General features: G+C 59.3%; 111 protein-coding genes, 3 tRNA genes and 1 other RNA gene (2 of these 115 only partly in view). 74 read left to right on the top strand and 41 right to left on the bottom strand.

Annotation, left to right across the window (positions count from 1 at the left end):
- The 12 genes from KGA96_RS17060 to KGA96_RS17115 form a co-directional block, all read right to left on the bottom strand.
- On the bottom strand, positions 1–1262 hold the 5' portion of the coding sequence (locus KGA96_RS17060) for a reverse transcriptase domain-containing protein (protein WP_223513804.1). It extends 400 nt beyond the left edge of the window; the window shows 1262 of its 1662 coding nt (coding positions 1–1262); the start codon lies at positions 1260–1262; its stop codon lies off the left edge, out of view.
- A 168-nt stretch (positions 1263–1430) separates the two neighbouring features.
- The gene (locus tag KGA96_RS17065) at positions 1431–1706 is read right to left on the bottom strand and encodes a hypothetical protein (RefSeq protein ID WP_223513808.1); all 276 of its coding nucleotides are present in this window, start codon (positions 1704–1706) and stop codon (positions 1431–1433) included.
- Positions 1703–2683: an integrase domain-containing protein gene (locus KGA96_RS17070; protein ID WP_223513811.1), complete on the bottom strand. Its 981-nt coding sequence runs from the start codon at positions 2681–2683 to the stop codon at positions 1703–1705. Before KGA96_RS17070 ends, KGA96_RS17065 begins: the two co-directional genes overlap by 4 nt.
- A 950-nt stretch (positions 2684–3633) precedes the next feature.
- The gene (locus KGA96_RS17075; RefSeq protein ID WP_122209578.1) at positions 3634–4890 is read right to left on the bottom strand and encodes an integrase domain-containing protein; all 1257 of its coding nucleotides are present in this window, start codon (positions 4888–4890) and stop codon (positions 3634–3636) included.
- A gap of 187 nt (positions 4891–5077) precedes the next feature.
- Positions 5078–5474, bottom strand: a transfer-messenger RNA (tmRNA) gene (gene ssrA, locus KGA96_RS17080).
- Positions 5475–5568: 94 nt separating this feature from the next.
- Positions 5569–5847, bottom strand: coding sequence for a hypothetical protein (locus KGA96_RS17085; protein ID WP_223513813.1), 279 nt, complete (start codon positions 5845–5847; stop codon positions 5569–5571).
- Positions 5848–6178: 331 nt separating this feature from the next.
- Positions 6179–6454, bottom strand: a complete 276-nt coding sequence (locus KGA96_RS17090) for a hypothetical protein (protein WP_223513816.1) — start codon at positions 6452–6454, stop codon at positions 6179–6181.
- Between the two features lie 202 nt (positions 6455–6656).
- Complete coding sequence (locus KGA96_RS17095) at positions 6657–9467, bottom strand: FAD-binding and (Fe-S)-binding domain-containing protein (RefSeq protein WP_223513819.1); 2811 nt, start codon at positions 9465–9467, stop codon at positions 6657–6659.
- Positions 9464–10135, bottom strand: a complete 672-nt coding sequence (locus tag KGA96_RS17100; RefSeq protein ID WP_223513821.1) for a lactate utilization protein C — start codon at positions 10133–10135, stop codon at positions 9464–9466. Before KGA96_RS17100 ends, KGA96_RS17095 begins: the two co-directional genes overlap by 4 nt.
- Positions 10135–11589, bottom strand: coding sequence for a LutB/LldF family L-lactate oxidation iron-sulfur protein (locus KGA96_RS17105; RefSeq protein ID WP_223513823.1), 1455 nt, complete (start codon positions 11587–11589; stop codon positions 10135–10137). The genes KGA96_RS17100 and KGA96_RS17105 overlap by 1 nt, the downstream gene beginning before the upstream one ends.
- A complete protein-coding gene (locus KGA96_RS17110; protein ID WP_046038683.1) occupies positions 11586–12410 on the bottom strand; it encodes a (Fe-S)-binding protein in 825 nt (274 codons plus the stop codon). Before KGA96_RS17110 ends, KGA96_RS17105 begins: the two co-directional genes overlap by 4 nt.
- A 150-nt stretch (positions 12411–12560) precedes the next feature.
- Positions 12561–14255 carry a lactate permease LctP family transporter gene (locus KGA96_RS17115; RefSeq protein ID WP_223513826.1) on the bottom strand — a complete coding sequence of 565 codons (1695 nt, stop codon included), beginning with the start codon at positions 14253–14255 and terminating at the stop codon, positions 12561–12563.
- 261 nt (positions 14256–14516) lie between these two features.
- On the opposite strand from KGA96_RS17115, the gene KGA96_RS17120 reads away from it, so the two are divergent.
- Positions 14517–15284 carry a GntR family transcriptional regulator gene (locus tag KGA96_RS17120; protein ID WP_046038685.1) on the top strand — a complete coding sequence of 256 codons (768 nt, stop codon included), beginning with the start codon at positions 14517–14519 and terminating at the stop codon, positions 15282–15284.
- Between the two features lie 172 nt (positions 15285–15456).
- On the opposite strand, the gene smpB is transcribed toward KGA96_RS17120, so the two are convergent.
- On the bottom strand, positions 15457–15939 hold the full coding sequence (smpB, locus tag KGA96_RS17125; RefSeq protein WP_008057382.1) for an SsrA-binding protein SmpB: 483 nt from the start codon (positions 15937–15939) through the stop codon (positions 15457–15459).
- A 118-nt stretch (positions 15940–16057) separates the two neighbouring features.
- On the opposite strand from smpB, the gene KGA96_RS17130 reads away from it, so the two are divergent.
- Genes KGA96_RS17130 through KGA96_RS17140 form a run of 3 tightly spaced genes read left to right on the top strand, consistent with a single transcriptional unit; the run spans position 16058 to position 18210 of the window.
- Positions 16058–17461: a sodium-dependent transporter gene (locus tag KGA96_RS17130; protein ID WP_046038688.1), complete on the top strand. Its 1404-nt coding sequence runs from the start codon at positions 16058–16060 to the stop codon at positions 17459–17461.
- 7 nt (positions 17462–17468) lie between these two features.
- Positions 17469–17903 carry a type II toxin-antitoxin system RatA family toxin gene (locus KGA96_RS17135; RefSeq protein ID WP_046038689.1) on the top strand — a complete coding sequence of 145 codons (435 nt, stop codon included), beginning with the start codon at positions 17469–17471 and terminating at the stop codon, positions 17901–17903.
- Positions 17896–18210 (top strand): RnfH family protein, encoded by a 315-nt coding sequence (locus KGA96_RS17140; protein WP_223513830.1) that lies wholly within the window; start codon positions 17896–17898, stop codon positions 18208–18210. The genes KGA96_RS17135 and KGA96_RS17140 overlap by 8 nt, the downstream gene beginning before the upstream one ends.
- Positions 18211–18271: 61 nt before the next feature.
- On the opposite strand, the gene KGA96_RS17145 is transcribed toward KGA96_RS17140, so the two are convergent.
- Positions 18272–18799, bottom strand: a complete 528-nt coding sequence (locus KGA96_RS17145; protein WP_046038691.1) for an outer membrane protein assembly factor BamE — start codon at positions 18797–18799, stop codon at positions 18272–18274.
- A 97-nt stretch (positions 18800–18896) separates the two neighbouring features.
- Between KGA96_RS17145 and fur the strand changes: the two genes are divergently transcribed.
- Positions 18897–19301: a ferric iron uptake transcriptional regulator gene (gene fur / locus KGA96_RS17150; protein ID WP_003197684.1), complete on the top strand. Its 405-nt coding sequence runs from the start codon at positions 18897–18899 to the stop codon at positions 19299–19301.
- An 84-nt stretch (positions 19302–19385) separates the two neighbouring features.
- On the opposite strand, the gene recN is transcribed toward fur, so the two are convergent.
- Positions 19386–21059: a DNA repair protein RecN gene (gene recN, locus KGA96_RS17155; RefSeq protein WP_223513833.1), complete on the bottom strand. Its 1674-nt coding sequence runs from the start codon at positions 21057–21059 to the stop codon at positions 19386–19388.
- A gap of 240 nt (positions 21060–21299) precedes the next feature.
- Here recN and grpE point away from each other — a divergent pair, with 240 nt between their 5' ends.
- The 8 genes from grpE (at position 21300) to KGA96_RS17195 (ending at position 31766) form a co-directional block, all read left to right on the top strand.
- Positions 21300–21866: a nucleotide exchange factor GrpE gene (grpE, locus tag KGA96_RS17160; RefSeq protein ID WP_223513836.1), complete on the top strand. Its 567-nt coding sequence runs from the start codon at positions 21300–21302 to the stop codon at positions 21864–21866.
- A 102-nt stretch (positions 21867–21968) separates the two neighbouring features.
- Positions 21969–23885, top strand: coding sequence for a molecular chaperone DnaK (gene dnaK, locus KGA96_RS17165; protein WP_046038693.1), 1917 nt, complete (start codon positions 21969–21971; stop codon positions 23883–23885).
- Between the two features lie 295 nt (positions 23886–24180).
- On the top strand, positions 24181–25305 hold the full coding sequence (dnaJ, locus tag KGA96_RS17170; RefSeq protein WP_046038694.1) for a molecular chaperone DnaJ: 1125 nt from the start codon (positions 24181–24183) through the stop codon (positions 25303–25305).
- Positions 25306–25315: 10 nt separating this feature from the next.
- Positions 25316–26119: a 4-hydroxy-tetrahydrodipicolinate reductase gene (gene dapB / locus KGA96_RS17175; RefSeq protein ID WP_057716481.1), complete on the top strand. Its 804-nt coding sequence runs from the start codon at positions 25316–25318 to the stop codon at positions 26117–26119.
- A gap of 259 nt (positions 26120–26378) precedes the next feature.
- The gene (carA, locus tag KGA96_RS17180) at positions 26379–27515 is read left to right on the top strand and encodes a glutamine-hydrolyzing carbamoyl-phosphate synthase small subunit (RefSeq protein ID WP_046038697.1); all 1137 of its coding nucleotides are present in this window, start codon (positions 26379–26381) and stop codon (positions 27513–27515) included.
- A 117-nt stretch (positions 27516–27632) separates the two neighbouring features.
- Positions 27633–30854, top strand: a complete 3222-nt coding sequence (gene carB / locus KGA96_RS17185) for a carbamoyl-phosphate synthase large subunit (RefSeq protein WP_046038699.1) — start codon at positions 27633–27635, stop codon at positions 30852–30854.
- A gap of 2 nt (positions 30855–30856) precedes the next feature.
- Complete coding sequence (greA, locus tag KGA96_RS17190; RefSeq protein WP_046038757.1) at positions 30857–31333, top strand: transcription elongation factor GreA; 477 nt, start codon at positions 30857–30859, stop codon at positions 31331–31333.
- 28 nt (positions 31334–31361) lie between these two features.
- Positions 31362–31766, top strand: a complete 405-nt coding sequence (locus KGA96_RS17195; RefSeq protein ID WP_046038759.1) for a hypothetical protein — start codon at positions 31362–31364, stop codon at positions 31764–31766.
- 9 nt (positions 31767–31775) lie between these two features.
- Here the strand turns inward: KGA96_RS17195 and KGA96_RS17200 are convergent, their stop codons facing one another.
- Positions 31776–32084, bottom strand: a complete 309-nt coding sequence (locus KGA96_RS17200; protein WP_007942889.1) for a YhbY family RNA-binding protein — start codon at positions 32082–32084, stop codon at positions 31776–31778.
- Positions 32085–32189: 105 nt separating this feature from the next.
- Here KGA96_RS17200 and rlmE point away from each other — a divergent pair, with 105 nt between their 5' ends.
- From rlmE to KGA96_RS17285, 17 genes are all read left to right on the top strand, one after another.
- Complete coding sequence (gene rlmE / locus KGA96_RS17205; RefSeq protein ID WP_046038702.1) at positions 32190–32822, top strand: 23S rRNA (uridine(2552)-2'-O)-methyltransferase RlmE; 633 nt, start codon at positions 32190–32192, stop codon at positions 32820–32822.
- Positions 32823–33021: 199 nt separating this feature from the next.
- Positions 33022–34932 (top strand): ATP-dependent zinc metalloprotease FtsH, encoded by a 1911-nt coding sequence (gene ftsH, locus KGA96_RS17210; protein WP_015093436.1) that lies wholly within the window; start codon positions 33022–33024, stop codon positions 34930–34932.
- An 8-nt stretch (positions 34933–34940) separates the two neighbouring features.
- Positions 34941–35792 carry a dihydropteroate synthase gene (folP, locus tag KGA96_RS17215; RefSeq protein ID WP_046038707.1) on the top strand — a complete coding sequence of 284 codons (852 nt, stop codon included), beginning with the start codon at positions 34941–34943 and terminating at the stop codon, positions 35790–35792.
- A 16-nt stretch (positions 35793–35808) separates the two neighbouring features.
- The gene (gene glmM / locus KGA96_RS17220) at positions 35809–37146 is read left to right on the top strand and encodes a phosphoglucosamine mutase (protein WP_046038709.1); all 1338 of its coding nucleotides are present in this window, start codon (positions 35809–35811) and stop codon (positions 37144–37146) included.
- 66 nt (positions 37147–37212) lie between these two features.
- On the top strand, positions 37213–37968 hold the full coding sequence (gene tpiA, locus KGA96_RS17225; RefSeq protein WP_046038710.1) for a triose-phosphate isomerase: 756 nt from the start codon (positions 37213–37215) through the stop codon (positions 37966–37968).
- A gap of 4 nt (positions 37969–37972) precedes the next feature.
- Positions 37973–38356 (top strand): preprotein translocase subunit SecG, encoded by a 384-nt coding sequence (gene secG / locus KGA96_RS17230; RefSeq protein ID WP_017336473.1) that lies wholly within the window; start codon positions 37973–37975, stop codon positions 38354–38356.
- A 22-nt stretch (positions 38357–38378) separates the two neighbouring features.
- A tRNA-Leu gene (locus tag KGA96_RS17235) sits at positions 38379–38464 on the top strand.
- A 97-nt stretch (positions 38465–38561) separates the two neighbouring features.
- Positions 38562–38638 (top strand) — tRNA-Met (locus KGA96_RS17240).
- Between the two features lie 138 nt (positions 38639–38776).
- Entirely contained in the window at positions 38777–39235 is a 459-nt protein-coding gene (gene rimP, locus KGA96_RS17245) for a ribosome maturation factor RimP (protein ID WP_007915250.1), read from the top strand.
- Positions 39236–39294: 59 nt separating this feature from the next.
- Positions 39295–40776 (top strand): transcription termination factor NusA, encoded by a 1482-nt coding sequence (nusA, locus tag KGA96_RS17250; RefSeq protein WP_007900474.1) that lies wholly within the window; start codon positions 39295–39297, stop codon positions 40774–40776.
- Positions 40777–40803: 27 nt separating this feature from the next.
- Complete coding sequence (gene infB / locus KGA96_RS17255) at positions 40804–43329, top strand: translation initiation factor IF-2 (protein ID WP_046038713.1); 2526 nt, start codon at positions 40804–40806, stop codon at positions 43327–43329.
- Positions 43330–43488: 159 nt separating this feature from the next.
- The gene (gene rbfA / locus KGA96_RS17260; RefSeq protein WP_007973108.1) at positions 43489–43890 is read left to right on the top strand and encodes a 30S ribosome-binding factor RbfA; all 402 of its coding nucleotides are present in this window, start codon (positions 43489–43491) and stop codon (positions 43888–43890) included.
- A 3-nt stretch (positions 43891–43893) separates the two neighbouring features.
- Positions 43894–44811, top strand: coding sequence for a tRNA pseudouridine(55) synthase TruB (truB, locus tag KGA96_RS17265; RefSeq protein ID WP_046038714.1), 918 nt, complete (start codon positions 43894–43896; stop codon positions 44809–44811).
- A 117-nt stretch (positions 44812–44928) separates the two neighbouring features.
- Positions 44929–45198, top strand: coding sequence for a 30S ribosomal protein S15 (gene rpsO, locus KGA96_RS17270; protein WP_003177875.1), 270 nt, complete (start codon positions 44929–44931; stop codon positions 45196–45198).
- 206 nt (positions 45199–45404) lie between these two features.
- A complete protein-coding gene (pnp, locus tag KGA96_RS17275) occupies positions 45405–47510 on the top strand; it encodes a polyribonucleotide nucleotidyltransferase (RefSeq protein WP_007915263.1) in 2106 nt (701 codons plus the stop codon).
- A gap of 253 nt (positions 47511–47763) precedes the next feature.
- Positions 47764–47839, top strand: a tRNA-Thr gene (locus KGA96_RS17280).
- Between the two features lie 162 nt (positions 47840–48001).
- Complete coding sequence (locus KGA96_RS17285) at positions 48002–49231, top strand: tyrosine-type recombinase/integrase (protein ID WP_223513839.1); 1230 nt, start codon at positions 48002–48004, stop codon at positions 49229–49231.
- On the opposite strand, the gene KGA96_RS17290 is transcribed toward KGA96_RS17285, so the two are convergent.
- The 19 genes from KGA96_RS17290 to KGA96_RS17375 form a co-directional block, all read right to left on the bottom strand.
- Positions 49201–49446: a helix-turn-helix transcriptional regulator gene (locus KGA96_RS17290; RefSeq protein ID WP_223513842.1), complete on the bottom strand. Its 246-nt coding sequence runs from the start codon at positions 49444–49446 to the stop codon at positions 49201–49203. The two genes, KGA96_RS17285 and KGA96_RS17290, sit on opposite strands and share 31 nt — an antisense overlap.
- Complete coding sequence (locus KGA96_RS17295; protein WP_223513844.1) at positions 49443–50033, bottom strand: hypothetical protein; 591 nt, start codon at positions 50031–50033, stop codon at positions 49443–49445. The genes KGA96_RS17290 and KGA96_RS17295 overlap by 4 nt, the downstream gene beginning before the upstream one ends.
- Complete coding sequence (locus KGA96_RS17300) at positions 50026–50202, bottom strand: hypothetical protein (protein WP_223513847.1); 177 nt, start codon at positions 50200–50202, stop codon at positions 50026–50028. The genes KGA96_RS17295 and KGA96_RS17300 overlap by 8 nt, the downstream gene beginning before the upstream one ends.
- Positions 50199–50393 carry a hypothetical protein gene (locus tag KGA96_RS17305; protein WP_223513863.1) on the bottom strand — a complete coding sequence of 65 codons (195 nt, stop codon included), beginning with the start codon at positions 50391–50393 and terminating at the stop codon, positions 50199–50201. Before KGA96_RS17305 ends, KGA96_RS17300 begins: the two co-directional genes overlap by 4 nt.
- The gene (locus tag KGA96_RS17310; protein WP_223513866.1) at positions 50390–50992 is read right to left on the bottom strand and encodes a hypothetical protein; all 603 of its coding nucleotides are present in this window, start codon (positions 50990–50992) and stop codon (positions 50390–50392) included. Before KGA96_RS17310 ends, KGA96_RS17305 begins: the two co-directional genes overlap by 4 nt.
- Positions 50992–51330 carry a hypothetical protein gene (locus KGA96_RS17315; RefSeq protein ID WP_223513884.1) on the bottom strand — a complete coding sequence of 113 codons (339 nt, stop codon included), beginning with the start codon at positions 51328–51330 and terminating at the stop codon, positions 50992–50994. The genes KGA96_RS17310 and KGA96_RS17315 overlap by 1 nt, the downstream gene beginning before the upstream one ends.
- Positions 51331–51388: 58 nt before the next feature.
- Complete coding sequence (locus KGA96_RS17320) at positions 51389–53302, bottom strand: DNA cytosine methyltransferase (RefSeq protein ID WP_223513886.1); 1914 nt, start codon at positions 53300–53302, stop codon at positions 51389–51391.
- Between the two features lie 392 nt (positions 53303–53694).
- Positions 53695–54306, bottom strand: coding sequence for a 3'-5' exonuclease (locus tag KGA96_RS17325; RefSeq protein WP_223513889.1), 612 nt, complete (start codon positions 54304–54306; stop codon positions 53695–53697).
- 61 nt (positions 54307–54367) lie between these two features.
- Positions 54368–55396 carry a DNA translocase FtsK gene (locus KGA96_RS29920; RefSeq protein ID WP_411741590.1) on the bottom strand — a complete coding sequence of 343 codons (1029 nt, stop codon included), beginning with the start codon at positions 55394–55396 and terminating at the stop codon, positions 54368–54370.
- Between the two features lie 9 nt (positions 55397–55405).
- Positions 55406–55606 carry a hypothetical protein gene (locus tag KGA96_RS17335; protein WP_223513892.1) on the bottom strand — a complete coding sequence of 67 codons (201 nt, stop codon included), beginning with the start codon at positions 55604–55606 and terminating at the stop codon, positions 55406–55408.
- A gap of 15 nt (positions 55607–55621) precedes the next feature.
- Positions 55622–57292 carry a YqaJ viral recombinase family protein gene (locus KGA96_RS17340; protein ID WP_223513895.1) on the bottom strand — a complete coding sequence of 557 codons (1671 nt, stop codon included), beginning with the start codon at positions 57290–57292 and terminating at the stop codon, positions 55622–55624.
- On the bottom strand, positions 57279–58184 hold the full coding sequence (locus KGA96_RS17345; RefSeq protein ID WP_223513898.1) for a RecT family recombinase: 906 nt from the start codon (positions 58182–58184) through the stop codon (positions 57279–57281). The genes KGA96_RS17340 and KGA96_RS17345 overlap by 14 nt, the downstream gene beginning before the upstream one ends.
- On the bottom strand, positions 58181–58390 hold the full coding sequence (locus tag KGA96_RS17350) for a hypothetical protein (RefSeq protein ID WP_223513901.1): 210 nt from the start codon (positions 58388–58390) through the stop codon (positions 58181–58183). Before KGA96_RS17350 ends, KGA96_RS17345 begins: the two co-directional genes overlap by 4 nt.
- A gap of 123 nt (positions 58391–58513) precedes the next feature.
- Positions 58514–58648 carry a hypothetical protein gene (locus KGA96_RS29660; protein WP_263287009.1) on the bottom strand — a complete coding sequence of 45 codons (135 nt, stop codon included), beginning with the start codon at positions 58646–58648 and terminating at the stop codon, positions 58514–58516.
- A complete protein-coding gene (locus KGA96_RS17355; RefSeq protein WP_223513904.1) occupies positions 58645–58875 on the bottom strand; it encodes a hypothetical protein in 231 nt (76 codons plus the stop codon). The genes KGA96_RS29660 and KGA96_RS17355 overlap by 4 nt, the downstream gene beginning before the upstream one ends.
- Positions 58872–59159 (bottom strand): hypothetical protein, encoded by a 288-nt coding sequence (locus KGA96_RS17360; protein WP_223513906.1) that lies wholly within the window; start codon positions 59157–59159, stop codon positions 58872–58874. The genes KGA96_RS17355 and KGA96_RS17360 overlap by 4 nt, the downstream gene beginning before the upstream one ends.
- A 70-nt stretch (positions 59160–59229) precedes the next feature.
- Positions 59230–59415 carry a hypothetical protein gene (locus KGA96_RS17365; RefSeq protein ID WP_223513909.1) on the bottom strand — a complete coding sequence of 62 codons (186 nt, stop codon included), beginning with the start codon at positions 59413–59415 and terminating at the stop codon, positions 59230–59232.
- Positions 59416–59827: 412 nt separating this feature from the next.
- A complete protein-coding gene (locus tag KGA96_RS17370; protein ID WP_223513911.1) occupies positions 59828–60109 on the bottom strand; it encodes a hypothetical protein in 282 nt (93 codons plus the stop codon).
- Entirely contained in the window at positions 60106–60822 is a 717-nt protein-coding gene (locus tag KGA96_RS17375; RefSeq protein WP_223513914.1) for an XRE family transcriptional regulator, read from the bottom strand. The genes KGA96_RS17370 and KGA96_RS17375 overlap by 4 nt, the downstream gene beginning before the upstream one ends.
- A gap of 89 nt (positions 60823–60911) precedes the next feature.
- Here KGA96_RS17375 and KGA96_RS17380 point away from each other — a divergent pair, with 89 nt between their 5' ends.
- The 31 genes from KGA96_RS17380 to KGA96_RS17530 all read left to right on the top strand — a co-directional run bounded on the left by KGA96_RS17380 (position 60912) and on the right by KGA96_RS17530 (position 87163).
- Entirely contained in the window at positions 60912–61100 is a 189-nt protein-coding gene (locus KGA96_RS17380) for a Cro/CI family transcriptional regulator (RefSeq protein ID WP_223513917.1), read from the top strand.
- Positions 61101–61102: 2 nt separating this feature from the next.
- Positions 61103–61414: a transposase family protein gene (locus tag KGA96_RS17385; protein WP_223513920.1), complete on the top strand. Its 312-nt coding sequence runs from the start codon at positions 61103–61105 to the stop codon at positions 61412–61414.
- A 1-nt stretch (position 61415) separates the two neighbouring features.
- Positions 61416–62273 (top strand): DnaT-like ssDNA-binding domain-containing protein, encoded by an 858-nt coding sequence (locus KGA96_RS17390; protein ID WP_223513922.1) that lies wholly within the window; start codon positions 61416–61418, stop codon positions 62271–62273.
- Entirely contained in the window at positions 62266–62841 is a 576-nt protein-coding gene (locus KGA96_RS17395; RefSeq protein ID WP_223513924.1) for a hypothetical protein, read from the top strand. Before KGA96_RS17390 ends, KGA96_RS17395 begins: the two co-directional genes overlap by 8 nt.
- Complete coding sequence (locus tag KGA96_RS17400) at positions 62834–63268, top strand: ead/Ea22-like family protein (protein ID WP_223513927.1); 435 nt, start codon at positions 62834–62836, stop codon at positions 63266–63268. The genes KGA96_RS17395 and KGA96_RS17400 overlap by 8 nt, the downstream gene beginning before the upstream one ends.
- A complete protein-coding gene (locus tag KGA96_RS17405; RefSeq protein WP_223513929.1) occupies positions 63261–63704 on the top strand; it encodes a RusA family crossover junction endodeoxyribonuclease in 444 nt (147 codons plus the stop codon). Before KGA96_RS17400 ends, KGA96_RS17405 begins: the two co-directional genes overlap by 8 nt.
- 135 nt (positions 63705–63839) lie before the next feature.
- The gene (locus tag KGA96_RS17410) at positions 63840–64721 is read left to right on the top strand and encodes a hypothetical protein (protein ID WP_223513931.1); all 882 of its coding nucleotides are present in this window, start codon (positions 63840–63842) and stop codon (positions 64719–64721) included.
- Positions 64722–64830: 109 nt separating this feature from the next.
- Positions 64831–65118, top strand: a complete 288-nt coding sequence (locus KGA96_RS17415; protein ID WP_223513933.1) for a hypothetical protein — start codon at positions 64831–64833, stop codon at positions 65116–65118.
- 60 nt (positions 65119–65178) lie between these two features.
- On the top strand, positions 65179–65565 hold the full coding sequence (locus tag KGA96_RS17420) for a putative holin (RefSeq protein ID WP_223513935.1): 387 nt from the start codon (positions 65179–65181) through the stop codon (positions 65563–65565).
- Positions 65558–65842, top strand: coding sequence for a phage holin family protein (locus tag KGA96_RS17425; protein ID WP_223513937.1), 285 nt, complete (start codon positions 65558–65560; stop codon positions 65840–65842). Before KGA96_RS17420 ends, KGA96_RS17425 begins: the two co-directional genes overlap by 8 nt.
- Positions 65842–66462: a glycoside hydrolase family 19 protein gene (locus KGA96_RS17430; RefSeq protein ID WP_223514031.1), complete on the top strand. Its 621-nt coding sequence runs from the start codon at positions 65842–65844 to the stop codon at positions 66460–66462. The genes KGA96_RS17425 and KGA96_RS17430 overlap by 1 nt, the downstream gene beginning before the upstream one ends.
- Positions 66463–66488: 26 nt before the next feature.
- Positions 66489–66920, top strand: coding sequence for a crAss001_48 related protein (locus tag KGA96_RS17435; RefSeq protein WP_223513938.1), 432 nt, complete (start codon positions 66489–66491; stop codon positions 66918–66920).
- A 32-nt stretch (positions 66921–66952) separates the two neighbouring features.
- Complete coding sequence (locus KGA96_RS17440; protein ID WP_317850348.1) at positions 66953–67351, top strand: Gp49 family protein; 399 nt, start codon at positions 66953–66955, stop codon at positions 67349–67351.
- 12 nt (positions 67352–67363) lie between these two features.
- Positions 67364–67831 (top strand): lysis system i-spanin subunit Rz, encoded by a 468-nt coding sequence (locus KGA96_RS17445; RefSeq protein WP_223513939.1) that lies wholly within the window; start codon positions 67364–67366, stop codon positions 67829–67831.
- A 2-nt stretch (positions 67832–67833) separates the two neighbouring features.
- Entirely contained in the window at positions 67834–68373 is a 540-nt protein-coding gene (locus KGA96_RS17450) for a terminase small subunit (RefSeq protein ID WP_223513941.1), read from the top strand.
- Entirely contained in the window at positions 68351–69862 is a 1512-nt protein-coding gene (locus tag KGA96_RS17455; RefSeq protein ID WP_223513954.1) for a terminase, read from the top strand. The genes KGA96_RS17450 and KGA96_RS17455 overlap by 23 nt, the downstream gene beginning before the upstream one ends.
- 2 nt (positions 69863–69864) lie before the next feature.
- Positions 69865–70212 carry a hypothetical protein gene (locus KGA96_RS17460; RefSeq protein ID WP_223513956.1) on the top strand — a complete coding sequence of 116 codons (348 nt, stop codon included), beginning with the start codon at positions 69865–69867 and terminating at the stop codon, positions 70210–70212.
- Position 70213: 1 nt separating this feature from the next.
- Positions 70214–71908 (top strand): portal protein, encoded by a 1695-nt coding sequence (locus KGA96_RS17465; RefSeq protein ID WP_223513958.1) that lies wholly within the window; start codon positions 70214–70216, stop codon positions 71906–71908.
- Complete coding sequence (locus KGA96_RS17470) at positions 71908–72225, top strand: hypothetical protein (RefSeq protein ID WP_223513960.1); 318 nt, start codon at positions 71908–71910, stop codon at positions 72223–72225. The genes KGA96_RS17465 and KGA96_RS17470 overlap by 1 nt, the downstream gene beginning before the upstream one ends.
- A complete protein-coding gene (locus KGA96_RS17475) occupies positions 72222–72944 on the top strand; it encodes a hypothetical protein (RefSeq protein ID WP_223513963.1) in 723 nt (240 codons plus the stop codon). The genes KGA96_RS17470 and KGA96_RS17475 overlap by 4 nt, the downstream gene beginning before the upstream one ends.
- Before the next feature lie 30 nt (positions 72945–72974).
- The gene (locus tag KGA96_RS17480; RefSeq protein WP_223513967.1) at positions 72975–73970 is read left to right on the top strand and encodes a major capsid protein; all 996 of its coding nucleotides are present in this window, start codon (positions 72975–72977) and stop codon (positions 73968–73970) included.
- Between the two features lie 37 nt (positions 73971–74007).
- Positions 74008–74400 (top strand): Bbp16 family capsid cement protein, encoded by a 393-nt coding sequence (locus KGA96_RS17485; RefSeq protein ID WP_223513970.1) that lies wholly within the window; start codon positions 74008–74010, stop codon positions 74398–74400.
- The gene (locus KGA96_RS17490; RefSeq protein WP_223513973.1) at positions 74393–74755 is read left to right on the top strand and encodes a hypothetical protein; all 363 of its coding nucleotides are present in this window, start codon (positions 74393–74395) and stop codon (positions 74753–74755) included. Before KGA96_RS17485 ends, KGA96_RS17490 begins: the two co-directional genes overlap by 8 nt.
- 59 nt (positions 74756–74814) lie before the next feature.
- Positions 74815–75414 carry a hypothetical protein gene (locus KGA96_RS17495; RefSeq protein WP_223513976.1) on the top strand — a complete coding sequence of 200 codons (600 nt, stop codon included), beginning with the start codon at positions 74815–74817 and terminating at the stop codon, positions 75412–75414.
- Positions 75411–77753, top strand: a complete 2343-nt coding sequence (locus tag KGA96_RS17500; protein ID WP_223513980.1) for a hypothetical protein — start codon at positions 75411–75413, stop codon at positions 77751–77753. Before KGA96_RS17495 ends, KGA96_RS17500 begins: the two co-directional genes overlap by 4 nt.
- Positions 77743–78207, top strand: coding sequence for a hypothetical protein (locus tag KGA96_RS17505; RefSeq protein ID WP_223513983.1), 465 nt, complete (start codon positions 77743–77745; stop codon positions 78205–78207). Before KGA96_RS17500 ends, KGA96_RS17505 begins: the two co-directional genes overlap by 11 nt.
- A 2-nt stretch (positions 78208–78209) precedes the next feature.
- Positions 78210–78680, top strand: coding sequence for a hypothetical protein (locus KGA96_RS17510; RefSeq protein WP_223513985.1), 471 nt, complete (start codon positions 78210–78212; stop codon positions 78678–78680).
- Positions 78681–80774 (top strand): hypothetical protein, encoded by a 2094-nt coding sequence (locus tag KGA96_RS17515; RefSeq protein ID WP_223513987.1) that lies wholly within the window; start codon positions 78681–78683, stop codon positions 80772–80774.
- The gene (locus tag KGA96_RS17520; RefSeq protein WP_223513990.1) at positions 80771–82522 is read left to right on the top strand and encodes a hypothetical protein; all 1752 of its coding nucleotides are present in this window, start codon (positions 80771–80773) and stop codon (positions 82520–82522) included. The genes KGA96_RS17515 and KGA96_RS17520 overlap by 4 nt, the downstream gene beginning before the upstream one ends.
- Positions 82523–82644: 122 nt before the next feature.
- Positions 82645–85068, top strand: a complete 2424-nt coding sequence (locus tag KGA96_RS17525; protein ID WP_223513993.1) for a hypothetical protein — start codon at positions 82645–82647, stop codon at positions 85066–85068.
- Between the two features lie 70 nt (positions 85069–85138).
- Positions 85139–87163, top strand: a complete 2025-nt coding sequence (locus tag KGA96_RS17530) for a hypothetical protein (protein WP_223513996.1) — start codon at positions 85139–85141, stop codon at positions 87161–87163.
- A 46-nt stretch (positions 87164–87209) separates the two neighbouring features.
- Here KGA96_RS17530 and KGA96_RS17535 read toward each other — a convergent pair whose 3' ends face one another.
- On the bottom strand, positions 87210–88364 hold the full coding sequence (locus tag KGA96_RS17535; RefSeq protein ID WP_223513999.1) for an acyltransferase family protein: 1155 nt from the start codon (positions 88362–88364) through the stop codon (positions 87210–87212).
- 748 nt (positions 88365–89112) lie between these two features.
- Between KGA96_RS17535 and KGA96_RS17540 the strand changes: the two genes are divergently transcribed.
- The gene (locus KGA96_RS17540; RefSeq protein WP_046038717.1) at positions 89113–89418 is read left to right on the top strand and encodes a DUF6388 family protein; all 306 of its coding nucleotides are present in this window, start codon (positions 89113–89115) and stop codon (positions 89416–89418) included.
- Positions 89419–89501: 83 nt separating this feature from the next.
- Here KGA96_RS17540 and nadC read toward each other — a convergent pair whose 3' ends face one another.
- Complete coding sequence (nadC, locus tag KGA96_RS17545; RefSeq protein WP_223514001.1) at positions 89502–90350, bottom strand: carboxylating nicotinate-nucleotide diphosphorylase; 849 nt, start codon at positions 90348–90350, stop codon at positions 89502–89504.
- A 263-nt stretch (positions 90351–90613) separates the two neighbouring features.
- On the opposite strand from nadC, the gene KGA96_RS17550 reads away from it, so the two are divergent.
- The 5 genes from KGA96_RS17550 (at position 90614) to KGA96_RS17570 (ending at position 96611) form a co-directional block, all read left to right on the top strand.
- Entirely contained in the window at positions 90614–92368 is a 1755-nt protein-coding gene (locus KGA96_RS17550) for a DUF1631 domain-containing protein (protein ID WP_046038722.1), read from the top strand.
- A gap of 62 nt (positions 92369–92430) precedes the next feature.
- Positions 92431–92991, top strand: a complete 561-nt coding sequence (gene ampD, locus KGA96_RS17555; RefSeq protein WP_223514004.1) for a 1,6-anhydro-N-acetylmuramyl-L-alanine amidase AmpD — start codon at positions 92431–92433, stop codon at positions 92989–92991.
- Positions 92988–93824 (top strand): regulatory signaling modulator protein AmpE, encoded by an 837-nt coding sequence (gene ampE / locus KGA96_RS17560; protein ID WP_046038725.1) that lies wholly within the window; start codon positions 92988–92990, stop codon positions 93822–93824. The genes ampD and ampE overlap by 4 nt, the downstream gene beginning before the upstream one ends.
- A gap of 186 nt (positions 93825–94010) precedes the next feature.
- Positions 94011–96041 carry a methyl-accepting chemotaxis protein gene (locus KGA96_RS17565; RefSeq protein WP_046038727.1) on the top strand — a complete coding sequence of 677 codons (2031 nt, stop codon included), beginning with the start codon at positions 94011–94013 and terminating at the stop codon, positions 96039–96041.
- Between the two features lie 180 nt (positions 96042–96221).
- Positions 96222–96611: a hypothetical protein gene (locus KGA96_RS17570; RefSeq protein WP_046038728.1), complete on the top strand. Its 390-nt coding sequence runs from the start codon at positions 96222–96224 to the stop codon at positions 96609–96611.
- Here the strand turns inward: KGA96_RS17570 and KGA96_RS17575 are convergent, their stop codons facing one another.
- On the bottom strand, positions 96612–97388 hold the full coding sequence (locus KGA96_RS17575; RefSeq protein WP_046038730.1) for a TatD family hydrolase: 777 nt from the start codon (positions 97386–97388) through the stop codon (positions 96612–96614).
- 3 nt (positions 97389–97391) lie between these two features.
- Positions 97392–98387, bottom strand: coding sequence for a catabolite repressor/activator (gene cra / locus KGA96_RS17580; RefSeq protein ID WP_046038732.1), 996 nt, complete (start codon positions 98385–98387; stop codon positions 97392–97394).
- Between the two features lie 290 nt (positions 98388–98677).
- Here cra and ptsP point away from each other — a divergent pair, with 290 nt between their 5' ends.
- From ptsP to KGA96_RS17600, 4 genes are all read left to right on the top strand, one after another.
- Positions 98678–101539 carry a phosphoenolpyruvate--protein phosphotransferase gene (ptsP, locus tag KGA96_RS17585; RefSeq protein WP_223466093.1) on the top strand — a complete coding sequence of 954 codons (2862 nt, stop codon included), beginning with the start codon at positions 98678–98680 and terminating at the stop codon, positions 101537–101539.
- On the top strand, positions 101539–102480 hold the full coding sequence (gene pfkB, locus KGA96_RS17590) for a 1-phosphofructokinase (protein ID WP_046038736.1): 942 nt from the start codon (positions 101539–101541) through the stop codon (positions 102478–102480). The genes ptsP and pfkB overlap by 1 nt, the downstream gene beginning before the upstream one ends.
- A gap of 11 nt (positions 102481–102491) precedes the next feature.
- A complete protein-coding gene (locus KGA96_RS17595; RefSeq protein ID WP_223514007.1) occupies positions 102492–104231 on the top strand; it encodes a PTS fructose-like transporter subunit IIB in 1740 nt (579 codons plus the stop codon).
- Between the two features lie 84 nt (positions 104232–104315).
- A complete protein-coding gene (locus KGA96_RS17600) occupies positions 104316–105857 on the top strand; it encodes an alkaline phosphatase D family protein (RefSeq protein WP_223514010.1) in 1542 nt (513 codons plus the stop codon).
- 59 nt (positions 105858–105916) lie between these two features.
- Here the strand turns inward: KGA96_RS17600 and KGA96_RS17605 are convergent, their stop codons facing one another.
- Both KGA96_RS17605 and KGA96_RS17610 read right to left on the bottom strand, forming a co-directional pair.
- The gene (locus KGA96_RS17605; protein WP_223514013.1) at positions 105917–108445 is read right to left on the bottom strand and encodes a PepSY domain-containing protein; all 2529 of its coding nucleotides are present in this window, start codon (positions 108443–108445) and stop codon (positions 105917–105919) included.
- Between the two features lie 156 nt (positions 108446–108601).
- Positions 108602–110926 (bottom strand): TonB-dependent receptor, encoded by a 2325-nt coding sequence (locus tag KGA96_RS17610; RefSeq protein ID WP_223514016.1) that lies wholly within the window; start codon positions 110924–110926, stop codon positions 108602–108604.
- Positions 110927–111133: 207 nt separating this feature from the next.
- Between KGA96_RS17610 and KGA96_RS17615 the strand changes: the two genes are divergently transcribed.
- From KGA96_RS17615 to ltrA, 3 genes are all read left to right on the top strand, one after another.
- The gene (locus tag KGA96_RS17615; protein WP_223514019.1) at positions 111134–111814 is read left to right on the top strand and encodes a Fe2+-dependent dioxygenase; all 681 of its coding nucleotides are present in this window, start codon (positions 111134–111136) and stop codon (positions 111812–111814) included.
- Positions 111815–112573 carry a tetratricopeptide repeat protein gene (locus KGA96_RS17620; RefSeq protein WP_223514026.1) on the top strand — a complete coding sequence of 253 codons (759 nt, stop codon included), beginning with the start codon at positions 111815–111817 and terminating at the stop codon, positions 112571–112573.
- Between the two features lie 472 nt (positions 112574–113045).
- Positions 113046–114457 carry the 5' portion of a group II intron reverse transcriptase/maturase gene (ltrA, locus tag KGA96_RS17625; RefSeq protein WP_223514029.1) on the top strand. 10 nt of this gene lie beyond the right edge of the window, so 1412 of the gene's 1422 nt are visible here — the first part of the coding sequence; the start codon lies at positions 113046–113048; the stop codon falls past the right edge of the window.

Here is a 114457-nt window from a genome sequence, read left to right on the forward strand (position 1 = left end):
CTTATTTCGGAGATTGCTCGTAACAGATCAGTGTCTTTGTTATTTGCGGGGATGCTCACGGATCTAAGGGTGGAAGGCTTAAGCGGTTGGATTAGGTGCTTGTACAATATATAGCTTATTTCTTTTTTGATATGTGCTACGGATTTGTCTTTTATTGATATTTTCTCTTTGGATAGTTTGTATCCTAAGAAGTCTACAGAATCTTTACATTGTGCAAATTCGCTTTTATGATCTTTAGGGCACAACAAACTTATGCCCTCAGATTTTTCCAAGTTTATCGCGACGCCAGTCTCAGCCGAAAACTTATAAACAATCTCATAGGCTACGTTGATTTTTTGGTAATCATTTGCCCAAATAATCGTGTCGTCTGCATATCGAGCGAATCTTAATCCCGCGAGCTCAAGCTTCTTGTCAAGCTGCCAGCAGACTAGATTCGCTAAGAATAAGGATATTGACGTGCCCTGTGGTATGCCTTTGCCGGATGTCCCTAAAAAAGCCCTTATTACTTTTCGTTCGCTTTCGCTGATTGAAAATCCGTTTTGGTCAAACTGCTGAAATAGATAGTCGTGACGAATGTTATCGAAAAACTTTGAAAAGTCGAACTCTGCAACAAATATCCTAGGAGCTTGACCTAGTTCAAGTGATATGTCTTGAATTGCAAAGTGGGCATTACGGTCATCTCTATAAGCGTAAGCAAACGAGCTTAACCTATGTTTATTCTTCTTCAGTAATTGGTGATAAAATAAAGCTGATACCGCAGCATCTGGAATTTGATAAATTGATACTGTGCGATACCCGCCAGATGGCTTGCGAACGTTCATATGTGTAGGCGGATTTGGGATGTAGGTACCCAAAAGTATTTTTCGCGATATTGAGTGCGCGATTTTCTTGCGATTTTTATTTACGTAAAACGGGTTGAATTTTTTATCCACGCTCCATTGTGGTGGCAAGGTGACAAGTTTTTCTCCTGGGTCCAACAATCTTCTAGATCTACGCTCATATTCTAAGTCAACCGAGTTGTGGTAAGCGTGATGACGATCACTTAGCTTTTCCGCCTCAGCTTGGATAAATTTGAGGAGTTGCTTTTCTAATATCATAGGTCCCTCTAGATCAAAAAAAAGCCCAACACGAATGCTGAGCTTTTTCCCACGGATGCAACCACGCAAAAATAAATCGCTAAATCCAGCAGTTTCGAGGCTTTCTCTACTTCTGCTGCACATCTCTCTGATAGCTAAATCCAGAGCTTTAGGGCACCCGCTCACCCCCAAGAGGCATGCGTCGATTCTGGCATTAGTTTGAGATAAGAGTCAACATGCCATCATGTTGTGGCGGGTAGATCACCTACGTTTTGTAGACTCCTCAACGCACCGGTGCTGACAGAGTTCTTCCGTTGACGGGGGGCCGCTTCTAGCCGTGTTCCGACCCTCGGCTCAGTGGGTGAGCAACCATAATTTTCCCAGTCTAGAAATGAGCAACCGTGCGGTCAGTAAGTAGTAATAGCGTGTCGCGCCACTGCGCTGCTTCAGGTGATGATTGAGAAACCAGGCAAGGTGTTTCCTCTGCCAAGCCCACGGATTGTCGCATTGCCATCGCTCAGCGATTGCGGATTGGATCACCTTCGCCTGACGCAGATGGCGTTGGCGCGTAGCGCATGATCCCGTCAAAACACCCGACAAGAACAGCTCCATATCAAAGGGCCTGGTCATGTTCTTCCCCCGATGTACGCCGCTACCACCTCAACACGGCCATGCCCCAACTCATAGCTAACTTGCTTTCGGGCTTCTTGATCGAGCTGTCGATTTATTCGATAGCACATACCGCCGTTCACCGGCGCGGGATGATGGGTAATTTGTTCGTAGCGTTCGCAGGCATAGGCCGCCCTCAATTCATGGAAGCCTTTGAGGTACTGCGTACGGAGGATGTCTCGTACGGGCCGGACGACTCCCTGCAAGAAGTCGGAGTAACTTTCGCTCGCTGCAAGCAGGTTGCGGCTACCCTTGGGCGAGAACAGCTCGGAAAACTTCAGGGCGTCACGGATACGATCATCTACCGTAATCCAGCGTGGCGCCGACGCACCAGAGCGGCCTCCTTTGGTGCCGTCCTGGATGTTGATCTTCCCGTGTTGCTCGCACTCACGGATAAGCCGCGGCAGGTCGGCCAAGATGGCCTCACGCAAGCGCATGCCGGTGGCTCGCGCCAACAAGACGATCGCTGCGACCCGTCTCTGGTCAAGGCTGCAAAGCGCATCGACGATTTGCTTAACCTGTTCGCGGTCTTGGCCCTGCGGCACCGACTGTCGAACCCCGGTGCGCTGCATAGCCAGCGCCTTGCTCGGGCTTGGCAACTTCACGCACTGATCACCACGAAGCGCCGCCATAGTCCTGTTAACGCTGGATAGTCGGTTTTGTGCGGTGCTGACGGCGAGATCACCGCGGCTAACTACCTCGCGCAGATACACTGCATAGTCGGCCAACACCTTCCGATCGATGTGCCGCGCATCATTGATACCGGGCCCCTCCTCAGAACGACACCACTTCACGAATGCTTGCCACCGATCACAGTGCGCCTTGACCGTGCCGTAGTGGCCACCGCCGAACATGTCTTTCAGAGCCTGCGGCCCTGCGTAGCTCAATTGCCTGCCGTAACCGAAATTGCGGCCATCGCGTTTACCTACCAATGCCATATCTATCACCTCATCGCCTGTTCTCCGACCCTCGCCCCACGTCATCCCGCCAAGAATGCTGAGTGTTATCAGGGATCAAGGCCCCTGCGACCTGTGGGGATGTCCTCTACGCGGGACTGGCGGCTCCTTACGACCGGGAGCAAGGGCATCTCATGATCTGGCCTCCTGAGCACCGTTACCGGTGGGCGGGTGGAGGCAGCACTGGCTGACGAGACCAGCGCCTGAAGATCCTGAGCCGGGTGAACGCAGCATTGCGATGACCGGGGCATGCCTGACTGTCAGTCAGGTGCAGTCCATTCCCTGGTCTGCGGCACCATCATCTGCAGCGCTGTTGCTGGTGACATCGGCGTTTGTCACGCCGATTGTCACGAAGGGAGTTGCCGCAAAGCCAAGTGCGATGAGGGCTGCAGCAGTGTTAGAAGCGCCCGTCTCTTTCCAGTAGAAAGAGACGGGCGCAGGTTGGCGCAAGATTTGGCCAAGCGGATAGGTTGCTGCAGGGCAGCGAAGTAGGAAGTGTCGTCTGGCGCACGAGGGCCATGATCTGAAGTAGGCATCCATCACCGGGGAGGTGACCGGGCGAGCTGCCGGACGCGAATCGCCATTTGGGGGGAGAACCACCGCGAGAACGGCGTGACCTTCAAGGTTCGGGCCACCTGGGTTGCTGTCATCGACAGCGTTTGCACGGCCAGTTTTACGCCTGTGGATAAACCCGGTCAAGGTTTGAAATTCAGCGCCATTTAGGGCTTGAAGAACGGTTATCCACCGGTGGAGTTCCGTGGTAAATCCTGGACAACGTGGTCGCTTTTAGCTCTTCAAAGTAAGGTCCATCCAAACAGGGCGGCTTTGCAGCCCTGTTTGGATGGACCCGCGCTGAGAAGCGGATAAGCGAGGCTGCTTGCCCCGAATCTTGAACGTTCAGTTGTTGCCGCAATTCTTGCGCCTGCACAGCGCTAGCGAATCGGCACCACGTTCTTGTCTCTGACTTGGCCGTACGCTGAAGCGAGCAGGCTGCCGGTGGCGGCTTTCTGGATGTACTCACTCCACCAGGCCATCATCGGCCGCCGTCGCTCGATGTAGTCGGCTCGGTTGTAGGCACTGCGTACCTCATCCTTGTCGACGTGCGCCAGGGCGACCTCAATGAGTTCCGGGTCCCAGCCATGCTCATTCAAGATGGTGCTGGCCATCGAGCGCATGCCGTGGCTGACCAACCGATCCTGGAAGCCCATGCGTTTCAACGCCATGTTGGCGGTTTGGCTATTGGCGTGGGTGCGCGGATTTCTGTCTGCTGGGAAGACGTATTCGCGATGGCCGCTGTGAGTCTTCAGTGACTCCAACAGTGCGACAGCGTGATCGCTCAACGGGATGCTATGCGGGCGGCGCTTCTTCATCCGCTCAGGAGGGATAGTCCATACACGCCTTTCAAAGTCGATGTCTGCCCAGCGAGTGGTCGCCGCCTCTGCGGGGCGAGTCATCGTGTGTAACTGCCATTCGATCAGGCAGCGGGTCGTACGTTTGATACTGGCGTTCGCGATCTCCAGCATGAGCTCGGGAAGTTCTTCGGGTGGAAGCGCGGCCATGTTCTCTTTCTTGGGCTTCTTGAATACTGCCCTGATGCCGGTGAGTGGGTTGGCGAAGACCAGGCCGGAGTTGACGCCGTAGGTCATGATCTCGTTTAACCGCTGGCTGAGACGCTTGACCGTCTCCAGGCTGCCTTTCGCTTCGATTGGGCGAAGCAGTCCGATCACCATCGGCGCGGTGATTTTCGCGAGTGGGGTCGTCTTCAAATCGGGGAGCACGTGCAGCGTGAGCGACCGCCAGATGTCCTCGGCGTAAGCAGGAGTGACCGAGTCTTTCTTGAGCTCGAACCAGGCGGTGGCCACGTTCTCGAAGGTGTGTTCCGTTTCTGCGCGCTTGGCTTCATTCAGCGTATTGCGCCGCACCTTCGGATCGATGCCTTGGGCAAGCAGCTCGCGCGCATCGACTGCCAGCTTACGTGCGTTCGCCAGCGACAGTTCGGGATAGGTCCCGAAGCCGATGTTGATGCGCTTCTTGGTCACCGGGTCGCGGTAGTTGAAATTCCACAGCAACGAGCCGTTGCTGCGTACTCGGAGCTGCAAACCGTCACCGTCAGTGAGGACGTAATCCTTGGACGCGGGTTTGACTCCCTTGAGCTGTCGATCGGAGAGACGGAGGTTTTGAGCAGGCATGAGATTCTCCTCAGGCACTGATTCGGTATTCCAAAGATTAGCATCGGGTGAGCTGGAATACCGTATGGAATACCCAAACGGCTGGAACTCAAAAACTCTCAAAAGACCGTAAAAGCGCTGGAGGCCGCGTATTTACTGGGTCGCAGGCACAAAAAAAGACGCCCTTGGACGTCTTTTTTTGATCATTTGGTGGAGCCGGGGGGATTTGAACCCCCGTCCGCCAGTACTCCGCTGTCGGTACTACATGCGTAGCCGTGTCTATTAAGTTAACCCTCAGCGACCCGACGGGCAGGGTGCTTTGGGCGAGTTGTGTAAGTTTTAGCCGCTTCGTCCACAACGTACTGCACGGCGATTCTGTTCTATATGACAATCACTTTGGGTTTACAGACATCCCCTGGTGATTGCTGGACCCGAAGGTACCAGAAGCTCAGGGCTAAGGCTGCTTACGCAGCGAGAGCGAATTCCTGGCCGTAGTTATCGTCATTGGCAACTATAAGTAGTTGCAACAGTGGATTTACGAGTTCTGTTACCAACTCGGCATGCACCTAAAGTTTCGCAACCGGCGTCGAATCCTAAACGGCCCCGAGCCTGATGCTCTGTGAATCAAGTGAGCAGCAGGCCTATACAGTGTACGTCATCACGCCCAGGAAGGCCAACCCGAAGGTTGACCACCACAGATTATGGGTTTGGTTGGGTGCTCTGTCTGTCAGCGAGTGCCAATGCCTGGGTGGCCTCGGTGACGCATTTTCTGTCGTCTCCGGAGGCTTGTGAGGCTTCGGCGCTGGACATCAGCCTTTTGATCTCCATTGAGGTGTTTGTGGCGTTTGCCGGTAGCGCATTCACTTTGCCTTTGAGCTCTTGTAGCTTGCTCGTACAAAGGTTGTTGTCCGCAGCAAATACAGGAGAGGCCAGCATGGCGGCAGCAATGAACAGGCCAGCGAGTGTGGTGCGTTTCATGGGTATCTCCTTGAGCTGATGGTCTCGGTGATGCCGTATGAGCGGACGGTCATGCCGAGCCCGAAAAATCAGCCACGATCTGATGGGGCCTACCTCAAAGACTACGATTCAACGCAAGAATTCGGTTTTTTCAGAAAATGTGTCGAGCTTTTCCAGAGATGGGGGGGACACATTTCCAGAGACCAGATGCAACAAAACCCGCAACTGGCGGGTTTTGGTTTGCTTCGTAGCGGGCGTAGCCGGGCTTTGAACTCCCGGCCGCCAGTACTCCGTTGTCGATGTACGCCAACGTGGCCCGCAAGGCCAACCCGAAGGTTGGCCTTGAACTGAGTTACTTCCCGCCTTTGTGCGCGTTCGTGACGTCCATAATGGTTTGGTTGGTTTCGGCGATGCAATCATTAATACCTGCCTTGGTGCCTTTTGCCTGGTCGGCTTTGGCTTTCTTGACGGAGGCCTCCACCTGGTCAAGCATTTCCCCGGGAATCTGTGCCTTGCCGTTTTCGATGGTTTGCAGGTTGACCGCGCATTGGTCTTTTTCGGCTGCAAACGAAGTGGAAGCCATCATGGAAGCAGCAACGAACAAACCTAAAAGCACAGAACGATTCATGTGTTTCTCCTTGAACTGAAGGGCCAGACATTGCTGGCCATCAAATCGGTCTACCGAGTTTTTGGAAGGTCCCGCATTAGCGGGACTTCATCAGTGGACTGCGGCGGCACTTCAGGGTTCTTTTTTCTGCTGTAGAGCTGTCGATTCCGACAAGAAGCGTTAACGAAGGGCACCTTTATGCACCTTCCTTTAGATCCTGCTATCAGGGCACCCTAGCCTGGGTAACGCGGTCCACCAGATAGACTAGTCCGTGGTAGTCAATGCCGCCATGTTGCGTCAGACCGATCTCACAGGTGCGGCTGGTGGAGATCCCCTCGCTGCACTGCTGCACCGCGTCCTTGAGCGTGCGCAACGAATGGGCGTTCAGTTCCGGGGTGGTGAAACCCTTGTCACCGGCGAAGCCACAGCAGTGAATACCTTCGGGAATGATCACGTTTTTGCTGCACTTGCGCGCCAGGTCGATCAACGCCTGGCTTTCTCCGAGGTGCTGGGTGCTGCAGGTTACGTGCACGGCGATGGGGGCCTCCTGAGGCGTGAAATCCAGGCGATCCATCAGGTGTGTGCGGATGAAGCGTACCGGGTCATACAAGTCCAGACGGACTTCGCCGAGGTCTTGAACCAGGCGCAAGGTGCAGGGGCTGGTGTCGCAGTAGATCGGGTCGAGCCCGCCACGGCTGGCGTGGAGCAGGGCGCCGATCAGTTCCTGTCGTTTGTGTTCGGCTTGTTCGGCGTAGCCTTTGGAGGCGAATGGCTGACCGCAGCACAGGTTGTCGAGGTTGTCCGGGAAAACCACCTGATAGCCGGCCTTTTCCAGCAGGCCTCGGGTCTTGTCGTGCAGCGACATTTGCTCCGTGTCGCCCGCCGCCGGACCCATGACGCGGGATACACAGGCCGCAAGATAGACCACGCGCGGGCGCGCATCCGTCACTGTCGGACTGAAGCGAATGGCTTTTTCCGGTTGCGGCATCGCGTTGGTCCATTGCGGGACCTGACCCTTGGACAGGCGCGTCAACGACGCCGACAACTTCGCCAATCTCGGCACCCCCAGCAACATCCGCGCACCATTGGCCGCGTGCAGGGTGAAGCGTGCACCTTGCAGTGCCGTGGCGAAATTTCCTTCAAGCCAGTTGGCGGTTTTCGTATGCGTCGCCTTCCGGCTACGCAGCTTTTTCACCAACTCGCCGGTATTGATGCCTACAGGGCAACGCTGTGCGCAGAGGCCGGTCGCGGCGCAGGTATCGATGCCTTGATAGTCGTAGGCGGCTTCGAGTTCGGACGTATCGATGCCCGCGCGTTTCTTCGCCTGAATGTCGCGCCAGATCACGATGCGTTGGCGCGGGCTCAGGGTCAGGCCTTTTGACGGACAGACCGGTTCGCAGAAGCCGCATTCGATGCACTTGTCCACAATCTCGTCAGCGGCGGGCAAAGGCTTGAGGTGCTTGAGGTGGATCTGTGGATCTTCGCTGAGCACGACGTCCGGGTTGAGAATGCCGTTGGGGTCGAGCAGTCGTTTGAGTTGCCACATCAACTGGTAGGCATCGCTGCCCCATTCCAGTTCAACGAACGGTGCCATGTTGCGCCCGGTGCCGTGTTCGGCTTTCAGCGAACCACCAAATTCCACCGCCACCAGTTGCGCCACGTCGTCCATGAACGCCTGATAGCGTGCGACTTCTTCCGGGTTGTTGAAGCCTTGGGTGAAGACGAAATGCAGATTGCCTTCCAGGGCGTGTCCGAAAAGGATCGCTTCGTCGTAGTGATGTTTGTCGAACAGTTCGATCAGGCGGTTGACGCCGATGGCCAGCTGTTCGACCGGGAAGGTGACGTCTTCGATGATCACCGTGGTGCCGGTCTTGCGCACCGCGCCGACGGCCGGGAAGGTGTCTTTGCGGATGGCCCAGAGACGGGCGTTTTCCTGCGGGTCTTCGGTGAAGTCGACCTGCTTTTCCTCCGGGAACGCCTTCAGCGACGCCATGATCTGCGCCAGTTGTTCGTGCAGCAAGGTGGACGACGCGGCGCGGGATTCGATCAGCAAGGCGCAGGCATTGTTCGACAGATGCTGTACGAAAGCGGGCATGCCGGGTTTGTCCTGCACCGAGCGCAGGCTGCGGCGGTCCAGCAGTTCCACGGCCGACACCGGTTGGCTTTTCAACACGGTGACCGCGTTGCAGCAGGTTTCGACATCCGGGAACACAATCAGGGCCGAGGCCTTGTTCGGGTGGTCGATCACCGTGTCGTAGGTTACGGCACTGATGAACCCGAGCGTGCCTTCGGAGCCCACCAGCAAGTGGCTCAAGATATCCACAGGCTCGTCGAAATCCACCAGGGCATTGAGCGACAGGCCGGTGGTATTTTTCAGACGGTATTTATGGCGAATTTTCGCGGCCAGTTCGGCGTTTTCCCGGGTCTCGCGGCCCAGTGTCGCCAGGCGCTCCAGCAGGACGGCGTGGCTTTGGCGAAACGCCGCGACGCTGGCGGCATCTTCAGTATCGAGACGACTGCCGTCGGCCAGCACCAGACGAATGCCGGCCAGGGTGTGATAGGTGTTTTGCGCCGTACCGCAGCACATGCCGCTGGCATTGTTGGCGACGATGCCGCCGATCTTGCAGGCGTTGATCGAGGCCGGGTCCGGACCGATCTTGCGTCCGAACGGTGCCAGCCAGGCATTGGCCTGAGCGCCGATCACCCCCGGTTGCAGGCGGATTTGCGTGCCTTGGCCGCGAATTTCGCGAGCGTTCCAGTTATCCCCCAGCACGATCAGTACCGAGTCGCTGATGGCCTGGCCGGACAGGCTGGTGCCGGCGGCGCGGAAAGTCACCGGCACCTGATCGCGTTGCGCCAGTTGCAGCAGTGCCACCACTTCGTCTTCGGATTCGACGCGGATCACCAGTTGCGGAATCAAGCGATAGAAACTGGCGTCGGTGCCGAAGGCCAGGGTCGACAACGGGTCGTCGAAACGTCGCTCTTGAGGAATCAGTTGCTGTGCATCACGCAGGAAAGCAGCCGGTAGACTCATTGGTCCTCCAGGATCAGTACCACCAGGTCCTTCGGACCGTGGGCGCCGTACGCCAGCACTTGCTCGATGTCGGCGGTCTTCGACGGGCCGGACACTAGCAACGCGTTGGTCGGCATGCCCTGGGCCCATTCGAACTCCTGCTGCACCTGATAGAAGTTGTCGCGGATTTCGCTGGCCTTGAGCAGAGCGAAATGCACCGGTGGCACCAGGCTCATCAGGCGTGGTTCTTCCCGGGTCGGCCAGAGAATCAGGCTACCGGTCGCTGCGATGGCGCCGAGGGTGGTGGTCAGGCTCGCCGGGGTGTCGTTGAACAACTCGGCCTTCCATTCTTCAACCGGACGGTCGTAGGCCTTGAGCATTGGCAGGCCGGGATTATTCGCCCAGTGCTGCGTGATCCGTTGACCGTGGGGCGTTGTCGGTGCGATCAGCAGGCTTGGCAACTGGCGGTCCTGCAGCAACTGCGCGAGTAGCGTCGGCCATTCTTGGCCGGACGTCAGATGAATTTCCGTGTGCACCGCTTCCATCAACTCGCGCAGTTGCTCAATGCGCTGTTCAGGCGGGTAGGTGTAAGGCTGGGTCACCAGATCGACATCGAAGTTGTCAGCCACCGGCGTGGTGCCGGTCAGGCTTTTACGCAGTTTGGCGAGGATATTTTGCTTGGCGCTCATCAGCGGTCTCCCTGTTTGGCCAGATGTTCGCGGGCCATGTCATGCAGCGAGCGGGCAGCGGGTTTCGGTGCGCTGTGGTTTTGCGTCCAAGGGCCGACATTGCTCGGCGTCAGGGCGCGCAAACGGGTGGCGAAGAAACCGAACAGGCGATACAGCGTCGGCGAACTGTTGAGCTTCGCCCAGGCGTTCCAGATGAACCGCTCCTTGCGCGAATACTTGCTGCCCTGGCCACGCATCACTTGATGGGGGCTGTCCGGGGCCTTGACGTTTTCTTCCCGCAGGCGCCGCAACAGAGCAGGGATCGGGATTTTCACCGGGCAGACTTCACTGCAGGCGCCGCACAGCGACGAGGCGCTCGGGTGATCCGGGACTTTCGCCAGGCCGACCATGTGCGGGGTGATGATTTTTCCGATAGGCCCGGGATAAACCTCCCCATAGGCGTGACCACCGATTCGGGTGTAGACCGGGCAATGATTCATACAGGCGCCGCAGCGAATGCAGTTCAGGGTCTGGCGCAATTCGCTGTCGGCAAACGCCTGACTGCGGCCGTTGTCGAGCAGTACGAGGTGCACTTCCTGCGGGCCGTCGAGTTCATGTTCCTTGCGCGGGCCGGAGATCATGTTGACGTAGGTGGTGATTGGAATTCCGAGGGCCGAGCGGGTCAGCAATGACAGCAACGGCACCACGTCGCGCAGGTTCTCGACGACTTTCTCAATGCCGGTGACGGCAATGTGCACCGGCGGCACTGTGGTGGTCATGCGACCGTTGCCTTCGTTTTCCACCAGCAGCAGGGTGCCGGTTTCGGCCACGGCGAAGTTGACACCGGAGACGCCGATGTCCGCTTCGAAGAATTTCTGCCGCAGGACTCTGCGGCCGATCTGAATAAGTTGGTCAACGTCCTTGGTGTATTCCACGCCAAGTTTGTCGTGGAACAAGGACGCGACCTGACCGGCGTTCTTGTGGATCGCCGGCATGATTATGTGTGAAGGCTTCTCGTGGTCGAGCTGGACGATGTACTCGCCCATGTCCGATTCCAGGCATTCAATGCCCTGTTCAGCGAGGAAATGGTTCATCTCCATCTCTTCGCTGACCATCGATTTGCCCTTGATCACTTGCCGCCCCTCGTGAGCGCGGATGATCGAGAGGACGATGCCATTGGCCTCGTCCACCGTTTCCGCCCAGTGCACTGTCACACCGTTGCGGGTCAGGTTCTGTTCCAGTTGCTCGAGCAGGTCGGGCAACTTGGAGAGCGCGCGGGCACGGATTGCATTGCCCAGTGCGCGCAAGTGTTCTCTTTCATGGGCATCGCTGAACGCCGCTGCCCGTTTTGTCATCAGTGAATCCATCGCCTTGCGAAAGTTGCTTCGCAATTGCGCGTCACCCAGCGCGTTGTGGGCGCGGGTGCGGAAATCTTCTTCTACGGCAACCGTAGGAATAATCGCGGAAGTGCTCATCGGGCACCTCCGGTACGCTGCCAGAGGAAGCTAGCCAGATGCTGACCGCGCAACGCTTCCTGCTGTTTTTCCAGCGAGCCGTTGATGTTCATCAAACAACCGCAGTCGGCACTCAACACCTTGTGCGCGCCGGACTCCTTCAGCGCTCGGGTCTTGTCAGCCACCATCGCGCCGGAAATGTCTGGCATACGGACGCTGAATGTCCCACCGAAGCCACAGCATTCACTTTCGTGATCGTGATTGACCCGTTCCACATTGCTCAACTGCGCCAATAATTCGCGGCCGTGCAGGTGGGTGTTCATCTCGCGGCGTGCCGAGCACGAGGTGTGCAGTGCCACTTTGACCGGCTCGCCGCTGTCCTTGAGCTGCACCTTGCAGACAAACAACAGGAACTCGGCCAGTTCGTAGGTTCTGGCCGCCAGGGCCTGAACCTGTTTCAACGTGTCCGGCTCGTCCTTGAACAAGTCGGCGTAATGCTCGCGGAGCATGCCCGCGCAAGAGCCTGACGGCACCACCACCGGATAGTCACCGGCAAACAGCGCCAGTTGCGAGCGCGCCACCGTCCGTGCCTGTTCGGTGTAACCCGAGGTGTAGGCCGGTTGGCCGCAGCAGCTTTGCCCTTGCGGGTATTCGACACGAATGCCTTCGCGTTCCAGCAGGTGGATCGCATCCATCCCGGCTTCCGGGTAGAACAAATCGACCACGCAGGTCCCGAACAGGTAGACCCGTGACGGTTTCTCGCTGGGGTACTGCCGAGGCTCGGGCAGTGGCGGGGCGACACGGGTCGCATTCGGCACGGCGTTGTAAAAAAGCTCGCTCATCAGGCGGTCTCCGGGTGGTCCCGGTTATTCGTCTGTTGAAGCTGCTGAATATAGAGCCGGAAGCTTTCAGCAGCCTTACAGACCGGGGTGTGAATAGCGGACGCCGGGGGCGTGGCCCGGCGTCGGTTTTTATCGTGTTGCTTGTAGTCCTTAGTGCACCAGCATGCCGGTGAACCAGTAGGCCTGGGCCAGGGTGATCAAGCCGACAATCGTTGCAAAGAATAGGCTGTGCTTGAGGGTGAAGCGGAACAGATCCGATTCTTTACCCACCAGGCCGGTCGCGGCACAAGCCACGGCGATCGATTGTGGCGAGATCATCTTGCCGGTCACGCCGCCACTGGTGTTCGCCGCCACCAGCAAGGTGTCGTTGACACCGATCTGGTGCGCAGTGGTCGCTTGCAGCGAACTGAACAGGGCGTTGGACGAGGTATCGGAACCGGTGAGGAACACGCCCAGCCAGCCGAGGAACGGCGAGAAGAACGGGAAAGCTGCACCCGTCGCCGCCAGTACCAGGGCCATGGTCGAGGACATGCCCGAGTAGTTGGTCACGAAGGCAAACGCCAGCACCATGCCGATGGACAGGATTGGCCAACGCAGTTCGTAGAAGGTCTCCTTAAAAGTGGTCAGACCAATTTTGAGATTGACTTTCAAGACCAGCATCGAGATGAGCGCCGAGAAGAAAATCGCTGTGCCAGTGGCGGAAATCGGGTCCAGTTTGAACACTGCCGGAATGGCGGTTGGCGCGGCCACGATCGGTGCAACCTTGACTACCATCTGGTCCAGGTGCGGGATGGCGAAGTTGAACACGAAGCTGTACATCGAACCGCCGGCGGCGAACATCGCCTTGAACGGCTTCAGGGTCCAGATGGTGACCAGTACGGTCAGGATCAGGAACGGCGACCAGGCCTTGAAAATTTCCCCAAGGCTGTAAGGCGAAGCCACGGTGGTGCGCTTCTGGCCGAAACCACCGACGCTGGCGCTCACCACGGAGGCCGAGACAGCGCCGACGATGTGTTGGCCGGCGGCGCGTTTTGGTTGCCAGACTTTCAGGAACAGGGTCAAGGAAATCAGGCTGACCAGGGCCGAGGTGATATCCGGCAGTTCCGGGCCGATGAAGTTCGAGGTGAAGTACTGGGTGACGGCAAAGCTCAAGCCGGCCACCAGGGCTGCCGGCCAGGTTTCCCGCACGCCGCGCAGGCCGTCCATCATGAACACCAGCCAGAACGGCACGAACAGCGACAGCAGTGGCAGTTGGCGGCCGGTCATGGCGCCGATCTTGAACGCGTCGATGCCGGTGACTTGCCCGGCAACGATGATCGGAATGCCCAGGGCGCCGAAGGCCACCGGCGCGGTGTTGGCGATCAGGCACAGGCCGGCGGCGTACAGCGGGTTGAAGCCAAGACCTACCAGCAGCGCGGCGGTAATCGCCACGGGTGCACCAAAACCGGCTGCACCTTCGAGGAAGGCACCGAAGCAGAAACCGATCAGCAGGACCTGCAGGCGCTGGTCATCGGTGATCGACAGAACCGAACTTCGGATGACTTCAAACTGCCCGCTCTTGACCGTCAGTTTGTAGAGGAACACCGCTGCCACGATGATCCAGGCAATCGGCCACAGGCCATAAGCGAAACCATACCCGGCGGCGGCGAACGCCATATCGACCGGCATCTGGAAAGCGAAGATCGCCACCAGGATCGACAAAGCCAGGGTGATGCTGCCGGCCACATGCCCTTTGAGGCGGAACACGGCCAAAGCCAGGAAGAAAAATACGATGGGGATGACGGCGGCGAGTGCGGACAGGCCGAGGCTGCCGAGCGGGGTATAGAGCTGTTGCCAGGTTTGCATATGGGGTGGCCCCTAATTGTTGTTGGTCAGGCACTGATCAGCGTTCTTGGATAATTGGTAAGACCAATTTACAATCGCTGTTGGCTAGGGTAAAAGCCTTGTAGGCGGCGTGTCAATTTGCCGCCCTAAAACTTTTGTCGAATGCAAAGTGCGCAGGTCGTCTGTCTGGTATGACCAAATGCGCTGTGGCAGGTGCTGGCGCGGCGCCGATAGGCCAGAATAGAGCCCCGGCGAGCCGTCGGATCGTGGAGTAATCGAGTTATGGGGTTTGATCAGATTCGTCAGCGCCGTTTGTCTGACGATATTGTCGAGCAGCTTGAGGGCATGATCCTCGAGGGCACGCTGAAAGCGGGTGAGCGCTTGCCGGCCGAGCGCGCGTTGGCCGAACAATTTGGTGTCTCACGCCCTTCGTTGCGCGAAGCCATTCAGAAGCTGACCGCCAAGGGCCTGCTGGTCAGCCGCCAGGGCGGCGGCAACTATGTGGTGGAATCACTGGGTAGCACCTTCAGTGATCCCTTGTTGCATCTGCTGGAAAGCAATCCCGAGGCGCAACGCGATCTGCTGGAGTTTCGCCATACGCTGGAAGCGTCTTGCGCCTACTACGCGGCGTTGCGTGCCACGGAGGTGGATCGCGAGCGGCTGACCGCGGCATTCAACGAATTGCAGGACTGCTATTCGCGTCACGAAGAAGTGAGTCGTGCCGAAGAGGGGGCGGCGGACGCAAGCTTTCACCTGGCGATCGCCGAGGCCAGCCACAATGCCGTGTTGCTGCACACCATTCGCGGGCTGTTCGACCTGCTCAAGCGCAACGTGGTGACCAACATCGGTGGCATGTACAAGCAACGCACTGAAACCCGCGACATGCTGATCACGCAGCACCGGGAGTTGTATCAGGCGATTATCGAAGGGCGGGCGGAGCAGGCGCGAGAAGTTTCCAGTCGACACATTCTGTATGTGCAGGAGGTGCTGGAAGAAGTGCGTCAGGAAGTGCAGCGCATGGCCCGGGCGGAGCGGCGCAAGGGGATGTGAGGCGGTAGCTTGATTGTGGCGAGGGAGCTTGCTGTGGCGAGGGAGCTTGCTCCCGTTCGGCTGCGCAGCAGTCGTTAGCAGTTTTTGTGAGGGGGGCCGTCAAGCGAGGGGCGCTTCGCACCCCAGCGGGAGCAAGCTCCCTCGCCACAAAGTCGCATCAGGGCAGAAAAAATCAGTCTTCCTTGCCCTTGTTGCGCACCGCGCGCTGCAACTCGCGACCGGCGTCGCGTTCGCGCTCAGTGTCGCGCTTGTCGTATTCCTTCTTGCCCTTGCCCAGGGCGATCTCGCACTTGACCATGTGCTTGCTCCAGTACCAGGACAGGCACACGCAGGCGTAACCCTTTTGCTGCACGGCCGCGGCCAGCTTTTCCAGCTCGCGCCGGTTGAGCAGCAATTTACGGGTGCGCACCGGGTCCGCGATGACGTGGGTGCTGGCGGTCGTCAGGGGCGTAATGTGGCTGCCGAGCAGCCAGGCTTCGCCATCCTTGAGCAGTACGTAGCTGTCAACCAGCTGCAGCTTGCTTGCCCGCAGACTTTTTACTTCCCAGCCGGCCAGGACCAGACCAGCCTCGAAACGATGTTCGATGAAGTAATCGTGTCGCGCCTTTTTGTTTTGCGCGATGGTCCCTGTTGGGTGTTTCTTCTGTTTAGCCATAGGGGCGGCATTATAGGGAGTTGCACGCGAGTCGGCTACGGTGTTGCTACGTGCTTGAGCAGGTTGATTGAATCCCGGACAATGCGGCCTCTTTTTTGAACGCTTGGGCGTGATAACGATGTCGACAGACAAGGTTTCTGTCCACGGCAGTTGGGCTAGCCGCTGGGTCTTCATACTCGCCGCGACCGGTTCGGCCGTGGGGCTGGGTAGTATCTGGAAATTCCCGTACATGGTCGGCGTCTATGGCGGCGGCGCCTTCGTGTTGATGTTCCTGGCCTGCATCGCGCTGATCGGGGTGCCGGTCATGCTGGCGGAAACCCTGATCGGCCGGCGTGCCCGGCAGAGCCCGGCCAATGCATTGAAGAACCTGGCGGTGGAGGCGGGGCACTCGGCCAAATGGTCCTGGGGCGCGTTTGCCGGGATGATCACGGCGTTGCTGATCCTGTCTTTCTACAGTGTGGTCGGCGGCTGGTCGCTGGACTACATCATCGACATGGGGCGTGGCGATTTTCAGGGCGCGACGCCTGATCAGGTGGGGGCTTACTTCGGCAATGTGATCGCCGATCCCTGGCGCCTTACACTTTGGCACACGATTTTCATGCTGTTGTCAGCGGTGGTGATCGCCAGGGGCGTGGTTGCCGGGCTTGAGCGCAGTTTGCGCATCATGATGCCGTTGTTGTTCGTGATGATCCTGGTGCTGCTGGGCTACAGCATGACCACCGGGCATTTCATGGACGGCGTGCATTTCATGTTCGACTTCCACCCGGAAAAGGTCCTGGACGGCTTGTTGCCCGCGATGGGGCATGCGTTCTTTTCCCTGAGCGTGGGCGTCGGCTCGATCATGATCTACGGCGCCTACATGCCGAAGAACTCGTCGATCTCAGGGACGGTTGTTGGTGTGGCGCTGCTCGACACCTTCGTTTCCCTGGTGGCCGGCCTGGCATTGTTTCCGATTGTTTTCGCGGCGGGCCTGAATCCGAGCGAAGGGCCGGGGCTGATGTTCGTCAGCCTGCCGTTTGCCTTCGGTAACGTGGCGTTCGGGCAATTGATGGGGGTGGTGTTCTTCGTGCTGGTGGCGGTCGCTGCCTGGAGTTCGGCAATTTCCCTGCTGGAACCGATGGTGGCTTACCTGGTCGAGCGCACTAAAGTGAGTCGTACCTGGGTGACCTTCTGGCTGGCTTTCAGCTGCTGGTTTGTCGGCCTGGGTACGGTGTTCTCCTTCAATATCTGGAAAGAGGCCAAGTTCTTCGTGAACGAAGGCGGGATGTTCCACCTCTACCAATGGGGAGCCGCGGGTGGCCTCGACTTCTTCGGTGTGATCGATTTCTTCACCTCGCGACTCATGCTGCCGCTTGGCGGTTTGTGTTTCGTGGTGTTTGCGGGCTGGATCATGGGGCGTGAAGCGGTGCGCGACGAGCTGTCGATCCGTAACCCTGCGCTGTTTGGCCTGTCCTTGTTCTTGATGCGCTATGTGGCGCCCATCGGCATTCTCGTAGTGTTTGCCGCCCAGCTGTGGAAGTGACGCTGACATGACGACACACATTTCACGTTCGGCCTTGCTGCCGTACCCGGCGCAAGCGCTGTATGACCTGGTCAACGACGTGGCGCGCTATCCGGAATTTCTGCCGTGGTGCTCGTCGGCCGAAGTCCTGGAGAGCTCACCTGAGCATATGCGGGCGAGCGTCGGTGTGGCGAAGGGCGGCCTCAGCCAGCATTTCGTGACGCGCAACACGCTGGTTCCGGGGCAGTCGATCGAAATGAACCTCGAAGAGGGCCCTTTCACCCAATTGCATGGCATCTGGGTATTCAAGGCGCTGACCGACAAAGCCTGCAAGATCAGCCTCGATTTGTCGTTCGATTATGCCGGACCATTGGTTCGTGCCACCCTGGGGCCGCTGTTCAATCAGGCGGCCAACACTTTGGTGGATGCGTTCTGTCAGCGCGCCAAGCAGATACATGGTTGAGGTCATGATTGCAGTCGAGGTGGTCTACGCGGCCGTAGACCGTCAGGTGCTGCTGACAGTGGCCGTGCCTATCGGAACGACCGTGCGGGCGGCCTTACTCAGGTCGGCCGTGGCTGAAGTGTTTCCGGAGCTGGATCTGACCCATTGCCCTGTGGGGATCTTCGGCAAGGTGGTAGCTGACCCGGAGAGTCGGGCAGTCCAGGCCGGGGATCGCATCGAGATTTACCGCCCGTTGCTGGCCGATCCGAAAGAGGTGCGCCGACTGCGCGCGGCGAAAGCTGCCGAGGCCAAAGCGCGGAATCAGTGATTGGCTGGAACGCCAGACAATAAAAAGCCCGGGCATGCCGGGCTTTTTATTGCGTCGCAAATTACTGCGGCGAGGTGTCCAGCGGTTGCGGTGTCGGGACCGGAACGGTTTCTACACCGTCGACGTCCTTCTGGATCTGATCCAGCAACGAACCTGGCTTGACCGGCTTTTCCGGTTTTGGCTTCTCGACGTTCTCTGCCGGGGCAGGCACTGTCGTGCCGCTGTCCTTGCCGAGAATGGCTTCGTCACGGCTCACGCCTGGCATGAAATCACCGGAGAGGCTGACAAGCTGATCATTTGGGTTGAAGATAACGCTGATGCGTTCCTGTTGGCGTTCACCGCCACCCGGTTGCAGGCTGTACAGATAATCCCAGCGATCGGCATGGAACGTGTCGGTCAGCAGAGGGTTGCCCATGATAAACCGTACTTGCTTACGGGTCATTCCCGGGCGTAACTGGTCTATCATGTCCTGCGTGACGACATTGCCCTGCTGGATGTCGATTTTGTAAACCCCGGGGAATGAACAACCGGCGAGTGCGAGCAGTCCCACAAAGGTGAAACTGGTTAGCAAGAGCTTGGTGTTTTGCATCGGTGGGCGACTTCCACTATCTTGGCTGGGACAACGTAAACGCCGATCATACCCGCATTAAGAGAAGCTGCGAAGCAGCATCGCGAGAAAGCTGACCATGGTTGAAAATAGCGAACTACGCAAAGCCGGCCTCAAAGTGACCCTGCCACGGGTCAAAATTCTGCAAATGCTCGACTCCGCCGAGCAGCGCCACATGAGTGCCGAGGATGTCTACAAGGCCCTTATGGAGGCTGGTGAGGACGTCGGTCTGGCCACGGTTTACCGTGTTCTGACCCAGTTCGAGGCAGCTGGCCTTGTGGTGCGGCACAACTTCGACGGAGGCCATGCGGTCTTCGAGCTGGACGACGGAAAGCATCACGACCATATGGTCAACGTCGAAACCAGCGAAGTGATCGAATTCTTCGACGAAGAAATCGAGCGGCTTCAGAAAGCAATCGTCGACAAGTATGGCTTCGAGATGGTTGATCACAATCTGGTGCTGTACGTGCGCAAGAAAAAGTAAGCATGTCGCGCGAACTCAGGTTCGCGAAACGAACGAAGGCGACCCCAGGGTCGCCTTCGTGCTTTCTGCCTTTATTTATTCAATTCAAGCTTTTGCGGCCACCACCATTTTTTTGGCATGCGCCAGGGATTCCTTGGTGAGATCGATGCCGCCCAGCATTCGTGCGACTTCTTCGACGCGGTCGTTTTTGCTCAGTTTGGAAACGGCCGTGCGGGTGGCATCTTCGCCGCGCACTTTATGCACAAATAGATGTTGATGACCTTGCGCCGCCACCTGCGGCAAGTGGGTCACTGTCAGTACCTGTCCGCGCTCGCCGAGCCTGCGCAGCAACTGGCCGACGATTTCCGCGGTCGGGCCGCCAATGCCGACATCGACTTCGTCGAACACCAGGGTCGGGACACGGGAGGTCTGTGCGGTGATCACCTGGATCGCCAGGCTGATCCGTGACAGCTCGCCACCGGATGCGACTTTTGCCAAGGCTTTTAATGGTTGTCCCGGGTTGGCGCTGACCAGCAGTTCAACTTGTTCAAGTCCGTTAGGCAGCAGTTCGTCGCTGCTGTTTGGACGCAGTTCGATGGTGAAGCGCCCGCCAGGCATGCCCAGGCGCTGGATTTCCTGTTCCACTGCGCTGGCCAGGCTGCTCGAGGCTTGATGACGCAGGTCGCTCAGTTCCCGAGCCTTTTCCTGATAATGGCGAGCGTATGAAGACAGCTCATCACTCAGCCGCTCGATGGATTCGTCGTTGGCGTTGAGGGTTTCGATTTCATCCAGCAGTTTCTGCTGCATCTCGGCGACTTCGGTCGGCTGGATGCGGTGTTTGCGCGCCAGGGTGTAGATCGCGTCGAGGCGCTCTTCGAGGTATTGAAGGCGGGACGGATCGGCGTCGAAGTTGTCGAGGAAGCGATTCAGTTCGCCAACAGCCTCTTCAACCTGGATCTGTGCACTGGTCAACAAGCTGCTGGCTTCGCCCAGCGCACCGATCGAGCTGTTCACGCTCGACAGGCGATTGAGGCTGGCGGTGAGGGCGTTCAGTACATTTCCGGAATCACTTTCACTGCATTGCTCGACGACTTGCCGGCAGATGCCGAGCAAGGTCTCGGCGTTGGTCAGGTTCTTGTGTTCCTGCTCAAGCTGCTCCAGTTCGTTGTCGCCAAGGCCAAGGTTTTCCAGCTCCTCAAGTTGATAGCTGAGCAACTGATGGCGGGCGCGTTGCTCATCGCCGGAGTTGGAGAGTCGCTCCAGTTCCTGGCGGGTCTGGCGCCAGCGCTGGGCGGCGAGTTGAACCTGGCGGGCAAGATCGGTTGCGCCGGCATATTCATCGAGCAGGCGACGGTGGGTGTCGGTCTTGAGCAGGGATTGGTGCTCGTGCTGGCTGTGAATGTCGATCAGCAGCTCGCCCAGCGCCTTGAGATCGCCAAGCGGGCAGGGCGTGCCGTTGATGTAGCCGCGAGAACGTCCTTCGGATGTGATGACCCGGCGCAGGATGCACGGGCCGTCGTTTGCGAGGTCGCGCTCGGCCAGCCAGGCGCTGGCTTCCGGAATGTCGACCAGATCGAAGGTGGCCAGGATATCGGCCTTGTCGGCGCCGGGGCGGACCACGCCGCTGTCGGCGCGATCACCCAGGGTCAGGCCCAGCGCGTCGAGCATGATCGACTTGCCCGCGCCGGTTTCCCCGGTGATCACGCTCATCCCGCGATCGAGTTCGAGATCGAGATGTTCAACGATGGCGTAGTTGTGTACGGACAGGTGCACCAGCATATGGGCCGCTCCCAGGTGTTAGGTCTGGTTATTTATACAGTGTTTTGTTTCTGGCTGACAATGCCCCTCGTTAGCTCGATTCACTCGGTCCGACGAAAGCCTTATCGCGACCGGGAATGACAAAGCAGTTGTTTTTTGTAGGGTTAATCGTCGGACCCCCTTGAAGCCGGATTTTGCGGCCCCATATAGCTGGGCAGAAGCGCGAGTTGAGCTCGCGGACGAAATTGAAAGGAGAAATCTATGGCTGACGAACAGACAGTGGATACGCAAAACCCAGACGCCAACCAGGCGCCCGAGGCTTCGGGTGATGACCTGGCGGCTCGTGTACAAGTGCTCGAAGAGCAACTGGCAGGCGCTCAGGATCAGGCTTTGCGTGTAGCCGCCGATCTGCAGAACGTCCGCCGTCGCGCCGAGCAGGATGTGGAGAAGGCTCACAAGTTCGCGCTGGAAAAATTCGCCAGCGACCTGCTGCCGATCGTCGACAGCCTGGAGCGTGGCCTGGAATTGTCCAGCCCGGATGACGAAAGCATCCGTCCGATGCGCGAAGGCATCGAACTGACCCTGAAAATGTTCCAGGACACCCTCAAGCGTTATCAGCTTGAAGCGATCGATCCCCATGGCGAACCGTTCAACGCCGTTCACCATCAGGCAATGGCCATGCAGGAAAGCGCCGATGTCGAGCCGAACAGTGTTCTGAGGGTGTTCCAGAAGGGCTATCAGCTCAATGGTCGCCTGCTGCGCCCGGCGATGGTCGTGGTCAGCAAGGCGCCTGCGCCGGTTTCGCCTTCGATTGATGAGCAGGCTTGAAATCCGCCGCAAGGCCCCCATTTATAAGTCAAGCGTTTAAGTGCTACCGCAGTTAGCCACCACTGCTGCGGCAACCAAATCCAAAGTTTCGGGAGAGTGAACATGGGCAAAATTATCGGTATCGACCTGGGGACTACCAACTCCTGCGTCTCCGTGCTGGAAAACGGCAAGGCAAAAGTTATTGAAAACGCTGAAGGCGCGCGTACCACGCCGTCGATCATCGCTTACGCCAACGATGGCGAAATCCTGGTTGGCCAGTCGGCCAAGCGTCAGGCCGTGACCAATCCGCACAACACCCTGTATGCGGTGAAGCGTCTGATCGGTCGTCGTTTCGACGAAGAAGTCGTGCAGAAAGACATCCAGATGGTCCCTTACAAGATCGTCAAGGCTGACAACAGCGACGCCTGGGTTGAAGTGAACGGCCAGAAAATGGCGCCGCCACAAATCTCGGCTGAAATCCTGAAGAAAATGAAGAAGACCGCCGAAGACTACCTCGGCGAGACCGTGACTGAAGCGGTGATCACCGTTCCGGCCTACTTCAACGACAGTCAGCGTCAGGCGACCAAAGACGCCGGCCGCATCGCTGGCCTGGACGTAAAACGTATCATCAACGAACCAACCGCAGCCGCTCTGGCTTACGGCATGGACAAGGCCAAGGGCGATCACACCGTGATCGTTTACGACCTGGGTGGTGGTACTTTCGACGTTTCCGTGATCGAGATCGCTGAAGTCGATGGCGAGCACCAGTTCGAAGTACTGGCTACCAACGGTGACACGTTCCTGGGCGGTGAAGACTTTGACATTCGTCTGATCGACTACCTCGTCGACGAATTCAAGAAAGAAAGCGGCATGAACCTCAAGGGCGACCCGCTGGCCATGCAGCGCCTGAAAGAAGCCGCTGAAAAAGCCAAGATCGAACTGTCCTCGAGCCAGTCGACCGACGTGAACCTGCCGTACATCACTGCAGACGCCACCGGTCCTAAGCACCTGAACGTGAAGATCTCCCGCGCCAAGCTCGAAGCGCTGGTGGAAGACCTGGTTCAGCGCACCATCGAACCTTGCCGCATCGCAATGAAAGATGCCGGTATCGAAGTTGGCGCGATCAACGACGTGATCCTGGTGGGCGGTCAGACCCGTATGCCACTGGTTCAGAAGCTGGTAACCGAGTTCTTCGGTAAAGAAGCTCGTAAAGACGTCAACCCGGACGAAGCTGTTGCCATGGGTGCTGCCATCCAGGGCGCGGTACTGGCCGGTGACGTGAAAGACGTTCTGCTGCTCGACGTCAGCCCGCTGACCCTGGGTATCGAAACCATGGGTGGCGTGATGACCGCGCTGATCGAGAAAAACACCACGATTCCTACCAAGAAATCGCAAGTGTTCTCGACCGCCGACGACAACCAGGGCGCCGTGACCATTCACGTGCTGCAAGGCGAGCGTAAGCAAGCCGCACAGAACAAGTCCCTGGGCAAGTTCGACCTGGCCGACATTCCACCAGCTCCACGTGGTGTGCCGCAGATTGAAGTGACCTTCGACATCGATGCCAACGGCATCCTGCACGTAGGTGCGAAGGACAAGGCTACCGGCAAGACTCAGTCGATCGTGATCAAGGCCAACTCCGGTCTGTCCGACGAAGAAATCGAGCGCATGGTGCGTGATGCCGAGGCGAATGCCGAGGAAGACCGCAAGTTCGAAGAGCTGGCTGCTGCCCGTAACCAGGGCGATGCACTGGTTCACTCGACGCGCAAAATGGTTACCGATGCCGGCGATAAAGTGACCGCTGAAGAGAAAACTGCAATCGAAGCTGCCGTAGTTGCCCTGGAAGCCGCCGTTAAAGGCGACGACAAGGCTGCTATCGACGCCAAGGTTGAAGAGCTGTCGAAAGTCTCCGCTCCAGTGGCGCAGAAGATGTACGCCGAACAGGCTCAGCCTGCTGAAGGCGCTGCACCGCACGACGACAAGGCGGAAAAGGCTGACGACGTTGTCGACGCCGAGTTCGAAGAAGTCAAAGACCACAAGTAAGTTGTTGGTCGGCCGGTTGACTGCCTTAAGGCGGTGACTGGTAGGATGTCGCCGCGCGGGAGCTTGCTCCCGCGTTGGCGTATCTGGAATACGCGAATTTTTACAGCATGCGACAGCGTTCGCGTGCTGGTGGTATGGCCGGAAATGCTCCTGCTTTTCGCGCCGCAAGTACCGCAAGAATCAAAGACCAGGATCGTTGAATTGACGTGAGTTGGGTCCGGGCCTGTATTGGGGCTCAACGAGTTCGGCAAACTCAGGAGGGTTTTGTCGGACGTCCTCAAGAGTGCAAAGACTTATGGCAAAGCGTGACTATTACGAAGTATTGGGTGTTGAGCGTGGCTCAAGCGAAGCGGACCTGAAAAAGGCCTACCGTCGCCTGGCAATGAAGCATCACCCGGACCGTAATCCCGATGACAAAGCGTCGGAAGACATGTTCAAAGAGGCCAACGAGGCCTACGAAGTGCTGTCCGATTCCGGCAAACGCGCGGCATACGATCAGTACGGTCATGCCGGTGTTGACCCGAGCATGGGTGGCGGCGGTGCCGGTTTCGGTGGTCAGAACTTCTCCGACATCTTTGGCGATGTCTTCAGTGACTTCTTCGGTGGCGGTCGCGGCGGTTCCCGTGGCGGCGCTCAGCGCGGCAGTGACTTGCGTTACACCCTGGAGCTGGACCTCGAAGAGGCGGTGCGCGGTACGACCGTGAACATCCGCGTTCCGACGCTGGTCAACTGCAAGCCGTGTGATGGTTCCGGCGCCAAGAAAGGTTCGTCGCCGGTGACCTGCCCGACTTGCGGCGGTATCGGCCAGGTGCGCATGCAGCAAGGTTTCTTCTCGGTGCAGCAGACCTGCCCGCGCTGCCATGGCCAGGGCAAGATCATTTCCGATCCGTGCGATTCCTGCCACGGCGAAGGTCGTGTCGAAGAGTACAAGACCCTGTCGGTGAAAGTGCCGGCCGGTGTCGATACCGGTGACCGCATTCGTCTGTCCGGCGAGGGCGAGGCGGGCGCTCACGGTGGTCCGACGGGTGACCTGTACGTGGTGATCAATGTGCGCGAGCACTCGATTTTCCAGCGCGATGGCAAGCACCTGTTCTGCGAAGTGCCGATCAGCTTCGTCGATGCGGCGCTGGGTGGCGAGCTGGAGATTCCGACCCTTGATGGCCGGGTCAAGCTGAAGATCCCTGAGGGGACTCAGACCGGCAAGCAGTTCCGTGTTCGCGGCAAGGGCGTTGCGCCTGTGCGCGGCGGCGGAGCTGGTGACCTGATGTGCCGCGTAGCGGTCGAGACTCCGGTCAATCTGAGTCGTCGCCAGCGTGAAATGCTCGAGGAATTCCGTAGTTCGTTGGCGGACGACAACAGCCATTCACCGAAAACCACTGGTTGGTTCGAAGGCGTGAAGCGCTTCTTCGGCGATTTGTAAGGAGACAGGCATGCGACGTATTGCAGTGATGGGCGCCGCCGGGCGCATGGGCAAGACCCTGATTGAAGCGGTGCAGCAAACCCCGGGCGCCGGTCTGACGGCGGCGGTGGATCGTCCCGACAGCACGCTGGTCGGTGCGGATGCCGGCGAGCTGGCTGCGCTGGGTCGAATCGGCGTACCTCTGTCCGGTGATCTGGATCGGGTGGTCGACGAGTTCGACGTGCTGATCGACTTCACGCACCCGACGGTGACCCTGAAGAACCTGGCTTTCTGCCGTAAGCACGGCAAGGCCATGATCATCGGTACCACCGGTTTCAGCGTTGAAGAAAAGCAGTTGCTGGCGGAGGCGGGCAAGGACATTCCGATTGTCTTCGCGGCCAACTTCAGTGTCGGGGTCAACCTGTGCCTGAAGTTGCTCGACACAGCCGCTCGCGTATTGGGTGACGATGTCGATATCGAAATCACCGAAGCTCACCATCGGCATAAAGTCGATGCGCCGTCCGGCACTGCCGTGCGCATGGGTGAGGTGATTGCCGATGCGTTGGGTCGCGATCTGAAAAAGGTGGCGGTGTATGGTCGTGAGGGTCAGACCGGCGCTCGTGATCGCGAGACCATTGGTTTCGCCACTGTGCGTGCAGGCGACATCGTTGGTGATCACACTGTGCTGTTCGCCGCCGACGGCGAGCGTGTCGAGATCACTCACAAGGCGTCCAGTCGCATGACCTTCGCCAAGGGCGCGGTACGTGCTGCTTTGTGGCTGGACGGGCGCGAGCCTGGCCTTTACGACATGCAAGACGTGCTCGATCTGCGTTAAGATGCACCCGAAATCGGGCTCGCGCACAGCGTTTGAGCCCGGTTTTGTTCCGCCAAGCGACGTCCTGTCGCATTCTCCAGCCTTTAAGGCTCATTGGCGGTAGACCAAAAATGCCTTTTTCTGTAAGCTACAGCTTTAGTGTGTCCACTAAAAGCGCGCAGAATAATTCAGTGAAGAAGCGGGGTGACGTGTCCATACGTCACTCCGCTTTTTTACAACCTGCGATCGCCCTTTCAGGCTTTATTTACGGGAGGTCTTCTTGACTAAGCCAGCCATACTCGCCCTTGCTGATGGCAGCATTTTTCGCGGCGAAGCCATTGGAGCCGACGGTCAAACCGTTGGTGAGGTGGTGTTCAACACCGCAATGACCGGCTATCAGGAAATCCTTACCGATCCTTCCTACGCCCAACAGATCGTTACCCTGACTTACCCGCACATCGGCAACACCGGCACCACGCCGGAAGACGCCGAGTCCAACCGCGTCTGGTCTGCCGGCCTGGTCATCCGTGACCTGCCACTGGTGGCGAGCAACTGGCGCAACACGATGTCCCTGTCCGACTACCTGAAGGCCAACAATGTTGTGGCCATCGCCGGTATCGACACCCGCCGCCTGACGCGCATCCTGCGTGAAAAAGGCGCGCAGAACGGCTGCATCATGGCCGGTGACAACATTTCCGAGGCCGCCGCCATCGCCGCCGCCCAGGGTTTCCCTGGTCTCAAGGGCATGGACCTGGCGAAAGTCGTCAGCACCAAGGAAAGCTACGAGTGGCGCTCGACTGTCTGGGATCTGAAAACCGACAGCCATGCAACCATCGAAGCCTCCGAGCTGCCGTACCACGTGGTTGCCTACGACTACGGCGTCAAGGTGAACATCCTGCGCATGCTGGTCGAGCGCGGTTGCCGCGTGACCGTCGTGCCTGCGCAAACCCCTGCTGCCGATGTGCTGGCACTGAAGCCGGACGGCGTGTTCCTGTCCAACGGCCCTGGTGATCCGGAGCCTTGCGACTACGCGATCCAGGCGATCAAGGACGTGCTGGAAACCGAGATCCCGGTCTTCGGTATCTGCCTCGGTCACCAACTGCTGGCCCTGGCCTCCGGCGCCAAGACCCTGAAAATGGGTCACGGCCACCACGGTGCCAACCACCCCGTCCAGGACCTGGACAGCGGCGTGGTGATGATCACCAGCCAGAACCACGGTTTTGCCGTAGACGAAGCGACCCTGCCGGCCAACGTTCGCGCGATCCACAAATCGCTGTTCGATGGCACCCTGCAAGGTATCGAGCGTACCGACAAGAGCGCCTTCAGCTTCCAGGGTCACCCGGAAGCCAGCCCTGGCCCGAACGACGTAGCGCCATTGTTCGATCGCTTCATCACCGAGATGGCCAAGCGACGCTGATCGCTCGCCCTGATGTAGCAAAGCTTAAGGGTGGCCCCACACCGGTGGCCCCCTCAAGGCTTCAGAGATTGAACAAGACGGCTTGCCGACTGACCTGCGGATTTGAGTGACAAACCCATGCCAAAACGTACAGACATTAAAAGCATCCTGATTCTCGGTGCTGGCCCGATCGTGATCGGCCAGGCCTGCGAATTCGACTACTCCGGTGCCCAGGCCTGCAAAGCCCTGCGCGAAGAGGGTTACCGCGTCATCCTGGTGAACTCCAACCCGGCCACCATCATGACCGACCCGGCCATGGCCGACGCCACCTACATCGAGCCGATCAAGTGGCAGACCGTTGCCAAGATCATCGAGAAAGAGCGTCCGGACGCGCTGCTGCCGACCATGGGTGGCCAAACCGCTCTGAACTGCGCCCTGGACCTGGAGCGCGAAGGCGTTCTGGAGAAGTTCGGCGTAGAGATGATCGGTGCCAACGCCGACACCATCGACAAGGCTGAAGACCGTTCGCGTTTCGACAAGGCGATGAAGTCCATCGGCCTGGCGTGCCCGCGCTCCGGTATCGCCCATAGCATGGAAGAGGCCAATGCGGTCCTCGAGAAGCTCGGCTTCCCGTGCATCATCCGCCCGTCCTTCACCATGGGCGGCACCGGTGGCGGTATCGCTTACAACCGTGAAGAGTTCGAAGAAATCTGCGCCCGTGGTCTGGACCTGTCGCCGACCAAAGAGCTGCTGATCGACGAATCGCTGATCGGCTGGAAAGAATACGAAATGGAGGTTGTCCGCGATAAGAAGGACAACTGCATCATCGTCTGCTCCATCGAAAACTTCGACCCGATGGGCGTGCACACCGGTGACTCGATCACCGTGGCTCCTGCACAGACCCTGACCGACAAGGAATACCAGATCCTGCGTAACGCCTCCCTGGCGGTATTGCGTGAGATCGGCGTGGAAACCGGCGGTTCCAACGTTCAGTTCGGTATCTGCCCGAACACCGGCCGCATGGTCGTGATCGAGATGAACCCGCGAGTATCGCGTTCCTCGGCACTGGCTTCGAAAGCCACCGGTTTCCCGATCGCCAAGGTCGCGGCCAAGCTGGCTGTGGGTTACACCCTCGACGAACTGTCGAACGACATCACCGGCGGCAAGACCCCGGCGTCCTTCGAACCGTCCATCGACTACGTCGTCACCAAGCTGCCACGCTTCGCGTTCGAGAAGTTCCCCAAGGCTGACGCACGCCTGACCACTCAGATGAAGTCGGTGGGTGAAGTCATGGCCATCGGCCGTACCTTCCAGGAATCCCTGCAGAAAGCCCTGCGCGGTCTGGAAGTGGGCGTTTGCGGTCTGGACGAGAAGGTTGATCTGGCCAACCCGGAAAGCATGAGCGTTCTCAAGCGCGAGCTGACCGTGCCGGGCGCCGAGCGTATCTGGTACGTGGCGGACGCAATGCGCGCCGGCATGACCGTCGAAGACATCTTCGGCATGACCATGATCGACCCTTGGTTCCTGGTGCAGATGGAAGACCTGATCAAGGAAGAAGAGAAGGTCAAGACCCTGGGTCTGACCAGCATCGACCGCGATCTGATGTTCCGCCTCAAGCGCAAAGGCTTCTCCGATATGCGCCTGGCCAAATTGCTGGGTGTGACCGAGAAGAGCCTGCGTGCTCACCGCCACAAGCTGGAAATTTTCCCGGTCTACAAGCGCGTCGACACCTGCGCCGCCGAGTTCGCCACCGATACTGCCTACCTCTACTCGACGTACGAGGAAGAGTGCGAAGCGGCGCCATCGGGTCGCGACAAGATCATGATCCTGGGTGGCGGTCCTAACCGTATCGGCCAGGGCATCGAGTTCGACTACTGCTGCGTACACGCGGCACTGGCCCTGCGCGATGATGGCTACGAGACCATCATGGTCAACTGCAACCCGGAAACCGTTTCCACGGACTACGACACTTCCGATCGCCTGTACTTCGAACCAGTGACCCTGGAAGACGTGCTGGAAATCGTCCGCGTCGAGAAGCCAAAAGGCGTGATCGTCCAGTACGGCGGCCAGACCCCGCTGAAACTGGCTCGTGCCCTGGAAGCCGCCGGCGTGCCGATCATCGGCACCAGCCCTGACGCCATCGACCGTGCCGAAGACCGTGAGCGCTTCCAGCAGATGGTCCAGCGACTGAACCTGCGTCAGCCGCCAAACGCCACCGTGCGCAGCGAAGACGAAGCGATTCGTGCCGCCAGCAAGATCGGTTACCCGCTGGTGGTCCGTCCGTCCTACGTACTGGGCGGTCGTGCGATGGAAATCGTCTACGAAGAAGAAGAACTCAAGCGCTACCTGCGTGAAGCGGTTCAAGTGTCCAACGACAGCCCGGTGCTGCTGGACCACTTCCTCAACTGCGCCATCGAAATGGACGTGGATGCGGTCTGCGACGGCAAGGACGTGGTAATCGGCGCGATCATGCAGCACATCGAGCAGGCCGGTGTTCACTCCGGTGACTCCGCGTGCTCGCTGCCGCCGTACTCGCTGCCTGCGCACATCCAGGACGAGATGCGTGACCAGGTCAAGAAAATGGCCCTGGAGCTCGGCGTGGTCGGCCTGATGAACGTTCAGTTGGCGCTGCAAGGCGACGACATCTACGTTATCGAAGTCAACCCGCGCGCTTCCCGTACTGTGCCGTTCGTGTCCAAGTGCATCGGTGTTTCCCTGGCAATGATCGCTGCTCGCGTCATGGCCGGTAAGACCTTGAAGGAAATCGGCTTCACCAAGGAAATCATCCCGAACTTCTACAGCGTGAAAGAGGCGGTGTTCCCGTTCGCCAAATTCCCTGGCGTTGACCCGATCCTCGGCCCAGAGATGAAGTCCACCGGTGAAGTGATGGGCGTAGGCGACACCTTCGGTGAAGCGTTCGCCAAGGCCCAGATGGGTGCCAGCGAAGTATTGCCGACCGGTGGTACTGCGTTCATCAGCGTTCGTGACGACGACAAGCCACTGGTTGCGGGCGTGGCCCGTGATCTGATCAATTTGGGCTTCGAAGTGGTTGCCACTGCCGGTACTGCCAAGCTGATCGAGGCTGCAGGCCTGAAAGTGCGCCGTGTGAACAAGGTGACCGAGGGTCGTCCGCACGTGGTCGACATGATCAAGAATGACGAAGTCACGCTGATCATCAACACCACCGAAGGTCGTCAGTCGATCGCTGATTCGTACTCCATTCGTCGTAATGCCCTGCAGCACAAGATTTACTGCACCACCACCATTGCTGCTGGCGAAGCCATCTGTGAAGCGCTGAAGTTCGGTCCCGAGAAGACTGTGCGTCGCTTGCAGGATCTACACGCAGGATTAAAGGCATGAGCATAACGAAGTACCCAATGACCGTTCAGGGCGCTCGCGCCCTGGAAGAAGAGCACACTCACCTGACCAAGGTCGTTCGTCCGAAGCTCAGCCAGGACATCGGTACGGCCCGCGAGTTGGGTGACTTGAAGGAAAACGCCGAATACCACGCTGCCCGTGAGCAGCAGGGTATGGTCGAGGCGCGCATTCGTGACATCGAGGGCCGGATTCAGAATCAGGTCATCATTGATGTCACGACCATTCCTCATACTGGCAAAGTGATTTTCGGCACCACTGTTGAAATCGCCAACGTCGAAACTGACGAGCGCGTCACCTATCACATCGTGGGTGAGGATGAGGCTGACTTCAAACTGGGCAAAATCTCTGTCGGTTCGCCACTGGCCCGCGCCTTGATTGCCAAGGAAGAGGGTGATGTGGTCGCCGTGAAAACGCCTGGCGGCGTTATCGAGTACGAGATTGTCGAAGTTCGCCACGTCTGAAGGCTGGCGCCCGTTTCGTGCGGGCGCCATGCTTTGGCAGCTGACCCAGATGTTATGGGTCGGCGGCTTGTGGCTGTTGCAAATCGGTCTGTTGCCGGTGCTGGGACGAATTGGCCTGGCGCCGCTGCTGATCGATGAAATCGCAGGCATGCTCAATACGCTGGTAGTGGGATTCGCTACGGCGTGTGTGATATTTCAGGCTTTGGTGCTGGTTAAGGCCGATGGCCTTGCCAGTCTATGGCGAGATATTCGCGGGCAGCTGCTATTGATGGCGCTGTGTGCGTGCGCGATGTACTTCGCGGTGCGTTTCGGCTGGCCGAATGCCGATCGTTGGCAGGCGTTCAGCTATCTTGTTCTGGGCTTTTCCGGGCTGGTGCTGGTGTTGCAGCCGGTGCCGGGATGGAGTGGCAGGGTGCGCGAAGCACACCCTTGACCCTTGCCATCACTTGAAGCGATGGACGTTCGACAGCTGCTTGTTGACGCTGAAGTTCTTGCGGTAGATCAGTGCCATCTTGCCGATGACCTGGACCAGATCCGCTTTGCCGACCTTGCAGAGCTCTGCAATGGACGCCAGGCGCGATTCGCGATCGAGGATGTTGAGCTTGATTTTAATCAGCTCGTGATCCGCCAATGCGCGTTCGAGTTCGGCTAACACACCTTCAGTCAAACCGTTGTCAGCCACAATCAAAACTGGTTTCAGATGGTGGCCAATGGATTTGTACTGTTTCTTCTGCTCTTGAGTGAGCGGCATAATCTGACCCCTGCGTCTGATCTTGTAAAAAGCGGCGGCCAGTTTACCCGAGCGAGTCCGGGACCGCCCAGTTAATCACGACCCGTTTTATTTTCGAGGTGGCCCGTGGCCCGTTCCAAGACAAGCCTTAACTGGCTGAAAGAACATTTCAACGACCCATTCGTCAAAATGGCACAAAAAGACGGGTACCGTTCCCGCGCCAGCTACAAGCTGCTGGAGATCCAGGAAAAGGATCGTCTGATTCGTCCGGGCATGAGCGTAATCGACCTTGGTGCGGCCCCCGGTGGGTGGTCCCAGGTGACCAGTCGTCTGATTGGCGGGCAGGGAACACTGATCGCTTCTGACATTCTGGAAATGGACAGCATTCCGGACGTGACCTTCATTCAGGGGGACTTTACCGAGGATGCCGTGCTGGCCCAGATCCTCGAGGCCGTCGGAAAAAAGGAAGTAGACCTTGTGATTTCCGATATGGCCCCCAATATGAGTGGATTACCGGCCGTAGACATGCCGCGAGCGATGTTCCTGTGCGAATTGGCACTGGATCTTTCGACCCGGGTGCTCAAGCCCGGTGGTGATTTTTTGATCAAGATCTTCCAGGGCGAAGGCTTCGATGAGTTCCACAAGAGCGTTCGCCAGCAGTTCGAGAAGGTGCAGATGCGCAAGCCGACCTCGTCGCGCGACCGTTCTCGCGAGCAGTACCTGCTGGGTCGCGGTTTCCGCGGACGCAGTGAAGGTTGAGTGAATTTTCGATCAGGGTGATAGGTTTTTTGTATTACGCCTTGTCAGAATTAGCGAATATTGTGTAGGAAGTGTTTCACAAAGGGTTACAGACGGCGCCTGCCAAGTTGTAGGTAATGTAGTAAGTTAGGCCGGTGAATATCATGCGAAGCGCGCGTCAGTAGCGGAGCTTGCTTCAGAGGGTAGTTAATTGAACGATATGGCAAAGAATCTGATCCTGTGGTTGATCATCGCGGCTGTCCTGGTGACGGTGATGAACAACTTCTCCAGCCCTAACGAGCCGCAGACCCTCAACTATTCCGACTTCATCCAGCAGGTCAAGGATGGCAAGGTCGAGCGCGTGGCGGTTGATGGCTACGTGATTACCGGCAAACGCAACGATGGCGACAGCTTCAAGACCATTCGCCCGGCGATCCAGGACAACGGCCTGATCGGCGACCTGGTGGATAACCACGTCGTGGTCGAAGGCAAGCAGCCTGAACAGCAATCCATCTGGACTCAGCTTCTGGTTGCCAGCTTCCCTATCCTCGTGATCATCGCCGTGTTCATGTTCTTCATGCGGCAGATGCAGGGCGGTGCCGGTGGCAAGGGCGGGCCGATGAGCTTCGGTAAAAGCAAGGCGCGCCTGCTCTCGGAAGATCAGGTGAAAACGACCCTGGCTGACGTTGCCGGTTGCGACGAAGCCAAGGAAGAAGTCGGCGAGCTGGTCGAGTTCCTGCGCGACCCAGGCAAGTTCCAGCGCCTGGGTGGCCGCATTCCTCGCGGTGTGCTGATGGTCGGTCCTCCGGGTACCGGTAAGACCTTGCTGGCCAAGGCCATCGCCGGCGAAGCCAAAGTGCCGTTTTTCACCATTTCCGGTTCCGACTTCGTCGAAATGTTCGTCGGTGTCGGTGCCAGCCGTGTTCGCGATATGTTCGAACAGGCCAAAAAACACGCTCCATGCATCATCTTCATCGACGAAATCGATGCGGTCGGTCGCCATCGTGGCGCCGGCATGGGTGGTGGTCACGACGAGCGCGAGCAGACGCTCAACCAGTTGCTGGTTGAGATGGACGGCTTCGAAATGAATGACGGCATCATCGTGATTGCTGCGACCAACCGTCCTGACGTACTGGACCCTGCGTTGCTGCGTCCGGGCCGTTTCGACCGCCAGGTTGTGGTCGGTCTGCCGGACATCCGTGGTCGCGAACAGATTCTCAAGGTTCACATGCGCAAAGTGCCGATGGGCGACGACGTTGCTCCGGCCGTGATCGCCCGTGGTACTCCAGGCTTCTCCGGTGCTGACCTGGCGAACCTGGTGAACGAGGCGTCCTTGTTCGCCGCCCGTGCCGGCAAGCGCATCGTCGAGATGAAAGAGTTCGAACTGGCGAAAGACAAGATCATGATGGGCGCCGAGCGCAAATCCATGGTCATGTCCGAGAAAGAAAAGCAGAACACGGCTTATCACGAAGCAGGCCACGCCATCGTGGGGCGTGTCGTGCCTGAGCATGATCCGGTGTACAAAGTGTCGATCATCCCGCGCGGCCGTGCGCTGGGTGTGACCATGTTCCTGCCGGAAGAAGATCGTTACAGCCTGTCCAAGCGTGCGTTGATCAGTCAGATCTGTTCGCTGTACGGCGGTCGTATCGCTGAAGAAATGACCTTGGGCTTCGATGGCGTGACCACCGGTGCTTCCAACGACATCATGCGCGCCAGCCAGATTGCGCGGAACATGGTGACCAAGTGGGGGCTCTCGGAGAAACTCGGCCCGTTGATGTATGCCGAAGAAGAGGGCGAAGTGTTCCTTGGTCGCGGCGGTGGCGGTCAGAGTGCAAGTTTCTCTGGCGAAACAGCCAAGTTGATCGACTCCGAAGTGCGCAGCATCATCGATCAGTGCTACGGCACGGCGAAGCAGATTCTCACGGATAACCGTGACAAGCTTGACGCGATGGCCGATGCCTTGATGAAGTACGAAACGATCGATGCCGAGCAGATCGACGACATCATGGCGGGTCGTACGCCTCGCGAGCCACGCGACTGGTCGGGTGGCACGGGTACTTCCGGCACCCCTCCGGTGGTGCAGGATGAGCGTCCGGAAACACCGATCGGTGGTCCTGCTGCTGACGTATAAGGTTTGAAATGACTTCTGTTCAGTCCTCGACCCGGTTGCCTTGCGGCAACCGGGTTCTTGATTTGGCCCAGACGCATGTCATGGGTATTCTCAATGTCACTCCTGATTCTTTCTCCGATGGTGGCCAATACAGCCAGCTCGACGCGGCCATGCGCCACGCCGAAGCTATGGTGGCGGCCGGCGCTACGCTGATCGATGTCGGTGGCGAATCCACTCGTCCTGGTGCCAGGGCGGTGTCGCCACTGGAAGAGCTGGAGCGCGTAGCGCCCATTGTCGAACGCATCAGTCGCGAACTGGACGTCATCATCTCGGTCGACACCTCAACGCCATCCGTCATGCGTGAAACTGCGCGCCTGGGTGCCGGGCTGATCAATGACGTGCGTTCGTTGCGTCGCGATGGAGCCCTGGATGCTGCAGCGGCCACCGGGCTGCCGGTCTGCCTGATGCATATGCTGGGCGAGCCGGGCGATATGCAGGACAATCCGCAGTATCAGGATGTCACCAGGGAGGTCGGTGAGTTTCTCTCCGAGCGCATGCATCAGTGTTCATTGGCGGGAATTGCGGCTGAGCGGATCATTCTTGACCCCGGCTTTGGCTTCGCCAAAACCTTGCAGCACAATCTGAGTTTGTTCAAACATATGGAAGCCCTGCATGCCTTGGGGCGACCCCTGTTGGTCGGGGTTTCGCGAAAGAGCATGATTGGTCAGGCGTTGAATCGTCCGGTGGGAGACCGTCTGTATGGTGGTTTGGCGCTCGCGGCGCTGGCTTCGGCGAAAGGTGCGCGTATATTGCGCGTCCATGATGTAGCCGAAACAGTGGATGTGGTGCGGATGATCGCCGCAGTGGAATCAGCCGAATAAGAATGATGGAGCACTTATGAGCAAAAAATATTTTGGCACCGATGGTATTCGTGGGCGTGTCGGTGAATACCCGATTACTCCTGACTTCATGCTCAAGCTCGGCTGGGCTGCAGGTATGGCATTCCGCAAGATGGGCGCCTGCAAGGTACTGGTAGGTAAGGACACCCGGATCTCCGGCTACATGTTCGAGTCTGCGCTTGAAGCAGGGCTGACGTCGGCAGGTGCCGATGTAATGCTGCTGGGACCGATGCCGACTCCGGCTATCGCCTATTTGACGCGTACTTTTCATGCCGAGGCTGGCATCGTCATCAGTGCGTCGCACAATCCGCATGATGACAATGGCATCAAGTTCTTCTCCGGCAATGGCACCAAGCTGCCGGATGAAGTCGAGCATATGATCGAAGAGTTGCTCGATACGCCAATGACCGTGGTTGAGTCGAGCAAGATCGGCAAGGTGTCGCGAATCAACGACGCCTCCGGCCGTTACATCGAATTCTGCAAGAGCAGCGTACGCACCGGCACCAGTTTCACGGGGCTGAAGATCGTGGTCGACTGTGCTCATGGGGCCACCTACAAAGTGGCGCCGAGCGTGTTCCGCGAGTTGGGTGCCGAGGTCGTGGTTCTCTCCGCGCAGCCCAATGGTCTGAACATCAACGAAAACTGCGGTTCGACCCATATGGGGCAACTGCAGGCTGCCGTCCTGGCTGAAAAGGCGGACCTGGGCATTGCCTTCGATGGCGATGGCGATCGCGTGCAGATGGTCGATCACACGGGGGCGGTAGTTGATGGTGATGAGTTGCTGTTCATCATTGCGCGTGACCTGCATGAGCGTGACAAGTTGCAAGGTGGTGTGGTCGGCACTCTGATGAGTAACCTGGGGCTGGAGCTGGCCCTGGCCGACCTGGGCATTCCATTCGTGCGCGCCAATGTCGGTGATCGCTATGTGATCGCCGAACTGCTTGAGCGCAACTGGATTGTGGGCGGGGAAAATTCGGGGCACGTGGTGTGCTTCAGTCACACCACCACCGGTGACGCAATTATTGCCGCGCTGCAGGTGCTGATCGCGCTGAAGCGCCGGGATGAAAGCCTGGCGCTAACCCGACAGGCGCTGCGCAAGTGCCCTCAGGTACTGATCAATGTGCGATTCGGTGGCGGCGCAAGCCCACTCGATCATCCGTCGGTCAAGGAAGCCAGCGAGCGTGTGACCAAGGCCATGGCGGGTCGGGGGCGTGTGCTTTTGCGCAAGTCCGGAACCGAACCGCTGGTGCGTGTGATGGTCGAAGGCGAAGACGAAACGCAGGTTCGTGGCTATGCCGAAGAGCTGGCAAAACTGGTTACTGAAGTTTCTGCCTGAATTCGGCTTGCCAGCCATGATTGTGTTGGGTAACATCTGCGCCCACTTTGACCGACGAGGTACAGCATGCGTCGCCCTATGGTAGCTGGTAACTGGAAGATGCACGGTACCCGCGCCAGCGTCGCTGAGCTGATCAACGGCCTTCGTGACTTGGCCTTGCCGAGCAGTGTTGATGTCGCGGTATTCCCGCCTTTCCTGCATATCAATCAAGTGATTGATGGCCTGGAAGGGAAGTCGATTTCGGTCGGCGCGCAGAATTCTGCGGTGGAATCCGGGCAAGGTGCGTTGACCGGTGAAGTTGCTCCGAGTCAGTTGGTGGATGCGGGTTGTTCCCTGGTGCTTGTCGGGCACTCCGAGCGCCGCCAGATCATGGGCGAGCAGGATGCAGTGCTGATCCGCAAGTTCGCAGCGGCACAGGCATGTGGCTTGATTCCGGTGTTGTGTATAGGGGAAACCCTGGAGCAGCGTGAAGCCGGAAAGACTCTTGAGGTTGTCTCGCGTCAGCTGGGCAGTATCATTGAGGAGCTGGGTGTCGGTGCCTTTGCCAAGGCAGTGATCGCTTACGAGCCGGTCTGGGCCATTGGCACCGGGCTGACTGCAACGCCACAACAGGCGCAGGATGTGCATGCAGCCATTCGCGCCCAGTTGGCGGCAGAGAATTCTGAAGTCGCGCAAGGTGTGCGGCTTCTATACGGCGGCAGCGTGAAGGCGGCCAATGCGGTCGAACTGTTCGGCATGCCGGATATCGATGGGGGCCTCATTGGTGGGGCTTCCCTGAATGCAGATGAGTTCGGTGCGATCTGTCGCGCCGCGGGAAACTGAAAAAATGCTGGAAACAGTCGTAGTCGTTTTTCATCTGCTGGGTGCATTGGGCGTAGTAGCTCTGGTTTTGCTGCAGCAGGGTAAAGGTGCGGATGCTGGCGCGTCTTTCGGAGCAGGTGCTTCAAATACTGTGTTCGGAAGCCAAGGTTCCTCTACCTTTCTTAGTAAGTTTACTGCTATACTTGCCGCAGGTTTTTTCATAACCAGCTTGGGGTTAGGTTACTTTGCTAAAGAGAAGGCTCACCAGCTGACTCAAGTAGGTCTCCCAAATCCAGCGGTACTGGAAGTTCCAAAGCAACAACCGGCTTCTGATGATGTCCCGGTGCTTCAAGAGCAAAAGTCGGCTACTCCAGCGACTGACGTGCCTCCAGCTCAAGAGCAGAAGTAAGAAGGGTTTCAAACGTAGTATTGCCGAGGTGGTGGAATTGGTAGACACGCAACCTTGAGGTGGTTGTGCCCATAGGGTGTAGGGGTTCGAGTCCCCTTCTCGGTACCAATTAGTCAGGAGAGCCCGCTGTTGCGGGCTTTCTTGCAGGTGGAAGGTTACATTGACCCTGTAGGGGATCGGTCGTATACTTCCGCCCCAGCTTTGTCGCGGGGTGGAGCAGTCTGGTAGCTCGTCGGGCTCATAACCCGAAGGTCGTCGGTTCAAATCCGGCCCCCGCAACCAGTTTAAGGAGCCCCTTTTAAGGGGCTTTTTGTTAGCTGGACACTTTCAACGCCGCTGTTCGACGGCGTTTCAAGGATGGGCGTTTCGCCCATTTTTTTATTTTGCATAGCATGCACATACATGCACTAGGGGGTTCAGGTGTCGAGCAAGCTAGAAGAGTTGCAGGCCTTGCTGGCCCCGGTGGTCGTGGCCCTAGGCTATGAATGCTGGGGTATCGAGTTTTCGGCTCAGGGTCGTCACTCGATGTTGCGCGTTTATATCGATAAAGAAGGCGGCGTGCTGGTGGACGATTGCGCCATCGTCAGCCGTCAGATCAGCGGTGTGCTGGATGTTGAAGATCCAATCTCCGTTGAGTACACCCTTGAAGTTTCCTCGCCTGGCATGGAACGCCCTCTGTTCACTCTTGAGCAGTTTGCAAAATTTGCCGGTGAACAAGTGAAGATCAAGCTGCGCTCGCCTTTTGAAGGACGACGCAACTTTCAGGGCCTTCTGCGCGGCGTAGAAGAGCAGGATGTCGTGGTGCAGGTAGATGACCATGAGTTCCTGTTGCCGATCGATATGATCGACAAGGCCAACATTATTCCCAGTTTTGACTGAGGCGTGCCAGATACTGCGGATCCCGCGGATCCAATGGCTTGCGAAAGGCGAGGCGTACGATGAGCAAAGAAGTACTGCTGGTTGTTGAGTCGGTATCCAATGAAAAGGGCGTACCGGCAAACGTGATTTTTGAAGCGCTGGAGCTGGCCCTGGCCACTGCTACCAAAAAGCGTTTCGAAGACGAAGTTGATCTGCGTGTGGAAATCAACCGCCACACGGGTGCATACGAGACATTCCGTCGCTGGACGGTCGTCGAAGAAGCAGACCTGGACGATCCGGCCATCGAAACCTGGCCGAGCAAGGTTGCCGAAACGCATCCTGGCGCCAAGGTCGGTGACGTCGTAGAAGAGAAGATCGAGTCCATCGAGTTCGGCCGCATCGCTGCACAGACTGCCAAGCAAGTCATTGTGCAGAAAGTTCGCGAAGCCGAGCGCGCTCAGGTTGTTGACGCTTATCGCGAGCGCCTGGGTGAAATCATCTCCGGCACCGTGAAAAAAGTCACCCGCGACAACGTGATCGTTGATCTGGGCAACAACGCTGAAGCGTTGCTGGCCCGTGAAGACATCATTTCTCGCGAAACTTTCCGGGTTGGCGTGCGTCTGCGTGCGCTGCTCAAGGAAATCCGCACCGAGAACCGCGGCCCGCAGTTGATCCTGTCGCGTACCGCGCCGGAAATGCTGATCGAGTTGTTCCGCATCGAAGTGCCGGAAATCGCTGAAGGCCTGATCGAAGTAATGGCAGCATCCCGTGACCCGGGTTCGCGCGCCAAGATCGCGGTCCGCTCCAAGGACAAACGCATCGACCCGCAAGGCGCTTGCATCGGTATGCGCGGTTCGCGCGTCCAGGCAGTGTCGGGTGAGTTGGGCGGTGAGCGTGTGGACATCGTCCTGTGGGACGACAACCCGGCTCAGTTCGTGATCAATGCAATGTCGCCGGCTGAAGTGGCGGCAATTATCGTTGACGAAGATGCCCATGCAATGGACATCGCCGTTGGCGCAGACAATCTGGCTCAGGCCATTGGTCGGGGTGGTCAGAACGTGCGTCTGGCTAGCCAGTTGACTGGCTGGACCCTGAACGTGATGACCGAATCGGACATCCAGGCTAAGCAGCAAGCAGAAACCGGCGACATCCTGCGCAACTTCATCGACGAGCTGGAAGTCGACGAAGACCTGGCGCAGGTGCTGGTAGATGAAGGCTTTACCAGCCTGGAAGAGATTGCCTACGTACCGTTGGAAGAAATGCTCAACATCGACGGCTTTGACGAAGAAACCGTCAACGAGCTTCGCGCTCGCGCCAAGGATCGTTTGTTGACCAAAGCCATCGCTACTGAGGAAAAGCTGGCAGACGCCCATCCGGCCGAAGACCTGCTCTCGCTTGAGGGTATGGACAAGGATTTGGCGATGGAACTGGCGGTGCGCGGCGTAATTACCCGCGAAGACCTGGCCGAGCAGTCTATTGACGACCTGCTCGACATCGACGGCATTGACGATGATCGTGCCGGCAAGTTGATCATGGCCGCCCGAGCCCACTGGTTCGAGTAATTAGGCGCGGCCTGAGGAGAGAAGTGCATGACGCAAGTCACGGTGAAACAACTGGCCGATGAGGTCAAAACACCGGTAGAGCGCCTGTTGCAGCAGATGCGTGAGGCAGGTCTGCCGCACACCGCCGCCGAAGAACATGTGACTGACAGTGAGAAGCAATCGTTGCTGACTCACTTGAAAAGCAGCCACAAGGCGAAAGTGGAAGAACCACGCAAGATTACGCTGCAGCGTAAAACCACCAGCACCCTGCGTGTTGCTGGCAGCAAGAGCATCAGCGTTGAAGTACGCAAGAAGAAAGTCTTCGTACAACGCAGCCCGGAAGAAATCGAAGCCGAGCGCAAGCGTGAACTGGATGAACGTCGCGCAGTAGAAAATGCTGCCCGTCAGAAGGCTGAAGAAGAAGCCAAGCGTCGCGCCGAAGAAGAAGCGCGTCGCCAGCCTGCTGCTGCGCCGAACGCTCAAGCCGAACCTGTTGCAGCGCCTGCTGCGGTGGCCGAGCCAGTTCGCGAAAGCGCACCGGTTGTGGCAGCCGCTCCGGCTCCTGCGGCCGATACCCGCAAGCGTGACGAACAGCGCCGTCCGGACAAGCCACGTGCCGACGATAATAGTCGTCGCGGTAGCAGCGATGGCGAGCGCAAAAACGCTCCGCATCGTGCTTCGGTCAAAGAGAAAGCGCCTGCTCCACGTGTTGCCCCACGTACTACCGACGAAGAAAGCGATGGCTTCCGTCGTGGTGGTCGCGGCAAGGCCAAGCTGAAGAAACGCAACGCCCACGGTTTCCAGAGCCCTACCGGCCCTGTCGTGCGCGAAGTGAAGATCGGCGAGACCATCACTGTTGGCGATCTCGCCCAGCAGATGTCGGTCAAGGCTGCTGAAATCATCAAGTTCATGTTCAAACTGGGTACTCCAGCGACCATCAACCAGGTACTGGATCAGGAAACTGCCCAACTGGTTGCCGAAGAGCTGGGCCACAAAGTGACCCTGGTCAGCGACACTGCCCTGGAAGATTCCCTGGCCGAGTCCCTGAAGTTTGAAGGTGAAGCGTTCTCCCGTGCACCAGTCGTGACCGTAATGGGCCACGTTGACCACGGTAAGACCTCGCTGCTCGACTATATCCGTCGTGCCAAGGTAGCTGCAGGCGAAGCCGGCGGTATCACCCAGCACATCGGTGCGTACCACGTTGAAACTGATCGCGGCATGGTCACTTTCCTCGATACCCCGGGTCACGCTGCGTTTACCGCAATGCGTGCTCGTGGTGCCAAGGCGACTGACATCGTGATCCTGGTCGTTGCAGCGGACGACGGCGTGATGCCGCAGACCATTGAAGCTGTCCAGCACGCAAAGGCTGCCGGTGTTCCGTTGGTTGTTGCAGTGAACAAAATCGACAAGCCGGGCGCTGATCTCGATCGCATCCGTAGCGAACTGTCGGTTCACGGCGTGACTTCGGAAGAGTGGGGCGGCGACACCCCGTTCGTATCGGTTTCGGCGAAAGTCGGTACTGGCGTGGACGAGTTGCTCGAAGCTGTTCTGCTGCAAGCTGAAGTTCTGGAACTGAAAGCGACTCCTTCGGCTCCTGGCCGTGGCGTCGTGGTTGAATCGCGTCTCGACAAAGGTCGTGGCCCGGTTGCTACCGTTCTGGTTCAAGACGGTACCCTGCGCCAAGGCGACATGGTGCTGGTCGGTTCGAACTATGGCCGCGTTCGCGCCATGCTCGACGAGAACGGCAAGCCAATCAAAGAAGCTGGTCCTTCCATCCCTGTCGAGATTCTCGGCCTGGACGGTACCCCGGACGCTGGCGACGAGATGAGCGTAGTTGCTGACGAGAAGAAAGCCCGTGAAGTGGCTCTGTTCCGTCAAGGCAAGTTCCGCGAAGTCAAACTGGCCCGTGCTCACGCTGGCAAGCTTGAAAACATCTTCGAGAACATGGGTCAGGAAGAGAAGAAGACGCTCAACATCGTCCTCAAATCCGACGTCCGTGGTTCGCTGGAAGCGTTGAACGGTGCCTTGAACGGCCTGGGTAACGACGAAGTGCAAGTGCGTGTTGTTGGTGGCGGCGTCGGTGGTATCACCGAGTCCGACGCTAACCTGGCGCTGGCCTCCAATGCTGTACTGTTCGGCTTCAACGTGCGTGCCGATGCTGGCGCTCGCAAGATCGTCGAGCAGGAAGGTCTGGATATGCGTTACTACAACGTGATCTACGACATCATCGAAGACGTCAAGAAAGCCCTCACCGGTATGCTGGGCAGCGATGTTCGCGAGAACATCCTGGGTACCGCTGAAGTGCGTGACGTGTTCCGTTCGCCGAAGTTTGGCGCGATCGCCGGTTGCATGGTTATCGAAGGTGTTGTTCACCGTAACCGTCCAATCCGTGTACTGCGTGAAGACATCGTTATCTTCGAAGGCGAGCTGGAATCCCTGCGCCGCTTCAAGGATGACGCTTCCGAAGTACGTGCCGGCATGGAATGCGGTATCGGCGTCAAGAGCTACAACGACGTCAAAGCTGGCGACAAGATCGAAGTCTACGAGAAGGTCCAGGTTGCTCGCAGCCTCTAACTCGCGCACTTCAAGGGCCACGGCGAGCCGCCGCATGCAAGTGCGCGGCACGGCGTCAGGACTCTAAACGCAACGCCCGGTCTGGCTTTTGTCAGGCCGGGCGTTTGCCGCTTTCAGACCTCACGGGTTTCACCTTGGGGCAGTAACAGGTAACAAGACATGGCAAAAGAATATAGCCGTACCCAACGTATCGGCGATCAGATGCAGCGTGAGCTGGCACAGCTGATCCGTCGTGAAGTCAAAGACCCGCGCGTCGGCCTGGTCACCATTACCGCTGTTGAAGTCAGCCGTGACGTCGGTCACGCCAAGATCTTCATCACCGTGATGGGGCAGGACAGCGCCGAAGAAATCGCACAAAGCATCAAGGTGCTCAACTCCGCCGCCGGTTTCCTGCGCATGCAGCTGGCTCGCGAGATGAAGCTGCGCAGCGTTCCACAGCTGCACTTCCACTACGACGAAAGCGTCGTGCGTGGTGCGCATCTGTCGGCATTGATCGAGCGCGCAGTGGCTGAAGACAATCAGCATCCGGTTGCGGCAGAAGCCGAAGACACCAAGGAGTAATCGGTGGCTCAGGTCAAACGTATCCGTCGTAACGTCAGCGGCATTATCCTTCTCGACAAGCCGCTGGGGTTCACCTCCAACGCGGCCTTGCAGAAGGTTCGCTGGTTGCTGAACGCCGAAAAGGCAGGTCATACCGGCAGTCTCGATCCCTTGGCCACCGGCGTGTTGCCGCTGTGCTTCGGCGAGGCCACCAAGTTCTCGCAATACCTGCTCGATTCCGACAAGGGTTATGAAACCCTGGCGCAACTGGGCAAGACCACCACCACGGCGGATGCCGAAGGTGAAGTTTTGCAGGAGCGCCCGGTGACCGTTGGTCGCCCCGATGTCGAGGCTGTACTGCCGAAATTTCGTGGGCAAATCAGTCAGATACCGCCGATGTACTCGGCACTCAAGCGTGATGGCCAGCCGCTGTACAAGCTGGCTCGTGCAGGCGAAGTAGTGGAGCGCGAACCGCGTTCTGTTACTATTACGCGCTTGGAATTGCTGGCCTTCGAAGGTGATACTGCGCGGCTGGCGGTGGATTGCACTAAAGGCACCTATATCCGCACCCTGGTGGAGGATATCGGTGAGCAACTCGGTTGTGGCGCTTACGTTGCAGAACTGCGACGTACCCAGGCCGGGCCATTCACCCTGGCGCAGACGGTTACCCTCGAAGAGCTGGAAGCGGTACATGCCGAAGGCGGCAACGAAGCGGTCGATCGCTTCCTGATGCCATCGGACAGCGGCCTGCTGGATTGGCCACTGTTGCAGTTCTCGGAAGCGAGTGCGTTCTACTGGCTCAACGGCCAGCCGGTACGTGCCCCGGATGCTCCGAAGTTCGGCATGGTGCGGGTACAGGATCACAATGGTCGCTTCATCGGTATCGGTGAAGTGAGCGAAGACGGGCGCATCGCGCCACGTCGACTGATTCGGTCAGAATGACCGAACGAGGGTGGCTGTCAACAGGCACGGTCACTACTCATTTTTAGATACAGGGATTTGTCCCTGGCCTGTTGAAACTGTTTTTCTGAAACAGTTTCCTGATAAAAGGATTGCCTCATGGCTCTCGACGTTCAAGAAAAAGCTCAAATCGTAGCTGACTACCAGCAAGCTGTTGGTGACACTGGTTCGCCAGAAGTGCAAGTTGCACTGCTGACCCACAACATCAACAAGCTGCAAGGTCACTTCAAGGCCAACGGTAAAGATCACCACTCCCGTCGTGGTCTGATCCGCATGGTAAACCAGCGTCGTAAGCTGCTGGACTACCTGAAAGGCAAGGATCTGGGTCGCTATCAGACTTTGATCGGTCGCCTGGGTCTGCGTCGCTAATAAGCGATTGCGCTAGAGGTTGGTTGTCTGTCGTGCACCAGCGGGTTTCCCGCCGGCGCATGGCAGGCTCCCAGCCTCAAGTTTTATCTGGATACCTGCTTTGCCTGAGTAACACCTGGACAAGCCAGTCGGGCCGATTCCCGACATTGCCCAAGAATTTCGCAAGAAACCAGTTCCCCCAAGAGCCACAAAGAAGGTAGGACACCGTGAACCCGGTAATCAAAAAATTCCAGTTCGGTCAGTCGACCGTTACCCTCGAGACTGGCCGTATCGCCCGTCAGGCCTCCGGCGCAGTATTGGTCACCGTTGACGACGACGTCAGCGTATTGGTGACTGTAGTCGGTGCAAAACAAGCCGATCCAGGCAAGGGCTTCTTCCCTCTGTCTGTTCACTACCAGGAAAAGACTTACGCTGCCGGTAAGATCCCAGGCGGTTTCTTCAAGCGCGAAGGCCGTCCTTCCGAGAAAGAAACCCTGACTTCCCGACTGATCGACCGCCCGATCCGTCCGCTGTTCCCGGAAGGCTTCATGAACGAAGTGCAGGTTGTCTGCACCGTCGTTTCCACCAGCAAGAAGACCGATCCGGACATCGCTGCGATGATCGGTACCTCGGCTGCGCTGGCGATCTCCGGCATTCCTTTTGATGGCCCGATCGGCGCTGCCCGCGTTGCGTTCCACGAAAGCACCGGCTACCTGCTGAACCCGACTTACGAGCAACAGGCTGCTTCGAGCCTGGACATGGTCGTTGCCGGTACTTCGGACGCCGTACTGATGGTTGAATCGGAAGCCAAAGAGCTGACCGAAGACCAGATGCTGGGCGCGGTACTGTTTGCTCACGACGAGTTCCAGGTTGTGATCAACGCCGTTAAAGAACTGGCCGCTGAAGCTGCCAAGCCAACCTGGACCTGGGCTCCTGCGCCAGAAGCCACCGAACTGCTGGGCGCTATCCGTGCCGAGTTCGGCGAAGCGATCTCCCAGGCCTACACCATCACCGTCAAGGCCGACCGTTACGCTCGCCTGGGCGAGTTGAAGGACCAGGTCGTTGCCAAGCTGTCCGGTGAAGAAGGCCAGCCTTCTTCCAGCGAAGTCAAAGCGGCTTTCGGCGAAATCGAATACCGCACCGTTCGCGAAAACATCGTTAACGGCAAGCCACGTATCGACGGTCGCGACACCAAGACTGTCCGTCCGTTGAACATCGAAGTCGGTGTTCTGCCAAAAACCCACGGTTCGGCTCTGTTCACCCGTGGCGAAACCCAGGCTCTGGTCGTTGCAACTCTGGGTACTGCCCGTGATGCACAGCTGCTGGACACCCTGGAAGGCGAGAAAAAAGACCCGTTCATGCTGCACTACAACTTCCCTCCGTTCTCGGTAGGCGAGTGTGGTCGCATGGGTGGCGCTGGTCGCCGCGAAATCGGTCACGGCCGTCTGGCCCGTCGTTCGGTTTCGGCCATGCTGCCTGCCGCTGACGTGTTCCCGTACACCATCCGTGTTGTGTCGGAAATCACCGAATCCAACGGTTCGAGCTCGATGGCTTCCGTTTGCGGCGCTTCCCTGGCCCTGATGGACGCTGGTGTGCCGATGAAGGCGCCGGTTGCCGGTATCGCCATGGGTCTGGTTAAAGAAGGCGAGAAATTCGCCGTCCTGACCGACATCCTGGGTGACGAAGACCACCTGGGCGACATGGACTTCAAAGTAGCCGGTACCGCCAAAGGCGTCACTGCGCTGCAGATGGACATCAAGATCAAGGGCATCACCGAAGAAATCATGGAGATCGCTCTGGGCCAAGCCCTGGAAGCGCGCCTGAACATCCTCGGCCAGATGAACCAGATCATTGGCCAGTCGCGTACCGAACTGTCGGCCAACGCTCCGACCATGATCGCGATGAAAATCGACACCGACAAAATCCGTGATGTCATCGGTAAAGGTGGCGCGACCATTCGTGCGATCTGTGAAGAAACCAAGGCTTCGATCGACATCGAAGACGACGGTTCGATCAAGATCTTCGGCGAGACCAAGGAAGCGGCTGAAGCAGCACGTCAGCGCGTTCTGGGTATCACCGCTGAAGCCGAGATCGGCAAGATCTACGTCGGTAAGGTTGAGCGCATCGTCGACTTCGGCGCATTCGTCAACATCCTGCCGGGCAAGGACGGTCTGGTTCACATCTCCATGCTGAGCGACGCTCGCGTTGAGAAAGTGACCGACATCCTGAAAGAAGGCCAGGAAGTGGAAGTACTGGTACTGGACGTGGACAACCGCGGCCGTATCAAGCTGTCCATCAAAGACGTGGCTGCAGCCAAGGCTTCGGGCGTTTAATTACGCCTCACGCCTGACCGCTTCAACGTTGTAAAAAAATGCCCCGCCGTGAAAACGGTGGGGCATTTTTATGTGCCGCAATTAACTGTGGCGAGGGAGCTTGCTCCCGTCGGGTTGCGCAGCGACCCAATGTTTTGCTGTGGGCCGATGGTTTTACGACTGCTGCGCAGCCGAGCGGGACGGTGCGGCGTTCCGACAAGCTCCCTCGCCACAGGTTGCCGCAACTCATAAGCGATGCTAGGTTTAGCCCACCGCCCGTGTAGCTCAGCCGGTAGAGCAGCGCACTCGTAACGCGAAGGTCGCAGGTTCGATTCCTGTCTCGGGCACCACATTCATTTTCACTCTGTTTCGTAGCGTTTCCCAAGACCGCCAAGAGCCCCAAGCCTTGGCGGTTTTTCTTTTCGCCATCTTTCGCAGTCTTTCGCTGCGTGCCACGCATTTTTAGTACATCATTCAGCACTTCTTAATTCGAGTGACTTGGTGATGTACTAATGCCCCTCACTGATACCGCTGTGCGACAGGCCAAGCCGGCCGAAAAAAGCTTCACCCTCACGGATGCCAGCGGCCTTTCCCTGTTCGTCGCCCCCAACGGCACCAAGTCCTGGCACTTCAGGTTCTCCTGGCACGGCAAGCAGCCGCGCATGTCGCTGGGCACCTATCCCGAAATCACCCTCAAAGACGCCCGCGAAATGCGGGACCAGGTGCGCACGCTCGTAGCCAAGGGCATCGACCCACGGTTGCAGCGTCGCGAAGAGAAGCGCACCGCCGCGTCGGAAGCCGTCAAGACCTTCGAAGTTGTGGCCAACGAGTGGCACGCCTTCAAAACGCCGCGGCTGGTGGTGGCCAAAAAAGGCGCCGCGTATCAGTCGAGGTTCTACCTGGACAAGGATCTGATCCCGGTGCTGGGCAAGATCCCGGTGGCCGAGGTGAAGCGGTCCGATGTACTGGAAGCTGTGCGCCGGGTGGAAAAGCGCGCGGCGCTGAATTCAGCCCGCAAGTGCCGGGCCTGGCTCAACGAGATATTCCGCTTCGGCATCGCCTCCGGTTACCTGGACATGAACCCAGCTGCTGACCTGGACATCGTCGCGGCCAAAGAGCCGCCGGTGAAACACAACCCGATGCTCAGGCAACGCGACATCAAAGCATTCCTGCACACCCTGAAGGCATTCGACTGTGCCGGGTACACGAAAAGCGCCATTCGAATCTTGCTGCTGACGGGCGTGCGCACTGGGGAGCTTCGCAACGCAACGGCAGTCCAGTTTGACCTGGACGCCGCGCTGTGGTCGATTCCGCCTGAAGGCGTGAAGCAGTTGAGGAAGAAGATTCGAACGAAGGACGGGGGAGAGGTGCCGCCGTATCTGGTGCCGCTGTCGCGGCAGGCGGTCGAAGAGGTGCGCAAGGTGCATCAGTTGACCGGCGGTTACAAATTGCTGATCGCGGGCCGCAACGACCCGAGCAAGCCAATCAGTGACGGCACGGTCAACGCTGCATTAAAGCGCATGGGGTATGAAGGCAGACTGACCGGGCACGGGATCCGCGCCACGATTTCAACGGCCTTGAACGAGATGGGTTACAACGAGGACTGGATCGAGGCGCAGCTTTCGCATGCGAGCTCAAGCAAGGTCAGGAAGACCTACAACCACGCGGAGTACGTGGAACAGAGGCGGGTGATGGTGCAGGAATGGGCGGATTACTTGGACAAGCTCGAGTCGGAAGCCTGACCACGGGCGGCGGCGAGCTGGTCGTTGTTCCATTGCAGAACCTCGGCCTTGACCCAGGCCACGGCCCGGCCACCTAGCGGCACTTGTTTCGGGAACAGGCCTTCGCTCGCCATGGTGTAAATCTTGGTGGTGCCCAGGCCTACCAGCTTCTTGACCTCTGGTAGGCGGATGAATTCGACCGGCTCTTCGTGCAGGTCATTGCGTGCGGTATTCATGGGTTCTCTCTCCCGGTGCCGTTGCACCCATTGCAGATTGTCGATGATGCTTCAGCGATGCCGGTACAGATGGTGCCAGCGCCGAAGCAACCCAGGCAGATGCTGAACGGTTCGTCATGGCTTGCTGCCTCGGGTTTGGCGTAGGTGTTTAACTGTCTGGCCTCCTCGATAGTCGGATGCACTTTTTCCGCTACATCGTTAAGCACCTTCCAGTACGATTGCGGCCTTTCTGAAATCTCACCGCGAGCCCAGCAAATCAATGCGACCGCTTCTAGAAGGCGAGAGTAGTGCTGACCGCACAGCTCGGCGATCCGCCGTTCTGCCGCCTGCCCATTGTCGAACTCAGCTCGGCGGGACTGCTCAAGGGTATGCAACTGCTCGTCGCGTTCGTTCAGCAGCAGTTGCAGGGCGTCACGCTCGGCGACAACACGCTCAAGTGAATTCCCGAATGCAGTGCCGACGGACACCGCCACGTCGTAATCCGAGGCATAGACATAGGTGCCGTCCTCGTCCTCGTCCATTTGATAGCAGCCCTGGCAAAAGCTCACGCCGCCATTCGTGCAGTTGAATCGCTTCACGTTATCCATTGTTGCTCTCCCGTGCGCGCCGCTCTGCCGCTTCGGCCTGGCGCTTCTTGCTGCATTTGTCGTGGTTGCCATGGGCGCGGGATGAACCGCACTGATCGCACATGACGTTGAGGTCGAGCGGCTTCATCGGCCGCCCGCGAATGGTTGTCTTGCGGCGTAGGGCGGTCACGGAAGCGTGTCCAGATGACGGCGCATGTTCTTCAGCCTGGCGTTGATGGCTCGGACGCCGTTCCGAAAGTCGGCCAGCATCCGTTTCTTCTCCAGTTCGATGAATCGGATTTCAGCCTCGATCATCAGGGCGTTGAGCGTCTGCCGATCTTCGAAGGGCAGGTTGTTGTAGCGGTCGGAGTGCTGGCTCATGACCTGCCCGCCTGTGCCAGTTCGAACTGCTCCAGAGTCAGCGCGACTGCGTTGTCAGGCATGCCCGGCAGGTAATCGGCGGGAACATCGCCGGCGCACATCAGGTTATTGGTGCTCCACAGCTTGCCGGTGGTGATCTGGTACAGGTACCAGCGAGATCCGCCGAACCCAAGCCAGCTCTTGTTGCCGTTTGGCTGGTCTCCGCTGTCTCCGTAGACCCAGCCTTTCATCACCAGCATGCGGCCGGCTCGGCTCTGAGCGTTGTAAGCGGTCCGTTTCTCGTGCCAGAAATCGCAGTGGAAGCACAGGCCGTTGGCCTTGAGTCTGGACGCCGTGGGTTCTTGGTAGTTGGCCTGCTCAGGTTTTCCGCAGTGTTTGCAGAAGTGAACGTAGCCGCCAGCACCGACATTTCGAACCATCAGGTGCAGGTTAGAAAGGTAGTTGGTCATGTCCTGGAAGGCTTTCAGGCGTTCATTGCGGTCATCCATACAGACAACTTTGGCCATCTGCTCCTTGCCCCAATTGGTGACCTTGTAGCAGTTGCTGTTGATGCGCATCTGCTCGTCGTATTCCGGTGTTCCGTATGCAGGCTTGCTCATTACGCCCCCTTCAACAAATCAATGACGATCTTCACGCCGCTGGCCACGCTGGATGGCTGCACGGCTGCGTACCGGGTCAGGTCGGCAATGGCCTTGGCCCTGATTGGTTCGCGGCGGATGGAAGCTCCGAGCCCCCTGACGAACTCAAGGGCGAACCGCTTACCCTCCAGTTCCATGACCCGGTTGATAGGGCCAGTGATCACGATCTGTGGGAGCGGGACTGGCCCATATGCGGACGGAACCTCAGTCGCGGCCCGTGTTTGCTGGGGTTTACCTGTGGGAGCGGGCAAGGCTTTGCCCAGGGCGCTGGCGAGCGCCTGTTGTGCGATTGAGTTCATGGGGTGCCTCAACGTAAGTCGGGAAAAGTTATTCCGGAAAGGGGCAATTTGTTTCTGATTAAGCGGCGAGACGACGGTAAAGCTCGATGATGTCGGCGGCGTTGGCCTTCACCAGTGCTTCGGCTTCATCAGGACAGACGCTGTTGCCGATGAGCCGGACCTGGTCCGTCTTGTTGATGTCGCGCCATTCTTCGGCACCGGTTACCGGGTCGACAAACAGGCCGCGGTCGATGATGTAGGCCTTGTCGAAGCCTTGCGCGGCCTTCAACTCTGGCGGCTGAAGCATGCGCAGCGTGATATCCACCAGCACATAGCCGCCGACCATGACCAGGTCCGCCGGGTCTTTGAAGTGCTCGGGCAGATGCTCATGCATGAACGCGGCGCAGCGGCGGGCGCCTTCCAACTGCTCAGGTGTCAGGGTGTCCGGCACCTGCACGACCTCGACCAGCGCGACGCGATCCTTCGTCGGCAGCGTGTGCATTGGTTCGGCGAGCGATATGCCGTCCTTCTCGTTTCCGTAGTACTTCACCAGGTAGGCGTTCACCAATCGCTGGTTGGCGCCTGATTGGCAGATGGTCGAGAGCGGCGAGTCGGCGGCGCGGCCGTCTCCATCGTAGAAGCCGCCGTTTGCCTGTTCGAAGAAAGCCGTGGATATGGCATGGTGCCCGGTGCTTGTGGCAACAACGCCAAGAGGACTGGCTACGTTGGCCCCAACCGATCCTTTCCGTAGAGTGACCATATTCGCTGCGACTAGGGCTTGTTCGCCACGGTTAGCGCCAGTGACTGTTCGGAACGCATCATCCGGAGAATATCCGCTGCGTTCTCCGTGGTGGGTTAGGTGAGTCAGATGGCAGGCCGCTAATGCGAAGTGGCCACCCTTGACCTGAGCAACTTGAGTGCGCAGCGGCTCAACCGCACTGAAATTACGCTGAGCCGATCCGTTGGCGCATTCGGTTAGGAGTGGCGCTGCCACCGGCTGCACCAATGCGTGATGCGTGCCGCCGGCGCTGATGGTCGATAACGCCTCGTCGACGCCGTGGGTGCTGGTGTGCGCTTCCGATGTTCCGCGCATCGGCACGATGAATGGCTTCGCGCTGGTCAGCACGTGCCGCCAGCAACCCTTGGCCACGCGGCGCATGGTGTTCACCGCCATCGGCTTGTCACGGAAGATCGTGCGACCGAGATTGCTCCAGTCGATGCACTCGGCAGCGGTGCGCCAAGGCTGCTGCTTTGCCGTCGGCACCTTGTGACGCGTTGGTGCCGGCCAGACGATTGGCTTTCCGTCGCTGCGTGCTATCAGGTAAAGGCGCTTGCGGATGGTCGGAGCGCTGGCGTTTGCCGCGATGCGCTCGCGCCACTCGACGTTGTAACCGAGTCCGCGTACCAAGCTCTCCACTGGCACGAACTCGCCGATCGCCTGCAGAATCTCCGGCATGTCAGGGTGATCGGCCGGCAGGCCGGTGCTAAGCGCGGCAATGAAGGATTTGAAGGTGCGCCCACGCTGGGCCTTGATTGGCTGGCCTTCCTCGTCGATCGGCCCCCAGTCGCAGAACTCTTCGACGTTCTCCAGGAACATCAGGCGCGGCCGGGTTGTGTGTGCCCAGCGAACGACCACCCAAGCCAGCCCGCGAACACCGCGATCGCGCGGTGCGCCGCCTTTGGCCTTGCTGTGGTGGCGGCAGTCCGGCGAGGCCCAAAGGATACCGACCGGTTGGCCGCCGGTGGCATGGGTAGGGTCCACCTCGAACACGTCCGCGACATAGTGAGCGGTCTGTGGGTGGTTGGCGCGATGCACGGCCAGGGCGATCGGGTTGTGGTTTACCGCGACATCCGGCTCCCGGTAGGCCCGGGCAATCCCGGTGCTTGCGCCGCCGCCGCCGGCGAACAGGTCCACCACCAGCTCTTTCTGAAAGGGCAGGCCCATGCTTGGCTGGCCATGGATGAACTGGGGTTTCTTCTGTTGTGCGGACATAGCGGATCCTCGCCGGCTGGCGTGTATTGAAAGGGTGTGCCTTACTCGTTGCTTCACTACAGAAAGGGGTAGGGCAATGGGATTGGCGAGTCGTCAAAGAACAAAAACGTACTTCGAGTGGGCTGCTATTCGGCAGTCGTATGCGAGTAAAGAGGACACACTGACAAACGGAGCATTTGTCGAATCGTGTTGCAGGCAGCTAAGCGATGGAACCATTCAGCTATTCGTTGGGGTTTACAGCGCTGAGGGAAAACCAATCGTTGAGGACTACACGGACGACGTTCAAGACATGACGGTCGAGCAAGCTCTTGATTGGGGGCTTGATCGCGGTAGAAGTGTCGGAAACGGACAGAAATCTGAATGAATCAACGCCCCTCACGGGGCGTTTTTGTTTAAGCCACCTGAGCAGGTGGGTTCATGGCGAAGTAGATGCGGGCGCAGGCCTCGGTGTCGGGCCGGGCGCGGTGGCCACCGACCAGCTCTTCGCCGGTGAAGTGCAGCAGGGCCTCGGCAACGGTGGGAGTCTTGAACGAGTTTTTGAAGTTGGTCGCCTTCATCTTCTCGGTGGGCGGCAACTGGCAGATGGGCTTCGACTTCATCGCTGTGCAGTAGCTGGGCTCGGCCTTGAAGGCGTCAGCGGCTTTCTCACCGATGAACCTCTTGAAGGCGATGCGCATGATTCTGTCGTCGAACGAGCAGTTGTGCGCAACCCGGAGCCCGGCTCGCATGTAGATCCGCAGGAACCCGCCAATCGCTTCAACCTCAGGAATGCCCTGTTCAAGCGCCATTTCTGTGGTGATGCCGTGGATCACGGCAACATCGTTTGGGATTACCCAGCCATCGGGACGGATCATCGCTTCGAACGAATCGACGAGCTCACCCTGTGGCGTGTAGAGCAGCGCGCAAATGTCTACCAGGTGAGGTTGCGACGGGTCGTCGCTGGGGATCTTCCAGTTTGGAAAGCCGGTTGTTTCGGTGTCGAACACGCAGATCAAATCGGACATTGGTTTTCTCCAGGCGAAAAGAAGGCGCCCTAAGGCGCCTGTGGTGTTGCGATGGGATGGGTTAAACGACGTCTTCCAGCGAGGCGATGACCTTGTAGCTGTGTTCCAAGGCGCTTTCACCTTCGGTATCGAGCTGAATCACTTCGTTGTCGAGCAGGCGCAGCAGCAGAACCATCACCTGATCGCTGTCGATGGCCAGGCGGCTTTGCACCCAGTGAGCTTTGAACGGCTTAGTGGTGGCCTTGAGGACGATCAGCTGGGCGGCATCTTCGTAGGTGAACTCGCCGAATTCCTTCTCTAATGCGGCATCGACCTGGCCAACGTCGTGCACTTCGTCGTCACCGTTGTGTGGCTGGTCCAGCACTGGGCGCAGCACTTCCCGGGCGCCGTTGGTGTTCATTGCCGTCACGATGCCGGTCTGCTCCATACCTTCGAGCATCCGCGTCGCGCGGTTGTAGCCGATTTTCAGTTTGCGCTGGATGGCGGAAATGGAAGGGCGCCGCGTCTCCATGACAAAAGCAACGGCTTCCTGGTACAGCGGGTCTTCACCTTCGCCGACATGGTCAGGCAGCTCCTCACCATCCGGCTCATCGGGTCCGGTTGCCTTGTGTTCAAACAAGCTGCCGGTCAGGTCGCTTACGTGTAGCGGCAGGTCTCGCTGGTCTCGCTCCACCGTGAGGCTGTCCAGGCCCTCGGCGTAATCGTTCGGGGCCAGCACCAACAGGCAAAGCTTGCCGGCCACGTCGATCAGACCATGACGATTCGGGTCCTGGGCATCGATTGTCGCGGTAACCGTGATGCTCTTGGCCTTGAACTTGGCGTCGGCGACCGTCAGCGGGATGGTGTCGACGCTGCGTGACGAAATGATCCCAACAGCGGTGTAAACCGCATTGGTGACTTTTTCGGTAACCCGGTCGGTCACTTCCTGGCGCTGGCCTTCGTTCAGCTTGCTGAAGGGGGCGGCGATGTTCTGCCATTCGAACATGGAAGCCTCGACCAGGTCGCGCACCAGCAGTTCGTGAGCCAGCACCGAAGGCATGACGCCATGCAGCTTGGCGCGCTCGATGGCCTCAAAGTGTTCAGTTTTCATAGAGTGTCCTCAGTGCTTGGCGATTCGCTCAAGCTTCGATTGTTGAGCCGGGTTCAGGTTGGTGTGGGCGCCGTACCGCTTGAAGCTGGCGCGGATGTTTTCGATGAACTCCAGTTCCCAGCCGCCGCTGGCATGCAGCTCAGCGGCGACAAGGATGCTGGCGAACTCCTCGATGCTGTCGTAGATATCCAACACGGATTGAGAAGCCATGGCCGGGTCCTCTGATCAGGCTGCAGCTTGATTGCTCTGCACTGACTGGATGTGATGGACCAGGGCAATGCAGATGCGGGGGAAGTCGCTGGCGCGGTACAGCTGCGCACCCTGCTTGCGTTCCACCGCTTCGAAGCCAAGGGAGCGCAGGAACTCGGCCGACAACGTGAAGCCCAGGCGCGTGGTGATGTCGCCCAGCTTGATGCGCTGGCCGTCGTCTGCCGGCGTCTGAGTAATCGTCGCAACCGTTGCAGTGGCGGTGACTGGCGCCGCCTCTACCGGTGGCTTCTCTTCTTCTTTCGGCGCCAACTGCTGCTGGGACGCCGCGGCTTCAAGCTTCTGCTGTTCCTGATTCCGCAGGAGCTCCGCTTCTTTGGCCTGCTTGGCTTCTTCCTGGGCTTTGAGTTCAGCCTGCTGCTGTTCGTGCTCGTTGATCCGCACCTTGATCAGCGCCACCAGATCGTCATTGGCCTTGAGCACCAGTTCCTGCGCATCGTGGAACAGGAAACCGTGCTTGATGGCCAGCTCGTTCAGGCTTTTCAGGTTGGTCCGGATCAGGTCAGCAATGCGGCTGGCTTCGATCTTGGCGCGGGCCAGTTCGGCGTCGGCGGCTTCCTTGAGGCTTTCGATGGTGCGTTTGCCCTTGATGGCCCCGGCGAAGTCCGCCAGCACCTTCGGCATCCGGATCCGGCTGTTCAACGTTTCGTTGATCTGGTCGACATGCGCCTGCAAGGCCTTCGCAGCATCCATGACGATGTCGCTACGGATGATGTCCTTGCGCGCCTTGATCAGCTTTTCCAGCTCCAGGCGCTTGCGTCGAGTCTCGGCCGCGATGTCATCGATGGCCTTGAACAGCACGTCGATGCTTTCGGTCTGGCTCAAGGCGTGCTCTTTGGCGGCCTTCAGTTTGTCTTCCACCTCGCCGCACCACTTCACCGTGGCATCCGCATCGGCGAAGTCCTTGTCGGTCGACAGCTCGGTGTTGATGTCGCCGATAACAGCAAGAGCATGGGACTTGAACGCGTCCAGGTTGCTGGCGGTGACCATGCCAGTTACGTCGATGCGTAACGCCGGCAGTTGATCAGGGGCAGAGCCGATCGCCTCGACTTTGGCTTGTTTGGGTACAAACTCGCCAAGGTCTTGTTCGAACTGGGCCCAGCCGGCGACCAACTGCTCACGACGCCCGGCAACAGGGCTGTACTCAAAATGAGCGAATTTGTCTTTGGTACCGTCCGAGCACACGAAAATCACTCGATCGGCGCCGCTCACCAGCAGCTGCTGCTCCAGCTGCCAGTAGTAGTGGGGCTCCAGTTGGCCGGCGCGGATTTGCGCAACCACCTTCTCGTTCCACAGCTTGTGCTCGAACAGGACGTCACCCAGCATCGTGGCGCCGTCCATTGAGGCCAGCAGGTTGCCGCTGGTACCGACGATGGGGTAGAGCTCTTCGCCGATCATTTCCTCTACCAAGGGCCGGGCCATTTCCTCGGTGGCGTGGCCACGGTCGAAGGCGGCCTGTTGCTGCGGGGTGACGTCCGGAACAATGCCGGTCTTCTTCATGGCCAGCAGATCGTTGCGGGTCTGGAACTTCGAGGCGCCCATCATTGCGGGCGCCTCCGAAGCGGTGAAGTAGCTGGAGCGAAGGGCGTGCCACTCTGGCGTGCCTTGCTGGACGTTATGCACTTGCATTGGTGGCTTCTCCTTCGATTGGAGCCAGGGCGTGGATGCGCTCGATTTGCTCCGGGGTGACCGTGTACTTGCTGGACAGGTTCGCCAGCAGGTGCTCGGGACTGGTGCGGCCGGCGGCAATCATTCCGCGCCACTTGTCCGCGTTTTCTTCGAGTTTGCTGTCGGGGTAGGGCGGCAACTCTTTCGGCTCGTCCGCGTTGCGGGTCGGAGTCAGGTTGCGCATCGGCTGGGACGTTTCTTCCAGTTCATCCGGGCTGTACACGCCGAGAATCACGTCGGGGCAATACAGTCGCGACCAACGTTTGGTTGCGAGGTACGCCAGTTGCTGGCGCGGATCGTCCGCCCACAACGTACTGTTGCGGGTGCGCGCCTGGGCCAGCAAAAGCTCCAGCACGCGCGGCTCATCTTCACCGCGGAACGTCGCCCAGACCCTGACGCCGAGGCCTTCTTCGTCAGCAAGCTTCCATCCGGGCTGGCGGTACTCCCCCTTGTCACCCTGCTTGATGACGAACTGGCCAATCACCTTGGACCAGTCGCCGTACCACTCGTAGTGCAAGCGATCCAAGACCGGCGCGCAGGTGGTGATGACCGCATTAACCAACTGGGCCTCATACCCGAGCACGCCGTTTACCAGGTGGGTTTTCTGGGCGACAGCGAAGGGGTTCATCTTCCACTGCATGGACTGCATCACCACGGCGAGACAGTCGGCTGAGTTGCCGTTGAAGTGTTTCGGAAGGGTTGCCCGCCCCAAGGCCATGACTTCGGCGAGGCGCATCATCTTGTCGAGGCTGTCGCCGTCCAGCACCAGTGCGCTGGTGCTGGTAGAGGCATGCGGCAGAACGTGCATGGTTTGTTCGTGCGCCACCGGCGCCAAGGTTGTTGTCTGGCTCATTTCCTCACCTTCCGCGATTCGATGTATTCGGCTTCAGTGGCGACCGAGACCAAGCGGCGGTCCTCGATCTTTTTCTTTGGGTCTTCGTGCTGCTTGACCTGGGCTTCGTAGAACCGCTCGCGGTCCCAGACGCGGTGGGAGTTGATCACCGGGTCGTGCTTGCCGGTTGGGTCAATCAGCCGGATGTACATGTCTTGCGCTTTCATGGGGGGTTACCTATTGAGTGACGCGGTCAGCGATGGCGCCGAGCAGCATCAAGAGGGTGAAGATGGAGATGGCGGAGAAAGATCCACGCCAGATCAGGAATCGGCGGGTGCGCTGGCGGGAGGTCATGGCATGCGCACCACGATCATCCCCCGCCGTATCTCGATGCGGGTAAGGGGCGGCAGGTCAGCGACCAAAAAAAAGCCCTGACGGTTCAGGGCTTCTGCGAGTTCTTTGCAGGTTCTGGCGATGATTGTCATGGGTGTATCGCCTCCAGTTTCAGCATCAAGTCACGGTGCTGGCGATCAAGGATCCGGTCTTGCCGGGCCACGTAGTGCCGGTGTTCGTCGATATCGATCACGCCCAGCGCGTGGGCCATTTCGATGGCCATGCTCGTTTCTGCGTGCAACTGCGCCGAAGTGTTGCCGGCCAGCAGCTTGTTGAACCGTGAGTCGATCATGTCGACAGCGATGTCACGCTTGTTCATGCTGCCCACCGTGTCCGGCGCTTGTTGGCGTCGATCTCAACCCACAGTGCCGTCTCGATCTGCCGCCCGTACTGCAGCGACACCAGTGGCAAGGCCAGCAGATCAACATCCATGCGGATGCCGTCATCGTCGTAGGTGACGCCCGACACAACCTTGAACTCGAGTTCGCGGCTGCCGTAGAAGTCCCAGTCGCTGTTCCAGCCGTTGAACACTGGCGGGATATTCTCGCAATGGGTCACCTCCACCTGGAGGACGAACCCTTCAACAATCACTTCGTAAGTCATGGTCGCCTCCGTGGTGGCGGGGTGGTTGCATCCGTCTGCCCACTCTTTGGAATGGACAGAGGTGATGCGTTCAGGCAGCAGCCTTGCAATCGGCTGCTGTCATTCGGTGACCGTCTTCGCACTCAACGACGCGAACGCCGCTGGTGTAGCCACGCTCAGCGTTGAGCCTGTTTGCCTCGCGAATGCAGGCGCCCAGATCCTCATCGGCAAATACCTGCAGCTCTCCGCGCAGGGTGATGTGAATGACCTTGTTCATAGAATTGCTCCGGTTGTTTTCCGAAAGCGCCCGTCTCCAGGCGCTGACGTGAAAATCTCTGGTCTTGCTGGCCGCTGTTACACGCCACCTGCGGACTGGGCGATGACTTGCTCGGGAGGCCTGAGGCCTCAACAGATCACCACGCCATCTGGCTGCGATCTCTCCAGTCTTGGCGCTTTACGCTTCGCGCCCTGGGTGGAGGCCCCCCATCTGGTCCGTTGAGGCCGGACCATTGCTGCCTGGTGCAACTAAAGAGCGCTGGCTTTCGCCGGGTTCCGCATATGCAAGCGGACTTGCATTAATAAAAGCATGCTTGTACATCATATGCAAGTGTCCTTGTGTATTTTCCTCGGGACGAAAAAAAGCCCGCTCAGTGGCGGGCTATTTGAAATAAGGATTTAAACGTAAGGGATCAGCTTTCCGGTGGATTCGGATCCGGCTTTTTTTCAGCCCGAATCCATTTGCCAATTCCCGCACCAATCAGACCAAGGGTGGCACCGGCGGCCAATCTCGCGAGCACTGCTACAGGAAACGTCGGAATGCCAGGGATCAGTAGCATCAGGGTCAAGTAGGCCACGGCACCAACCGCCGCACCTTTCCAATACGACTTGAGCCAAAATCCAAGGCCGATACCAAACACAAGCGCCAAGGGATCTAGTAGGGAAGCCAAAAAAATTGCAATGAAAGCAATCATAATTTTCTCGCGTTCCAGGCCAGCAACACCCGAGCATGAACAATCATTCCTTCGAGTTCCGCACCTTTGATGTCGTATGGCGGGAACGCCTCGTTGTCTGAGATCATCCGAATCATCTTGGGTAGTCGCTGCAAACGCTTGATGTACAGCATTCCATCAAGTGTAAAGACGTAAACCCCATCTACCACAACTTCGTTTATGCCCTGGTCAACGATCAGCGGATCACCACTTGAAAACGTGGCACCCATGCTTTCGCCGAACCCGGTGATCACCGACAGGTTGTCGCCATGGCTATAGGTTATTCCCTGTTCCCGCAGGTATTCGGTACGCACGGTGATGTTGCGGACCGTCTCGATATATTCCTTCGGTAGGACCTGACCAGGCCCCATTGATCCCACCACGTCATATTGGGGGATATCAATTTCGTCATCCTTTTGGCGGCGGCCGAAGTCGCCCATCACAACGTTTTCCATGGCATTTCGCCTCGGTGGTTCGCCTGCACCATCCAGCAACCAATCGACAGTTGTGTCGAGGCCGCGGGCCAGCGCCAGCAGGTTGTCATTCTTGATGTTGCCGGTGTCCCCCGCGAACCACTGGCGCACAGCTTCGTAGCTGATGCCGCAGGTATTCGAGATTTGCCGTTTTACGCCCCTAACCCCTGTTTCAGGCTTCCGAGCCAACACAAGTTTTGTCATTCGATCAGTGATGTTCATTCGCCCAATCTACAAGTTAGCTTGTCAAGCATGCTTGCTTAATAAATACAAGCATGCTTGAATTTGAGTCACAAGCATTGGAGGTGCCTATGAAACGTCAGAAAGCTATTGATCATTTCGGCTCCATTCCCAAGCTGGCGAGTGCTCTCAACATCACGTATGAGGCGGTTCGGCAGTGGGGTGAAGACGTCCCTGAATTGCGTCAGTACCAGTTGGAGAAGATCACCAACGGTGCATTGAAGGCAGACGATAAAAAATCGTCTTCGTCGGCGGCCTGATCATGTCGACGAACTCATTAGGCCAAGAAGGCGATGAAACCGCACGGGAGACGGAAACCCTGATCTTGCAGCGGGTTTTGTCCGTGGGTCAGAAAGAGATAGCCCGTGAAACCGGGTTGAGTGAGTCGACCGTTTCGCGCTGGAACGAAGGTGAATACGCAAGATGGGCCAAGGTGCTTTCGTTCCTTGGCCTGCGCGTCGTACCGCAGTCGGCCATTGTCGTCACGCCTGCCTACCTGCATTCGCTGGAAACCCTGGCTGAGATCGGGCTGAAGGCCGAGAAGAAGCGGCCAGGCCCGCTCGGGTGGGACTGACATGGATTGGTTCCGGATGTATGGCGAGTTCGCCACCGACCCGAAAGTGCAGATGCTCAGTGAGGCGATGCAGCGCCGCCTGGTCATGCTCTTTTGTCTCGAATGCAGTAACGGTATTGAAACGTTTCATGTAACGGAACGTGAAACATCCATCGCATTCGCACTGCGCGTTTCCGAGGAAGCTTTAGCCGAGACGAAAGAGACTTTCGTGCGCAAGGGATTCATCAATGACGACTGGACTCTGTGCAATTGGAGTAAGCGCCAGTACGTCTCTGACTCAAGTACAGCAAGGGTCAAGGCCTACCGGGAGAAGAAAAAAGCAGAAGCGCAACAACGTGAAACGTTACCGAAACGTTCCAGTAACGCACCAGAACAGAACAGAACAGATACAGAACAGAAAGAAACACCACCACCACACGCGCAGGAGGCTTTCGACTCCCGAACCAAATTCGCCATGACCGAGGACTGGCAGCCCGACGGAAAGACTTTCGCCGCAGTGCTGACCATGAACGCCTTGGGTGGCCAGGTCTTCGAGCAAGACCAATTCCTCGAATTCAAATCCTTCTGGATTGCATCCCCCGACGAACACCGCACCCACGCCAAGTGGGAGCACGCGCTCGCCCAGCACCTCAAGCGTGACCAACGAATTCAGCAAGCCAGCGGGAGAACTACCGATGGACACCAAAACACCGAACTATCGCGAAATCCCCAAAACCATCAAAGCCGTGGTCCCCAAGGTCGCCACCAAGGATCTGCACGCCCGGGCCCCCTCTCTGCTCCAGACCGTGTCAGAGCCGCAATCGCAGAGCGAGATGCTGCCGCAGCGGCTTCTGGATCAGCTGTGGGTCAAGATGGCTGAGTTCTACGGCCATCGCTGGACTTCGAGCTTTGGCGTGATTGCAAACCCAGACCACACCTGGGCCAAAGTCCTGGCCGGCGTATCCGGAACACAGCTCGCCAACGGCCTGAATGCCTTGATTGAACGCAGCGCTGAATTCGACTGGCCACCGCCGGCGAATGTCTTTCTGTCGCTGTGCCAGCAGGTCAAAGGGCTGCCATCGGAAGCCCAGGCTTGGGACGAAGCCCGCGCAGGGACGTACAGCCATCCAGCTGTTCGCATTGCCGCAGAAGCCACCAGCACGTTCGACCTGCACAGCGCTCAGGACGGGGACAAAGCCCTGCGCCAACGCTTCGAACGCAACTACGCCATCGTCATGCGCCGTGCCCAGACCGGCCAGCCGCTGGAAGGGCGAATTGCCAAAGGCATTGGTCACGACAGCAGCCGGCCACGCGAACAGGTCCAGCTCGAACACTCCCGCAAGGAAGTCGACCGCATCGTCGACACCCTCGAAATCCCCAAAGACCCCAAGGCCTGCCGCGCCATGCTGCTGGCAAAACTCAATATCCGGAGAGGTGACCATGTCTGATCACAGGGAGCTGAAGAAGCTGGCCAAGGGCGCAACACCAGGTCCGTGGACATACGACAATCGGGACGGCCACGGAATATTTGGCCCTGCCCACCGTAGCGGCAGCGCGAAGTTTTCCGACCGGGTGATGAAGATTCACACCGCGCGGCAACCTGATTTGTTGTTCGTCGCAGCAGCCAACCCCAGGGCAGTCTTTGGCTTGATCGTCGAGTGCGAACTTCAGGTTGAGAAACTGGCCGAGCTCGCGCTTGAGCGAGACCAGCTCAAGATCGATAACACGGCGCTGGTCAAATCCCTTGAGCACCAGTGCAACTGGCTGCAAAGCCTGATCGATATCGGCGGCAAGGCCGACGCGGACACCATGGGCGCGATGCTCGCCAAACTTCGCCACGAGCTGGCCATGAACAAGGTGTACGCCCGTGGATAACCTCAAGCCCGTGTTGTTCGTGGTGCCAGGTGAAGCTGTGGGCAAAGGCCGGCCACGCGTCAGCACCATCGGCGGGCATGCACGCATGTTCACGCCGCAGAAAACCGCCAACTACGAATCCCTGATCGCCATGGCCGCACAGGCCGCCATGCAAGGCCGTGACCTGATCGTCGGCCCGGTCATGGTGGAAATGAAAATCTTCGTGTCCGTGGCCGCGTCCTGGTCCAAGAAGAAAACCGCCGAGGCCCTGCAAGGGCTGGTCATGCCAACCAAGAAGCCAGACGCGGACAACGTCCTGAAAGCGATCTGCGACGGCATCAACGGCATCGTGTTCAAGGATGACGTCCAAGTGGTCAACGTCTCCATGTCCAAGCGCTTCGGTGAAACCCCGGGCGTTCTCGTTCGTGTCGTGCCACTTGAGGGGAAACCGTCGTGAACACAGTCCTGATCATCGGCTTCGTCGCCATGAGCTGCCTGTGCTACATGGGCGCTCAGCTCTACCTGGCCGGCCTTCCAGCCGTTTGCCACTGAAACACCGAACTACGCAGAACTACGCAACAAGGGGAGAAACATGAAACTGATCAGTGCACGGCAGGCATGGCGGGAAGCGTTGCACGAAAGCCGCGACTCTGTGCTGGCGGCGGCCTCGGAGCGTGTGAAGCTGGGGAAGAAGGGGCGAGTGGTCGGGGAGACCATGCCCTCGATGCGCGACAGCAACGGCCGGTGCGCCCACATGTTGGCAGCCGGCCTTGTGCAATCTGCCATCGGGACACTGCCCAAGCCCTTGCAGCACTTCGGGCACGCGCTGTACTCGCCTGTCGCCAATGGGCAGGACATCAACGTGGCGCACGCTCTCGTTTGGCTTACGGTGGATCTGGACGGCTACCCGGCCAAGCGCAAAGAGGTTGCCTACTGGATGGCCCTTGCCGCGATCAAGAGCCATCAAGCCGCCGTGAATGGGCGCGAGGCGTGGGGCCCTGGTCGGGTCAGTGAGTTCGTTCAGGACTGGTACGGGACGAAGGTGAGCGTCAGCCACTGGGCAAGGGACTGGGCTGCGATCTGGGCCAGCATCGCCAATGTGGTCGATACGTTGGACGCCAAGGCCCTGAAGCCTGTTGCTGCGGTTATCGTGCGTATGTCACAGCGTGTTGGCGGTGGGATATGCCGTTGGGATGTGCACGACCGTGAACACGTAGCTGAAGATCGATCGACTGCCTACGCAACGCGCCGCGAGCAGTCGGTAATGGCGCTGCGGGAGCGCCTGACCGCGATGGACAATCAGCAGCTGCGGCGCTGGCTTGGTCGCATGAACGCGTATGCCGCTGCATACCGAGCCGAGTGGGGCAGCGATGTGGTCGAGAACCCAGGCCGTCACCTGATCTACCTGGACCGTGTTGGCGAATACTGGTTCCAGAGGCAGCGTGTGGGAGATGTGACAAAAAGGGTCGCTTGACCATTTGGCGAGCATTCAGGTACCTTTTCCCCAAGTTGCAAAGTTACGCCCAACACTCAGAAACCCGCCAAGTGCGGGTTTTTTGTTGCCTTCAATCCGGAGAACGACGATGTCCAGCACTACGAAATTGAAGATCTTCCACGGCGCAATGCCAGAGGTCGGGCAGCCGGCGGCGGGGTTTGTGTTGGACTCGTTGGAGGCTCCGTTCACTGACACCACCTTCGTGCAGACTGAGCCAGTCGAATCGATCGTTGCGGCCGATGGTCTGGCTACCTCGATAACCGCCGGCGGTGTCACCTACGATCTGGAGCGCGTCAACCGCAGCACCTGGATGGCGCTAATGGCCCGTCTGGAAGATTTCCGGAACCCCGTCGCAAACGTCTACCAGCCGACCTAAACACAATCAATTTCATCCAACCCCGCCGAGTGCGGGGTTTTTCGTTTCTGGGGTACGCAAATGGCAGAGCCAAGCAGCGGTGCAGTGATGGCCGCTCAGGCGGCCGTGGGCGTGGCAGGTGTCACAGCGGCGAGCCTGATGCCAGGCGTGGACGTGAACGCCGTAGTCGGTGGGTTCGCCGGCGCCATGTTCTTCGTGGTGTTCGCCAAGGATCTGAAGCCGCTCGCCCGGTTCGGTTACTTCATCGCGTCCTGGGTGCTGGGTTACTACGTGGCCAGCGAAGTCATCGGCCGCGAGTGGGCGAGGACATCGGGCCTTGTCGCATTCTTCGGCGCGCTGTTCTGCGTTGCGGTGTGCATCAGTCTTCTGGAGTGGATCGACGGCGGCAAAATGCCCGGCTGGCTGCGCTGGTTCGCTGACAGATTCGGAGGTAGTCGCAATGGTTGATCCATGGACTTTGGCGGCCGCCGCGATCTGTGGCGCGATCTGCTTTCGAATCGCCTTCTACCAGCGACAGGGCGCCCGGTACCGCGCTGGTGTGTCGTGGTGCGCGTACGTGCTGGCCGCTGCAACTGGTTGCGAATGGCTGTCGGTGATGCTGGCGGTGTTGCTGGCCAGGCCAACCACCGCTGTTTCCCCCTTCCTGCTGGTCGTGCTGCTGGTGTTGCTGGTGCTTGTGTACCGCGCTCGCGGCAACGTCGCCCGCATCCTGAGAATGGAATGATGAAAATCACACCTTCCCACCTGGTGGCAATCATGCGCTGCCAGGACGTCACTGCACGCCTGTGGGCTGATCCGCTCAACGCTGCATGCGAGCGCTACCAGATCGACACACGCTTGCGCTTGGCTGCATTCCTCGCCCAGATCGGGCACGAAAGCGGCCGGTTGTCCCGCGTGGTCGAGAACCTGAGCTACAGCGCCACGGCGTTGCAGCGCACCTGGCCCAGCCTGTTCGACGCCGAGCTGGCCGCCGAATACGCGCACCAGCCCGAGCGCATCGCGAACGTCGCCTACAACGCCCGCATGGGCAACACCGCACCAGGTGACGGCTGGAAGTATCGCGGCCGGGGCCTGATCCAGATCACCGGCAGGAACAACTACGCCGCTTGCGGTGAAGGCCTTGGCATGGATCTGCTGACCACTCCCAGCCTGCTGGAGACGCCGAAGGGCGCCGCGCTGTCGGCTGCGTGGTACTGGGACAGCAGGAGCCTGAACGCCCTCGCCGATGCCGGCGACATCCAGAACATCGGCAGCTTGATCAACACCGGACGGCGCGGACGTGTGCCCCACGGTGCTGATGAGCGGCTGGCGCTGTACCAGGTCGCGCTGAAGGTGCTGGCCTGATCCCTCAATCTCCGGAGTTTCCTCGAATGAAACAGCATTACATCGGTACCAAGATCGTCTTGGCGCTGGCAATGACTCGCCTCGCCTACAACGAGTACCGCGGCTGGGATCTGCCAGCGAACGAGAACGGCGCCGATGACGGCTATCTGGTCGAGTACACCGATGGCGGCGCGCCCAACCATCCGGACCATGCCGGTTACATCAGCTGGTCGCCCAAGGCTCAGTTTGATGCTGGCTATGTGTCTGTGGGTGCAGTCGGTCACCTGCCGCCGCATCAGCAGCGCGTGGTTGCCGAGCTGGAGCAACTGGCCGACCGCGTCCAGAAGCTGGAAGCGTTCCTGGCCACGCCGCTTTATGCCGGGCTGCCGGAAGACGAGCGCCAATTGCTGAAGATGCAGGCCGACGCGATGGTCCTGTACATGGGGATCCTCAACACCCGCACTACCAAGTTCTCCTGATCCAGTCATCACCAACCACCGAGGCAAACAACGTGAACGACAAGACGATTGAGCAAGAAATTCAGGCGAAGGGCCTGACCGCTCCCCGCGTATCCTTCGCCGATCTTGAGGCGAACATTACCGACACCGAAATCCTGAAGCATGTATCGAAGTCCGGTCAGGTTCTGCGCTGGGCAATCATCACGACCGTCAACGGTTTCGCAGTGGTGGGTAAACCTTCGTGCGCTGCATCCGCCGATAACGATGATGCGGAAATCGGCCAGAAGATCGCCATCGAGAACACACGGCAAGAGCTGTGGCCACTGATGGGCTACGAGTTGAAACAGCGACTTCACGCCGCTGAGAACGGCCCGTGGCCTTGCCAAACCTGCCGCGATGCCTTTCCGGCTGGCGATGCGTCCGAATCCAAGCCCGTCGACGCTTCTGCCTGATCGGTGCCCACCATGAATCGCTACCTGCTCATTGCCATCGCCGCGTGTGCGGTAGCGATTCTGTTTGGCTGGCAGCACATCCGTGCCCAAGGCGTTGCACTCGACGCCGCAACAGCGCGCAACACCACGCTTGAGGCTGCCGCCGAGTCCCGGCGCAACACCCAGCGCCTGCTGGCCGACCTCGACACCGAACACACAAAGGCCCTGACTGATGCCCAAGCACAGAACTCTGCTCTGCGTGCCCGCGTTGGCACTGGCAATCAGCGGCTGTCAGTCGCAGCCACCTGTCCCGCTGTGCGAGCCACCACCGGCACCGCCAGCGTGGACCATGCAGAAACGCGAGCCGACATTGACCCCGCGGCTGCTGAACGAATTGTCGCCATCTCCAACGACGGCGACGACGCCATCCGCGCCTTGAGCGCTCTGCAGGATTACGTTTCCCGCGTGTGCCTGGGCGGATCCACACAGAAGGGGCGGTAGTTATGGCCCTGACAGCGAAACAACAGGCATTTGTCATTGAGTACCTGGTTGATCTGAACGCCACTCAAGCGGCGATCAGGGCCAAGTACAGCAAGCGCGGCGCCAAGGATCAGGCGTGGCAACTGATGCAGCGTCCTGAGATTGCAGCCGCGATCAAAGAAGCCATTGAGGCCCGCAACCAGCGGACCCAGGTGGATGCGGACTACGTGCTGAACCGCCTGACTGAGATCGACCAGATGGACCTGCTCGACATCCTGGAAGACGACATGTCGATCAAGCCGCTTTCGAAGTGGCCCAAGGTCTGGCGTCAGTCGCTGTCGGGGTTCGATATCGCCGAGATGTTCGAGGGCGCCGGCAAGGAACGCGACCTGGTGGGCCTGATGAAGAAAATCAAATGGCCAGACAAGGTGAGGAACCTGGAACTGCTCGGCAAGCACGTCAACGTCAATGCGTTCCGCGAAAACGTGCTGGTAGATGATCAGTCCTCGCTGTCGCAGCGAATGGCCAAGGCCCAAGCCCGTGAACGCGCCCGCAAAGGTTGATCCGGAAGACCTGTTGGTTGAGGACATCCTTTCGTTTGCCAATGACCCGCTAGGTTACGTCTGGTACGCGTTCCCATGGGGCGAGCCCGGTACCGAACTGGCGAATAAGCCCGGCCCGCGCCAGTGGCAGATCGATGTTCTCGACTCCATTGGCAAGAAGCTCAGGGCCGGCGCCAAGGACCTGGGCGAAGTTATTCACGAAGCGGTGGCCAGCGGTCACGGCATCGGCAAGTCAGCGCTGGTGTCATGGATCATCAAATGGGCGCTCGACACGGCAATCGACACCCGTGGCGTCGTTACGGCCAACACCGAAACGCAGCTCAGGACCAAGACCTGGCCCGAGGTTGCGAAGTGGAATCGGCTTTCGATCACCGCCCACTGGTTTCGTCTGACCGCTACGGCGCTGATCAGCACGGATCCTGAGCACGAAAAGAACTGGCGCATCGACGCCGTGCCTTGGTCGGAGAGCAACACCGAGGCATTCGCCGGCCTGCACAACGAAGGCAAACGCCTGCTGCTGATCTTCGACGAAGCATCGGCCATTGCGGACCTGGTGTGGGAAGTGGCCGAAGGCGCGCTGACCGACGAAAACACCGAAATCATCTGGGCAGCGTTCGGCAACCCGACCAAGAACACCGGCCGGTTTCGGGCGTGCTTCACCCGTTACAAGCACCGGTGGACACACCGCCAGGTCGACAGCCGCACGGTTGACGGCACCAACAAGACGCAGATCGCCAAATGGCAAGCGGACTACGGGGAAGACAGTGACTTCTTCCGTATCCGTGTGCGCGGCATGTTCCCGAGGGCTTCCGAATTGCAACTGATCCCGACCGACTGGGTGGCAGATGCCATGAAGCGCGAGCCAGTGTTTGGCATGGACGACGCCATGGTCTGCGGTATCGACATTGCCCGGGGCGGCGCAGACAGCAACGTGATCAGGTTCCGCCGCGGACTCGACTCCCGATCGATACCGGCGATCAAAATCCCAGGCAGCGAAACGCGGAACACCACGCTGTTCATCGCCAAGGTGTGCACGGTTGTGCAGGAGCACCGGCCGGACGCGGTGTTTGTGGATGCAACCGGTGTTGGCGGTCCTGTAGCTGACCAGCTGCGCCGCCTGATGCCTGGCATCGTGATCATTGATATCAACTTCGCCAGCGCGGCGCCTGACCGGCACTACGCCAACATGCGCACGTACATGTGGTGGCAGATGCGCGAAGCATTGCGCGCAGGCCTGGCCATCGACAGCAACGAAGAGCTGGAAGCCGAGCTGACCTCGCCCATGTACACGCACAACGCCAGTGACCAGATCGCGCTGGAGAAGAAGGACGACATCAAGAAGCGCCTCGGCATCTCGCCGGATGACGCCGACGCCTTGGCGCTCACCTATGCCATGCCGGTGATGAAGAGCCAATACAACGACTACGGCAAAGCCGGATCCAGCAATAACGGACTGGAATCCGACTACGACCCTTATGCGGAGGCATGAACATGTGCGGCAAAAGCATCAAAAAACTGATGAACAAGGCGATTGACCTCGACCCGCTGCGCGGTGGCGATGTGATCCTCGAAGGCATGGGGCTGCCAAACCTGACCGGTGAGAACACTGGTTTTCTGAACAAGGCAGAGCGCGAGAAAGAGGCGGCCAAGGCTGCGGCCGGCTCCGTGACTTCCACCACTACGGCTCCCACCACCAGCAGCGATTCGGTTCAGGCAGCTGTCGACGCCGAGCGCCGCCGTCGCCTGGCCCAGTCCGGCCAAAATGGCACCATCCTGACCGGCTCGTCTGGCCTGATGGGTGGCGCCAACACCAGCCAAAAAACGCTGTTGGGGGTGTAAGTTGGCCGACTCCCTGCGCGAACAGCTCGAAAAGCGTTACACACGCCTGAAGAGCGAGCGAGACAGCAACTGGCTACCTGAATGGCAAGAGCTGGGCGACTTCATCAGTCCGCGTTCGGGACGCTGGAACAACACTGACGTCAACAGCGGCAAGCGCCGTGACCAGAAGATCATCAACCCAAAGGCGACCTTTGCTGCTCGCACCCTGGGCGCCGGTATGCACACCGGCATGACAAACCCTGCCGCGCCTTGGGTGAAGTTCGGCACGCCAGACCCGGACATGATGGAGTTCGCACCGGTCAAGGCATGGCTCTACGCAGTTGAAAAGTCCATGCGTGAAGTCATGGCACGGTCGAACCTCTACAGCGTTCTGCCGAACCGTTACAGCGAAGAGGGCGTGTTCGGTACCGCCCCCATGATCGTGCTGCCAGATGATGACGATCTGTTGCGTTCATACCCGCTGGCGGTCGGCAGTTACATGCTGGCCAACAACAGCCGCAACCAGGTGGACACGCTCTATCGCGATTTGCGCATGACTGCCCGCCAGATGGAGCAGCAGTTCGGTACCAGCACATTGAGCCCGACCGTTAAAACGCTGCTCACCAGCAACCCCGAAGCGTGGGTTGATGTTGTTCATGCGATGGAGCCCAACGACCAACGCGAAACCGGCAAGCAGGACAATCAAAATATGCCGTTCCGCTCCGTCTACTGGGAGAAGAGCAGCGACAAAGACAGCGTGCTGCGCAAGTCCGGCTTCAAGACCTTCCGTTGTATGGCGCCGCGCTGGGACGTGTTGGGCGAGGATGTCTACGGTACTGGCCCTGGCTCGATGTGCATCGGGTCGACCAAGGCTGTGCAACTGATGGAGCGGCGCAAGGCCGAACTGTTGGAGAAGGGCGTGCGGCCACCGATGGGTGCGCCGGCCAGCCTGAAGAATCAGCGCGCATCGATCCTGCCCGGCAGCATTACCTATCTGAACGACGTGCAGCTAGGTGCCAAGTTTGAGCCGCTTTACATGGTCGAGCCTGCTTGGCTTGGCCAGTTGCGCGGTGAGATCCAGGCTGATAGCGAGATCATCGACACCGCGTTTTTCGTCGACTTGTTCCTGATGGTCAGCCAGATGGACAGCGTCCGGACGGCCTACGAGATCGCCACCCGCAAGGAAGAAAAGCTGCTGATGCTCGGGCCAACCCTTGAGCGCCAGACCGATGACCTGCTCGACCCACTGGTCGATGCGTACTTCAGCGCCATGCTTGAACAGTCGATCCCGCGCTGGTCCGGCCTGCTGCCGGGTGCGCCGTTGATCCCGCCACCACCGAAAGAGCTTTCCGGCCTCGATCTGCGAGTCGAGTTCACCAGCATTCTTGCCCAGGCACAGAAAGCCATCGGTGTATCCAGCATTGAGCGTGCTATCGGCTTCGCTGGTCAGGTGGCAACCACCACGCAAAGCATCGCGGCGCTTGACCTGCTCGACGCCGACGAGGCGCTGCGCCAGTACTTCGAACTGATCGGCACGCCGCCCACTCTGGTACGGGCTGAGGACGCTGTCGCTGCAATCCGCAAGCAGCGCGCCGAGGCACAACAGGCCGAGCAGATGCAGCAGCAGCTCGGTAGCGTCATCCAGGGTGCGCAGACGCTCAGCCAGACCGACACCAGTGGCGACAACGCACTCACTCAACTTGCCGGGGCCCTGTAATGGCTGATCTCGAAGACCTCGACGCACTGCGTGAGGAGGAAGAAAAGGACAAGGACGCCGCCCGCAAAAAGGAAATTGCCGACTTCCGCTGGTTGATGAGCGACCCGCGCGGCAGGCGCTTCATGTGGCGCCTGATGGGGCATTGCAAGGTGTTCCAACCCTCATTCAACCCCCACGGCGGGGTGATGAACTTCAACGAAGGCCAACGAAATGTTGGCCTTTTTCTTTTGGGTGAAACGAACGACCTGTGCCCGGCGATGTTTCCGGTCATGGCCGCAGAGAACGCCCCCAAGCCAGTAGAGGATGAATCCAATTGAATCGCCTGATGATGAAACTGATGGGCCACGTCCTGATGAACGAAGCCCCTGCTGACGGCGCGCCATCGGGCGCAGCCCCCGCAGCCCCAGCCGCTGCACCTGCGGCCGCTCCCGCAGCCGACCCTACCATCTTGACCCCACCGGCAGCGCCGGCAGCCACTGACCCTAAACCCGAAGGTGGCGACCCAGCAAAGCCAGGTGACCCCGCAAAACCTGAAGACGGAAAGCCCAAGGAAGAGGGCAAGGATCAGCCACAGGGCGCGCCTGAGGCTTACACCGACTTCACCCTGCCGGACGGCATGGAAATGGATGCCGATGTTCTCGGCGAGTTCACTGGCCTGGCCAAGGAACTGAACATTTCGCAGGAATCCGCGCAGAAGCTGATCGATCTGCAAACGAAGATCGCGACCCAGCAGGCCGAGCAATACCAGGCAGCCGTCACCAAGCAGGGAGAACAGTGGAAAGAAGCCGTGAAGAACGACCCAGAACTGGGCGGCGAGAACTACGACAAGAGCGTAGCGAGCGCCGTCAAGGTCATTCAGGCCTTCGGTGACGATGGACTGCGGGATCTGCTCAACAACTCCGGACTTGGCAACCACCCGGCCCTGTTCAAGTTCTGCCATCGCCTGAGCCAAGCCATCTCGGAAGACAAGTTTGTCATCCCTGGCAACCAGCAACAGGCCCCCAAAGAAATGAGCATCATCGACGCCTTCAAGTAAGGCCCTGAAACCACGTAGGAGATACAACCGATGGGCATCCTCACCGCAACCATGCCGACTCTGCTGGACAAATTCAGCCGGGAAGACAGCCAGAAAAAGATCATGAAGATCGTCGAGCTGATGGCAAAGCAGAACGACATCCTTATGGACGCCGAGTATCAGGAGTGCAACGACGGCTCCAAACACAAGACCACCATGCGTTCGGGTATCCCTGAGCCGACCTGGCGCCTGTTCAACAAGGGCATCCAACCAAGCAAATCGACCACCGTGCCTGTGCTGGACACCACCGGCATGATGGAGGACTACGGCCTGGTCGATAAGGCGCTGGCTGACCTGAGCGGCAACGCCGATGGTTTCCGTGTTTCCGAGAACATCGCCAAGCTGCAAGGCTTCAACAACAAGGCCGCGCGCTACATGTTCTATGGCAACACCGGCAGCGAGCCTGAAGCGTTTCTGGGCCTGTCGCCACGCTACAACGACAAGTCGGCCGAGTCCGGTGCCAACATCGTCGATGCAGGCGGTACCGGCTCGACCAACGCCTCGCTGTGGTTCGTCACCTGGGGCGAAATGACCACGCACCTGCTGTACCCAAAAGGCAGTGTGGCCGGTTTCCAGCACCGCAACCTGGGCGAAGACACCGTCAAGGATGCCAACGGTGGCGAGTACCAGGCGTACCGCGACCACTTCAAGTGGGACATTGGCATGTCGGTCCGCGATTGGCGCGCCAACTCCCGCATCGCCAACATCGATGTAACCGCCTTGACTGCCGACGGTGCGACCGGCTCCAAGTTGATCGAACTGATGATCAAGGCCTACTACCTGTTGGAAAACCCAATGCAGGGCGAAGGCCGCACGGTCATTTACGCGAACCGTACCCTGCAAACCTTCCTGCACTTGCAGGCAATGAACTCCAAGAACGTGAACCTGACTATCGGCGAATACGCCGGTAAGAAGATCCCTGAGTTCCTGGGCATCCCAATCAAGCGTGTCGACGCGCTGCTCAACACCGAAGCCCGCGTTCTCTAACGAGTTCGCGGTTTTCCCTTCTCACGGAGACACCATCATGCTTTTTGACGCAAAGCTGCTTATGTCGAGCGCTCAGGCAATCACTGCCTCGGCGGTATCGACCGACACCATTGATCGTGGTGACACCAAGGACGTTGGCCGCGCTGCCGACATCCCCATCCTTGTTCAGGTGGTCGAGGCCTTCAACACCCTGACCAGCCTGACGGTTGAACTGCAGACCGATGACAACTCGGCGTTCAGTACGCCGCGTTCGCTGTTCTCGGTTGTTGTTCCACTCGCCGACCTGAAGCTGGGTTACCAGATTCCGGTCATCACCTTGCCGCAGAAAACCGAACGTTTCCTGCGCCTTAACTACACCGTGACCGGTACCGTGCCGACCCTGGGCAAGGTAACTGCCGGCGTGGTTGCTGGAGTGCAAACCAATGCCTAAGCGCTATGAAGTGATCGAGCGATCGTTCATCAACGGTCGGCTTTATGAGCCGGGGGAAACAGTCGTTCTGGAGATCGACAGCCCGGGCTCCAACCTTAAGTTGGCCGGCAGCAAGGCAGCCCAACCCAAGGACGACGACCAGCAGGACGCAGCGTTCGTCGCTGCACGCGGCGCCGCCGGCAAGTTCGTCGTCAAGGACGCGGAGGGCGTTACGGTCGGCATTTTCGTGGGCAACAAGGCAGAGGCGGAAGCGGAAGCCGCTCGCCTGAATGCTGGTGGCGTGCCACTACTCAAGGACGACGACCAGCAGGACGGTGGCAACACTGGTGACGGCAACGGACTACCAGACGCCTGATCCACAGCAGCAACCCATAAGGGCCCTTCGGGGCCCTTTCTCATTTCTGAGGTTCCCGAATGTCTAGCGATATCGAGATCTGCAACGTCGCGCTTTCGCGGGTGGCGGTGACCAAGTCGATTGTTTCGTTCACAGAGCGAAGCAAGGAGGCCGAGCAGTGCCGCGTGTTTTACACGTCGCTGCGTGACCTGGTGTTGCAGGCGTTCCCTTGGCCCTTCGCGGAATCGATAGTTGCCCTTGCCGACCTGGGCAGCCCTGTAAATGGCTGGGCCTATCGGTACCGGTACCCGGCCAGTTGCCTGAAGGTGCGCGACATCGTGCAACCAGGTTGGCGCCGGGCGCTGACCAGTGACCAGCAGATTCCCTTCCAGATCGGCTACGACGCTGGTGGCCGGGTGATTCACACCGACCAGCCCGAAGCGTCCTGCCGCTTCACCTTCAGGGTCGAAGACTCAACGTTCTTTGACCCGCAATTCGCCGACGTGCTGGCCTGGCGCATGGCTATGGATCTGGCATTGCCGCTCAGCTCCAAGCCTGAACTTCAGCAGTTCGCTGCCCAGCAATACCAGATGGCCCTGACCATCGCTGAGGGCTCAGCCTTCGAAGAGGGCCAGGATGACCCAGAGCCCGAATCTGAATTCGTGTCGGTGCGCTCATGAGCAGCGTATTGCAGCCGACCTTTGCCGCCGGCGAACTGTCCCCGTCGGCCAGCGCCCGCACAGACATTGCCCGTTATTACACAGGGCTCAAGCTGTGCCGCAACTTCATGGTCATGCCATACGGCGGTATTCGTAACCGCCCTGGTACCAAGCTTGTTTGCGAGGTCGCCGACTCGACAAAGTTGAATCGCCTGTTGCCGTTCCAGTTCAACGACGAACAGACCTACATTCTGCAATTCACCGACCTGCAAATGCGGGTGATCAAGGACGGCGGGCAGGTCCTGAACAGCGGCGGCCCGTCAGTAGGGCTGCCGTTTCAGCTTGCTATGCCCTACGGCCAGTTCGATCTGGCGCAGCTGAATTACACCCAGTCGGCTGACGTGATGACTTTTGCCCATCCGTCCTACAAGCCTCGAGAGCTGAGCCGGCTTGCGCATGACAACTGGACCACGGCGGAAATCAACCTGGCCCCGCGTATCGCCGCGCCTGCCACCGCATCGGCTACAGGCGCTGCCGGATCAGGTGCCACCCAAACGTGGCGCTACCAGATCACCGCTGTGCTGGACGACGGCAACACGCTGGACGAGTCACTGCCGGTCACCACCAACTCCATCACCATCTACGCGGACACGGCGCAGGGCGCGATTACGTGGGCGGCGGTACCGGGCGCCACCTACTACATCCTGTACAAGGACAACGCCGGCGCGGGGATTTACGGTTTCATCGGTCGTGCCACCACCACCGCTTTCACCGACCAAAACATCACCGCCGTGAAGACCGACACGCCACCGAACGGCAGTGATCCGTTTGTGGGGGCTGGCAATTACCCTGGCGCGGTTGGCTATTACCAGCAGCGACTGGCATTCGCCGGCAGCAACCTGAACCCCCAAACCGTTTGGATGAGCAAAACCGGCCTGTTCAAGAACTTTGGCTACTCGATCCCCAACAAGGACGACGACGCGATCACCTTCACCATTGCCAGCAAGCAGGTGAACCGGATGCGCCACCTGGTGGGGCTGGATAGTCTTCTTGGCCTGACCTCGGGCGGTGAGTGGACGTTTTCGGGTGGCGACACCGGCCTGACCGCGAAAACCATCCAGGCCAAGCAAAAGGGCTATGACGGCTCGGCGCTGGTACCGCCAATCGTGGTGGGCAACAACGCCGTGTATCTGCAAGCGCGCGGCAGTCGTGTGTCTTCGTTCGGTTACTCGCTGGAGGCTGACGGATTCGTCGCCGGCGACCTGACCTTGTTCAGTGCGCACCTGTTCCGTGGCTATACGCTGACCGATGTGGCGTATCAGAAAATCCCTGACTCGATCGTCTGGTACGTGCGCAACGACGGCAAGCTGTTGGGACTGACCTACTTGCCAGAGCAGCAGCTTGTCGGCTGGCACTGGCACGACACAGACGGGTTTGTCGAATCCATCGCGTGCATCCCCGAGGGCCAGGAAGACGCGCTGTACATGGTGGTCCGGCGCACGATCAATGGCGTCCAGAAGCGCTACGTCGAGCGCATGGCCAGCCGCCAGATCCTGTCGATTGAGGATGCGTTCTTTGTGGATTGCGGCCTGACCTATGACGGCCGCGCCACGGACCCGAACAAAACTATGACCCTGTCCGGCGGTACCACCTGGAGCTATCCAGAAGTGGTAACGATGACCGCCGTGGGGCATGCGCCGTTCCTGCCTGGCAGTGTCGGCAATCACTATTCGTTGAAACGAACGATCACCGACGACAACGACGAGACGACGGTTGAGACAGTGCGGGTTGAGGTGGTTGGCTACACCAGCTCGACGGTGGTGACGGTCAAGCTACTGATCATCTGCCCGGTGGCCCTGCGCGGCGTTGTGGTCACGGCGTGGGCCAGACAGGCCAAGACGATATCCGGGCTGGCACACCTGGAAGGGAAAACCGTTTCCATCCTGGCCGACGGTAGCGTGCACCCGCAGCGAGTTGTCACGAGCGGGTCTGTCGTCCTGCAGGAGTTCGCCGCCGTTGCGCACGTCGGTCTGCCCTACGATTCCGACGCGGAAACGCTCGACCTTGAGCTCAAGAACGCCAATGAGACGGTTCTCGACAAGAAGATCGCGGTTACGTCACTAACCGTGATGGTGGAAGAGTCGCGCGGGATCTTCGCCGGCAAGGACAAAAACTCGCTGTACGAAGCGAAAACCGAACGGGATACCTACGAGCAACCGCTCGACCCGCTGACCGGCCAGACGGAAATTATTATCTCCAACGACTGGCAGGGCAAAGGTCGGGTGTTCATCCGCCAATCCGACCCGTTGCCGTTGACCGTGCTGGCAGTCATTCCAGAGGTGACCATCGGTGGCCGCTGAAGTGTTGCCGGTAACGGTTGAAGACGTGGCCGGCATCCTGCCCATCGTGCGCCAGGCCGATATCGACGAGATCACCGAGGCCCTCGGCATTCCTATGGAACGGGCGTTGATTGACGCGATCACCGGCAGCCTCAACGCCAAAAAGATCGTCGTTGATGGCCAGGTCGTAGCGGTATTCGGCGATGCGGTCCATAGCATTCTTGGGTCGGTCGGCGTGCCCTGGCTGATCAGCACCGTCCACGTCGAGCGCCACGCCCGTGCCTTCCTCAAGGTCTGCAAGCCTGAGGTGCAAGGCATGCTGACCCGCCACCATCACCTGATGAATTACGTCGATGCCCGCAACACGTCAGCCATGCGCTGGCTGAAGTGGCTCGGCTTCACCTTCGGCCCGGCCGCTCCGTACGGCGCCCGGCGCTTCCCGTTTCATCCCTTCACATTGAACAGAGAGATTTAATTATGTGCTGGATGGCATTGATCCCGGCCGCCATCGCCGTTGCTGGTGGTGTGATGGGGGCCCAAAACGCCAAGCAGGAAGGCGCTTTCAACGCGAGCATGCTCAAAGGCAACGCGGCGTTCAAGGAGCAGGCAGCCCAAGAAACGATCAACGCCGGCGACACCTCGGCGGACTGGCAGCGAGTACGCACCGGGCAGGCCATTGGCACCCAGCGCACTGCCCAAGCGGCCAACGGTATAGACGTGAACAGCGGGAGCGCGTCCCAGCTGCAAGACGATACGGCGATGCTCGGCGAGCTGGACGCCCTGACGATCCAGAACAACGCGGCGCGCGAGGCCTATGGCTATCGGGTCCAGGCGCAGCAAGACCGCAAGAACGCCGCCCAGGTAAAAATCAATGCGGGCAACAAGGCCACCGGCTCCATTCTCGGCGGCATTGGCGGCGCTTTCGGTTCATTCGCAGGGGGTCGATAAATGCCACGGGTACCGACATACGATACGGCTCAGGTCCAGCAGCAACCGACGCGGGCGATTGAGCTTCGAGGCGTTGCGCCTGATAGCTCGGCCATCACAGAAGGCCTGCAATCCTTCCAGCGTGGCGCCCAGATCCTGGCCAACCAGGAGCGGGAAAAGGCCGACACCGCTTTGCTGATGGACGCTGACAACCGGCTGACCAAGTGGCAACAAAAGACGATGTACGACGAAAACGGCGGCGTGTTCACCCGCAAGGGCAAGAACGCGCTCGACGTTACCAACCAGACCTTGGAGCAGTTCGAGCGGGCCCAGGGCGAAATCGCCAAGTCCCTGACCAATGACCAGCAAAAGGCGCGCTACGCCCAGATCGTAGCCAGCCGCCGCAACGCGCTATCCAACGACCTGAACCGGTACGAATACGGCGAGCGCCAAAACTATTACGGCGAGGTCGAAAAGGGCCAGCTCGAAACATCAATGCAGGGCGCGGCGCTGGACTATCAGGATCCTGCCAAGGTCGACGGGTACCGACAGAAGATCGACGCAGTGCTGACCAGTCGCGCCCAGCGCCTCGGATTGTCGCCGGAGGCTGCCCAGGCCGAGCGCCTGAAGACCAACAGCGGCATGTCCACGGCTGTCATTCAGCGGATGCTGGTCGACTCCCCGCAAAAGGCGAAAGGCTATTTCGAGTCCTTCAAGGACACGATGACCGCTGAGGACCAGATCAGGGCCAGCAGTGGCATCGATCAGGGGTTCCGCCGCCTGGAAGCGGAGGCCCGTCAGCGCCAAGTCGAAGCCCGCCAGTTGCAGGCTATCAACCGCATGGAGCTGAGCAGCCGCGTGCAGGACGCCAGCGCCGCCTATTCGCAGGGCCTCGACTTCGAAAATCCGCCGAGCCTGGCTGATTTCAAAGCCGCATACGGCGACAAGGCAAATGATCAATATGAGTCGTTCGCCAAAGTTCAAGCCATCGCGCCGGCTATCCGTGAATTCGCCACGGCTGACCCACAGGAACGCCAAGCAATTTTGGAGAAGTTTCAACCGGGCAAAGGTGGTGTGGCCGGGGAGGGTTTCAAGGAAGACTCCCAGCTGTACCAGCACTTGACCAGCGTTGGCGTTGGGCTGATCAAACAGCAACAGACCGATCCTGCCGCCTATGTCACCAAGTACAGTCCGACCGTGCAGCGTGCCTTTACAGCGGCTCAGGAACAGGGAACGCCTGAGGCTTATCAGGCGTATGCCAATGCCACCATGGCAGAACAACAACGGCTCGGCGTGGCCCAACCCAAGCTTTTGCCGGATGCAGCGGCCAATCAATTCGCTGCGCAGTTCAATCAGCAGTTAGACGGTGGTGAGAACGCGGCCACGCTGATCGAGCAGCAGGCTCAGTTGTGGGGGCCGAGCTTCCCGGCCGTGCTGCAACAGGTAGGCAACAAGCTCCCAGCTGAAGCCCAGGTGATTGCCACCGGCCTGCCGAAGGACATTGCTGAACGGATGGCATCCGTGGCGCCCCTCAAGGACAAGGAACTCAGTGCAGGCTTGCAAAAGGGCCAGCAGGACGAGATCGGGCAGGCCGTGCAACAAGCAATGCAGCCATTCGCCGAATCCTTGCAGGGGCAGGCGGGCGGGATCAGCACGTTCAGCACCATGTACAAGGCGGCAACCCGCACAGCAACGTCCTATGTCCTTCAGGGTGAAAGCCCAAAGGACGCGGCGCAGAAGGTTGTCGACGGCATGCTCAACGACAAGTACGACTTCTTCGGCACCTACCGTGTGCCAAAAACACTGGATACCAACGCTGTCAGCCGCGGTGCCGAAAAAGCCCTGCGCACAATCCAACCTGCCGACCTGATGCCTCTGCCTGGATTCAAGGGCGTGACCGACGAGCAGAACGCCACCCAACTGCATGACGCATTGCAGGCCGGTGGCCAGTGGGTGCCGACCAATGATGAAAGCGGGCTGGCGCTGACGTTGAACGGGTACCGGGTTCGCGGCAAGGATGGCGCGCCCATCGTCCGCAGCTGGGCCGACCTCCAACAACAGGGCTTGCAGGCGCCCAATCAATACCGTGTCGCACCAATGGGATTGATGCCATGACCATTTTTGCAGGTGACGCACCGGTTCTTAATCGGCGCACGATGCTGGATATTCCCGCCCAGTCCGGTGAAGTGTTCGACGCGTCGTTCGGCTCGGCGCTTTCGACCAACCCTTCAAACTCGATAATCCGCAGTGAAGAGCTCAACCAGGCACAGGAAGGCCTGCGCCTCACCGGTGACACGGAATCCATTCTGGTACCGCCACGCAATGAGCCAGATACCCCAATGCTTCAAGCCCAAGCCGCGCGGGACCGCGTGGCTGGCATGGGGCTCGACATCAAGATCCCAGACCAGGGCATTCGCCAAGGCGCGCTGGATATCCTTGTCGATCGGCACCGGGAACAGGCCGCCCGCCAGCAGGTGCTGGCCCGGGCAAACGGTGGGTCGATGGGCACTCAGATTGCCGCCGGCCTGGCTGCCTCGTTGCTGGACCCACTCAACATTGCCTCGGCGTTCGTGCCAGTGGTGGGCGAAGCGCGCTACGCCTCGATGCTGGGGCGTGCCGCCGGGCCATTGGGCCGTGCTGGCGTGCGTGCCGGTGTCGGTGCGGTAGAGGGCGCAGTCGGTGCCGCGCTCATTGAGCCGCTGCCGCTACTCGCCGCCGGTCTTGACCAGACCGAATACGGCCTTTCCGACTCTCTGGCCAACATCGCGTTGGGTGGGATCCTTGGCGGTGGGCTGCACTCCATTGGTGGCGCCGCATCGGATGCACTGCGCCGGCGGTTGGCTACGGATACCCCAGCGGTTGATCCTGCATTGAATGTTGCCGGCCGCCAGCCGCAATCGTTACGTGCGACGGACTTCGAAAGGATGTTCGACCAAGATCCTGACGCAGCTCTGCGCGCCTCACTGGCTCGCCACCTTGAAGAGGATGGCGCCACGCTTTCCAGTAACGCACAGCGCCAGGCCGTCGATGAGATACGCGGGACGTTGACCGGGGAGCGAGTGGGCAACGTGGCCGATCTGAAGCTTGAAAGCTTGGGGTTGACCCAGCGAGATATGGCTTTGGACGCAACGTTCAGGGATCGGGCAAAGGATTTTCAGGGTCCGAGGGTCAGCCGTAAGCAGGCCGAGCGACAAGCCCGTGATGCCATTGCCACGGAACGCGAGCAGATTCGCACCCGTCAGGCAGAAATCAACACCGAGCTGGAGCGCAACCGGTCCGGTGAGTTTGATCGGCGTGACCTCGGATTGATTGAACGAGGGGAAGTGCCAGAGCGCTTGCGCCCACAGATCGAGGCCCGGGCCAAGCAGATCATGCAGGGCTACCAGCAGCGACCGCTCGGCGCAGCTGTACGCACTGCCCGGGAAACCGCCGAGGCTGCCGACTGGACCGTACGCGATAGCGCATTGCGCAGTGCCGTGGCTCAGGCAGTCAGTGGTCGCGATATCGACGTCAACGCGCTGTTTGACCTCGAAGCACCGGGCAAGTCCGCTGCCGCGTTGGAGTACGTGAAGCGCCAGCCAGCCCGCCGACTGGATCCGCAAGGCCAAGCCGAAAGCCTACGTATTGATGGTGAGCCCAAGGCTGACGCTGTGGACGAGCTCGATGCGGTGCAAAAGGCGCTCGACGATGACGAAGCCCTGGTCAATGAAATGCTCGAGCAACTGCCAGAGAACGACCGGGCAGCAGTACTTGCCGCCGGCCGTGAAGAGGCCGAAGCCGCAACCGCCCAGGCTGAACGGGCCGAGCGCTATTCGAATGCATACCGCGCGGCTGCCGTGTGCGACATAAGGAACGGACAATGACCCCTTGCATCGACGCTGTACGGGCCGCCGCTGGCGATCTTGAGGACCAGGAACTGGTTGAGATTTTCGAACTGTTGCGCGGGCGGACCAAGGAAATCATGGCCAGGGAAGGCGCGCTGAGCATGGAGCAGGCGACGTTGCGGGCGGCCGATGAACTCGGCAAGCAAGCCAAGCAGGCCGCATTGATCGAACGCAGGAACGCGCTGATCAACTTCCGCCGTCGTGGGGAGATTGTTGCCTTTGTGCGCAGCAACTTCGCCGACCGTCCAGACCTTGGCATTGAATCGCTGTTGGTCGGTACCAACCTTGCGCGTCAGGGTTCCCGGTTGTCTGTGGCTGCCGAACAGAAGTCGCTGGGGGATGCTTATATCGGTGGCCTGATCCATGACCTTGAAGCCAAGGACCTGACCGCCGTGCTGGCGAAGGGCAGCGCAGACGTCGATATCGCCGACGCTTTGTGGAAGATCGGCAACAACTTGGACACGTCGAAGCTGAACGACCAGGTGGTCGATATTGCCCGCATCATCCAGAAGTATCAGGAAGCGGCGCGCATCGATGCGAACCGGGCCGGTGCCAACATCGGCAAGTTGCCCGGCTACATTGCTCGCCAGAGCCACGACAGCGAGAAGATCGGTTCTGCAGGGTTTGATAAGTGGGCCGCCGACATCCTGCCTCGCCTGGATGCCAAGACGTTCGACAGTGTTGCTGATGAGAAAAAGTTTCTGCGGGGTGTGTACGACGGCCTAGTCACTGGCGATCACCTCAAGGCGCCGGGCGACACCAAGCCGAATGGATTTCGCGGGCCGGCCAACATCGCCAAGAAGATCAGCCAAGAACGGGTGCTGCACTTCAAGGACGGCGTGGCCTGGCACGAATACAACCAGCTCTATGGGACTGGCAACCTGCGCGAGGCCGTGCTGCGTGGGCTCGACCTGTCTGGCCAGAACACCGCGCTGATGCGCCGCCTCGGTACCAATCCAGAGGCGAACCTGAACACTGCGATGGACATCATCGCCAGCGACGTGCGCAAGTCCGGCGACTCGGCGGCGCTGACCAACTTCAACACCGCCCGGGAAACCATGCTGAAAAACCGGTTTGCTGAGGTGAGCGGCCAAACACGAATTCCCGGAAACGCGACACAGGCGCGGATCGCAGCGAACGTCAGGGCCTGGCAATCGCTCTCCAAGTTGGGCGGTGCGCTGCTGTCCAGCTTTACCGACCTGCCAGTAGCTGCCAGTGAAATGCGGTACCAGGGAAAGAACTTTTTAGGATCGTTGGGGGAAATGACCGCGGGACTGGCGAAGGGCCGGGGCAGCCTGGAACAGCGCGAGATTCTGTCGAGCTTTGGCGTTTATGCCGACTCGATGCGAGGGGAGATCATGCGGCGGTTCTCAGCCGATGATTCAGTGGGCGGGAAAATGAGCAGGGGGATGTCGCTGTTCTTCAAGCTCAACGGCCTGTCCTGGTGGACTGACGCCAACAAGGCCAGCGCCGGCTTGATGATGGCCCACAACCTGGCGCAGAACAAAGGCCGGGCATGGGGCACGATGGACGCAGGGTTTCGCCGCACCTTGTCGCTCTACGACATCGACGCCGGCAAGTGGGATCTGTTGCGCAGCATGGATACCAAGATGGCTGACGGCCGCGATTACCTGACCCCTGACGGTATCGGGGATATCCCTGCCGAGCGTATCGGGGATTACCTGGCATCACAGGGCCGCAAGGTTTCCGACTCAGCAATACGTGAAACCCGCGAAGGCCTTGACCGCAGCCTGCGCTCCTACGTGAACGACCGGGTCAGCTATGCCGTGCTGGAACCCGACGCCCGTACCCGATCGATCATGAACCAAGGCACTCGACCGGGCACGATGATGGGCGACCTCAATCGGTTCCTGACCCAGTTCAAGAGTTTCCCTGCTGCTTATATGCAGAAGACCCTGGGGCGTGAGCTGTACGGCCGTGGCTATGCGCCGACGCCGCTGGGCGAGGGATATCGCGGCAGCAAGGACTTAATCGCCGCACTGCGCAACGGAAACGGCGAAAAGCTCGGGCTCGCCCAGCTGCTGCTGTGGACAACTGCGTTTGGGTATCTATCGATGGCGTCCAAGGACATCGCCAAGGGGAGGGAGCCGCGCCCCGTGGACGATCCGAAAACGTGGGTCGCAGCGATGGTGCAGGGCGGTGGCTTCGGCATCTTCGGCGACTTCATGTTTGGCGAGGTCAGCCGCTTCGGCAACAAACCACTGGAAACGCTGGCCGGTCCCACGCTCGGTACCGCCGCCAGCGCGGTCGACCTCTGGAGCAAGGTTCGCTCCGGTGATGATGCAGCCGCTTCAGCCCTTCGACTGGCCCAGAACAACACGCCATTCCTCAACCTCTTCTACACCCGCATCGCCATGGATCACCTGTTTCTCTATTCCATTCAGGAGGCCATGAACCCCGGTTCACTGCGCCGAACAGAGCAACGTATTCAGAAAGAGAACGGCCAGCAGTTCCTGGTGCGCCCATCGCAGAGCTACTCCGACCCGCTAGGCATCGCCCGCTAATCAGCTCCACCCCCACCGAAGCCCGCCACTGAGCGGGCTTTTTTTCGTCCTGAGAAAAGGAGTCACTCAAGTGACCGTATCAACCTTAAACAGCATTGCCGAGTTTGATACAAACGGGGTTACGACCAACTTTCCGTTCTTCTTCAAGTTTTTGGTGAACGAAGATCTGGTCGTGACATATGTGAGCCCGCTGGGCGTTAGCACGCCGCTGATACTCGGCACGAACTACACGGTGAACGGAGCGGGTAGCGATGTAGGCGGGAGCATTGTCACGAGTGCGGCTCTGCCTGGCCCTGGCCAGTTGGTGGTCGCCCGGGTAATGGACGCTTTTCAGCAGACCTCCCTGCGCAACCAGGGCAAGTTCCTCGCTGAAACGCATGAAGATGTGTTCGATCGGCTGACGATGCTGATCCAGCAGAACAACTCGAACTTCTCTCGGGCGCTTTCCAGGCCCTTTGGGCGCGACTATTTCTATGGGGAAGGTCGCCGCATCACTGACGTTGCCGACCCGATCGATAACCAGGATGCAGCGAACCGCCAGTTTGTTGCGGCTTACGTGGCCAACATCCTTGCGACAGGTCAGGGCCCGATCAACAACGCGTTCAACGTTATCTACTCCGACGGCAATAGCGTAGGTCAGATCATCCGCGACAAGCTGGTCACGGTCGTAAACAGCATCGTCGCCCTGCGCGCAGTGCTGAAGACCCAGTACACCCACGTTTTCGTATCTGGCTATGAGCCAGGTACCGCTGGCGGCGGGATGTACGAATACGACTCTGCCGATACAACCTCGGCGGATAACGGCGGCACGATCATAGTCGCGGCCGATGGCGGCCGATGGAAACTGAAGTTTCAGAAGTTCGTCACCGTCGAGCAATTCGGGGTTCTGCCAATCGCTGGGCGCAACAACTTCACCCGCCTTCAAAACGCAGTCGCTGTTTGCGTGGCGGCGAAGATCGAGCTGTGCGGTGGCTCTGGTGTATTCGAATGCGGATCAACTTTGGACATGAGTTATCCGACTCTGGTTTTTCGGGGCAATGGATTCCGGAACACGGTGTTCAAGTTCACCGGCTCTGGCCGAGCCATGGATGCAATCGGCACGCGCCCGAATAATGGCATTTACTCGTTCGATCTTGATTTGTCTGACTTCACAATCGAAGGGAACCCGGCAACAACGGACCTTCTCCGCTGCCGCATTAACCATGCGCGCATTGTCCGAATCAATACGAGAGAGGCATCTACAACCGCAGGCTGTGGCTTCCGGTTTGGCGGTACGGTTGCTGGTCATTATGAACAGCTGACCATGTCGACCAACACCCAGTTGATGACCTCCCGCCCCGCTAACGGGATCATCATCGAGGCGGATCCTACGTTGAGTGGGGCGCGGGCAACCTGCAACACGCTGTTAAGCGTATGCATTGAGGGCGCCACGGGTGACGGGGTTGTTTTCAATGCTTGCGATCAGGCGCTTGTTTTGGGGGGCGCTTCGGAGAATTGCGGCGGCAACGGTCTTACCGAAACTGCAGGCTGCCAGATGAACAGCTACTTGGGTTTTGACTGTGAACATAATTTGGGATTCGCAGACATTTTCATTGCTGGTCAAGATTCGAATCTGACCAACTGCGGTTCGACCAGGTACACCTACATCGATAACAGTGCTCGCAATATCAAGATGACTGGTGGGTGGTATGACAAGGTGGAGGTGGGAGTCGGCGCTGTAGGCGTTGAAATCGCAGGGATCAAAACAAGATTCTTTGGTGGGCCGGTGGGACTCGTAACAAATAACAACCCGTTTTTGTCAACCAATAAGATTTTTGATGCTACAGCGAATACATACGTTGCTTATGGCAAGCCAGCGACAGGGGTTGCTTTAACTGCGTCGCCAATGACATATACAAACACCAACATCACTGAAGATACAATTTTAATTGTCGGTGGCACCGTGACACAGATCGCTTACATTCGTTTAGGGATTCCTTACCTACTAAATCCGGCTAGTGGCTGCATCCGCCTTCAGCCGGGTGACGGCATAACGATTAACTACACAGGTTCGCCTGTCATAACGCGCATCCCCGGTGGATCAAACAATCAGTAAAAGAAAGCCCCGCAATCGCGGGGCTGTTCTTCACTTTATGGATGACTCAAGCCATGTCCGTTACTGCCACTTTGGCAGTGGCTTTGCGGGTTACTAGCCTTTTACCAATACGCTTCCCGGCATTGTGCGTCGGCATTTCTATCACTACATGCATTGCCCACGCGATTGCCGTACTGAGTGCAACCTGAATTGCAAGTGCCAAGAAGGGTTCAATACCACAGCTGATCATGTAAGCCATGCCGGTGTACCCTAAAGCCGCATGACTGGCATAAAGCGGGTAGCTGATCTTGGAAAAGAATTGAATGATCGGACCACCGCTCCACTCTCTTGCGAAGAAATACAAGAACGCGAAAACCGCCAATGTGGATATATAGGACACTGGGACTTGCGCGTAAAGAGCTTGTGTTTTTGCGACGTAAACGAAAGCCACAGCCATGGCCACGATGGCAGCGATCAGTGTTTTTGTGTCGATAAGCTTTCTAAGATGATAGTTGAAAACTATACCCATGCTCATATAGAGAAGGTATGGCAGTGTCCAGAGAAAGTTTGCAGCTGTTATGGTTGGATCATTAGTAATATCAAAGTTTGAGCAAAGTGGTGCAAGGACAATGGCCGCAATGCAGATTAACGTGATCGGGTATAGCCGGCCCTTGCCTATGTCGCTCCAAAACAGAAGCACAAACAGATAGAATTTTGCTTCAATCTCCAATGTCCATACAATTCCGTCGATGTGGGATTGGCCGAGCCAATCCCTGAACAATGTCATGTTTGACAGAATTTGTGTGATTGGGATATCGAATTCTGCTGAGTTTACATAGCTGTTAAACCAAAGAGCAGAAACAGAGATCATCAGACCAAGCATGTAGGTCGGCCATATACGCAGCACTCGGCCGATCACGAACGCCGTACGACCACGCTGAAAGTTGCCGAGGCTTGCGGCTGCGTTTGGAATGACAAGGCCACTAACTAGAAAGAAAAATGCAACGGCAATTTGCCCAATGTTTAATTGGTTCATTGGGAATGGACTGAGAATGGCCATTGCCCACGGGAAAGGATAAAAGTCCAGGCTCGGGAAAGCTGAAAATTTCCCTTTCAAAGCGTTGAAGACGAAGACGTAGTGACCAAATAAAACAAGCAGAACGGCAATGCCGCGTAGAGAGTTCGCAAATTCGATTTTCTGCGTTGGATTTATTGTTTTCATTTTAGCTGTCCATTCATTTCGGCGCTGATCGCCATGTCTCCATAGGAGCGCCAATCTATATCCCATGCCTGAGGGGATGTAGTCACCGTGGTGCGCAGACAGTCAACGCCTGGCCGATAATTCGGATGGGTTAGGTGTGGCGCGCTGGCCGCTGAGGCCTTATCGGCGAGGGACGTCATGTGTCTGGAGCTCCATATGTCAATTCGCCTTGTTGAAGGCGCGGGTATCCTACGCGGTACAAAGCCGATACAGAAGGTTTTTGGGGATGAACGGGTTGACGCCGGCTTCTGCTTTATAGGGGGAGGATGTGATTTACTATCGGCGGAATAGGGTGATTGACGATCACCCAGCGGTGTATAAAAAGTACATTAAAAAGTACATCTGTTAGCCGTTGTTGGGTTAATGCCCAATGAATACTGGCATTTTATCCTTAATGCGGTTCCTGTCTCGGGCACCATATCCCCCTCGGTCATTTCACCTTTCTGCTCAGGTCCTCGACGGTACGCTTGAGGTTCTCGCCGTCATCAAAACATCGTGTGCACAACTTTTTGCGGGGAGATGCAAAGAGACGTGTAAATCCTCAGCCAAACGTCCTATATTCGGAGCCTGCCTGAGCACCGCCCAGCAGTTTTCAGATGATCCAGAATGGTTCTGAAGGCCAGATAAACCGGGCCTGATCCGGTTTTTGTGTCAGAGAGATCCTTGAAGATCCAGATCCATCTTCCATTCCCAGATCAGCGAGAACGCCATGACCGTTAAAGAGATGACCCAGGAAGCCCGACACGAAGAAGCGCTGAAGAAGTACGTGCTGGATAACCACGAACTGATGGACGAGATCAAGGACTTGAGTCCCGATGATCAGAAAGACCAGATTCAATGGGCTTTCGAGGACGAGGCCGAAGCCCAGGGCTTGCAGCCGTGGGAATTGAGCCTCAAATACACGTCGACACCGGAAGAGTACGAAGCAGAACGCCTGAAGCTGCATAAAGAAGCTGCCGAGGTGTTGGGCGTCGAGTGGGAAGAGTACTGCGAGATGAACAATCTGGTGGTTTGAGAGCAGATTCAAGCTTCAAGCGGCAAGCTACAAGTCAAAGCAGATCCGCTTGAAGCTTGCAGCTTGCCACTTGTAACTGCACCTCAGAGACTCAAACGCATCGACAGATCGACCGCCTTCACATCCTTGGTCATCGCACCGATCGAAATGTAATCCACCCCGGTCTGTGCAATCGGCAGCAACGTGCTTTCGTTGATCCCGCCGCTGGCCTCCAGCTTGGCCTTGCCGGCGTTCAAGCGCACGGCTTCGCGCATGTCGTCCAGGCTCAGTTCATCGAGCATGATGATGTCGGCACCGGCCGCCAGCGCTTCTTTCAATTCATCCAGGCTTTCCACTTCAACCTCGACCGGTTTGCCCGGGGCGATCTTGTGGGCGGCGGCGATGGCCTGCGCGATGCCGCCGCTGGCGGCGATGTGGTTTTCCTTGATCAGGAAGGCGTCATACAGGCCGATGCGGTGGTTATGGCAACTGCCGCAGGTTACGGCGTACTTTTGCGCCAGGCGCAGCCCCGGAATTGTTTTGCGGGTGTCCAGCAGCTTGACCTGAGTCTCGGCCACGAAGTCCGCCAGGTATTGCGCACGGGTCGCCACGCCGGAGAGCAGTTGCAGGAAGTTCAGGGCGCTGCGTTCGCCGGTCAGCAGCGAGCGCGCCGGGCCTTCGAGGTGGAACAGCACCTGATTGGGCGTCACCCGTTCACCGTCGGCAACCTGCCAGTGCACCGCCACCCGTGGGTCCAGTTGCCGAAACACGTTATCCACCCAGGCGGTGCCGCTGATGACGGCCGCATCGCGGGTAATGATGGTGGCTTTGGCCAGGCGCTCGGCCGGGATCAACTGCGCGGTGATGTCGCCGCTGCCGATGTCTTCACGCAACGCACGGCGCACGTTGGCTTCGATTTCGGCGGTCAGATCGGCGAGACGTAGGTTCGGCATAACGGACTCCACAAACAAAGTGGCTCGATTATAGGGCCATGGCACGGACCAACCCAAGGCATCAGAGCGTTACGTTGGCACCGGCACCTACATTTGGTCGAATCCCTGCCGTTGTCGCGTTGGTCATCGTTGCCGAGCAAACACCTGTTTGAGGGCAGATGCAGAGTCTTCTGGCACAAAGGGGAGTTTTTACAAGATAATCCGCCTTGTATTTGACGTCATGAGTTTGACGAGTCGAAGCATCACCGTTCCAGGGAGGCCGAATGCACAACGACGGGAATGTAGTGCCTTTGCACAAGGCAACTACCGACCAGGTGGCTCACTCGCCACTCGCCCGACTGCCGGCGATTCTTCTCCAGGTTCGCGACAAGGCCGCGCAACAACTGCGGCACGGATTGCAGGCACTGTTCGACAACGCCGACGACACCCTCTTCGAAATGGCCGACCGCGCCCGCTGTGGCGTCGAGCAAAACATCTTCTTTCAAGCGATGCGCGATTTGCGCCTCAAGCGCAAAAGCATCGAGCGGGTTTTTCTCGAACAGTTTTTCGCCGCGTTTATCCGTCTCGGCCAATACGAAAGCGCGCTTGCGGCCTTGCCCCAGGCCCTGGCGGCCGATACCTCGACGGTGCAACCCGATGTAGAGCTCGAGCGCACGGTCGCGGTGCAAGCGATGGTCAGCCGGGTGCTGGACCGCGACGGTTTCGCCCTGGACCAACTGACGGCCCGGCTCTGCGCCTTGTTGGGCAAGGCGCCGGGCGATCTGCACAATCCCCTGGGCCCAGCGATGCTCTGCGAGTACTTTTTGCAAGCCGCACGCCAGCTGGGGCTGGAGATCAAGGTCAAGCTGATCATCCTCACGTTGTTCGAACGTTATGTCCTCAGCGAGACCGATCAGCTTTACGCAGAAGCCAATCAGCTGCTGCTCGCCACCGGTGTGTTGCCCGACCTGAAACCGGCGCCGGTGTGTCGTACTACCGACCGACCTGACATCAGCGTTCAGGATGGACCGACCGATGAGGGCCCCGATCCGGTCTGCTTGCCGATCGATGAAAGTGTCCAGGAGGCTTTCGCCGCGTTGCAGGTCCTGCTGCTCAACGTTCGCGGCAGCCTGTCGCCTGTGCTGGAAGTCAGTGCCACGGCACAGCCGATTTCCACGCGCGATCTGTTGCGCCTGCTTTCGCACTTGCAGCAATACGTGCCGGCACCGGCGGCCGTCGATGATTTTGATCTGCACAACCAGCTCGAACAGTTACTGACCCGGGTCAGTGTCAAAAGCGGCAGGTCACGGGTTTTCGGGGAGGCCGATGAGGATGTGATCAACCTGGTCGCCATGCTTTTCGAATGCATGCTCGATGATCGCAACCTGCCGGATTCCCTCAAGGTACTGATCGGCCGATTGCAGATTCCACTGGTCAAGGTGGCGGTGCTCGACAAGAGTTTCTTCAGCCGCAGCAGTCATCCGGCACGGCGTCTGCTCAACGAAATCGCCAACGCAGCCATGGGGTGGGGCGTCAGTGACGATCATGAGCGTGACAACCTTTACGTGCGCATCGACCAGGTCGTACAGCGTCTGTTGAATGACTTTGTCGATGATCCGGCGATATTTTCCGAACTGCTGGCTGACTTTCTCGCGTTTACCCAGGATGAGCGCCGTCGCAGCGAGTGGCTTGTGCAGTGCGTTCGCGACGCCGAGCACGGGCGGGCCAATTCGCCTGGGAAGGCGTCGATGATGGTCGAGGTGCAGGAGCCTGTCGATCAAATGCATCCAGGCTGCTGGGTGGAGTTTCAGGAAGACCCGGAAAATACCCTTCGCTGCAAACTGGTGGCTGTCATTGAAACCACCGGCAAATACATCTTCGTCAACCGCACTGGCATGAAAGTGCTCGAGCGCAGCCGCACCGACCTGGCCCAGGAGCTGCGCAACGGCGTGGCGCGAGTGCTTGACGACACCTTGTTGTTCGAGCGGGCACTGGAGTCGGTGATCGGCAACCTCAAGCGACTCAAACGCGGCAAGTGATCGCGCCCCGGGGGATTATCGCGGCATACTGTGCCAACACAGTCGACGTTGAAGGAATCGGTATGCAGTTGGACCTCGCGAGCGGTTGGATTCAGGGAGTGCATCACTGCCCTTCACCCAACTTCAATGCGCGCCCCACAGGCGAAGTTTCCCTGCTGGTGATCCACAACATCAGCCTGCCGCCGGCGCAGTTCGCCACCGGCAAGGTGCAGGAATTTTTCCAGAATCGTCTGGATGTCACCGAACACCCCTATTTTGAAGGGATCGCGGATTTGCGGGTGTCGGCGCACTTTCTGATCGAGCGTGATGGTACCGTCACCCAGTTTGTTTCGTGCCTTGAGCGTGCGTGGCATGCGGGGGTCTCGAGCTTCGAGGGACGGGAAACCTGTAACGATTTTTCCGTGGGCATCGAACTCGAAGGCACGGATGATCTGCCGTTCACCGACGCGCAATACAGCGCGTTGACAGCCCTGACCCGCCAGTTGCAACAGGCGTTCACGGCAATCACGACGGAGCGCATCTGCGGGCACAGTGACATTGCACCGGGGCGCAAAACCGATCCAGGGCCGACGTTCGACTGGGCACGCTATCGTGCCGCCTTGGCACAAGAGGAAGGACGATGAGTTTTCTGGTGTTGCTGTTGGCGGTGTGGATCGAGAAGTTCTCGGCCTTGCGCCATCGGGTTCAGCGTGACAATGGCTGGACACACGAGCTGAACAAACTTGAAGCCAGCCCGCGACTTTCGAACCGACCATGGCTGGTGCTGGCGGCACTGGTCTTGTTGCCGGTGGCGTTGCTGGCTTTGCTGCTGGTCGTCATCGAGCCGGTGGCCTACGGGTTGCTGGCGTTGCCGATCCATTTGCTGGTGGTTATCTACAGCCTGGGGCGCGGTGATCTGCTGGGCGATCTCGGGCCGTTCCGCGATGCCTGGCGTCGGGAGGACCTGCAAGCGGCGGCCCATGTCGCCAAGCGCGACCTGGATATCTGTGCAGACAATGGCGAGCAGCTACTGGAGCAGGTCGAAGGGCATTTGCTGTGGGAGGCCTACCAGAGCTTTTTCGCGGTGATTTTCTGGTACTTCCTGTTGGGACCGGTCGCGGCGCTGAGTTATCGGCTGCTGGCGCTGGCCGAAGAACACGGGAAAAACCCTGCAGTGGTCGAGCGCGCCGGGCAACTGCGTCACGCCTTTGACTGGTTGCCGGTGCGTCTGCTGGCGGCGAGCCTGGCGTTGGTCGGCAATTTTGTCGCGGTCAGTCGGGTCATGCTGCATGAGCTGCTGAACTGGAACATCAGCGCCGCGCAATTGATCGTGAAAGTCGGGCTGGTGGCCGGTGAAATTCCGGCACCGGTGACCGGTGCGGAAGGTATCAACAATCTGGACCGCATTTGGGCGCTGCTGCTGCGTGCGGCGGTGCTCTGGTATGCTGGGTTTGCATTGTGGACGGTCCTGCATTAGTCCAGCAGTCAATGCCCCCTCGCCACTGGGCGATCACTAGTCCGAAGTGCTTCGCCCTGTCGTTAACCTTAAGTTACAAAACCTCCTGCCGATTTAAGTTATACAGAGATAGCGCCGAATAGTGGCTATCTGCTGTCTGTCTGCGCCTGCCAATAAAAAAAATAAGAAATTGAAGGGAGACATCCAGTGAAGAGCTTGCTCTATCCCGCTGTCGCACTGATGAACCGCCTGAGCTTCGGCATGAAGTTCAGCCTGATCAGCGTACTGTTCCTGGTGCCGATGCTGGTGACCAACTTCTATCTGGTGCGTGACTCCTATCGCGAATTCCAGGGCACGCGCATCGAACTGCAAAGTCTCGACCTGTTGGGCAACAGCCTGGCGTTGCGGCGCGATCTGGAAACCCTGAACAACCTGGTGCAGATCAATGTCAGCCTCGGCCAATCCGGCAAGGCCGGCAATGTCGAATCGAAAATCAGCGCCCTTGAGCAGAATATTTTGACTCGCCTGCAAGGGCTGACGGCGATGACCGGCGACCCGGAGCAGGTCGCGGTGTTTGATGGCAAACGCGATGAAATGATCGCCGCGTTCAAGGCCCAGCAAACGGAAAACTCCCTGCAAAGCAAAAGTGCCTTGATCGGCAAGCTGGTGGGCAGCGCGCAGATTTTCAGCCAGCTCATCACCAGCCAGTCCGGCCTCAGTCGCGACAACCAGAGCGACATGCGCCAGTTGAGCGAACTCGTCACCCTCGTCACGCCACGGGTCACCCAGATCCTGGGCGAAGGTCGGGCAATGGGCTCTTATTCGCTGGGGCAGGGGTTCATCAATTCGGCTTCAAGTACCCGTTTCGATGAATTGCTGGCGCAGATTGAAAAGCTCCAGGCCGAGTATGGCCTGAAGTTGCAGGATGCCCTGGGTTCCAGCAAGGCTGCGCGTGAGACCTTGGCCGCTCAGGCCGATAGCAGCCGGGCATCCTTGAAGAAAGCCAGCGAGCTGTTCGAAGAGCAAGTGGTCATGGCCGATACCCTCGATGCACCGTGGCAGGGCTTTTACGATCAGGTCACCGCCCTGATGGACCAGACCTACCAACTCAATGAAGCAACCCTGAAGTATCTCGGCCCGCAGTTGCAGCAACGCCTGGACCAGAACCGTACACACATGATCTTGCAGGCCGTGGCGCTGTCTGTGGTGTTTGTACTGATCTTCTACCTCTACGGCGGTTTCTATGCCTCGACCCGCACCACGCTCAAGCGCCTGGGAGCTGTGATGGACAAGGTGGCGGCCGGCGACATGACCGTGACCTTCAGCGCCCACAGCCGCGATGAGCTGGGGGAGTTGGGTGAGGTGTTCAACGGCACCGTGAAAAAGATCCATGACCTGATCGAGCGGGTGGGGCAGACCGTCAGTGAAGTCGAGCGTCAGGCCGGGCAAGTGGAAAACGTTTCCGCGCAAAGCAACCAGGCCGTCGCCGGGCAGCGCACGCAGATCGAACAAGTGGCTACGGCCATGAACCAGATGTCAGCCACTTCCCAGGAGGTCGCGCGCAGTGCCGCCGCGGCGGTGAGCAGTGCCCACAGTGTCAACGACGAGACCATCAGTGGCCGCGGCCTGGTGGAGTCGCAGCAAGGCAGCATTGCCGCGCTGGCCAACGAGATCGATCAATCGGTGCTGGTGATCAACCAACTGGCCAGCGACAGCCAGTCCATCAGCCGCGTACTCGAAGTGATCAAGAGCATCGCCGAGCAGACCAACCTGCTGGCGCTCAATGCCGCCATCGAGGCCGCACGGGCCGGTGAGCAGGGCCGTGGTTTCGCCGTGGTAGCCGATGAAGTCCGGACCCTGGCCAAGCGAACCCAGCAATCGACCGAAGAAATCGAACAGATGATCGCCAGGCTCCATGGTGGTGTCGGCGCGGCGGTCAAGGCCATGGGTACCAGCCATGAAATGGCCAGCGGCACGGTGGGGCAGTCGGAGAAGGTCCAGCAGGCGCTGGAAAACATCCTGGGAGCGGTCGGCATGATCGTCGACCAGAACCAGCAGATTGCCGCCGCCGTGGAGCAGCAAACCGCCGTGGCCCACGACATCGACCAGAACATCGTCGAGATCAATCGCGCCGGCGAGCGTACCGCTGAAGGTGCGCATCAGACCGAAGACGCCAGCCGGGCGTTGTCGGCCCAGGTCGTGGAGTTGAAGCAGTTGATCAGCGCGTTTCGGGTCTGAAGGCGTCCTGGGATCCTGTGGGAGCAAGCCCGCTCCCACAGGGTTTGGAGTGCTGTCGGAAAGTTTTGTAATACTTTTTCCCTTTCCAGGTGGGAGTCCTCCTGATTCTCTTCGTGCGCTGGCATTTTGAGTTCAATCAAGGAAGATTAACGCGGCTTACCGCCTGGAGGAGGCTTGCTCATGTCTGCTGCAACAATAGGAGTCCAGGGGCGCTGTGCGCATTGTCAGCGCACGTTGCTGCTGCAACCCTGGCAACTCAATGCCATTGCGATCAATGAAGCGTTTACCTGTACTCACTGTCAGAAACGCGTTCAGTTAAGTTGTCCGGAACAGATCCGGCGCTTCAAGTCCCTCGACTCTTTTTCACTGTTGCGCGCCAGCCTGCGGGTGATGGTCTGCACCGCATTGCTGGTGGCGTTGGTGATGGAGTGGGTGGGAATGCTCAGCGTCATCGAACAGCTGAATGCTTCGCTGATCGTCTTGTTCGTGTATTTCGCGGTGGTCCGTTACTTCCGTCGGCGCCAGCACCTGACGCTGATCCTGGAAGTTGCCAGGGCTCACGCTGACTGATTACCAGCCGAACACTTCGCAGCTGTTGGCGGTGCTGGCAGCCGCCAGTCGTTCCGGGCTGATCGCCATCCATTGCGCCAGTGCCGTGCAGATCGCCGGCAGGTGTGCCGGGCTGTTGCGCTGGCCGGGGAACATGGCAGGGGCCATGTCCGGGGAGTCGGTTTCCAGCACCACCGAATCCAGTGGCAGTTCGCCGAGCACGCGGTGCATGCGCAGCGCCTGCGGCCAGGTCGGGGCGCCACCAAGGCCGAGCTTGAAACCAAGCTTGATGTATTCCCGAGCTTCCTCCTGGCTGCCGGCGAAGGCGTGGATGATGCCGGCCCGTTTCAGGCGAAAGCGTTTGAGCGTGGCAATCACCGCCGCATGGCTACGCCGCACATGGATCAATGCCGGAAGCGCGAAATCCGCCGCCAATTGCAATTGCGCCTCGAACAACGCCTGCTGGCGGTCGCGGTCCAGGGTTTCGATGAAGTAATCCAGGCCGATCTCGCCGACGGCACACAGTTGTCGATGGCCAGCCAGACGGGTCAGCCAGTCGGCGAGTTCGCTGAGGTGTTGCGGGCGATGATCGTCCAGGTAAACCGGGTGCAATCCGAACGCGGCGTGCAGGTCGGGATCACTCTGCACCAACTCCCATACTCGCTGCCAATTGGCCTGATAAACCCCCAGCACCACGATCCGCCGCACCCCGAGGGCGCGGCTTTCGGCCAGCAGCGCCTGACGGTCAGCGTCGAAGTCCGGAAAATCCAGATGGGTGTGGGTGTCGATCAGCTCCACGGTTCAGTCCTGGCGAATACGCTGCTTGAACGTGCGCGCGATGGCTTGTACGCCAGGCCGGTAATCAGACTGCTCGATGGCTGCCAGGGCCAGCGCGAGGGCCTTGTCGGCGATCAACTGGTGTTGCTGGGCCATGGCGTTGACCGGTAGCGGCAGGAAGTCCAGCAACTGGGTGTCGCCGAATGTGCCGAGTCGCAGCGGGCGGTTTTTCAACGGGAAGTCGTGCAGTGCATCGAACACGCCCTGAAGCAGCACGTAGGATGTGGTCACCAGGGCATCGGGCAAATGGCCCAGACGCTGCAGCAACTCTTCCATCAGTTGTTTGCCGCACTCGCGGCTGAAGGACTCACCTTCTTCGATCAGCACCTCGCCGTTGAACCCGGCGAGCGCCTCTTTGAAGCCGGCGCAACGTTCCTGGCTGATGCTCAGCTCCGGGCGGGCGCCGATCAGCGCGATCTGTTTGGGCAAGGGATCGAGCAGGCTGCGGGTCAGTTGCAGGCTGGCCTCGCGGTCGTCACTGATCACCGAGCAGAAATGCTCGGGTTCCATGACCCGGTCGATGGCGATGATCGGAATGCCCTTGGCCTGCAATTGGCGATAGCTGTCGTCGCCGGCCGGCAGGCAGCTGGCAACGATCAGTGCGTCGCAGCGCCGGGCGCGGAACAGTTGAAGCAATTGCCGTTCGCTGTCCGGTGCATCGTCGGAACTTGCGATCAGCAACTGATAACCCCGGGCCCGCGCACCTTGCTCCAGCAATTTGGCGATTCGCGCGTAACTGGGGTTTTCCAGATCCGGCAGAATGAACCCCAATGTGCGGGTGTGCCGGCTGCGCAAACCGGCAGCCTGCGGGTTAGGCGTGAAGCCATGTTGTTCGACGACCGCGCGCACGCGTTCGACGGTAGCGCTGCTGATGCGCTGTTGTTCGGCCTTGCCATTGATGACATAGCTGGCGGTGGTGACGGACACACCGGCCAACTGGGCGATATCACTGAGTTTCAACCCGCTGTTTCCTTGTTTTTTCGAGATTGCCTCGACATTTTCGTCAATCCTAACCGATTAAGGCAGGCGACCATTGTCGCAACGCATCCGACAAGTTGGACTTCAAGGATGGGCCAATATCGAGTAACGTGCCAATCGATATAGATTAAACGTTTCAGCAGGCGTATTTTCTACGTTTTAGGCGCCTTTGGCCGGTTCTGCCGTAAAACCGCCAAAAGCGATGACCAAGCGCCTAAGCTGACTCATTCAAAACAATACCTGGTGCCCCAAGGCGCCAAAAAGGAGAAAGCATGCTCGAGCTCACTGTAGAGCAGATTTCCATGGGCCAATCGGCTGTGGATAAATCCGCAGCGCTGCAATTGCTGGCCCGGCATCTGGTTGCCGACGGCCTGGTTGCCGAGGGTTATCTCGCTGGTTTGCAGGCGCGGGAAGCCCAGGGCTCGACCTTTCTCGGTCAAGGTATTGCCATTCCCCACGGTACCCCCGAAACCCGCGACCTGGTGTTCACCACCGGCGTGCGCCTGATGCAGTTCCCCGATGGCGTGGACTGGGGCGATGGTCATATCGTTTACCTGGCGATCGGTATCGCCGCCAAATCCGATGAGCATCTGCGCCTGTTGCAATTGCTCACCCGCGCCCTCGGCGAGACTGACCTGGGCCAGGCCCTGCGTCGCGCCGGTTCCGCCGAAGCCTTGCTGAAGTTGTTGCAAGGCGCGCCACAGGAACTGGCGCTGGATGCGCAGATGATCGGCCTCGGTGTGGCGGCCGAAGATTTCGAAGAGCTGGTCTGGCGCGGCGCACGTCTGCTGCGGCAGGCCGACTGTGTGAGCAACGGTTTCTCCGCAGTGCTGCAGCAGGTTGAAGCGCTGCCCCTGGGCGATGGCCTGTGGTGGCTGCACAGCGAGCAGACGGTAAAGCGTCCGGGCCTGGCCTTCGTCACCCCGGACAGACCGCTGCGCTATCTCGGCCAGCCACTCAATGGATTGTTCTGCCTGGCCAGCCTCGGTGAGGCCCATCAAGCGCTGCTCGAACGCCTGTGCGCGTTGTTGATCGAAGGGCGTGGCCATGAGTTGGGGCGCGCCACCAGCAGCCGCAAAGTCCTCGAAGTGCTCGGTGGTGAAGTGCCCGCCGACTGGCCCAGCACGCGAATTGCATTGGCCAACGCCCACGGTCTGCATGCGCGGCCGGCGAAAATCCTCGCGCAACTGGCAAAGAGTTTTGACGGTGACATCCGTGTGCGCATCGTCGATGGTCACGACAGTGCCGTGTCGGTGAAGAGCTTGAGCAAGTTGCTCAGCCTCGGCGCCCGTCGGGGGCAGGTCCTGGAAATCATCGCCGAACCGAGCATCGCGGCGGATGCGTTGCCGGCCTTGTTGGCCGCCATCGAAGAAGGTCTTGGTGAGGAAGTCGAACCGCTGCCGCCGGTAAGCCAGGTGCGCGAAGTCGTTGGCGATGTGGCCGAAGTGGTCCTCGCCCCAATTTCAGGCAGTGTGGTCCAGGCTATTGCCGCCGCTCCGGGAATCGCCATCGGCCCGGCGCATATTCAAGTGCTGCAAACCATCGATTACCCGTTGCGCGGCGAGTCTGCCGGCATCGAGCGTGAACGTCTCCAGCAAGCTCTGGCGCAGGTACGCCGTGACATCCAGGGCCTGATCGAGCGCAGCAAAAGCAAAGCCATCCGCGAAATCTTCATCACTCACCAAGAGATGCTCGACGACCCGGAACTGACCGATGAGGTCGATACGCGCCTCAAGCACGGCGAAAGCGCTGAGGCGGCGTGGATGGCCGTGATAGAAGCGGCGGCCCGGCAGCAGGAAGCGTTGCAGGATGCCTTGCTCGCCGAGCGCGCTGCCGACTTGCGCGACATCGGGCGTCGGGTGTTGATGCAGCTCAGCGGCATCGAAACCCCGAGCGAACCGGACCAACCGTACATTCTGGTGATGGATGAGGTCGGCCCGTCCGACGTCGCGCGTCTCGACCCCGCTCGCGTGGCGGGGATTCTCACCGCCCGGGGTGGCGCTACTGCGCACAGTGCGATTGTCGCCCGGGCTCTGGGCATTCCGGCACTGGTCGGCGCCGGCCCTGGCGTGTTGCTGCTGGCGCCGGGTACGCCGTTGCTGCTCGATGGCCAGCGTGGTCGCCTGCATGTGGACGCTGACGCGGCGACCTTGCAGCGCGCCACGGCCGAACGCGATACCCGCGAGCAGCGCTTGAAGGCGGCTGCGGAACGGCGTCATCAACCGGCGCTGACCACCGATGGCCACGCCGTCGAAGTGTTCGCCAACATTGGTGAAAGCGCTGGCGTGACCAGCGCGGTGGAGCAGGGCGCCGAAGGCATTGGCCTGTTGCGCACCGAACTGATTTTCATGGCCCACCCGCAGGCGCCCGACGAAGCGACTCAGGAAATCGAGTACCGCCGGGTCCTCGACGGTCTGGCCGGGCGGCCGCTGGTGGTGCGTACCCTCGATGTCGGTGGCGACAAACCGCTACCGTACTGGCCGATAGCGAAGGAAGAAAACCCCTTCCTCGGCGTGCGCGGCATTCGCCTGACCTTGCAGCGCCCGCAGATCATGGAAGCGCAATTGCGCGCCTTGCTGCGGGCTGCCGACAACCGGCCGCTGCGGATCATGTTCCCGATGGTGGGCAGCGTCGACGAGTGGCGCCAGGCCCGTGACATGACCGAACGCCTGCGCCAGGAAATCCCGGTTGCCGACCTGCAACTGGGGATCATGATCGAAGTGCCATCGGCGGCGTTGCTGGCGCCGGTGCTGGCCAAAGAGGTCGATTTTTTCAGCGTCGGTACCAACGACCTGACCCAATACACCCTGGCCATCGACCGTGGCCATCCGACGCTGTCGGCCCAGGCCGATGGTTTGCATCCGGCGGTACTGCAACTGATCGACATCACCGTGCGCGCGGCCCATGCCCACGGCAAATGGGTCGGTGTATGCGGTGAGCTGGCGGCCGACCCTCTGGCGGTGCCGGTGCTGGTCGGCCTCGGGGTGGATGAGCTCAGCGTCGGGGCGCGCAGCATTGCCGAAGTCAAGGCGCGGATTCGCGAACTGGGCTTCACTCAGACTCAAACCCTTGCCCGACAGGCCTTGGCCGTGGGCAGCGCCAATGAAGTGCGCGCATTAGTGGAGGCCCTGTAATGGCCCGGATTCTTACCCTGACCCTCAACCCGGCGCTGGACCTGACCGTCCAGTTGCCGCGCCTTGAAGCCGGCCAGGTCAACCGCAGCGATGTGATGCACACCCACGCCGCCGGCAAAGGTGTGAACGTGGCGCAGGTGCTGGCGGACCTTGGGCATCAGCTGACCGTCAGTGGCTTTCTTGGCGAAGACAACCTGCAAGCGTTCGAAACATTGTTCGCCAAACGCGGCTTTGTCGATGCCTTCATCCGTGTTCCGGGCGAGACCCGCAGCAATATCAAACTGGCGGAAAGCGATGGCCGCATCACCGACATCAACGGGCCGGGGCCACAGGTCAGCGAAGCGGCGCAGCAGGCCTTGATCGATCGACTGGAGCAGATTGCCCCGGGGCACGATGCGGTGGTTGTCGCCGGAAGCTTGCCGTTGGGCGTCAGCGCGCAATGGTTGCAGGCGTTGATCTTGCGCTTGAAAAACCTGGGGCTGAACGTCGCCCTCGACACCAGCGGTGAGGCGCTGCGTGCAGCGCTCAAAGCGGGGCCGTGGCTGATCAAGCCCAACACTGAAGAGCTGGCCGAGGTGCTGGACTGCGAGGTCGTGTCGGTCAGTGCCCAGGCCTTGGCGGCGGAGCGCTTGCACGCCCAGGGCATCGAGCATGTGGTGATCTCCCACGGTGCCGAAGGCGTGAACTGGTTCAGCGTCGGCTCGGCACTGCATGCCACGCCACCCAAGGTCAGCGTCGCCAGCACGGTGGGCGCGGGTGATTCGTTGCTGGCGGGGATGCTCCACGGTTTGCTCAGTGCCGATACGCCGGAGCAGACCTTGCGCACCGCCACGGCGATTGCCGCGATGGCGGTGACCCAGATCGGATTCGGCATTGGCGACGCAGCGCAACTGGCGCAGCTCGAACAGGGTGTGCGCGTGCGTCCCCTGACAGAACAATAAGAGGGTTTGTCATGAAGTTAGCCATCATTACGGCCTGCCCGAACGGCATGGTCACCAGTGTGCTGTGTGCCCGGCTGCTCGACGCTGCGGCCCAGCGTCAGGGCTGGAGCACCAGTGTCGAAGTCACCGATGCCGCGCATCCCGAAAAGCAACTGTCGGCGGCCACCCTCGACGCGGCCGAGTGGGTGCTGCTGGTGACCAGCGCGCCAGTGGACATGTCGCGGTTTGTCGGCAAGCGGGTGTTCCAGAGCACTCCGGCTCAGGCCTTGCAGGACGTGGAAACGGTGCTGCGGCGGGGAGCGCAGGAGGCACAGGTCTACGTCGCTACCGAAACCGTCGTCGAACCTGTGGCGGTCGTCCAGAACGCGCCGCGACTGGTGGCCGTCACCGCGTGCCCGACGGGTGTCGCTCACACGTTCATGGCCGCCGAGGCCTTGCAGCAAGCGGCCAAGCGCCTGGGCTATGACTTGCAAGTGGAAACCCAGGGCTCGGTCGGCGCACGCAATCCGTTGAGCGCGCAAGCCATTGCCGAGGCCGATGTGGTGCTGCTGGCGGCCGATATCGAAGTCGCCACCGAGCGTTTCGCCGGCAAGAAAATCTATCGCTGCGGCACCGGCATTGCTCTCAAGCAAGCTGAAGCGACCTTGAAAAAGGCCTTGGCCGAAGGCCAGCAGGAAAGCGCATCGAGCGCTGCCAAGACAACGGCCAAACAGGAGAAGACCGGCGTCTATAAACACCTTCTGACCGGCGTGTCGTTCATGTTGCCGATGGTGGTGGCCGGTGGCTTGATGATCGCCCTGTCGTTCGTGTTCGGCATCACCGCGTTCAAGGAGGAGGGCACGCTGGCGGCGGCGTTGATGCAGATCGGTGGCGACACCGCGTTCAAGCTGATGGTGCCGCTGCTGGCAGGCTATATCGCCTATTCCATCGCCGACCGTCCGGGCCTCGCGCCGGGGATGATCGGCGGCCTGCTGGCGAGTACCCTGGGTGCCGGTTTCATCGGCGGGATCATTGCCGGTTTCCTTGCCGGTTACGCGGCCAAGGCGATCAACCGTTATGCGCGATTGCCGCAGAGCCTTGAGGCGCTGAAGCCGATCCTGATCATCCCGCTGCTGGCGAGTCTGTTCACCGGTCTGGTGATGATCTACGTGGTCGGCAAACCGGTGGCCGGGATGCTTTCCGGGCTTACGCATTTCCTCGACAGCATGGGCACCACCAATGCGATTCTGCTGGGTGTGTTGCTGGGCGGCATGATGTGCGTCGACCTCGGCGGGCCGATCAACAAGGCGGCCTATGCGTTCTCGGTGGGCTTGCTGGCGTCGCAGAGTTACGCGCCGATGGCGGCGACCATGGCGGCCGGCATGGTGCCGCCGATCGGCCTGGGCATCGCCACGTTCATTGCCCGACGCAAGTTCGCGCAGACTGAGCGCGAGGCCGGTAAGGCAGCGCTGGTGCTGGGGCTGTGCTTCATCTCCGAAGGGGCGATTCCGTTTGCGGCGAAAGATCCGTTGCGGGTGATTCCGGCGAGCATCGCCGGCGGTGCGCTGACCGGTGCGCTGTCGATGTATTTCGGCTGCAAACTGATGGCACCCCACGGTGGGTTGTTCGTGCTGGCGATCCCGAATGCGATCAACCACGCGCTGCTTTATTTGTTGGCGATTGTGGCGGGGAGCCTGTTGACTGCGGTGGTGTATGCGCTGGTGAAACGACCGGAGGTGGTGGAGTTGGCGGTAGAACCCGTCACCGCCTGACACTTGCCCGCTCCCACAAGGGATCTGTGTCATGCCAGGGTCATAGGTCCATGCTTTAGTTTTTCCTTTTTCAGGGAGAACACCATGAGCGATTTCAACCTCGGGCGCCGTCGTGTCATGCAAGCAGTCGGCGCCGGGCTGTTGTTGCCGGGGCTGGCGCCGGCGGTGATCGCTTCGGTCAAGGATCGGCCGCAACTCACCGACGGCGTGCAGTCTGGCGACCTGCTAGGCGACCGGGCGATCATCTGGAGCCGCTGCGACCGCCCCGCGCGGATGGTGGTGGAGTGGGACACCCGCAGCCTGTTTCCCAACCCCCGGCGATTCGTCTCGCCCCTGGCGGATGCGCGCACCGATTTCACTGCCCGGGTCGAACTCACTGGGCTGCCCGCCGATCAGGCGATTTTCTATCGTGTGCAGTTTGAAGACGCCCAGAGCGGCGTTGCCAGCGAGCCCTGGTTCGGTCACTTGCGCAGCGTGCCGCAGACCCGTCGCGATATCCGTTTTGTCTGGAGCGGCGACACCGTCGGCCAGGGCTTCGGCATCAACCCGGACATTGGTGGCATGCGCATCTACGAAGCAATGCGTCTGCGTCTGCCAGACTTTTTTATCCACAGCGGCGACACCATTTACGCCGACGGCCCGATCCCGGCGCAGATCACCGCGGAAGGCGGCCGGGTGTGGCGCAACATCACCACCGAGGCCAAGAGCAAAGTCGCCGAAACCCTCGATGAGTATCGCGGCAACTATCGCTACAACCTGATGGACGAAAACATCCGTCGCTTCAACGCCGAGGTCCCGCAGATCTGGCAGTGGGATGACCACGAAGTGGTGAACAACTGGTCGCCGGGCAAGCAGCTGGATGCGCGTTACCGGGACAAAGATATCCACAGCCTGGTGGGCCGCGCACGCCAGGCCTGGCTCGAATACGCGCCGATGCGTTTGCAGAGCGGCGATGGTGGCGGGCGGATCTATCGCAAGCTCGGTTACGGGCCGCTGCTCGATGTATTTGTACTCGACATGCGCAGCTATCGCGGGGCCAACGATGACAATCTGGGCGCTGAAAAACCCTTCCTCGGTCGTGAGCAACTGGATTGGCTCAAGCGCGAAATGCAGGCCTCGAACGCACAATGGAAAGTCATCGCCGCCGACATGCCCATTGGCCTCGGCGTGCCCGACGGTGAAGTCAGTCCGGGTGTCGCGCGTTGGGAAGCGGTGGCCAACGGTGACCCCGGCCCGGCCCAGGGGCGCGAACTGGAAATCGCCGAATTGCTCGGTTTTCTGCGGGCGCAGCAGGTGCGCAATTTCCTGTTCCTGACCGCGGATGTGCATTACTGCGCGGCCCATCATTACCACCCGGATCGGGCGGCGTTCCAGGATTTCGAACCGTTCTGGGAGTTCGTCGCCGGGCCATTGAATGCCGGCAGTTTTGGGCCTAATCCGCTGGATAAAACCTTCGGCCCTGAAGTGGTGTTCGAAAAGGCGCCGCCCGCGCAGAACGTCTCGCCGTTTGCCGGGTTTCAGTTTTTTGGCGAGGTGAATATCGATGGGCAGAGCGGGGAGTTGAGCGTGGTGTTGCGCGATCTGGACGGGGTGTCGGTTTTCGAGCAGAAGTTGCAGCCGGTTTGACCGACACATGACCCCCTGTGGGAGCGAGCAAGCCCGCTCCCACGTTGGGATGTGGTGAATCAGTACACGTCGCGGCGGTAGCGGCCCTGTTCGATCAGCCGCTCCACTTCGGCGGCGCCCAGTACCTCGTTGAGCACCTGGTCCACGCCTGAAGCCATGCCTCGAAGGCTGCCGCAGATGTAGATCACGGCATCGTCCGCCAGCCACTTCTTGAGCTCGGCTGCCGATTCACGCAGGCGATCCTGTACGTAAATCTTTTCGGCCTGGTCGCGGGAAAATGCCAGGTCGAGGCGCGCCAGATCACCATTGATCAGCCACTCCTCCAGCTCCTTTCGGCACAGGTAGTCGTGCTCGCGATGGCGCTCGCCAAACAGCAGCCAGTGACGTTGCTGACCATCGGCAATCCGTGCCTTGAGCAGGCTGCGCAACCCGGCCAGCCCCGTGCCATTGCCCAGCAGGATCATCGGTACCGGTTGGGCCGGCAGATGGAAACCACTGTTGCGCCGCACGCGCAGGCTGATGGAACTGCCCACTGGCGCGTGTTCGGTCAGCCAGCCGGAGCCGACGCCGAGATTACCGTCGGCATGCACTTCCTGGCGCACGATCAATTCCAGCACGCCATCGGCCGGGATCGACGCAATGGAGTACTCACGCATGGCCAACGGCACGAGGGCCTCTGCCAGCGCCTGCGCGTGCAGGCCGACCAGGTGGGCGCGGTTCTCCGGCAACTGGCGGGTGGCCAGGGCCTGTTCGAGGGTTTCTTCCAGGCCGTTGAGTTGCACCTTGGTTTCACCGTGAATGCCCATGCCGTCGAGGAAATGTTCGATGGCCCAAGGGCAATTGCGCGGCAACACTTCCACCAGGTCGCCCGCCAGCCAGCTGCTGGTGGAAGGAGGCTTGAGGCCCAACAAGTACACCGGCGCACCACTGCTGTCCGGGTTGAGCAATTCACGACGCAGCAGGGTCCAGTTGTCGTAGCTGGGCGCTTGCCAGGTATCCACGGGGGCCTGGCCGGTCAACAGGCCCAGTTGCTGTTGCCAGTGACGCAAGGCATAAGGGTCACCGCTGTCGACTTCCACCGGGGCGAACAGGGTCTTTGCGCCATGTTCGCCCAACCAGGCGTGCAGGCGTTTGGCGAAACCGCAGAAGTGTTGATACTGCCGGTCACCCAACCCCAGGACGGCGTAATTGAGGCGTCCCAGGCTCGGTGCCTGGCCCAGTACCTTGCGTTCGAAACCGCGGGCGCTGTCCGGTGCTTCGCCGTCGCCGAAGGTGCTGACCACGAACAAGGCATTGTCCGAATCATGCAAGTCCTGCTCGCTGACGTCGGCCAACGGTTGCACCTTCACCGGTAGCCCTGCGGCCTGCAATTGTCCGGCGGTCTGCCACGCCAGTTGCTCGGCAAAACCACTTTGGCTGGCAAAGCCGATCAGCCACGCCGGCGCATCGCTGGCGGTTTGCACGAGGTCTTTGCGCGCATCCTTGATCTGGCGTTTTTTGCTCCGACGATCCAGGTACAGCATCCAGCCGGTGACGAAGAACAGCGGCATGGTCAGCGCAGTAATGGTCAGGATGATGCGTCCGACGATGCCGAAGTAGCTGCCGACGTGCAGCGCATAGATGCTGGTCAGCAGTTGCGCCTTGAGGCTCTTGTCGCTGTAGCGATCAACCCGTTTGACCACGCCGGTGGCCGGGTCGAGGGTGATCTGGTTCAGGGCGCGGTCGTGAGGCGAAGTCTTCAGCAGGAAGTACACGGTCGCGGGTTGGCCGGCCACGGGCGGCATGCGCACGTTATAGGAACTGAGTTGCGGACCGGCCGCGCTGTAGATGCTGCTCCACATCGCCGCGTAATCGGCCGTCGGTGCCGGACCGCTAGGCGCTGGGCCGCGTCCGCCGCGCACGCGTTCGCTCTGCGGTGAGTCGGAGAGCAAGCGGGTCAGGCCCTTGTTGTACCACTCGTAGGACCAGGACAATCCGGTCAGCGCTGCCAGGAGGTAAAACACCAGGCACCAGGTGCCGGCCACCGAGTGCAGATCCCAGTTGAAGCTGCGGCCCTTTTTCTTCCAGTCCAGTGTCAGCCAGGCGCGCCAGCTTTTCCATTGGCGAGGCCAGCGCAGGTACAGGCCGGACAGGCAGAAGAACACCAGGATCAGCGTGCACGCGCCGGTGATCTGCCGACCCGTGTCGCCCATGGCGAGGAAGCGGTGCAGTTGCAGCATCAGGCCGAAGAAATCCTGGCCGGTGGCGTTGCCGAGGAACTCGGCGGTGTAGGGGTCGAAGTAGCGCATCTCGCCACGGCGCTCGCCCGGTGGCGGGGTGAACCACACTTTGGCGGCGTTGCCGCTGTCGGTTTCCACGGTGAGCATCGAGACTTTTTTGCCCGACGCGGCTTCGATGTGCTCCACCAGTTCGGCGGGCGGCAGCACACCGGCGACCTGTTTTTCGACCTGCAACACAGAAGGGTTGAGTGTGCTCAGGATTTCATCCTGAAACGACACCACCGCGCCGGTGATGCCCATCAGGGCCAGGACCAGCCCGGCGCTGATGCCGAAAAACCAGTGCAACTGGAACAGGGTTTTCTTCAACACGTCGCTCGCCTTGTTCGTTCAAATTGATTCATCACGGCGCGCATTATGCCGTGGGGTTGTCGAGAAGCATTCTTTTTTACACACAAAGGCCCCGTTCATGTGAATGAACGGGGCCGGGTCTGATTTCACCCTCCCTTGTGGGAGCGTAAGTGGCAATCAGAAGTGGAAGTTGGTGCTCAGCAAAGCGGTGCGACCGGCCGCCTGGTTGGCGAAGTGAGTCGAGAACGCCTTGTCGTAGTAGGTTTCGTCGGTCAGGTTCTGCACGTTCAGTTGCAGGTCGACATTCTTGGTCAGCTTGTAGGCCGCCATCGCGTCGTAACGAACGTAGGAATCGACCATGGTGGTGTTGGCGGCACTGCCGAACACGTCATCGACATAGAACGCGCCGCCACCGATGGTCAGCCTTGGCGTGACTTGATAGGTCGTCCACAGGCTGGCGCTGTTCTTCGGCGTGTTAGGCAGTTCGTTGCCGTTATTGGCTTTGTTTGCCGGCAGGTCGCCGCCATCGACTTGCTCGCTGTCCATGTAGGCGTAACCGGCGAAGACCTGCCATTTGTCGGTGAGCTTGCCGCTGGCCGACAGTTCTACACCTTGAACGCGGGTTTTTCCGATGTTTTCGAAGGTGGTGGTATTGGTCTGCACACGAGCGTTGTCTTTCTCGGTGCGGAAGATGTCGGCGGTCAGGGACAAACGATTGTTCAGCAGATCCCACTTGGTACCGATTTCGTAGTTCTTGGTGGTTTCCGGCTCCATGTCGCTTTTCAGCAGGTTGCCGTTGCGATCCGGCGTGCCGCCCAGCGGGTTGCCGTCCATGCCTTCACCGAGGGTGTTGCCCGGTGGGGTGGCGGACGTCGCGTAGGACGCATAGATGCTGCCGTTCTCGGCTGGTTTGTACACCACACCGAACTGACCGGTAACGAATTCGCTTGTGTCATCGCCCTTGGACGTGGTCACGCTGGAACCGTTGAAGGTTTTGTAGTCGGTATCGAAGTGGTCGTAGCGCAGGCCCATGTTCACCAGCCACTGCTCGGACAATGTCAGAGTGTCGAACACATACAGTGCGTAGGTGTTGGCCTTGGTGTCGGTGCCGGCATAGTTGCGCGAGATGGCGCCGCTCCATGGATCATTCTGGTTCGGGTTGGACAGCGATGTGCAGTTGTAACCGCTTGGCGCGCCGATCATTGCCGGGGAGCAGTTGGTGGTTACCGCTGCCGTTCCCGGGGTGGTGTCCGTGTTGACGTTGTACGTCGATTTTTCGCTTTCCTCGTGGGTGTATTCGACACCGGTGGAGAAGCTGTTCTTGAACCCGGCGATGTACACATCACCAAACAGGTCGGTCTGGTTGGTCGTGGTCTCGGTGTTGCTCACACGGGTGTTCGCCCGGCGCCAGACGCTGCCGTTGTTGACGTTGCCCTTACTGTCGTCCGGCTGGGTCAGGATGTAGTCCTGCATGCTGGTGCCGTGACGCAGGGTGTTCTTGATGGTCAGCGAGTCGCTCAGGTCGTGCTCGATGGCGAAGGTCGCCGTGTCGGTGCGGGTCTTGCGGAAGTCGCGGTCGGTCAAACCATAAAAATTGCTGCTGTCGCCGCCGTCATTCGGCTTGTCCGGGTTGGCCTTGGTACGGGCAGTCGAGCCACCGACCGGGATGGAGTACGGAATACCCGAGTCCGGCAGGTCGTTGCTTTCGAGATGGTAGTAGTCGAGGTTGACGCGGGTGTCGGTGCCCAGGCCGAAGGCCAGGGACGGTGCAACACCCCAACGGTCGTAGTTGACGCTGTCACGTCCGGCGACGTTGCTCTCGTGGCTCAGCAGGTTCAGACGGCCGGCGGCGGTGTCGGTGAACTGGTAGTTGCCGTCGAAGGTGTAGCGCTGGGTCTGGTCGGAGCCCCAGGTGAAACCACCGTCGAGCGAATCGCCCAGGTGAGCTTTCTTGCTGACCAGGTTGATGCTGCCGCCCGCAGCGCCACGGCCGCCGATGGCCGAGTTCGGGCCCTTGCTGACTTCAATCGACTCAACGGCGAAGATTTCGCGGCTCTGTGAGCCGGTGTCGCGCACGCCGTCCAGGTAGGTGTCGCCCTGGGCGTCGAAGCCGCGGATGAACGGACGGTCACCCTGGGGGTTGCCACCTTCACCGGCACCGAAGGTGATGCCTGGAACAGTACGCAGCGCGTCCTGCAAGTTGAGCGAGCCGGTATCTTTCAAGACCTGCTGCGGAACAACGGTCACCGAACGCGGCGTGTCGATCAGCGGCGCGGTGTACTTGGGCGAGGAGGCTTTCTCTACGTTGTAGGTCGTCTCGTCCTGGGCTACGCCAGTGATGGCAGTGGCGCCCAGCGAAATCACTTTGTCCGGTGCTTTTTCGTCGGTTTTTTCCGCTGCGAAAACCATGTGGCCCGCAGAGCTGGCTGTAATCGCCATGCCGATGGCGGATGCGAGCAGACGTGGTGAGCTGACCGGTACTTGTGGTTGTTGACGCGACATTTGAATTCCCCTCCCCAAGGATTTGAGGCCGCGGAATATAGGGTAAATAGGTATTCGTAACAATTGCGAAACATTACTATTCGCACTGAATTTACAATCTTTACAATTTAACCTTACGGTTTCTGCTGACTCATTCGTCAGATGTGTTTTACATGAGCAATAAGAATCAATACCATTACCATCCCTTTGGTTTCAGGTGCCTTTGTCATGCTGCTGCACATTCCCGGCCTGTTTGAAAAAGACGAGGTGCAGCGCATTCGCGAGGCTCTGGAGCAAGCCGATTGGGCCGATGGCAAGATCACCGCCGGCTACCAGTCAGCGAAGGCCAAGCACAATTTGCAGTTGCCGGAAGGGCATCCGCTGGCCAAGGAGATCGGCGCGGCGATGCTGGAGCGGCTGTGGAAAAACCCGCTGTTCATGTCAGCAGCCTTGCCGCACAAAGTCTTTCCTCCGTTGTTGAACTGTTACACCGCCGGTGGCAGTTTCGACTTCCATATCGACAACGCAGTGCGTCAGCCCAAAGGTGGCATCGAGCGGGTGCGGACGGATTTGTCCACCACGCTGTTTTTCAGCGAGCCAGAGGATTACGACGGCGGCGAGCTGGAAATCCAGGACACCTTCGGCACCCAACGGGTGAAGCTGCCTGCCGGCGACATGGTGCTGTACCCCGGCACCAGTCTGCACAAGGTCAACGCGGTGACACGCGGAACGCGACTCGCCTCGTTTTTCTGGACGCAAAGCCTGGTGCGTGAAGACAGCCAGCGCGCCCTGTTGTTCGAGATGGACGGGGCAATCCAGCAACTGACCCGCGATGTGCCCGATCATCCATCGCTGATCCGCCTGACCGGCACCTATCACAACCTGTTGCGTCGCTGGGTCGAGGTCTAAGTGGCGGATTTTCGTTTACGCCGCGAGGAAATGCTCGACGGTGAACGCCTGCGCTCGATGCTCGACGAAAGTCCGGCCCGGGCGGCCCAGGCCATCCTGATTGCCGCGCGCGAAGGTGAGGTCGAAGCCCAAGCCTTGCTCGGGCAGATTCTGCTCGACGGCCAGGGGATCGCGCAGGACCAGCCGCTGGCGCTGAGCTGGTTCGGCATCGCCGCGCGCCAAGGGCACCTGATGGCGCGCAACATGCTCGGTCGTTGTCATGAGCATGGCTGGGGTTGTGTTGCCGACGCATCGCTTGCCGCACGGCACTATCGAGTCGCGGCACAGGCCGGGCTGGATTGGGCGATGTACAACTACGCCAATCTGCTCGCCACAGGACGCGGGGTAAATAAGGATCAGGCGTCGGCGTTCAGCTTCTATCAACGCGCGGCACACTTGGGCCATGCCAAATCGATGAATCTTCTGGGTCGATATCTGGAAGAGGGGCGTGTGTGTCCCATGGATTTGCGAGCGGCCCGCGACTGGTATCGGCGTTCGGCCGAGGGCGGGGACTTTCGGGGGCAGTTCAGCCATGCGGCGTTTTTGGCCCACACCGGCTATATCGACGAAGCACTAGGCTGGCTGCGCAAGGCGCTGGCGAACGGCAACCCGAACTTCCTGCGGGTGGCGAGCCAGACGCTGGCCAGTGCAATGGACTCGCGGATTCAGGCATTGGCCGCGGAATATGCCGGTCGCTGCGCCGAGCTGGAGAGTCGCTGAATTGCAGGCACAAAAAAGCCCATGACATGTCATGGGCTTTTTGTTTGTGCGCCAGGCATGGCGCGTTGCGCGCAAGCGCAACCGGCTTGGCTGTGGTGGCCGCGCTGGTGACTTGGAGGTGAAAGTCCTCTACACACCCGGCAAGGGGAAGTGTTAGCCAGAGGCAAGGGTGTCGCGGGTGACTGCGAATCTGAAGGAAGCCCGAGGCAAAATGCTGGCCTGACGAACAGGAAGTGGATTAGGCGGCGCAGCGGGGTAAGGGGGCAAACTTCCTCAAAGCCCAATACTTGCACGGAACGTTGCGACGTAGATCCAACAGGCATAAGCAGGAAGGTCACGCGAATTACCCTGGGAGATCTGCACGTTTGCCACTGTGCTACCGAAGGCCGAGAGGCGACGGGATGAACGTGCAGAAGTCAGCCGAGGCCGTAGTAAGTGGCGAATAACCGCGTCACCAAGGGCTGAACAGGTTATGCCGCTGGTAGGCGTCAGAGTCTCGTTGGATACCGAAATGCAGAAATTTCTCGCAGAGAAGACTGTTACTCCGAGTCCCGGACAGTATCCGCGGATGACGACTGACAGCGCACAGGTATCGGCGGCGTCTGTGGCGTGGACGAACGCGGAGCCGGACACGCTGATGGAGCAGGTGCTCGCACCCGCTAACCTCAAGCGTGCGTATCAACGCGTAGTCAGCAACAAGGGCGCACCGGGTGCCGATGGCATGACGGTCGACCAATTGGCAGGCTACGTGAAACAGTATTGGCCGAACCTCAAGACTCGGTTGCTGGCCGGCGAGTACCAACCGCAAGGTGTACGCGCCGTCGACATCCCAAAACCTAAAGGCGGAACACGGCAACTGGGCATTCCCTGTGTCGTGGATCGCCTGATCCAACAGGCTTTGCTGCAACAGCTCACACCTATCTTTGATCCGCTGTTCTCGGACTACAGCTACGGCTTTCGTCCGGGCAGAAGCGCCCATCAAGCTATCGAAACGGCCCGTGCCCACGCGGCGGCGGGTCACCGCTGGTGCGTGGAACTCGATCTGGAGAAGTTCTTTGATCGGGTTAATCATGATGTTCTGATGGCCCATGTTGCGCGTCAAATCGAAGACAAACGCGTCCTCACGCTGATCCGTCGCTACCTCGAAGCGGGAACGATGTCAGGCGGTCTCGTCAGCCGACGGCAGGAAGGGACGCCGCAAGGCGGCCCGCTCTCGCCGTTGCTGTCGAATATCCTGCTCAACGAACTTGATCGTGAATTGGAGCGGCGGGGCCATCGCTTCGTGCGTTACGCCGACGACGCCAACATTTATGTGCGCAGTTGTCGGGCGGGTGAACGAGTGATGGTCAGCGTTGAGTGCTTCCTGATCCAGCGTCTGAAACTGACGCTGAATAGGGAAAAGAGCCGTGTGGCACGGCCTTGGGTCTGTGACTATCTGGGTTATGGGATGAGCTGGCACCGACAGCCGAAGTTAAGAGTGGCGACGATGAGTCTGGGTCGCTTACGTGACCGAGTCAGGGACCTGCTACACAAAGCGCGGGGTTGCAAGATGGCAACCGTCATCGTGCGGATAAACCCTATGCTGCGTGGTTGGGCTGGCTACTTCAAGCTAAGTCAAAGCAAGCGGCCACTTGAGGTGCTTGATGGCTGGGTGCGTCGTAAGCTGCGCTGCGCCGTATGGCGTCAATGGAAACAGCCCTCAACAAGGGCTCGTAACTTGATACGCCTGGGGCTCAGTAGGCATCGCGCCTGCATATCGGCGTTCAATGGTCGTGGCCCATGGTGGAGCTCAGGAGCTGCGCATTTGAATCACGCGCTACCGAAGAAACTGTGGGATCGGCTTGGTCTGGTCTCAATACCGGATACGATAACTCGGCTTAATCG

This window comes from Pseudomonas sp. GL-R-26 (assembly GCF_019947365.1).
Classification (GTDB): Bacteria; Pseudomonadota; Gammaproteobacteria; order Pseudomonadales; family Pseudomonadaceae; genus Aquipseudomonas.

Excerpts from the sequence above, each read along its gene's own strand:
- KGA96_RS17065 (WP_223513808.1), bottom strand. The coding sequence starts at position 1,706 with ATGACCAGGCCCTTTGATATGGAGCTGTTCTTGTCGGGTGTTTTGACG.
- KGA96_RS17070 (WP_223513811.1), bottom strand. The coding sequence starts at position 2,683 with ATGGCATTGGTAGGTAAACGCGATGGCCGCAATTTCGGTTACGGCAGG.
- KGA96_RS17075 (WP_122209578.1), bottom strand. The coding sequence starts at position 4,890 with ATGCCTGCTCAAAACCTCCGTCTCTCCGATCGACAGCTCAAGGGAGTC.
- KGA96_RS17085 (WP_223513813.1), bottom strand. The coding sequence starts at position 5,847 with ATGAAACGCACCACACTCGCTGGCCTGTTCATTGCTGCCGCCATGCTG.
- KGA96_RS17090 (WP_223513816.1), bottom strand. The coding sequence starts at position 6,454 with ATGAATCGTTCTGTGCTTTTAGGTTTGTTCGTTGCTGCTTCCATGATG.
- KGA96_RS17095 (WP_223513819.1), bottom strand. The coding sequence starts at position 9,467 with ATGAGTCTACCGGCTGCTTTCCTGCGTGATGCACAGCAACTGATTCCT.
- KGA96_RS17100 (WP_223513821.1), bottom strand. The coding sequence starts at position 10,135 with ATGAGCGCCAAGCAAAATATCCTCGCCAAACTGCGTAAAAGCCTGACC.
- KGA96_RS17105 (WP_223513823.1), bottom strand. The coding sequence starts at position 11,589 with ATGAGCACTTCCGCGATTATTCCTACGGTTGCCGTAGAAGAAGATTTC.
- KGA96_RS17110 (WP_046038683.1), bottom strand. The coding sequence starts at position 12,410 with ATGAGCGAGCTTTTTTACAACGCCGTGCCGAATGCGACCCGTGTCGCC.
- KGA96_RS17115 (WP_223513826.1), bottom strand. The coding sequence starts at position 14,255 with ATGCAAACCTGGCAACAGCTCTATACCCCGCTCGGCAGCCTCGGCCTG.
- KGA96_RS17120 (WP_046038685.1), top strand. The coding sequence starts at position 14,517 with ATGGGGTTTGATCAGATTCGTCAGCGCCGTTTGTCTGACGATATTGTC.
- smpB (WP_008057382.1), bottom strand. The coding sequence starts at position 15,939 with ATGGCTAAACAGAAGAAACACCCAACAGGGACCATCGCGCAAAACAAA.
- KGA96_RS17130 (WP_046038688.1), top strand. The coding sequence starts at position 16,058 with ATGTCGACAGACAAGGTTTCTGTCCACGGCAGTTGGGCTAGCCGCTGG.
- KGA96_RS17135 (WP_046038689.1), top strand. The coding sequence starts at position 17,469 with ATGACGACACACATTTCACGTTCGGCCTTGCTGCCGTACCCGGCGCAA.
- KGA96_RS17140 (WP_223513830.1), top strand. The coding sequence starts at position 17,896 with ATGGTTGAGGTCATGATTGCAGTCGAGGTGGTCTACGCGGCCGTAGAC.
- KGA96_RS17145 (WP_046038691.1), bottom strand. The coding sequence starts at position 18,799 with ATGCAAAACACCAAGCTCTTGCTAACCAGTTTCACCTTTGTGGGACTG.
- fur (WP_003197684.1), top strand. The coding sequence starts at position 18,897 with ATGGTTGAAAATAGCGAACTACGCAAAGCCGGCCTCAAAGTGACCCTG.
- recN (WP_223513833.1), bottom strand. The coding sequence starts at position 21,059 with ATGCTGGTGCACCTGTCCGTACACAACTACGCCATCGTTGAACATCTC.
- grpE (WP_223513836.1), top strand. The coding sequence starts at position 21,300 with ATGGCTGACGAACAGACAGTGGATACGCAAAACCCAGACGCCAACCAG.
- dnaK (WP_046038693.1), top strand. The coding sequence starts at position 21,969 with ATGGGCAAAATTATCGGTATCGACCTGGGGACTACCAACTCCTGCGTC.
- dnaJ (WP_046038694.1), top strand. The coding sequence starts at position 24,181 with ATGGCAAAGCGTGACTATTACGAAGTATTGGGTGTTGAGCGTGGCTCA.
- dapB (WP_057716481.1), top strand. The coding sequence starts at position 25,316 with ATGCGACGTATTGCAGTGATGGGCGCCGCCGGGCGCATGGGCAAGACC.
- carB (WP_046038699.1), top strand. The coding sequence starts at position 27,633 with ATGCCAAAACGTACAGACATTAAAAGCATCCTGATTCTCGGTGCTGGC.
- KGA96_RS17195 (WP_046038759.1), top strand. The coding sequence starts at position 31,362 with ATGCTTTGGCAGCTGACCCAGATGTTATGGGTCGGCGGCTTGTGGCTG.
- KGA96_RS17200 (WP_007942889.1), bottom strand. The coding sequence starts at position 32,084 with ATGCCGCTCACTCAAGAGCAGAAGAAACAGTACAAATCCATTGGCCAC.
- ftsH (WP_015093436.1), top strand. The coding sequence starts at position 33,022 with ATGGCAAAGAATCTGATCCTGTGGTTGATCATCGCGGCTGTCCTGGTG.
- folP (WP_046038707.1), top strand. The coding sequence starts at position 34,941 with ATGACTTCTGTTCAGTCCTCGACCCGGTTGCCTTGCGGCAACCGGGTT.
- glmM (WP_046038709.1), top strand. The coding sequence starts at position 35,809 with ATGAGCAAAAAATATTTTGGCACCGATGGTATTCGTGGGCGTGTCGGT.
- tpiA (WP_046038710.1), top strand. The coding sequence starts at position 37,213 with ATGCGTCGCCCTATGGTAGCTGGTAACTGGAAGATGCACGGTACCCGC.
- secG (WP_017336473.1), top strand. The coding sequence starts at position 37,973 with ATGCTGGAAACAGTCGTAGTCGTTTTTCATCTGCTGGGTGCATTGGGC.
- nusA (WP_007900474.1), top strand. The coding sequence starts at position 39,295 with ATGAGCAAAGAAGTACTGCTGGTTGTTGAGTCGGTATCCAATGAAAAG.
- infB (WP_046038713.1), top strand. The coding sequence starts at position 40,804 with ATGACGCAAGTCACGGTGAAACAACTGGCCGATGAGGTCAAAACACCG.
- rbfA (WP_007973108.1), top strand. The coding sequence starts at position 43,489 with ATGGCAAAAGAATATAGCCGTACCCAACGTATCGGCGATCAGATGCAG.
- rpsO (WP_003177875.1), top strand. The coding sequence starts at position 44,929 with ATGGCTCTCGACGTTCAAGAAAAAGCTCAAATCGTAGCTGACTACCAG.
- KGA96_RS17285 (WP_223513839.1), top strand. The coding sequence starts at position 48,002 with ATGCCCCTCACTGATACCGCTGTGCGACAGGCCAAGCCGGCCGAAAAA.
- KGA96_RS17290 (WP_223513842.1), bottom strand. The coding sequence starts at position 49,446 with ATGAATACCGCACGCAATGACCTGCACGAAGAGCCGGTCGAATTCATC.
- KGA96_RS17295 (WP_223513844.1), bottom strand. The coding sequence starts at position 50,033 with ATGGATAACGTGAAGCGATTCAACTGCACGAATGGCGGCGTGAGCTTT.
- KGA96_RS17305 (WP_223513863.1), bottom strand. The coding sequence starts at position 50,393 with ATGAGCCAGCACTCCGACCGCTACAACAACCTGCCCTTCGAAGATCGG.
- KGA96_RS17310 (WP_223513866.1), bottom strand. The coding sequence starts at position 50,992 with ATGAGCAAGCCTGCATACGGAACACCGGAATACGACGAGCAGATGCGC.
- KGA96_RS17315 (WP_223513884.1), bottom strand. The coding sequence starts at position 51,330 with ATGAACTCAATCGCACAACAGGCGCTCGCCAGCGCCCTGGGCAAAGCC.
- KGA96_RS17320 (WP_223513886.1), bottom strand. The coding sequence starts at position 53,302 with ATGTCCGCACAACAGAAGAAACCCCAGTTCATCCATGGCCAGCCAAGC.
- KGA96_RS17325 (WP_223513889.1), bottom strand. The coding sequence starts at position 54,306 with ATGTCCGATTTGATCTGCGTGTTCGACACCGAAACAACCGGCTTTCCA.
- KGA96_RS29920 (WP_411741590.1), bottom strand. The coding sequence starts at position 55,396 with ATGAAAACTGAACACTTTGAGGCCATCGAGCGCGCCAAGCTGCATGGC.
- KGA96_RS17335 (WP_223513892.1), bottom strand. The coding sequence starts at position 55,606 with ATGGCTTCTCAATCCGTGTTGGATATCTACGACAGCATCGAGGAGTTC.
- KGA96_RS17340 (WP_223513895.1), bottom strand. The coding sequence starts at position 57,292 with ATGCAAGTGCATAACGTCCAGCAAGGCACGCCAGAGTGGCACGCCCTT.
- KGA96_RS17345 (WP_223513898.1), bottom strand. The coding sequence starts at position 58,184 with ATGAGCCAGACAACAACCTTGGCGCCGGTGGCGCACGAACAAACCATG.
- KGA96_RS17350 (WP_223513901.1), bottom strand. The coding sequence starts at position 58,390 with ATGAAAGCGCAAGACATGTACATCCGGCTGATTGACCCAACCGGCAAG.
- KGA96_RS29660 (WP_263287009.1), bottom strand. The coding sequence starts at position 58,648 with ATGACAATCATCGCCAGAACCTGCAAAGAACTCGCAGAAGCCCTGAAC.
- KGA96_RS17355 (WP_223513904.1), bottom strand. The coding sequence starts at position 58,875 with ATGAACAAGCGTGACATCGCTGTCGACATGATCGACTCACGGTTCAAC.
- KGA96_RS17360 (WP_223513906.1), bottom strand. The coding sequence starts at position 59,159 with ATGACTTACGAAGTGATTGTTGAAGGGTTCGTCCTCCAGGTGGAGGTG.
- KGA96_RS17365 (WP_223513909.1), bottom strand. The coding sequence starts at position 59,415 with ATGAACAAGGTCATTCACATCACCCTGCGCGGAGAGCTGCAGGTATTT.
- KGA96_RS17370 (WP_223513911.1), bottom strand. The coding sequence starts at position 60,109 with ATGATTGCTTTCATTGCAATTTTTTTGGCTTCCCTACTAGATCCCTTG.
- KGA96_RS17375 (WP_223513914.1), bottom strand. The coding sequence starts at position 60,822 with ATGAACATCACTGATCGAATGACAAAACTTGTGTTGGCTCGGAAGCCT.
- KGA96_RS17380 (WP_223513917.1), top strand. The coding sequence starts at position 60,912 with ATGAAACGTCAGAAAGCTATTGATCATTTCGGCTCCATTCCCAAGCTG.
- KGA96_RS17385 (WP_223513920.1), top strand. The coding sequence starts at position 61,103 with ATGTCGACGAACTCATTAGGCCAAGAAGGCGATGAAACCGCACGGGAG.
- KGA96_RS17390 (WP_223513922.1), top strand. The coding sequence starts at position 61,416 with ATGGATTGGTTCCGGATGTATGGCGAGTTCGCCACCGACCCGAAAGTG.
- KGA96_RS17395 (WP_223513924.1), top strand. The coding sequence starts at position 62,266 with ATGGCTGAGTTCTACGGCCATCGCTGGACTTCGAGCTTTGGCGTGATT.
- KGA96_RS17400 (WP_223513927.1), top strand. The coding sequence starts at position 62,834 with ATGTCTGATCACAGGGAGCTGAAGAAGCTGGCCAAGGGCGCAACACCA.
- KGA96_RS17410 (WP_223513931.1), top strand. The coding sequence starts at position 63,840 with ATGAAACTGATCAGTGCACGGCAGGCATGGCGGGAAGCGTTGCACGAA.
- KGA96_RS17415 (WP_223513933.1), top strand. The coding sequence starts at position 64,831 with ATGTCCAGCACTACGAAATTGAAGATCTTCCACGGCGCAATGCCAGAG.
- KGA96_RS17420 (WP_223513935.1), top strand. The coding sequence starts at position 65,179 with ATGGCAGAGCCAAGCAGCGGTGCAGTGATGGCCGCTCAGGCGGCCGTG.
- KGA96_RS17425 (WP_223513937.1), top strand. The coding sequence starts at position 65,558 with ATGGTTGATCCATGGACTTTGGCGGCCGCCGCGATCTGTGGCGCGATC.
- KGA96_RS17430 (WP_223514031.1), top strand. The coding sequence starts at position 65,842 with ATGAAAATCACACCTTCCCACCTGGTGGCAATCATGCGCTGCCAGGAC.
- KGA96_RS17435 (WP_223513938.1), top strand. The coding sequence starts at position 66,489 with ATGAAACAGCATTACATCGGTACCAAGATCGTCTTGGCGCTGGCAATG.
- KGA96_RS17445 (WP_223513939.1), top strand. The coding sequence starts at position 67,364 with ATGAATCGCTACCTGCTCATTGCCATCGCCGCGTGTGCGGTAGCGATT.
- KGA96_RS17450 (WP_223513941.1), top strand. The coding sequence starts at position 67,834 with ATGGCCCTGACAGCGAAACAACAGGCATTTGTCATTGAGTACCTGGTT.
- KGA96_RS17460 (WP_223513956.1), top strand. The coding sequence starts at position 69,865 with ATGTGCGGCAAAAGCATCAAAAAACTGATGAACAAGGCGATTGACCTC.
- KGA96_RS17470 (WP_223513960.1), top strand. The coding sequence starts at position 71,908 with ATGGCTGATCTCGAAGACCTCGACGCACTGCGTGAGGAGGAAGAAAAG.
- KGA96_RS17480 (WP_223513967.1), top strand. The coding sequence starts at position 72,975 with ATGGGCATCCTCACCGCAACCATGCCGACTCTGCTGGACAAATTCAGC.
- KGA96_RS17485 (WP_223513970.1), top strand. The coding sequence starts at position 74,008 with ATGCTTTTTGACGCAAAGCTGCTTATGTCGAGCGCTCAGGCAATCACT.
- KGA96_RS17490 (WP_223513973.1), top strand. The coding sequence starts at position 74,393 with ATGCCTAAGCGCTATGAAGTGATCGAGCGATCGTTCATCAACGGTCGG.
- KGA96_RS17495 (WP_223513976.1), top strand. The coding sequence starts at position 74,815 with ATGTCTAGCGATATCGAGATCTGCAACGTCGCGCTTTCGCGGGTGGCG.
- KGA96_RS17500 (WP_223513980.1), top strand. The coding sequence starts at position 75,411 with ATGAGCAGCGTATTGCAGCCGACCTTTGCCGCCGGCGAACTGTCCCCG.
- KGA96_RS17510 (WP_223513985.1), top strand. The coding sequence starts at position 78,210 with ATGTGCTGGATGGCATTGATCCCGGCCGCCATCGCCGTTGCTGGTGGT.
- KGA96_RS17515 (WP_223513987.1), top strand. The coding sequence starts at position 78,681 with ATGCCACGGGTACCGACATACGATACGGCTCAGGTCCAGCAGCAACCG.
- KGA96_RS17520 (WP_223513990.1), top strand. The coding sequence starts at position 80,771 with ATGACCATTTTTGCAGGTGACGCACCGGTTCTTAATCGGCGCACGATG.
- KGA96_RS17525 (WP_223513993.1), top strand. The coding sequence starts at position 82,645 with ATGGAGCAGGCGACGTTGCGGGCGGCCGATGAACTCGGCAAGCAAGCC.
- KGA96_RS17535 (WP_223513999.1), bottom strand. The coding sequence starts at position 88,364 with ATGAAAACAATAAATCCAACGCAGAAAATCGAATTTGCGAACTCTCTA.
- KGA96_RS17540 (WP_046038717.1), top strand. The coding sequence starts at position 89,113 with ATGACCGTTAAAGAGATGACCCAGGAAGCCCGACACGAAGAAGCGCTG.
- nadC (WP_223514001.1), bottom strand. The coding sequence starts at position 90,350 with ATGCCGAACCTACGTCTCGCCGATCTGACCGCCGAAATCGAAGCCAAC.
- KGA96_RS17550 (WP_046038722.1), top strand. The coding sequence starts at position 90,614 with ATGCACAACGACGGGAATGTAGTGCCTTTGCACAAGGCAACTACCGAC.
- ampD (WP_223514004.1), top strand. The coding sequence starts at position 92,431 with ATGCAGTTGGACCTCGCGAGCGGTTGGATTCAGGGAGTGCATCACTGC.
- ampE (WP_046038725.1), top strand. The coding sequence starts at position 92,988 with ATGAGTTTTCTGGTGTTGCTGTTGGCGGTGTGGATCGAGAAGTTCTCG.
- KGA96_RS17570 (WP_046038728.1), top strand. The coding sequence starts at position 96,222 with ATGTCTGCTGCAACAATAGGAGTCCAGGGGCGCTGTGCGCATTGTCAG.
- ptsP (WP_223466093.1), top strand. The coding sequence starts at position 98,678 with ATGCTCGAGCTCACTGTAGAGCAGATTTCCATGGGCCAATCGGCTGTG.
- pfkB (WP_046038736.1), top strand. The coding sequence starts at position 101,539 with ATGGCCCGGATTCTTACCCTGACCCTCAACCCGGCGCTGGACCTGACC.
- KGA96_RS17595 (WP_223514007.1), top strand. The coding sequence starts at position 102,492 with ATGAAGTTAGCCATCATTACGGCCTGCCCGAACGGCATGGTCACCAGT.
- KGA96_RS17600 (WP_223514010.1), top strand. The coding sequence starts at position 104,316 with ATGAGCGATTTCAACCTCGGGCGCCGTCGTGTCATGCAAGCAGTCGGC.
- KGA96_RS17610 (WP_223514016.1), bottom strand. The coding sequence starts at position 110,926 with ATGTCGCGTCAACAACCACAAGTACCGGTCAGCTCACCACGTCTGCTC.
- KGA96_RS17615 (WP_223514019.1), top strand. The coding sequence starts at position 111,134 with ATGCTGCTGCACATTCCCGGCCTGTTTGAAAAAGACGAGGTGCAGCGC.